This is a genomic window from Saccharibacillus endophyticus, assembly GCF_013185185.1.
GTDB lineage: Bacteria > Bacillota > Bacilli > Paenibacillales > Paenibacillaceae > Saccharibacillus > Saccharibacillus endophyticus.
Genome location: NZ_JAAZWE010000004.1, coordinates 453,246 through 568,588 on the forward strand (window position 1 = coordinate 453,246; position 115,343 = coordinate 568,588).

General features: G+C 56.3%; 95 protein-coding genes and 1 pseudogene (1 of these 96 only partly in view). 43 read left to right on the plus strand and 53 right to left on the minus strand.

Going from position 1 to position 115,343, the window contains the following annotated elements:
- The first annotated feature begins 298 nt into the window (after positions 1-298).
- Positions 299-676 carry a hypothetical protein gene (locus HRQ63_RS16615; protein WP_172245770.1) on the plus strand — a complete coding sequence of 126 codons (378 nt, stop codon included), beginning with the start codon at positions 299-301 and terminating at the stop codon, positions 674-676.
- Between the two features lie 51 nt (positions 677-727).
- Here HRQ63_RS16615 and HRQ63_RS16620 read toward each other — a convergent pair whose 3' ends face one another.
- Both HRQ63_RS16620 and HRQ63_RS16625 read right to left on the minus strand, forming a co-directional pair.
- Positions 728-2,416 carry a glycoside hydrolase family 13 protein gene (locus HRQ63_RS16620; protein WP_172245772.1) on the minus strand — a complete coding sequence of 563 codons (1,689 nt, stop codon included), beginning with the start codon at positions 2,414-2,416 and terminating at the stop codon, positions 728-730.
- Positions 2,417-2,527: 111 nt separating this feature from the next.
- Positions 2,528-3,313, minus strand: a complete 786-nt coding sequence (locus HRQ63_RS16625) for a glucose-1-dehydrogenase (protein ID WP_172245774.1) — start codon at positions 3,311-3,313, stop codon at positions 2,528-2,530.
- A gap of 226 nt (positions 3,314-3,539) precedes the next feature.
- Here HRQ63_RS16625 and HRQ63_RS16630 point away from each other — a divergent pair, with 226 nt between their 5' ends.
- Positions 3,540-4,031 carry a hypothetical protein gene (locus HRQ63_RS16630; RefSeq protein ID WP_172245776.1) on the plus strand — a complete coding sequence of 164 codons (492 nt, stop codon included), beginning with the start codon at positions 3,540-3,542 and terminating at the stop codon, positions 4,029-4,031.
- 96 nt (positions 4,032-4,127) lie between these two features.
- Here HRQ63_RS16630 and HRQ63_RS26290 read toward each other — a convergent pair whose 3' ends face one another.
- On the minus strand, positions 4,128-4,691 hold the full coding sequence (locus HRQ63_RS26290) for a TetR/AcrR family transcriptional regulator (protein ID WP_172245778.1): 564 nt from the start codon (positions 4,689-4,691) through the stop codon (positions 4,128-4,130).
- Positions 4,692-4,841: 150 nt separating this feature from the next.
- On the opposite strand from HRQ63_RS26290, the gene HRQ63_RS16640 reads away from it, so the two are divergent.
- A complete protein-coding gene (locus tag HRQ63_RS16640; RefSeq protein WP_172245780.1) occupies positions 4,842-5,468 on the plus strand; it encodes a GNAT family N-acetyltransferase in 627 nt (208 codons plus the stop codon).
- A 403-nt stretch (positions 5,469-5,871) separates the two neighbouring features.
- Here HRQ63_RS16640 and HRQ63_RS16645 read toward each other — a convergent pair whose 3' ends face one another.
- A complete protein-coding gene (locus HRQ63_RS16645; RefSeq protein WP_172245782.1) occupies positions 5,872-6,354 on the minus strand; it encodes an SRPBCC family protein in 483 nt (160 codons plus the stop codon).
- Positions 6,355-6,851: 497 nt separating this feature from the next.
- Positions 6,852-8,075, minus strand: coding sequence for a GTP-binding protein (locus HRQ63_RS16650; protein WP_172245784.1), 1,224 nt, complete (start codon positions 8,073-8,075; stop codon positions 6,852-6,854).
- A 178-nt stretch (positions 8,076-8,253) separates the two neighbouring features.
- Between HRQ63_RS16650 and HRQ63_RS16655 the strand changes: the two genes are divergently transcribed.
- On the plus strand, positions 8,254-8,775 hold the full coding sequence (locus HRQ63_RS16655) for a ClbS/DfsB family four-helix bundle protein (RefSeq protein WP_172245786.1): 522 nt from the start codon (positions 8,254-8,256) through the stop codon (positions 8,773-8,775).
- A 65-nt stretch (positions 8,776-8,840) separates the two neighbouring features.
- Here the strand turns inward: HRQ63_RS16655 and HRQ63_RS16660 are convergent, their stop codons facing one another.
- Both HRQ63_RS16660 and HRQ63_RS16665 read right to left on the minus strand, forming a co-directional pair.
- Positions 8,841-9,263 (minus strand): hypothetical protein, encoded by a 423-nt coding sequence (locus HRQ63_RS16660; protein ID WP_172245788.1) that lies wholly within the window; start codon positions 9,261-9,263, stop codon positions 8,841-8,843.
- Positions 9,264-9,389: 126 nt separating this feature from the next.
- Entirely contained in the window at positions 9,390-10,574 is a 1,185-nt protein-coding gene (locus HRQ63_RS16665) for an MFS transporter (RefSeq protein WP_172245790.1), read from the minus strand.
- 322 nt (positions 10,575-10,896) lie between these two features.
- Between HRQ63_RS16665 and HRQ63_RS16670 the strand changes: the two genes are divergently transcribed.
- Positions 10,897-11,799: a LysR family transcriptional regulator gene (locus HRQ63_RS16670; protein WP_172245792.1), complete on the plus strand. Its 903-nt coding sequence runs from the start codon at positions 10,897-10,899 to the stop codon at positions 11,797-11,799.
- 301 nt (positions 11,800-12,100) lie between these two features.
- Here HRQ63_RS16670 and HRQ63_RS16675 read toward each other — a convergent pair whose 3' ends face one another.
- The 3 genes from HRQ63_RS16675 to HRQ63_RS16685 form a co-directional block, all read right to left on the minus strand.
- Complete coding sequence (locus tag HRQ63_RS16675; RefSeq protein ID WP_172245794.1) at positions 12,101-13,441, minus strand: ABC transporter substrate-binding protein; 1,341 nt, start codon at positions 13,439-13,441, stop codon at positions 12,101-12,103.
- Positions 13,442-13,641: 200 nt separating this feature from the next.
- Positions 13,642-14,481: a carbohydrate ABC transporter permease gene (locus HRQ63_RS16680; protein WP_172245796.1), complete on the minus strand. Its 840-nt coding sequence runs from the start codon at positions 14,479-14,481 to the stop codon at positions 13,642-13,644.
- Positions 14,482-15,342, minus strand: a complete 861-nt coding sequence (locus HRQ63_RS16685; protein ID WP_037292465.1) for a carbohydrate ABC transporter permease — start codon at positions 15,340-15,342, stop codon at positions 14,482-14,484. It abuts the gene before it with no gap.
- A gap of 234 nt (positions 15,343-15,576) precedes the next feature.
- Here HRQ63_RS16685 and HRQ63_RS16690 point away from each other — a divergent pair, with 234 nt between their 5' ends.
- On the plus strand, positions 15,577-17,511 hold the full coding sequence (locus HRQ63_RS16690; RefSeq protein WP_172245798.1) for a cache domain-containing sensor histidine kinase: 1,935 nt from the start codon (positions 15,577-15,579) through the stop codon (positions 17,509-17,511).
- Positions 17,512-17,553: 42 nt separating this feature from the next.
- Entirely contained in the window at positions 17,554-18,897 is a 1,344-nt protein-coding gene (locus tag HRQ63_RS16695; RefSeq protein WP_172245800.1) for a response regulator transcription factor, read from the plus strand.
- 390 nt (positions 18,898-19,287) lie between these two features.
- Here the strand turns inward: HRQ63_RS16695 and HRQ63_RS16700 are convergent, their stop codons facing one another.
- Positions 19,288-20,979 (minus strand): methyl-accepting chemotaxis protein, encoded by a 1,692-nt coding sequence (locus HRQ63_RS16700; RefSeq protein ID WP_172245802.1) that lies wholly within the window; start codon positions 20,977-20,979, stop codon positions 19,288-19,290.
- A gap of 368 nt (positions 20,980-21,347) precedes the next feature.
- Here HRQ63_RS16700 and HRQ63_RS16705 point away from each other — a divergent pair, with 368 nt between their 5' ends.
- Complete coding sequence (locus HRQ63_RS16705) at positions 21,348-21,866, plus strand: antibiotic biosynthesis monooxygenase family protein (RefSeq protein WP_172245804.1); 519 nt, start codon at positions 21,348-21,350, stop codon at positions 21,864-21,866.
- Between the two features lie 137 nt (positions 21,867-22,003).
- Here HRQ63_RS16705 and HRQ63_RS16710 read toward each other — a convergent pair whose 3' ends face one another.
- The gene (locus HRQ63_RS16710; RefSeq protein ID WP_172245806.1) at positions 22,004-23,254 is read right to left on the minus strand and encodes a DUF2207 domain-containing protein; all 1,251 of its coding nucleotides are present in this window, start codon (positions 23,252-23,254) and stop codon (positions 22,004-22,006) included.
- Positions 23,255-23,522: 268 nt separating this feature from the next.
- Here HRQ63_RS16710 and HRQ63_RS16715 point away from each other — a divergent pair, with 268 nt between their 5' ends.
- The gene (locus HRQ63_RS16715) at positions 23,523-25,919 is read left to right on the plus strand and encodes a UvrD-helicase domain-containing protein (protein WP_229714235.1); all 2,397 of its coding nucleotides are present in this window, start codon (positions 23,523-23,525) and stop codon (positions 25,917-25,919) included.
- 148 nt (positions 25,920-26,067) lie between these two features.
- On the opposite strand, the gene bshB2 is transcribed toward HRQ63_RS16715, so the two are convergent.
- From bshB2 to HRQ63_RS16740, 5 genes are all read right to left on the minus strand, one after another.
- Positions 26,068-26,739 (minus strand): bacillithiol biosynthesis deacetylase BshB2, encoded by a 672-nt coding sequence (gene bshB2 / locus HRQ63_RS16720; protein WP_172245808.1) that lies wholly within the window; start codon positions 26,737-26,739, stop codon positions 26,068-26,070.
- A gap of 67 nt (positions 26,740-26,806) precedes the next feature.
- Complete coding sequence (locus HRQ63_RS16725; RefSeq protein WP_037285407.1) at positions 26,807-27,151, minus strand: YojF family protein; 345 nt, start codon at positions 27,149-27,151, stop codon at positions 26,807-26,809.
- A 427-nt stretch (positions 27,152-27,578) separates the two neighbouring features.
- The gene (locus HRQ63_RS16730) at positions 27,579-29,489 is read right to left on the minus strand and encodes a methyl-accepting chemotaxis protein (protein ID WP_172245810.1); all 1,911 of its coding nucleotides are present in this window, start codon (positions 29,487-29,489) and stop codon (positions 27,579-27,581) included.
- Between the two features lie 288 nt (positions 29,490-29,777).
- On the minus strand, positions 29,778-32,468 hold the full coding sequence (locus HRQ63_RS16735; protein WP_172245812.1) for a copper amine oxidase N-terminal domain-containing protein: 2,691 nt from the start codon (positions 32,466-32,468) through the stop codon (positions 29,778-29,780).
- 286 nt (positions 32,469-32,754) lie between these two features.
- The gene (locus HRQ63_RS16740; protein ID WP_172245814.1) at positions 32,755-33,996 is read right to left on the minus strand and encodes a DUF445 domain-containing protein; all 1,242 of its coding nucleotides are present in this window, start codon (positions 33,994-33,996) and stop codon (positions 32,755-32,757) included.
- A 156-nt stretch (positions 33,997-34,152) separates the two neighbouring features.
- On the opposite strand from HRQ63_RS16740, the gene HRQ63_RS16745 reads away from it, so the two are divergent.
- The 4 genes from HRQ63_RS16745 (at position 34,153) to HRQ63_RS16760 (ending at position 38,289) form a co-directional block, all read left to right on the plus strand.
- Positions 34,153-34,863 (plus strand): hypothetical protein, encoded by a 711-nt coding sequence (locus HRQ63_RS16745; protein ID WP_172245816.1) that lies wholly within the window; start codon positions 34,153-34,155, stop codon positions 34,861-34,863.
- A gap of 180 nt (positions 34,864-35,043) precedes the next feature.
- Positions 35,044-35,589: a hypothetical protein gene (locus HRQ63_RS16750; protein ID WP_172245818.1), complete on the plus strand. Its 546-nt coding sequence runs from the start codon at positions 35,044-35,046 to the stop codon at positions 35,587-35,589.
- A 502-nt stretch (positions 35,590-36,091) separates the two neighbouring features.
- Entirely contained in the window at positions 36,092-36,529 is a 438-nt protein-coding gene (locus HRQ63_RS16755) for a MarR family winged helix-turn-helix transcriptional regulator (RefSeq protein WP_172245820.1), read from the plus strand.
- Between the two features lie 227 nt (positions 36,530-36,756).
- Positions 36,757-38,289, plus strand: a complete 1,533-nt coding sequence (locus tag HRQ63_RS16760) for an HD domain-containing phosphohydrolase (RefSeq protein WP_172245822.1) — start codon at positions 36,757-36,759, stop codon at positions 38,287-38,289.
- Positions 38,290-38,366: 77 nt separating this feature from the next.
- Here the strand turns inward: HRQ63_RS16760 and HRQ63_RS16765 are convergent, their stop codons facing one another.
- Entirely contained in the window at positions 38,367-38,921 is a 555-nt protein-coding gene (locus tag HRQ63_RS16765) for a TetR/AcrR family transcriptional regulator (protein ID WP_172245824.1), read from the minus strand.
- A 143-nt stretch (positions 38,922-39,064) separates the two neighbouring features.
- A complete protein-coding gene (locus HRQ63_RS16770; RefSeq protein ID WP_172245826.1) occupies positions 39,065-41,719 on the minus strand; it encodes a YhgE/Pip domain-containing protein in 2,655 nt (884 codons plus the stop codon).
- A 512-nt stretch (positions 41,720-42,231) separates the two neighbouring features.
- On the opposite strand from HRQ63_RS16770, the gene HRQ63_RS16775 reads away from it, so the two are divergent.
- Positions 42,232-43,824, plus strand: a complete 1,593-nt coding sequence (locus tag HRQ63_RS16775; RefSeq protein WP_172245828.1) for an ATP-binding protein — start codon at positions 42,232-42,234, stop codon at positions 43,822-43,824.
- A gap of 313 nt (positions 43,825-44,137) precedes the next feature.
- Here HRQ63_RS16775 and HRQ63_RS16780 read toward each other — a convergent pair whose 3' ends face one another.
- From HRQ63_RS16780 to HRQ63_RS16795, 4 genes are all read right to left on the minus strand, one after another.
- The gene (locus HRQ63_RS16780) at positions 44,138-44,530 is read right to left on the minus strand and encodes an SRPBCC family protein (RefSeq protein WP_172245830.1); all 393 of its coding nucleotides are present in this window, start codon (positions 44,528-44,530) and stop codon (positions 44,138-44,140) included.
- Positions 44,527-44,856, minus strand: coding sequence for an ArsR/SmtB family transcription factor (locus HRQ63_RS16785; RefSeq protein ID WP_172245832.1), 330 nt, complete (start codon positions 44,854-44,856; stop codon positions 44,527-44,529). The genes HRQ63_RS16780 and HRQ63_RS16785 overlap by 4 nt, the downstream gene beginning before the upstream one ends.
- A 60-nt stretch (positions 44,857-44,916) precedes the next feature.
- A complete protein-coding gene (locus HRQ63_RS16790; RefSeq protein ID WP_172245834.1) occupies positions 44,917-45,624 on the minus strand; it encodes an FAD-dependent oxidoreductase in 708 nt (235 codons plus the stop codon).
- A 170-nt stretch (positions 45,625-45,794) separates the two neighbouring features.
- A complete protein-coding gene (locus tag HRQ63_RS16795) occupies positions 45,795-46,124 on the minus strand; it encodes a winged helix-turn-helix transcriptional regulator (protein ID WP_172245836.1) in 330 nt (109 codons plus the stop codon).
- A gap of 189 nt (positions 46,125-46,313) precedes the next feature.
- Here HRQ63_RS16795 and HRQ63_RS16800 point away from each other — a divergent pair, with 189 nt between their 5' ends.
- Both HRQ63_RS16800 and HRQ63_RS16805 read left to right on the plus strand, forming a co-directional pair.
- Complete coding sequence (locus HRQ63_RS16800; RefSeq protein WP_172245838.1) at positions 46,314-47,219, plus strand: DsbA family oxidoreductase; 906 nt, start codon at positions 46,314-46,316, stop codon at positions 47,217-47,219.
- Between the two features lie 428 nt (positions 47,220-47,647).
- Complete coding sequence (locus tag HRQ63_RS16805) at positions 47,648-49,009, plus strand: glucoamylase family protein (RefSeq protein ID WP_172245840.1); 1,362 nt, start codon at positions 47,648-47,650, stop codon at positions 49,007-49,009.
- A 419-nt stretch (positions 49,010-49,428) separates the two neighbouring features.
- On the opposite strand, the gene HRQ63_RS16810 is transcribed toward HRQ63_RS16805, so the two are convergent.
- On the minus strand, positions 49,429-49,686 hold the full coding sequence (locus HRQ63_RS16810; RefSeq protein WP_172245842.1) for a DUF6953 family protein: 258 nt from the start codon (positions 49,684-49,686) through the stop codon (positions 49,429-49,431).
- Positions 49,687-49,770: 84 nt separating this feature from the next.
- Positions 49,771-50,118, minus strand: coding sequence for a DUF4870 domain-containing protein (locus HRQ63_RS16815; RefSeq protein WP_172245844.1), 348 nt, complete (start codon positions 50,116-50,118; stop codon positions 49,771-49,773).
- A gap of 275 nt (positions 50,119-50,393) precedes the next feature.
- Here HRQ63_RS16815 and HRQ63_RS16820 point away from each other — a divergent pair, with 275 nt between their 5' ends.
- From HRQ63_RS16820 to HRQ63_RS16830, 3 genes are all read left to right on the plus strand, one after another.
- Positions 50,394-50,819, plus strand: coding sequence for a MarR family winged helix-turn-helix transcriptional regulator (locus HRQ63_RS16820; protein WP_172245846.1), 426 nt, complete (start codon positions 50,394-50,396; stop codon positions 50,817-50,819).
- Between the two features lie 125 nt (positions 50,820-50,944).
- Positions 50,945-51,583 (plus strand): nitroreductase family protein, encoded by a 639-nt coding sequence (locus tag HRQ63_RS16825; RefSeq protein WP_172245848.1) that lies wholly within the window; start codon positions 50,945-50,947, stop codon positions 51,581-51,583.
- A 79-nt stretch (positions 51,584-51,662) separates the two neighbouring features.
- Positions 51,663-51,959, plus strand: coding sequence for a putative quinol monooxygenase (locus HRQ63_RS16830; protein ID WP_172245850.1), 297 nt, complete (start codon positions 51,663-51,665; stop codon positions 51,957-51,959).
- A 105-nt stretch (positions 51,960-52,064) separates the two neighbouring features.
- Here HRQ63_RS16830 and HRQ63_RS16835 read toward each other — a convergent pair whose 3' ends face one another.
- From HRQ63_RS16835 to melA, 3 genes are all read right to left on the minus strand, one after another.
- Entirely contained in the window at positions 52,065-52,391 is a 327-nt protein-coding gene (locus HRQ63_RS16835; protein WP_172245852.1) for a hypothetical protein, read from the minus strand.
- Between the two features lie 179 nt (positions 52,392-52,570).
- Entirely contained in the window at positions 52,571-53,608 is a 1,038-nt protein-coding gene (locus HRQ63_RS16840) for a C40 family peptidase (RefSeq protein ID WP_229714236.1), read from the minus strand.
- A gap of 436 nt (positions 53,609-54,044) precedes the next feature.
- Positions 54,045-55,373: an alpha-glucosidase/alpha-galactosidase gene (melA, locus tag HRQ63_RS16845; RefSeq protein WP_172245854.1), complete on the minus strand. Its 1,329-nt coding sequence runs from the start codon at positions 55,371-55,373 to the stop codon at positions 54,045-54,047.
- A 289-nt stretch (positions 55,374-55,662) separates the two neighbouring features.
- Here melA and HRQ63_RS16850 point away from each other — a divergent pair, with 289 nt between their 5' ends.
- Complete coding sequence (locus HRQ63_RS16850) at positions 55,663-56,502, plus strand: AraC family transcriptional regulator (protein ID WP_172245856.1); 840 nt, start codon at positions 55,663-55,665, stop codon at positions 56,500-56,502.
- Between the two features lie 393 nt (positions 56,503-56,895).
- On the opposite strand, the gene HRQ63_RS16855 is transcribed toward HRQ63_RS16850, so the two are convergent.
- A complete protein-coding gene (locus tag HRQ63_RS16855; protein WP_172245858.1) occupies positions 56,896-57,675 on the minus strand; it encodes a helix-turn-helix domain-containing protein in 780 nt (259 codons plus the stop codon).
- A gap of 449 nt (positions 57,676-58,124) precedes the next feature.
- On the opposite strand from HRQ63_RS16855, the gene pyk reads away from it, so the two are divergent.
- Positions 58,125-59,543 (plus strand): pyruvate kinase, encoded by a 1,419-nt coding sequence (gene pyk / locus HRQ63_RS16860; protein ID WP_172246149.1) that lies wholly within the window; start codon positions 58,125-58,127, stop codon positions 59,541-59,543.
- Between the two features lie 299 nt (positions 59,544-59,842).
- Positions 59,843-61,141: an N-acetylmuramoyl-L-alanine amidase family protein gene (locus HRQ63_RS16865; RefSeq protein ID WP_172245860.1), complete on the plus strand. Its 1,299-nt coding sequence runs from the start codon at positions 59,843-59,845 to the stop codon at positions 61,139-61,141.
- Between the two features lie 277 nt (positions 61,142-61,418).
- Here the strand turns inward: HRQ63_RS16865 and HRQ63_RS16870 are convergent, their stop codons facing one another.
- The 3 genes and pseudogenes from HRQ63_RS16870 to HRQ63_RS26425 all read right to left on the minus strand — a co-directional run.
- Entirely contained in the window at positions 61,419-63,089 is a 1,671-nt protein-coding gene (locus HRQ63_RS16870) for an ATP-binding response regulator (RefSeq protein WP_172245862.1), read from the minus strand.
- A gap of 223 nt (positions 63,090-63,312) precedes the next feature.
- The gene (locus HRQ63_RS26420) at positions 63,313-63,762 is read right to left on the minus strand and encodes a methyl-accepting chemotaxis protein (RefSeq protein WP_268239484.1); all 450 of its coding nucleotides are present in this window, start codon (positions 63,760-63,762) and stop codon (positions 63,313-63,315) included.
- A 69-nt stretch (positions 63,763-63,831) separates the two neighbouring features.
- A pseudogene (locus tag HRQ63_RS26425) lies at positions 63,832-64,866 on the minus strand (PAS domain-containing protein); the annotation flags it as partial.
- Between the two features lie 277 nt (positions 64,867-65,143).
- Here HRQ63_RS26425 and HRQ63_RS16880 point away from each other — a divergent pair.
- Complete coding sequence (locus tag HRQ63_RS16880) at positions 65,144-66,874, plus strand: DEAD/DEAH box helicase (protein WP_172245866.1); 1,731 nt, start codon at positions 65,144-65,146, stop codon at positions 66,872-66,874.
- Between the two features lie 186 nt (positions 66,875-67,060).
- Here the strand turns inward: HRQ63_RS16880 and HRQ63_RS16885 are convergent, their stop codons facing one another.
- The 5 genes from HRQ63_RS16885 to nirB all read right to left on the minus strand — a co-directional run bounded on the left by HRQ63_RS16885 (position 67,061) and on the right by nirB (position 72,515).
- Positions 67,061-67,549, minus strand: a complete 489-nt coding sequence (locus tag HRQ63_RS16885) for a DinB family protein (RefSeq protein ID WP_172245868.1) — start codon at positions 67,547-67,549, stop codon at positions 67,061-67,063.
- 155 nt (positions 67,550-67,704) lie between these two features.
- Positions 67,705-68,469, minus strand: coding sequence for a uroporphyrinogen-III C-methyltransferase (gene cobA / locus HRQ63_RS16890; RefSeq protein WP_172245870.1), 765 nt, complete (start codon positions 68,467-68,469; stop codon positions 67,705-67,707).
- Positions 68,466-69,329, minus strand: coding sequence for a formate/nitrite transporter family protein (locus HRQ63_RS16895; protein WP_172245872.1), 864 nt, complete (start codon positions 69,327-69,329; stop codon positions 68,466-68,468). The genes cobA and HRQ63_RS16895 overlap by 4 nt, the downstream gene beginning before the upstream one ends.
- 343 nt (positions 69,330-69,672) lie before the next feature.
- Positions 69,673-70,029, minus strand: coding sequence for a nitrite reductase small subunit NirD (gene nirD, locus HRQ63_RS16900; RefSeq protein WP_172245874.1), 357 nt, complete (start codon positions 70,027-70,029; stop codon positions 69,673-69,675).
- Complete coding sequence (nirB, locus tag HRQ63_RS16905) at positions 70,026-72,515, minus strand: nitrite reductase large subunit NirB (protein WP_172245876.1); 2,490 nt, start codon at positions 72,513-72,515, stop codon at positions 70,026-70,028. Before nirB ends, nirD begins: the two co-directional genes overlap by 4 nt.
- Positions 72,516-72,915: 400 nt before the next feature.
- On the opposite strand from nirB, the gene HRQ63_RS16910 reads away from it, so the two are divergent.
- The 5 genes from HRQ63_RS16910 to HRQ63_RS16930 all read left to right on the plus strand — a co-directional run bounded on the left by HRQ63_RS16910 (position 72,916) and on the right by HRQ63_RS16930 (position 76,291).
- Entirely contained in the window at positions 72,916-73,512 is a 597-nt protein-coding gene (locus tag HRQ63_RS16910) for an ANTAR domain-containing response regulator (RefSeq protein WP_037285488.1), read from the plus strand.
- A gap of 12 nt (positions 73,513-73,524) precedes the next feature.
- Positions 73,525-74,628 carry an anthranilate phosphoribosyltransferase gene (locus HRQ63_RS16915; protein ID WP_172245878.1) on the plus strand — a complete coding sequence of 368 codons (1,104 nt, stop codon included), beginning with the start codon at positions 73,525-73,527 and terminating at the stop codon, positions 74,626-74,628.
- A 124-nt stretch (positions 74,629-74,752) separates the two neighbouring features.
- On the plus strand, positions 74,753-75,067 hold the full coding sequence (locus tag HRQ63_RS16920; RefSeq protein WP_037292483.1) for an ArsR/SmtB family transcription factor: 315 nt from the start codon (positions 74,753-74,755) through the stop codon (positions 75,065-75,067).
- A gap of 133 nt (positions 75,068-75,200) precedes the next feature.
- Complete coding sequence (locus HRQ63_RS16925) at positions 75,201-75,629, plus strand: DMT family transporter (RefSeq protein ID WP_172245880.1); 429 nt, start codon at positions 75,201-75,203, stop codon at positions 75,627-75,629.
- 191 nt (positions 75,630-75,820) lie between these two features.
- A complete protein-coding gene (locus HRQ63_RS16930) occupies positions 75,821-76,291 on the plus strand; it encodes a DMT family transporter (protein ID WP_037285497.1) in 471 nt (156 codons plus the stop codon).
- Positions 76,292-76,372: 81 nt separating this feature from the next.
- On the opposite strand, the gene HRQ63_RS16935 is transcribed toward HRQ63_RS16930, so the two are convergent.
- On the minus strand, positions 76,373-77,065 hold the full coding sequence (locus HRQ63_RS16935) for an SMI1/KNR4 family protein (RefSeq protein WP_172245882.1): 693 nt from the start codon (positions 77,063-77,065) through the stop codon (positions 76,373-76,375).
- A 358-nt stretch (positions 77,066-77,423) separates the two neighbouring features.
- Between HRQ63_RS16935 and HRQ63_RS16940 the strand changes: the two genes are divergently transcribed.
- The 4 genes from HRQ63_RS16940 to HRQ63_RS16955 are packed head-to-tail and all read left to right on the plus strand — an operon-like array spanning position 77,424 to position 81,574.
- On the plus strand, positions 77,424-78,494 hold the full coding sequence (locus HRQ63_RS16940) for a D-alanine--D-alanine ligase family protein (RefSeq protein WP_172245884.1): 1,071 nt from the start codon (positions 77,424-77,426) through the stop codon (positions 78,492-78,494).
- Positions 78,491-79,753: an alanine racemase gene (gene alr / locus HRQ63_RS16945; RefSeq protein WP_172245886.1), complete on the plus strand. Its 1,263-nt coding sequence runs from the start codon at positions 78,491-78,493 to the stop codon at positions 79,751-79,753. Before HRQ63_RS16940 ends, alr begins: the two co-directional genes overlap by 4 nt.
- On the plus strand, positions 79,720-80,463 hold the full coding sequence (locus HRQ63_RS16950) for a D-alanyl-D-alanine carboxypeptidase family protein (RefSeq protein ID WP_172245888.1): 744 nt from the start codon (positions 79,720-79,722) through the stop codon (positions 80,461-80,463). The genes alr and HRQ63_RS16950 overlap by 34 nt, the downstream gene beginning before the upstream one ends.
- Complete coding sequence (locus HRQ63_RS16955; RefSeq protein WP_172245890.1) at positions 80,453-81,574, plus strand: acyltransferase family protein; 1,122 nt, start codon at positions 80,453-80,455, stop codon at positions 81,572-81,574. The genes HRQ63_RS16950 and HRQ63_RS16955 overlap by 11 nt, the downstream gene beginning before the upstream one ends.
- A 24-nt stretch (positions 81,575-81,598) precedes the next feature.
- Here the strand turns inward: HRQ63_RS16955 and HRQ63_RS16960 are convergent, their stop codons facing one another.
- The 3 genes from HRQ63_RS16960 to HRQ63_RS16970 all read right to left on the minus strand — a co-directional run bounded on the left by HRQ63_RS16960 (position 81,599) and on the right by HRQ63_RS16970 (position 84,223).
- Positions 81,599-82,777, minus strand: a complete 1,179-nt coding sequence (locus HRQ63_RS16960) for an AbrB family transcriptional regulator (protein WP_172245892.1) — start codon at positions 82,775-82,777, stop codon at positions 81,599-81,601.
- 187 nt (positions 82,778-82,964) lie between these two features.
- Complete coding sequence (locus HRQ63_RS16965; protein ID WP_172245894.1) at positions 82,965-83,687, minus strand: SDR family oxidoreductase; 723 nt, start codon at positions 83,685-83,687, stop codon at positions 82,965-82,967.
- Positions 83,688-83,773: 86 nt separating this feature from the next.
- Positions 83,774-84,223, minus strand: coding sequence for an SRPBCC family protein (locus HRQ63_RS16970; protein ID WP_172245896.1), 450 nt, complete (start codon positions 84,221-84,223; stop codon positions 83,774-83,776).
- 155 nt (positions 84,224-84,378) lie between these two features.
- Between HRQ63_RS16970 and HRQ63_RS16975 the strand changes: the two genes are divergently transcribed.
- Positions 84,379-85,263: an AraC family transcriptional regulator gene (locus HRQ63_RS16975; RefSeq protein ID WP_172245898.1), complete on the plus strand. Its 885-nt coding sequence runs from the start codon at positions 84,379-84,381 to the stop codon at positions 85,261-85,263.
- Positions 85,264-85,361: 98 nt separating this feature from the next.
- Here the strand turns inward: HRQ63_RS16975 and HRQ63_RS16980 are convergent, their stop codons facing one another.
- Positions 85,362-86,798, minus strand: a complete 1,437-nt coding sequence (locus HRQ63_RS16980) for a Gfo/Idh/MocA family oxidoreductase (RefSeq protein WP_172245900.1) — start codon at positions 86,796-86,798, stop codon at positions 85,362-85,364.
- Positions 86,795-87,733, minus strand: coding sequence for a LysR family transcriptional regulator (locus tag HRQ63_RS16985; protein ID WP_172245902.1), 939 nt, complete (start codon positions 87,731-87,733; stop codon positions 86,795-86,797). Before HRQ63_RS16985 ends, HRQ63_RS16980 begins: the two co-directional genes overlap by 4 nt.
- Positions 87,734-87,906: 173 nt before the next feature.
- Between HRQ63_RS16985 and HRQ63_RS16990 the strand changes: the two genes are divergently transcribed.
- Positions 87,907-88,914 (plus strand): alpha/beta fold hydrolase, encoded by a 1,008-nt coding sequence (locus tag HRQ63_RS16990; protein ID WP_037285505.1) that lies wholly within the window; start codon positions 87,907-87,909, stop codon positions 88,912-88,914.
- 116 nt (positions 88,915-89,030) lie between these two features.
- Here HRQ63_RS16990 and HRQ63_RS16995 read toward each other — a convergent pair whose 3' ends face one another.
- Together HRQ63_RS16995 and HRQ63_RS17000 are read right to left on the minus strand one after the other, a co-directional pair.
- The gene (locus HRQ63_RS16995) at positions 89,031-89,573 is read right to left on the minus strand and encodes a GNAT family N-acetyltransferase (RefSeq protein ID WP_172245904.1); all 543 of its coding nucleotides are present in this window, start codon (positions 89,571-89,573) and stop codon (positions 89,031-89,033) included.
- A gap of 155 nt (positions 89,574-89,728) precedes the next feature.
- Positions 89,729-90,094 carry a cupin domain-containing protein gene (locus HRQ63_RS17000; RefSeq protein WP_172245906.1) on the minus strand — a complete coding sequence of 122 codons (366 nt, stop codon included), beginning with the start codon at positions 90,092-90,094 and terminating at the stop codon, positions 89,729-89,731.
- A gap of 129 nt (positions 90,095-90,223) precedes the next feature.
- On the opposite strand from HRQ63_RS17000, the gene HRQ63_RS17005 reads away from it, so the two are divergent.
- Entirely contained in the window at positions 90,224-91,087 is an 864-nt protein-coding gene (locus HRQ63_RS17005) for a LysR family transcriptional regulator (RefSeq protein WP_172245908.1), read from the plus strand.
- 109 nt (positions 91,088-91,196) lie between these two features.
- Here the strand turns inward: HRQ63_RS17005 and HRQ63_RS17010 are convergent, their stop codons facing one another.
- The 4 genes from HRQ63_RS17010 to HRQ63_RS17025 form a co-directional block, all read right to left on the minus strand.
- Complete coding sequence (locus HRQ63_RS17010; RefSeq protein ID WP_172245910.1) at positions 91,197-93,704, minus strand: MMPL family transporter; 2,508 nt, start codon at positions 93,702-93,704, stop codon at positions 91,197-91,199.
- 13 nt (positions 93,705-93,717) lie between these two features.
- Positions 93,718-94,350, minus strand: a complete 633-nt coding sequence (locus HRQ63_RS17015) for a TetR/AcrR family transcriptional regulator (protein ID WP_172245912.1) — start codon at positions 94,348-94,350, stop codon at positions 93,718-93,720.
- A 203-nt stretch (positions 94,351-94,553) separates the two neighbouring features.
- A complete protein-coding gene (gene brnQ / locus HRQ63_RS17020) occupies positions 94,554-95,966 on the minus strand; it encodes a branched-chain amino acid transport system II carrier protein (RefSeq protein ID WP_172245914.1) in 1,413 nt (470 codons plus the stop codon).
- Positions 95,967-96,115: 149 nt separating this feature from the next.
- Complete coding sequence (locus HRQ63_RS17025; RefSeq protein ID WP_172245916.1) at positions 96,116-96,784, minus strand: GntR family transcriptional regulator; 669 nt, start codon at positions 96,782-96,784, stop codon at positions 96,116-96,118.
- Between the two features lie 331 nt (positions 96,785-97,115).
- On the opposite strand from HRQ63_RS17025, the gene HRQ63_RS17030 reads away from it, so the two are divergent.
- From HRQ63_RS17030 to HRQ63_RS17040, 3 genes are all read left to right on the plus strand, one after another.
- The gene (locus HRQ63_RS17030) at positions 97,116-98,843 is read left to right on the plus strand and encodes a hypothetical protein (protein ID WP_172245918.1); all 1,728 of its coding nucleotides are present in this window, start codon (positions 97,116-97,118) and stop codon (positions 98,841-98,843) included.
- Positions 98,840-102,040 (plus strand): DEAD/DEAH box helicase, encoded by a 3,201-nt coding sequence (locus HRQ63_RS17035; RefSeq protein WP_172245920.1) that lies wholly within the window; start codon positions 98,840-98,842, stop codon positions 102,038-102,040. Before HRQ63_RS17030 ends, HRQ63_RS17035 begins: the two co-directional genes overlap by 4 nt.
- A gap of 377 nt (positions 102,041-102,417) precedes the next feature.
- Positions 102,418-102,858: a GNAT family N-acetyltransferase gene (locus HRQ63_RS17040; RefSeq protein WP_172245922.1), complete on the plus strand. Its 441-nt coding sequence runs from the start codon at positions 102,418-102,420 to the stop codon at positions 102,856-102,858.
- A gap of 137 nt (positions 102,859-102,995) precedes the next feature.
- Here HRQ63_RS17040 and HRQ63_RS17045 read toward each other — a convergent pair whose 3' ends face one another.
- The 4 genes from HRQ63_RS17045 to HRQ63_RS17060 all read right to left on the minus strand — a co-directional run bounded on the left by HRQ63_RS17045 (position 102,996) and on the right by HRQ63_RS17060 (position 108,028).
- Positions 102,996-103,832 (minus strand): endonuclease/exonuclease/phosphatase family protein, encoded by an 837-nt coding sequence (locus HRQ63_RS17045; RefSeq protein ID WP_172245924.1) that lies wholly within the window; start codon positions 103,830-103,832, stop codon positions 102,996-102,998.
- 267 nt (positions 103,833-104,099) lie between these two features.
- Entirely contained in the window at positions 104,100-104,549 is a 450-nt protein-coding gene (locus HRQ63_RS17050; protein ID WP_172245926.1) for an Lrp/AsnC family transcriptional regulator, read from the minus strand.
- Positions 104,550-104,607: 58 nt separating this feature from the next.
- Positions 104,608-105,312 (minus strand): response regulator, encoded by a 705-nt coding sequence (locus HRQ63_RS17055; RefSeq protein ID WP_172245928.1) that lies wholly within the window; start codon positions 105,310-105,312, stop codon positions 104,608-104,610.
- Complete coding sequence (locus tag HRQ63_RS17060) at positions 105,302-108,028, minus strand: DUF4118 domain-containing protein (RefSeq protein WP_172245930.1); 2,727 nt, start codon at positions 108,026-108,028, stop codon at positions 105,302-105,304. Before HRQ63_RS17060 ends, HRQ63_RS17055 begins: the two co-directional genes overlap by 11 nt.
- A gap of 464 nt (positions 108,029-108,492) precedes the next feature.
- On the opposite strand from HRQ63_RS17060, the gene kdpF reads away from it, so the two are divergent.
- From kdpF to HRQ63_RS17090, 5 genes are all read left to right on the plus strand, one after another.
- Positions 108,493-108,573 carry a K(+)-transporting ATPase subunit F gene (gene kdpF / locus HRQ63_RS26375; RefSeq protein WP_172246151.1) on the plus strand — a complete coding sequence of 27 codons (81 nt, stop codon included), beginning with the start codon at positions 108,493-108,495 and terminating at the stop codon, positions 108,571-108,573.
- 28 nt (positions 108,574-108,601) lie between these two features.
- Positions 108,602-110,263, plus strand: coding sequence for a potassium-transporting ATPase subunit KdpA (kdpA, locus tag HRQ63_RS17075; protein WP_172246153.1), 1,662 nt, complete (start codon positions 108,602-108,604; stop codon positions 110,261-110,263).
- Between the two features lie 46 nt (positions 110,264-110,309).
- The gene (gene kdpB / locus HRQ63_RS17080; protein WP_172245934.1) at positions 110,310-112,340 is read left to right on the plus strand and encodes a potassium-transporting ATPase subunit KdpB; all 2,031 of its coding nucleotides are present in this window, start codon (positions 110,310-110,312) and stop codon (positions 112,338-112,340) included.
- Between the two features lie 63 nt (positions 112,341-112,403).
- Positions 112,404-112,970, plus strand: a complete 567-nt coding sequence (gene kdpC / locus HRQ63_RS17085) for a potassium-transporting ATPase subunit KdpC (protein ID WP_172245936.1) — start codon at positions 112,404-112,406, stop codon at positions 112,968-112,970.
- 340 nt (positions 112,971-113,310) lie between these two features.
- Positions 113,311-115,343 carry the 5' portion of a universal stress protein gene (locus HRQ63_RS17090; RefSeq protein ID WP_172245938.1) on the plus strand. The gene runs 313 nt beyond the window's last position, so only the first 2,033 of its 2,346 coding nucleotides appear in the window; it begins with the start codon at positions 113,311-113,313; its stop codon lies off the right edge, out of view.

Genomic DNA, 115,343 nt, shown 5'->3' on the forward strand with positions numbered 1-115,343 from the left:
AACCGTAAATCCGGGCGATCGATTGTCAGCTCGGGTATCGGTTGTACGGACGGAAGAACCTTTACGCACCCACTTTATCACGCATGTCCGTACAAGTCAATTCTTATATGAATTATTAATATTTATGTTAACGACATTAGATCTATTATTCGTTTTTTTATTAAAAACCTAACTTCATCCGACTTGCGTGCGTCTTGTCAATAACCGATCTTGAATAAGGTTGACGCAAAGCGACGATCCGACAACGGGCGGGAGTACGCAGCGGATACTTGACTAAAAGAAGGAGGAGAAAATTCCTTTGAGCACCAGATCGCAAAGCCTTTATTTCGGCAGCATCGTCTGGACATACCCGGTCCTGGCCTTTTTCATTCTGAGCGGCGCTCCCTTTTTTCGAACATGGACGATCCCTTTAATCTTCGCTTTGTCCTTCTGTTTATTATGGAAAAACGCGAAGCATTGCGCTTATTCCAATCTGTTGTTGTGGGTCCTGACCGCGCCGGCCTGGTGGCTCTACGAACATATCCATGCTCCGCCGTCGGCTGTTCATTTATTGGCTTCATGGCCTTTTATCGCGTTGATGCACGTGTTTCTCGTATTCGTTCCGCAGTTGTTGATCGTACGGGTCCGAAATTATGCGCATGGCGCTTGGTCGGGTCGGCGAACGTTCAAATCCTGAACAACGCAAAAAGCCGGATCGCTTTGACGCCGCGATCCGGCCTTTTCAATTTTACCCCAACCGATAAATCGCCGCCTCGTAAGGCCGCAGTTCGAAGTCGCTTCCCTGCGTCACGCCCGGTTCGTAGTTGCCGAACAGGAACTCGCGCGGACGCTCGCACAGCCGGTCCGGGCACTTGAACGTCGGCGTCTCCGCGAAGAAGTTCAGCACGATCAATAGCGTCTCGTCTTCGAATGTGCGCGTATAGGCGAAAATATGCGGGTCCAGCGGAAGCAGCAGGCGATACTCGCCGTACAGCAGCGTCTGGCTCACTTTGCGCAGCTCGATCAGCTTTTTATAGTAATGAAAAATCGAATCCGGGTCGGCGACCGCCGCTTCGGCGTTGATCTCTTCATATCCCGGCGCCAGCTTGATCCACGGATGACCGGTCGTGAAGCCCGCATGGGACGAAGCATCCCATTGCATCGGCGTACGGCCCGCGTCGCGGGTATTGCGCTTTGCCAGGCGGAGCGCTTCTGCCTCGTCGATGCCGTTCTCGCTCGCATGGTCGAGGAAATTCAGCGTTTCCTCGTCGCGGAAATCGTCCGCCGTCTCGAAGCCGCCGCCGATCATGCCCAGTTCCTCGCCTTGGTAGATGGCCGGCGTGCCTTCGAGCGTCATCAGCAGCGTTGCCAGCATTTTGGCCGACAGTTCGCGGTATTCGCCCGTATGGCCGAACCGGGCAACGGAACGCGGTTGGTCATGGTCGGCTAAATTGTTGGCGTTCCAGCCGTGGCCGTGCAGCACCGTCTGCCAATGGCTGATCGACTGCTTCACGTCGAGCAGCGTCCATGTTTTGTCCGTCCAACGACCGATGCCTTGCGAAGAGTGCGACAGCAGCATATGGTCGGAGTTCAGCACCATGTTCGCTTTGCCCGGCTCGTCGCTGATCGAATCGAGCGTCTGCGACGGATCGAGCCCGGCCGCTTCGCCGATCGCCACGATATCGTACTCTTCGCCGATCTCTTCATATAAACGTTTGACGATGCCGTTCACCTTGTCCAAACTGGAAAACATCTGATACGCACGTTCGACCGGCATATGCTGCGCGTTGCCCGTATCCTCGTCGTCGTGCCCTTCCGTTTTCACGATATGGGCGATGGAGTTGAAATGGAACCCGTCGACCCCTTTGTCCGCCCAAAACTTGACGATCTGATACGCTTCCTCGCGCACCTTCTCGTTGTCCCAATTGAGGTTCGGTTGGCGATGGCTGTACAGATGCATATAATATTCTTCCGTATCGGCATCGAATTCCCAGACGGAACCGCCGAAATAAGAGCCCCAATTGTTCGGGAAACCGGAGCCTCGCCCTTCGCGCCAGATATAATAGTTTCGTTTGTCGTTTTTCTTGGATGAGCGCGATTCCTGAAACCACGGATGTTCGTTGGAGGTATGGTTGAACGGCATCTCCAGCATGATCTTCATGCTCCGGCTATGCGCTTCCTCCAGTAGACGGTCGAAGTCTTCCATCTTGCCGAACTTGTCCATGATCTTCCGGTAGTCGCGAATGTCGTAACCGCCTTCATGATCGGGCGAATCGTAGACGGGCGTCAGCCACAGCACGTCCACGCCAAGATCCTGCAAATAGTCCAACTTGGAAACAATCCCTGCCAAATCCCCGACACCGTCGCCGTTTGCATCCATGAAGCTTTTCGGATAGATCTCATAAACGACGCTTTCTTTCCACCATTTCGGATTCATGAGTCTTCCTCCTTCCGATTCGCGAACCAAAAGAAGCGGAAAGGTCTCCCCTCTAACGAGACAACTTTCCGCTTCCCCTCATTTACGTCGAATACATCAAGCGACCGACCGTTACCCTTTTCCGCCTTGGAAAGAAGGATATTTGGTCATGCCTCCGTCGGCAAACAGCGTGATACCCGTCACGTAGCTGGATTCCGACGACGCGAGCCAGGCGGCCACCGCGGCGATCTCCTCGGGCTCTCCCACGTAACCCATCGGGATCATGCTTTCCACCTGTTTTTTCTGCTCGGGATCTTCGAATTTCTCTTTGTTGATCGGCGTGTTAATGGCACCGGGCCCGATCGAATTCACCCGAATGCCGTGCGGCGCGTACTCCAGCGCAAGCGTCTCGGTCATCATCTTGACCCCGCCCTTGCTCGCCGCGTAGTGCACGAAGTGAGGCCATGGAATGATCTCGTGGACGCTGGACATGTTGATGACCGTGCCCTTGACGCCGTGTTCGAGCATGTAGGCGATCGCCTCGCGGCTGCCCAGGAAATACCCCGTCAAATTCAGTTCGATGACCTTGTTCCAGTCGTCGAGCGACAGCTTGTGCGATTCGACTTCGTTTTCCTTGCCGGCATTATTGATCATGATATCGAGGCTGCCGAACTTGTCGTGCGCGGCTTGGATCAGCGCCTTCACGCCGTCCTCTTCCGAGGTGCTGGCCTGAACGGTAATGGCTTGTCCGCCCGCCTGTTCGATTTCCTTCACCATGTCTTCGATGCCTTCGCTGTTGCTATGGTAGTTGATCACGACATTGGCTTTTTCGCGGCCGAGCCGCAGAGCGATCGATTTGCCGAGGCCCGATGCGGCACCGGTCACGATCACCGTCTTTCCTTCCAGATCCGGATACATAACCATCCCTCCTTCTTCTTATTTGTACACGTTTGGGCTGTCGCAGAAACTCTATTTTTGCTATCGCTTTTTTTTAAAAAATCCCCCGAAGTTAAGCTTGGGTTAAGATTCGAGGGTTATAGTACAGATAGAAAGAGGCAACAAACCACCAAACGCGCAAACAGAAGGCCGACCTCCATATAGCAAAAAACGACAGGTATCCAAAATAAGAAAGCGAGGAATTTATATGAAAGCCATGAGAAAAAACAGTACGAAAAGCACGCAGCCCCGAACCTTGAGCGCGGCGTCCGAACTTCCGGCGAGAAAAAGCATCAATCTGAAACGGATCTGGATCATCGGTACGCTTGCGCTCGGCATCACTTTGGGAAGCGGATTGGCCGGAGGAAAGGTCGAAGCCGAAGCGGTCTACCGCGAGACGCCTCCTGCGTCCAGCGACGACGCAGCGAACAAACCGAACGCCTTCCTGTATGCCCTCGGCGCGCAAAACGAGCAAGCGGTTTACGACCTGATGTACGAAGGTCTGTCGCTGCGCGAAATCGCTGTTCTCGGCGGAGGCAGCGAAGACGAACTGGCCGCCCTGCAAGTCCGCGAGCTGGAACAACAGTTGGAGCAACGGCTGGCCGACGGCCAAATCACCAAGGAAGCTTACATAGCGTACAAGGCCGAACTGCCCGAGATCATCTCGGCGAGCCTGTCGTCGAGTATGAAAAGCTTGTAATCCTGACGTATACGCCAACCACATAGACCGCTTCAAACGCGCGACGAAGACTCCTTTTTCTTTTTGGAAAAGGGAGTCTTTTTATAATCCTCTTCTTTATTCTTCCTCCAACTTGAGCAGCAGCTGTTCGATCCGCAGGGACATCCCCGTCGGCTCCTCCTCCATTCCGCGCTCGATCCAATCCTGTATCACGCCGAACACGCCTGACACGATAAACAAGCTTTCCGTCTCTTCGAATACGGTCGGCGGATGGCTCAAGGCCCTTTCGGTCAATATTTCTTGCAGCACTTTGGTTTTGAAAAAGTCTTTGAAGGTATTCGGCGTGAGCAGCGTGTTTTGGGGATCGGCCAGCATGCGGAACAACGTTCGGTTTTCGTAGACGTAGTCGGTGAGCTTTCGGATAAAATGAACGACGCCTCGGCGATCTTGAATCGGAAACGACTCGTCGTACAACTGATCCATTCGTTCGAACATCTCTTTCTCGATTTCTTCGTACAACGCGTAAATATCCTGGTAATGCAAATAAAACGTCCCTCTGCCGATATTCGCAAGCTCCGTGATTTCGAGAATCGTGATTTTGGAGATGGTTTTGGTATCCAGCAGGGTTAAAAAGGCTTGTTTGATCGCTGCCCGGGTTCGGACGGCGCGACGATCTCCCACGACGGTTCCCCCTCATTTTATGTACAATCCGGACAACCTTGTTCATTAATGGACAAAGTCGGCGAATCCGCTATATTTTATTTCGTTTCCGCTTCCTACAATAAAGAAAACGCACAGACAAAGAAAATCTGCACACCAAAGGAGAAAACCATGCAAACTTACCGTTTGGCCGAAAAACGCGAAATGCGCGAGGTCGCCACGTTGTTTACGGAGTCTTTTATGGATTATCCGATGTTCAAGCTCATTTTGAGCAAAGGCGAAGCGTACCGAGACGAGTTGTTCAAGCTCAATTATATCAATACGAAGTCGTATGTTCAGCAGGACTCCTGCTTTGTCGGGATATTGGACGGGAAGATCGTATCGGCGGTACTGCTGAAAAAAAGCGGAGATCCGGGGCCGGGATTCATGCAGTATCTGCTTAACGGCGGATTGGCGCTGGCGGCGCGGGTAGGCGTCAAACGGATCGCGCGTATTTTGAGCACGTTGGAGAAGATGAAAGAGGCCTGCAGCCGGTACGGAAAAGAAACATGGTACGTGGATTCGTTTGCGGTGGCGAAAGGATATCAAGGGAAAAGCTTGGGGAGCGCGCTGTTCCATTCGTTCATTTTCCCGCATGTTCGCAAGCAAGGAGGCGGAATGGTCACTCTGGTGACGCATACGGAGTTGAATAAGAAGTTTTATTGCAAAAACGGGTTTGAGGTGTTTAGCGAATTCGGGATCGGGCCGGAGGGCGGGCGGATTCCGAACTATAGTTTTCGGCAGGAGATTGGAGGATGATGGGGGGAAGCTTGGGCGCTGCGGGGGAAATTCGTTCAAGGCGCTGTCTCACCCGGAAAATTTGATTAAAGTTTTAAGTGGAATTTTCCGGGTTCAAAGGCGTCTTTCACTGAATTCCCCCCTTCGCTATAGCTTCTTAAAAGGGTAGGGCAGGGAGAAAAACAATTATTAAAGTCATGATTTTGAGGATAAGTGCAAATATACAGTTATTTTCTTCGAATTTCACTTTTTTAGAGGAATAGATGCGAATATCCATTTAATTTCTCGGTCTTAGGCTCTTTCAAGCATTTTTGCTTCAAATAACTGTAGATTTGCATGTATTCAAAGATTGCAGAGCGAATCGTTCGAAACAAGTGTATGTAAGCACTTATTTCAAAAGGTTCGCCGCTGTATCGAGTGCCGATCACGCCTCGGCAGGCTCAGGGGAGATCAGACGGATACCTAAGCGGGTGGTCAGTCCATCGATGCAGTCGGCCATGACGCGGTTATGGTTCCAGACGAAAGCCGGGCGGAAGAACGGGGCCCAAAGGTTCATCCAGCGTTTTTTCGTTCGTACCTCCCAAGTGTAGCGGACGCGGGTGCAGGCACCGATCTGTTCGAACTCCAAACGTCCGCTGCCTTCGAGATGGCCGTCGGCGCGAAGTTCGATCAAGCAGGGCTTGCGCTTTTCGACGATTTTCGCGGTAAAAGACAGCTTGTACAGCATGCGGGTACGGATAACAGTCCGGTATTCGTCTCCGATGCCGTCGCCGCTGCTTCCCGCTTTCACTTTGCAGATCGAACAGCCGCGCCACCAATCGGCACGCTCGGGTTCTTCGATCAGTTTCCACAATTCTTCCGCGCTCGTCTCCAGCATCCAGTCGCTGACGAATCGGTATCCGTTCATAAGGCTTCGCTCCCTTGCCGATTGATCTTCTTCCTTTCATTAACACCGGGCAAGGAAATTGAACAGCGGGTCAGTAGAAAAACGAGGAATGTCTTTTGGCGAAAATTGATTTCGTCTATGGACATTGCATACGAAGGTTTTTTCGCATACCTACATCCATGATCGATCCGAAACTTGCTTCCCGAACGCCGGGATTCCTGAGCGGTTCGAAGATCGTGTTCCGGAGGCATGGATTTTCTGTCCGCGACTTTTAACGGATCGTGGCGACGCTTAGCGGTTGATATCGGCCTCTCGAGAAATGTAACGGATCGAGCGGACGCTTAGCTATCAAAAACCGGATTTTCGAAGCTGAAAACAGCTCTTTTTCCGGCTAAGCGTCATCTGGTTCCGTTAAAATAAACAACCGCCTAAAAAGACATCGCTAACGGACATACGATCCGTTACGATCCTTTTTAAGCGGTTGTCAAAAAATCAGCGGCCACCTCTATCTGCTGTAATTACGCCGTCACCGGCTTGAACGGATTCGGCAGCTTGCTCCAATCCTGCTTCATCTCCTCGGCGGTCAACAGCGTTGCATCCAGCGACCGCTCGATCTCTTCGCGATCCATGCCGATCCCGATGAACACCAACTTCGTCACGCGGTCGCCCCATTTGTCGTCCCAGTCCGGCGAGTTTTCCAGCGATTCGCCTTCGCCGAAGTAGAACGCGCGCTCCTCCGGCGTCAGCGCCGACACCCAAAGTCCCGCGCTGGTGAATTCTTTCGAGCTGCCCGCTTGGCTGAACGAATACGCTTTGCGGTTGTCGAACGCCATCCAGACGATGCCTTTGGAACGCACGACGGCTTCCGGCCAGCGTCCCATCCAGCGGCCGAAGCGTTCGGGATGGAACGGAATCTTTCTTTTATACACGAATGAATTGATCCCGTATTCTTCCGTCTCGGGCGTATGTTCCTCTTTCGACAGCTCCAGAATCCACCCCGCCGAAGCGCTGGCCTGATCGAAATCAAAGCGGCCCGTGTTCAGGATCTCTTTCGGATCGATCTTCCCTTTTACCGAACGAATAAACTTCGCCGTCGGCTGAAGGCTGCGCAGCACCTCTTCCAGACGGTCCAGCTCTTCCGGCTCCACCAGATCGCATTTGTTCAAGATCAGCACGTCGCAGAATTCCACCTGTTCGACCAACAAATCGACAATGCTGCGTTCGTCTTCGTCGGCGACTTCCTGTCCGCGATCCCGCAGCTTTTCCCGCGACTGATAATCTTTCCAGAATTCCGCCGCGTTCACTACCGTCACCATCGTATCGAGCTTGGTCAGCTGCGTCAGGTCGATGCCGTTTTCTTCATCCACGTAGCTGAAGGTCTGGGCTACCGGAACCGGCTCGCCGATCCCTGTCGATTCGATCAGAATATAGTCGTAACGTCCGTCCTGCGCCAGACGCTCCACTTCCACCAGCAAATCTTCGCGCAGCGTGCAGCAGATGCAGCCGTTGGACATCTCCACCAGCTTCTCGTCAATCCGCGACAGTCCGCCGCCTTCCTGTACCAGATCCACGTCGATGTTCACTTCGCTCATATCGTTCACGATCACGGCCACCCGCAGCCCTTCCCGGTTGTTGAGCACATGATTGAGCAGCGTCGTTTTGCCCGATCCCAGGTAACCGCTCAGAACGGTAACCGGAATTCGGCGATCGCTCCCTGTTTGCTTGGTATCAAAAAGACTCATAAGACTTCTCGCTTCCTTTCGGAATGGATTTAATCGTAATTATTACGATTTAACTCGTTGTATCTTAATCCTTTTCGATAGGTATTGTCAACGCGTGCCGATTTTCGTTCGCGAAACGGACACCATGCTGTCTGAGTTGCCGGACTATAATGGAGGTTGAGGAAAAAGGAGGGATTTCATGCCAAGTTACGATTACGCATCCAAACACGAGTTGAAAGCCGCGATTCACGCCGCTTACCTCAAGCTGGATGCCGAGTATGAAGGTGTCAGCGACGCGGATCGGGATGTACGTTTTCCCGATGTCGATCGGACGCCTGCGGAAATTTTAGCGTATCAACTGGGTTGGCTGGCGTTGGTGCGGGGTTGGGATCAGGAAGAATTGGCCGGCGGCACACCGCAAATGCCCGCTCCGGGCTACAAATGGAACCAACTCGGCGGAATGTACGCGGACTTTTACCGGCAGCATAAAGGCTACTCGCTGACCGAGCTTCGAGCGATGTTCGCCCAAGCGGAATCGGAATGGCTGGAGTGGATCGAGAATTTGAGCGAAGACGAACTGTTCGTTCAAGGACAGCGCCGCTGGACCGGGGACAAACCGAACTGGCCGATGGCGCGTTGGATACATATCAATTCGGCTGCGCCGTTCGGGACTTTTCGAGCGAAAATACGGAAGTGGAAAAGGGCGAAGGCGGGAGATTGAGGGATGAGGGGAAGAGAGTTGGATGTTGCATTTTTTACGGGAAGTTGGAGAGAATAGCAGGAGCTTCACATCCTCCAACCATACCCGATCCACGCACGCGTATTCGGATTAAAATACAGACTTTTGTTCTCGTTGCCGAACCGCGGATTCAAATCCGGGTAGGTTACGCGCACCGCATACCCGCCGTTCGTCCAGCACAACCAGCGGTGAAAAGTCTGCCAACCTCCAATAGAAGCGACGCTGTTTGGTCCAACCCTCTCCACCTGAACCTCAAGCAGCCCCGGATACCCGTCCAGTGCTTTACGCTCTTCGACTTCCATATGCCGATAAGACGCCTGGATAAAAGCATCTTCCGCAATAAACATCGTGCTCCATATCCAATAGCCGATCACCAAAATCACTATGGACAAAGCCGTCACAAGGCGCGCTTTTCCCCGTCCTCGGTTCTGTTTGGTTTCGCTCGCTTCTTTTCTCGCGGTCAACTTCATACTCTTTTCCTCCTGGTCGGTGCTTGAGCAATTGAGATCACTCCTACACCCGATTCGCCAAGAAAAAGGAAAATCCTGCTATTCATCAACATATCGATGAATAGCAGGATTTTCGAAAAACGCAGCTTAAGCTTTTTCAACTCCGGTCCGGCTGCTCGGTTTCTCTGCGTTAGACCGGCCTTGCGTCATCTTCCATTGCAACGCAATCATCGCGACAATCGCGGTTAACATCACAGTCAGCGCCCCGTTGAAATGACCTGACGCATCGTGCAAAGCACCGATCGTCAGCGGCCCCATGGCCCCGAGCATATAACCGCCGCCCTGAGTCATTGCCGACCAGCCGCTGGCTTCTTCCGGCGTATTCGCTTCCGCGATCGGCAGCATCAACGCCAACGGGAACAATCCGCCGGCTCCAATGCCGAGCGCGATAACCGCCGCAAGCATGGGAAGCCCAAGCAGCAGCATGCCGATCCCCGTAAGCTTGAACAGCGCGCACCCCACCAACACCGCTCTAGGATTCCCTAATTTCGCGACCAGGCTTGGCGCGGTCAGCGATACCGGAATCTGAATCAATGTAAACAGCGTCAGAAACGTCGCCGCTTGATCCGAAGTATACCCGAAGTCGACCGCCATCGGCGCGATCCAGGCCGTGATCGAGTAGAACATGCCGGACATCAGGCCGAAGAATAACGTCAGTTGAATCGCTTTGCGGTTGCGGATCGGCAGCACGGAACGCGCACGAAGACCCGATGTGGAAGTACCTCCGCGCCGGGCGAAGCCTGCCCAGAATACAGCTGCGACTACACCAAGAACCGCCCAACTCGCTAACGCAACGTTCAAATGCTCTCCGCTCTGCTCGTACACCGGAACCGACAGCGAAGAAGCCAGCGCCGCCCCCACCGTCATCGAAGCGGAATAGATACTAATTACAGCAGGCCGATGCGGAAACATCTTTTTAATAAACGCCGACAACAGCGGCCCCGCCAGACTGATCCCGATCCCGCCGACAATCGCCGTCAGAATCAACAACCACACCGAACTACCTAATCCCCGAAGCCCGGTCATCGCGGCGATCAACAACAACGAAGCCCAGATCGTCCGCTCCATTCCGAGCCGATCCCCAATCTTCGCCGCCAACGGCGCAAACAACCCCATGCACAACACCGGAATCGTCGTCAACAAACTCGCCGTCGCCCCGCTCATCCCAAGCTCCTCCTGAATGGTCCCCAGTAAAGGCGCAACCGAAGTCATAAGCGGTCTAAGATTCAACGCCGCGATCCCGATCGCCAGCAGCGCATAAATGTTTTTCATCTTCACAAGCCCACCTCCATCACAATTACAGATGGATCTTAGTATAGGCAAGCTTCATTCATTGATCAATTCTATAATCTTTATTATTATAATAGGATAAAACTATGATTGAGCATGCAGAAAATCTTTCGCTTGGTCGAAGCGAATAGCGGAGGGAGAAATTCAGGTCACAACGCCTTTGAACTCGGAAAAATTCCACTAAAATTCTAATCAGTTTTTCCGAGTGAGACAGCGTTTTGAGCGAATTTCTCCCGCAGTCCCCCCCCGCTTCCCCAACGAACAGGATTTTCCCCACATCGAAATCATAAAGGTGGCGACGATTATGGACACCCGCAATATCCTATATTTCATGGCCGTCTACGAACATCTTCACTTCACCCGCGCCGCCGAAGAGCTAGGAATCTCCCAACCGACCCTCAGCCAACAAATCCGCGCGCTCGAAAATGAACTCGGCATCCCCCTGTTCGACCGGATCGGCAAAAAAGTGATCGTAACCGAAGCCGGAAAAATGTTCAAGCACTACGGCACGAAGATGCTTCAAGCCGAAATGGACATCAAAACCGCGGCGACCGAACTCAAATCGGGCAGCCAAGGTGAAATCCGCTTGGCCGCCCTGCCTTCCGACCTTGATTTTCGCTTGGTCCCGCTGTTCGTTCGCTTCAAGACCAAATATCCCGATACCCGGCTTCAGGTGATCTCGACGATTTTCGCGCATGAGGAAGTGTTAAGTCATAAGGTCGACTTAGGGATCGGACTTCAAGGCTCAGCGGACGATCGGCTTACACGCATCCCGCTCGGCTCCGAGCCGTACCATCTGTTCGTGCACGCCGACAGCAAGCTGGCCCGCAGAAAGCGAATCACGCTGGAGGATCTTAAGGACCACCCGTTGGTCATGTATCCGAAAGGCTACGTCGGCCGCGATCTGGTGGATGCCACATGCCGAAAGCTGGGTTTCGAGCTGTCCACGGCGATGGAGACGGCGTCGGCCGCTTCGCTGCTTCAGCTCGTTTCCGCCGGAATCGGCGCCACGATCCAACCCGCGGGATTGACCCGGCAAAACGGCAAAGACTACCCCGACATCGTCGCGATTCCTTTGTCCGGCGTAGAGCCGGTTCGGCATCTGGAGCTGACTTACTACGCGGACCGCTTTTTGACGGGCGCGCAGAGGGAATTGATTCGATGGCTGACGGACTTCTTTTCGGAGATGAAGACAGACGGCTCTTAAGATTCAGCATTATTCTTGCCTATCAGCAACAATTCAACCTGCAATTAGCTGAAACGGTCGTCATTCCTGCGAAAAAGCAACAATAAATGCGGGCAAACGGCTTTTTCGGCATTTTCTCAGCAAATTCTTGCCCATAAGGAATGACATCCGAACCCCAGCAAATCTCGCTAAATTGTTTCCTTTTTGAAAAAACGAGAAGTCTAGGCATCGGATACAAAAAAAGCGACCCCATCGCCATTGATCGGCTTTTGAGGTCGCTGTTTTCTTTTCGCTTGGCGCTATACTCCGTTTACCGCAGCACTTACTTCGCCGCTAACTTCAGCACCGTCTCATCCATTTGTTTGAACAGCTCTTCCTTCGTGATCTTCTTCGCCACGTAAGCTTGCATCAAAGCGCCGAATTCTTGGGAAGTGCCGTCCGGCAGCTTAGGCCACTGCCAGCCGAGCGTTTTGTCGGCTTGCACGTATTCCTGGATGCTGGCCGCGATCGTGCCGAGCTGTTCCGGTTCGTACGTGATCGTTTTGAGCGCCGGGATGAATTTGAATTCTTCGACCGTGTAGCGTTTGCCGGTTTCGGAAGTAACCATCCACTCCAGGAACTTTTTCGCTTCCTCTTTGTTGGCCGAGTTTTTGTTCACGACCCAGTTGTTCGGCACGCCGACGAAGATGTTGTCGTTCAGCGCTTCGTCGTCGTTGATCGGCATCGGCAGAACGCCGACTTGCAGCTCGGGATCGATGCCGTCGATTTGGACCTGCGTCCAGTTGCCCTGCTGCGTCATCGCCGCCATGCCGGAAGCGAATTCGGTCATTTGCGTGTTGTAGTCGGTCGTCAGAGGACGGTCGTTGCTGAATTCCATCGTCAGGTCGACCAGGTCGATCCATTGGTTGAAGATCTCGTTATCCACGACCGAAGTTTTGCCTTCTCTCCAGTCCGCGATGAATTTGTCGGGATCGTCTTGTTTCGCGTAAGCGCCGTTGACCAAATGCTGCCCGATAACCCACCATTCCTGGTAGCCGTTTTCGAACGGTACGATGCCTGCGTCCTGCAGCTTTTGAGCGGCAGCGCGCAGTTCGGTCAGCGTCGTCGGAATTTCGGTGATGCCGGCCTGCTCGAACAGCGCTTTGTTGTAAAGGAAGCCGTAACCTTCGATGTTCATCGGCAGGCCGTACAGCTTGCCGTCCATCGTCATCGGGTCTTTCACGTTGTCGCTGAGGTCCGCGACCCACGGTTGATCGGACAGATCTTCCATGCGGTCTTTCCACAGCTGCGCTTCGTTATAGCCGCCGTTATTGAAAATGTCCGGCTCGTCGCCCGAAGCGAATTTCGCTTTCAGCGCCGCGCCGTAGTCCGCGCCGCCGCCGACCGTTTCGATCGTGATGTTGACGCCGGTTTCTTTTTTATACTCCGCCAACAGTTTCTCCATCGCGTCCGCGATTTCGACTTTGAACTGGAACATCTTGAGCGTGACGTCCGAGGTCGGCGTATCGGTGCCTGTCGCCGGTTCCGTCGTATCCGTACCCGTCTCGGTCGTGCCGGTTCCCGTCGTTCCCGTTTCCGGATTCGGCATGCCGCCCCCGCCGCAAGCGGCAAGCAGCGAAATCATGAGCAGTAACGCCAGGGTGAGAAAGCTTGTTTTTTTCATGCGTGTAGCCTCCCTTGTGTGTGGTAAAACGGTGCTCCCCTCGATCTTTCGAAACTGTCGTGCGCCGACGCGTTTTCGAACGCCGCCGACGGACTCGTCCTGACCTCTTTCCAATCGTTTGGCAAGCGTTTACAATAAGAGTGCTTTACGTCCCTTATCTCGCTTTTATGTGGTCGTTCCGCTTACCCGTAGTCGGTCAATCAGCCTTTCACGGCTCCGGCCGCGATACCCGCGATGATATGTTTTTGCAGCGCCAGGAAGAAGACGATGATCGGCGCGATGCCCATCAGCAGTCCCGCCAGCGCCAAGTCCCATTGCTTCGTGTATTGGGAGAAGAACGCGTTGGTGGCGAGCGGAATGGTTCGCAAATCCGCGTTGCCCCCGACGATCAGGAGAGGCAGCAGGAAGTCGTTCCAGATCCACAGCGTGTTCAGAATGAACACGGTCACGATCATCGGCTTGAGCAGCGGCACGACGATTTTGAAAAAGACGCCGAACGGCGTGCAGCCGTCTACGATTCCCGCTTCTTCGACCTCGATCGGAACCGACTTCACGAAGCCGTGGAACAGGAAGATCGTCAGCGATGCGCCGAAGCCCAAGTAACAGATAATGAGTCCCGGCAGGTTGTTCGTCAAGCCCAGGTTGGCCGCGACGCGGACCAGCGGGATCATGATCGACTGGAACGGGATGACCATCGCCGCGATGAACGCCATGAACACGATATTGTTGAAACGACTCGGGAAGCGCACCAGACGGTAGGCCGCCATGGAACAGAACAGCGCCAGCAGGACGTTCGCCAATACCGTGATCACGAGCGAGTTGGTGAACGCTTTCGGAAATTCGAGAATCTCCCAGGCCCGCGTGAAGTTGTCGAAGGTGACGGCTTTCGGCAGCGCGGCAGAATCCTTCAGGATATCGGCGAACTTCTTGAGCGAGTTCACGACCACGAAGTAGAAGGGTACGAGGAACAGCAGCGCGAGCAGAACGGCGATAAGTTCGAGCGTCAGCGTTCGCCACGAATATTTGCGATCCGTTTCCATTTAGGACTGTACCTCCCTTCTCTTCGTGAACCAGACTTGCAGCGACGAGACGAGCGCCACGATCACGAAGAACAGCAGCGCTTTGGCCGTGCCGAGTCCGTAGTTGCTGTTGGTGAACGCCTCGGTGTAAATGTTGAGCGCCAGCGATTCGGTCGAACCGAACGGTCCGCCCCGCGTCAGCGACAAATTGAGGTCGAACATTTTGAACGCGTTGGACATCGACAGGAACAAGCAGACCGTGATCGAAGGCATGACCAGCGGGAAAGTGATAAAGCGCAATTTTTGCAAATAACCCGCTCCGTCGATATCGGCAGCTTCGATCAGCGAACGGTCGACGTTCATCAGGCCCGCGATATAGATGATCATCATGTAGCCGGCAGCCTGCCAGACGAACACGATCACGATGCCCCAGAAGCCGGTCGCTTCCGTGCCGAGCCATTCGAGATTGAAAAATCCGATTCCGGTCGCTTTGCCTACGGCCGCGAAGCCGCGGATGAAGATGAACTGCCAGATAAAGCCGAGCAGCAGTCCGCCGATGACGTTGGGGATGAAGAACAGCGTCCGCAGCAGATTGCGCATCTTCAGCGGCTGCACCAGAAGCAGGGCCAGCAAGAACGCGATCACGTTCGTAAGAATGACCACCGCCAGCGTGAACCGGATCGTGAACCAGAAGGAGACCCAGAATTTCGTGTCCGCGAACATGGCGGCGAAGTTGCGCGTGCCGACCCAATTGACGGTCACCGCGACGCCGTTCCAGTCCGTGAAGGAATAATACATGCCCAGGAAAAACGGGATGACGACGATAACGATAAAAAAGAGCAGCGACGGACCCAGGAATACGCTCTGCATCAGTACATTCATCCAGCGCTTGCGTCCAGCCAAGTTGGTGCACCTCCCGTTTCGGTCTTTTTTTCGGGTACGCACTTATTATAGAATCAAAAAGAAAGCGCTAACATAGAAGCAAATGACGAATTCGGTGGACTATATTGACCTACTGCCCGATCTCCGTCGACAATAAGGTCAACATGCGGGATAAGATAAACTGCTGCCCCGCCGACAGCACTATCGTCCGTACCTTCGGAAAAGGAGAGCGCCATGTTCAGACATTCGATCCGCAGCAAGTTGATTGTATTCCTTGTATTCGCTACGGCTTTGCCCATTCTGCTCTCCGCCCTGATCGCCTACAACCTGACCAAGGAGAACGTCAAACGCAGCGCCGTCGAAGACAACGCCAGCCTGCTTTATCAAGGACAGATCAATATCGTCAACTATCTCGACACGGTCAATAAGCTTTCCCTGCAAATTTACGACGAATCGGTCTACGGCGATACGGTGATCGATATTATCCTCGCAGGCTCCGACGAACTGGATTCCGGTCTCGACCGAAACGACGTCATGGGCGCGCTGCGACGATCGTATTATTCGCTGGACGGCATTTACCAAGTCTTTTTGCATATCGACAAAAGCAGCAACTCCTATCTCTACTTCGCGGGCAAACCGTACGGGCCGATGCGGCAGGAGCAGCTTCCGGAATACCGCCGCTGGAACGTGCAGGCGTTCGCGGGCTTGACCCACCGGGCCGGCACCTACAGGCTGCGTCCGGAAAACGAGGAGCGGACGACGGACGTATTCACGTTCAACCGCATCGTCTACGATATTCCCCGCAACGAAAAAGCCGGCCTGCTCGCGATCGACGTGCGCATCGATTTTCTTCGCTCGCTGACGCAGCGCCTGGCCGCCGAAGGCGAGCAGGTGTACATCGTGGACGGCGAAGGAAGGCTGATCGTCGGCCCTCCCGACCGCCTCGGCGAGAAGCCGGACCTGAACGGGCTGGACGAAGTGTTGGCGGCGCGCGGCGAATCCGGCTACACGGTGCAAAAAGACGGCAGCGACTCCTTCCTTTTTTACGAAAAGGTACGCAGCCCGCTCGCCGATTGGACGTTGATCAAAAGCGTCGACACCGACACGCTGTACCGGCGCGAGCGGCAGATCCTGCTGCTCAATGCCGCCGTGGGCGCGCTGTCGCTGATCGTTGTGGTCGTGGCGACGGCGTTCATCTCGCTCAAATTCACCCAGCCGATCCGCAAGCTGATCCGCGGCATGCAGCAGGTCGAATCCGGCGGGCTTCCGCTTGAGCTGGAGACGAACCGGACCGATGAATTCGGCGTGCTGTCCCGGCGGTTCGAGGGTATGGTGCGCAGGTTGAACGACTCTATTTTGAAGCAGTACCGGTTGGAGATCATGAACAAGACCAATCAATTGCGGGCACTGGAAGCGCAGGTCAACCCTCATTTTCTGAATAACGCGCTGCAATCCATCGCGACGCAGGCGCTCCGAAAAGGCGATAAAGAAGTCTACGGCCTCATCACCTCGCTCGGGCGCATGATGCACTATAATATGCACGTCGGCGACGCCTTCGTCCCGCTAAGCCGAGAGCTGGAATACGTGCAGGATTATCTGGGCTTGCAAAAACACCGCTTCCAGGGCAATTTCCGCTTCTCCTTGGAGATCGAGCCGGAAGCGAAGAGCGTGCAGGTGCCGCGAATGATTCTTCAGCCGCTCGCGGAAAATTATTTCAAACACGCGGACGAAGCGCCGGAAAAAGAAGGCGTGCTGCGCATTCGGGCTTTTGTACGTTGTAAGGGGGGAGAGGCTTCGGATCGGAAAGACGACGTTCAGGCGGCAGGCAGCACGGGTTTCGGAGAGAATCGTTTCGAAGATCCTGCTCTCGTTGACGAAACCAATCCGCGATCGAATCCTGCTCTTCGCCGCGAACTGATCGTGATCGTCGCCGACAACGGCCCCGGCATCGAGCAGGGCAAACGGCAGGAATTGCAGGATATGCTCGATCGCCCGCTCGTGTTCGGTCAAAATACGGAATCGCCGCAGATCGGACTGCGCAGCGTCGGCGATCGGCTTCGGCTCTATTTCGGCGAATCCGCTGCGGTTTTCCTAAGTCAGGCGCTGGAAGGCGGACTTCAGGTTACGCTTCGGATCCCGTTGTTTGGGGACGAGGATTTTCGGACATAAATAGAGGAAGAGATCGATTTTCCAAAAAAAGGAGCATCCGCCATGAAAGTACTTATCGTAGACGATGAAGCCCATGTACGCGAAGCGATTCGACTCCTGATCGATTGGGAGCGCTACGAGACCGCCGAGATTCTGGAAGCCGCGAACGGCCGCGAAGCCGTCGCCATGATCGAACGGCATGCCCCGCACATCGTGCTGACGGATATGATCATGCCGGCCGGAGGCGGAATCGACTTGCTGGAGTGGATCAGTCTTCAAGCGCCGGATACCAAAACGCTGGTCATCAGCGGGCACGGAGACTTCGATTTCGCCCGTCAGACCTTGCGCTACGGCGGCATGGATTATCTATTGAAGCCTATCGATGCGGATCAGCTCAACGACTCCTTTTCGCGTGCCGTGCAGAGCTGGCAAACGAGCGAAGCCAATCGCAGGCAGCTGCTTGCCCAAGCGATGGAGGTCAACCGCTTCAAGCCTGTTTACCGGGACAAACTATGCTCCGATCTGCTCGGTGCTCCGGCTGCGCGCGAGACGGCGGAGCGGGAACTGGCAGGCGAGTTCGGGTTGAACGAACCCGCAGGCACCGTGCGAAGCGCCGTTGTAAGGTTAAGCGAAACTTCTCCGCTGTGGCACAAATACGCCGGGCGCACCGAACTGCTCTTTTTCACGCTGGCGAACGTCGCCAACGAAATGCTCGGACGCGGCGCGGACGGCTATGCTTTCCGCAATCTGGGACGCGAACGAGAGATCGCCGTTTTCTTCTGGAACGGCGCGGCGCATGCCACGGAAAAGCTCAATCGGATCAATGCGGGTCTGGCCGCCGTACTCGGCGAGCCCCTGCATTTCGGCATCGGCGGATGCGCGGACGGCTTGGGCGACGGGTTGCGCGCTTCGTATCTGCAGGCAGAGGAAGCTTTAAAACAATATTCCGTACAGCCTGCCCCTATGGCGGCCGCACATGCCGGAGCCGTACCGGGCAGCAAAGACGCTCGAAACGCCCTCGCCGCTCCGGCGCTCGACCACGACGAGAACAACACTTATATCCATGCCTTCGAATCCGGTTCCGCCGGAGGCGCAGGCGTGATGGAAGAGATCGCCGCCTATATCCGCGAGCATTACCGCGAAGAACTGACGCTCCAAGACCTGGCAGACCGCTTCTTCCTGAGCCGCGAGTACATCTCGAGACGCTTCAAACGCGAACTCGGCGAAAATGTCTTCGACTACCTCGCCAACATCCGCCTCGAACGCGCCAAACGCCTCCTCCTCGACTCCGACATGACCGTAGTCCGCATCGCCGAACTGGTCGGCTACCAAGACGAAAAATACTTCAGCCGCGTATTCAAAAAAACGACAGGCCATACGCCGAACGAATTCCGGCGCGCTTTTTGAATCTTTTTCACCTAAATCAGATCATGCCGCATAAAAAAAGAGCTGCCCCCAAGCCGCAACCGCGACTCCGAGACAGCCCTTCTTTTCCTTTGCCTTATGTTCTCTTATGTTCTCTTATATTTTTTTTATCTATTATCTTATGCTTTCTTCTCTTCCCTACCTTCTCCACCAGGAGAGGCTGCTTCATCATCCGCAAAGCCCTATCGGAGAGGAAGCGCAGCAGCGGAGGGAGAAATTCAGTGAAAGACGCCTTTGAACTCGGAGAAATTCCACTAAAATTCCAATCGACTTTTCCGAGTGAGACAGCGTCTTGAACGAATTTTTCCCGCAGCGCCTCCAAGCTCCCTCCCGAACAGGACTTCCCGAGGCTGCCCCAAGCCTCTCCTCCCCTCACACTCTAAATTGCCCGACTTCCCCCTGCAGCTCGCTCGACAACCGGCTCAATACCTCCGCCGACGCCGACACTTCCTGCATCGAAGCCAGCTGCTGCTCCGAAGCCGCGGCCACGCTCTGCGAACGGGCCGAAATATCGCGCGACAGCTCGTTCATGTCCCGCTCCGAGCTGAGCGTCTGCTGCATCCCCGCCGAGATTTGCTCGACGGCCGCGGCGGCTTCCTGCATCCGGCCCGTGATCTGCTCCAAAGAACCGTAAATGCGGTAGAAGGATTCTCCCGCGCGATTCGCCGTTTGCGCTCCGCTTTCCACTTCGCGCGACCCGATCTCCATCGCTTCGACCGCTCCGTGCAGCCGGTTCACGATGCTGCCCAAAATGGATTCCACCTCGGATGCCGCCGTTTTCGACTGCTCCGCCAGCTTTTTCACTTCTTGCGCCACGACGCCGAAGCCTTTGCCCTGCTCGCCTGCACGCGCAGCTTCGATCGAAGCGTTCAGCGCCAGCAGATTCGTCTGCCCCGCGATGCCGGCGATCGTTTGCACGATTTCGGCGATACGTTTCGATTCCCGTTCCAATTCATGCACGGCTTCGGACGAACGCCCTACCGTCTCCTGCGCCAAGCGCATGCGTTCCATCGTTTCGCCGATCAGCTTCGTGCCCTCCTGCGCGCCTTCGAGCGCTCCCAGAGAAGCTTGCGACACATCGGAAGTCGTGTCCGCCACGCGGCGAAGATTTTCGCCTCCGTCTTCGAGAGCCAGCTTGTTCTCGTCCATGCCCGCCATCTGACGCTCGGCGCCGCTGGCTACGCTTAGAATGGCCGACGTCACGTGATCCGCAGCTTCGGTCGCCTGCCCCGAGCTTTTGAGAAGCAAATTCGAAGCGCCGGATACCTGCTCCGAACTGCTGCCGATTTTGACGATCAGGTTCCGCAAGTTGTTTTTCATCATATTGAACGCTTCCGCCATCTCGCCGATCTCGTCTTTGTTGGTTATCCGCAGGTCGGCTCCGCGCAGATCGCCTTCCGATATCCTTTTCGCTTCCGCTGCGATCATCGACACCGGACGCGCGATTTTGCGGCCGATCAGGAAAGCGATCAACGTTCCCAACAAAAGTCCGGCCGCGACGACCGCGATGATGATGATTTCGATGTTCCGTACGTCCGACGCGGTATCCGCGACCGAAGCGTCGAGCATCGAGCGTTGGATATTTTCGAGCTGCTGCGAACGGTCGGCCAGCGCGTCGGCCAACGGCACGCATTCTTCTTCCACGACGCGCGTGTAACCTTCAATATCGCCCGCTTGCTTAAGCGCGACCAGACGCTGTCCGACTTCGCCGTAGCTGCGTTCCAGTTCCGCGATTTCGCTCAGCAGCGCCTGCGATTGCGAATCGGTCAACAAGGTGTTCAACTGCTCCATTTTTGCCGCCATATCGGCTTTATTTTGTTCGAAAGAGTCCGCATGCTCCGGGTTGCCCGTAATCAGATAACCGCGTAAATTTTTCGCCTGCGCGGTCGCTTCGTATTTCATGTCCGCGATCGCCTGGATTTCGGCCACGTGCCGATCGATCAGGCTTGCGTAGTTCCGATGAACCTGTTCGACCTCGTAGAAGCTGAACGAAGCCAATACCAGCATAATCACAAGCACCCCTGCAAAACCCGCATGAAGCCTTCTTCCGATCGTCATTTTCATTGTTGTTCATCCCGTCCTGTCTCTGAAGTATGTATAAAACGCTCCCATTGACAGGCGGAAAGGAGGAATCCTCATAACCTGAACACGGGTCTTTCGGTGACTGTCCGCCTTGTTACTTCTAGTTATTTAGACTCATATTTTAAAAGTGAAACAATCTTCGGCAAAATTCGATTGTTTACATTCTTTTTACGATCCGTATCGTACTACCGGCCTATGCGCGCTGCGCTTCGATTGCTTCCGACTCCCTGCTCAAGGGTATAATGAAGGTATAGAGGAAAAGGCAGACGCGGATCGGGCAGACCGTTTTTCCCACGGCGCCCGTATTCGAGCCTTATCCCCCACTCTGACGCAAAGGCAGGTTGATCGTTATGTTCCTTTATTTATTCCATGGCACGCTACCGGAAGACCCGCAGCTCGACAACGTATACACGCTGAAAGACGACAAAGAGACGCTCTACCTGTTCGAAGCGGCTCACCCGCCGGATACCTCGATCGATTCCAGATCCGCTTACCAGGCGATCGACAGCGCCGGTTCGTTGGCGGGCGGATTCGCGGTCCTGAACAATATTCCGGTCAGCGAAGACGGTCGCGCCGCTTTCGAAGAACGGTTCCTCGGACGGGCCCGCCGCGTCGAAGACATGCCCGGCTTTTCGGGCATCCGCGTTCTGCGTCCTCTCCAAGGCGACACTTACGTGATCCTGACCGTCTGGAAAGACGAAGAAAGCTTCAAAGGCTGGCAGGAATCGGAAGCTTACAATCATGCCCATCAAAAACGCGATACCGCGCAGGGCATCACGCAGCAGCGGCCGGAGATTTTCGCCCGCCCTTCCTTCGTGACCACTTACCGCGTGACCTCTCCCGAATCCGGCCGCGGCGGTTCGTGTTAATCCGCGAACGCCGAGCGACCATGCCGTTACCAAAAAAGCTGCCCCGAAGCCGGATCGCGGCATCGGGGCAGCTTTTTCATGCGGTTTGTACATAAGAAAGCAATCTTCGACCGAGCACTTTCAAGAAGCGGGACGGCCTACGAATTTTTCCGCGCCGACTTTCGGCGCAGAAGACGGTCTTTGCGTTTGTTTTGCGGAACGATAAGTACCCAATCGGACCATTGATAAGGATGCGTCAGCTCGCCGAAGTCGTTCGCTCCGCCGGCTTGCTCCAACATCAGCGCCAACAGCGGGTACTGCCGATCGTCCGGCGCTCCGTAACGGTCGCTTCCGCGCAGCGGATAAGCGAATCCTTGCAGCACGTCAAGCGCGATCGCCGTTTGCAAAGCCCGTTCCGTCCTTGCCGCGTCGTCTTTGCCGGAATCCGCCGTCCGTGCGGACCAGGAACGGCTTGTTCGGCGCCAACGGCGAACCGACAGCCACAGATCCCGGGCCGCGGGCCGGACGGCGAACGCCGGCAGCAGCAGTCTTACGGGAACGGCGTACAAGAAGGCTATTCCCAACGCCGCCATCCCTTCCGGATCCGGATAGAATACGACGCTGACGGCAGCCGAAGCAAACAACGCCGCTAGCGCGAACAGCGTTCGGGAGCGCACGCGCACGCAGGCAGCCGCAGCGAAAACGACGGTCAGCACGATCCAAACCAAAGCGTCGGAGTTTGTTTCTCCGGCGGCCGCATAAAGGCCGATCGCGCTTCCCGCAAAGCAGAGCGCGAATCCCCATACGAACAACCGCAGCGGGATCGACCGCCGAACCGTTTGTTCGATGCCGTCCCTTTTTGCGACTTCCGCGGACCAAGCCCTAAACTCCCGGTTCAACCTCCGCTTTTTCTTCCGGTACAGCTCCCGCTCCGCAAGCCCGTCCTGAGGGCCTGCCGGTCCGGCGATCGCGTCCAACCGAAATTTCCTGCCGCTGCCGTAATCGTCAAAAAGCCGGTCTTTCAGCAGTCTTTCGTCTTCGGTCAACCAGGCATGCGGATCTTCGAACCGGAACTCGAATGTCAAGTTCGGAGCGTCTTCCGCCTGAATGTAACGAGGCTTGGCCGGTACTCTCCGCATCGAGAGCACGCCGCGGCGCACCAGCGACAGCAGTCCGACGGTGGTATGCCGGCGCTTCAGGCGGCTTTTGCGATAGACGTAGGCCAGCAGCAGCGGATCCAGCGCCTCCACTTCCTCGTCGGACAAACTTCCTTTTTTCGATACAGAAACCGCAAAAGCGGCGATGCGCAGCACGGCAACGACGAGCAGCAGCCCCAACAGCCCCGCGCCGAGCGCAGGTGCCCAGTGACCTTGAGCCAAGGTCGTCTGCGATATGCCCAAAAGCTTCATTTCGATCACTCCTATCTGGTACAGAGTACTAGCTTTTTTATACGCCGAAAAGTCCAAGTCGTCTCATTCGCATAAAAATGCCGGGAAAACAACCGATTCCTTTGACGCTTCCGAAGCGAACATGATACATTTATAAAATCGGAATTTTGACGGAAGCGGATGCCGCAGCGAGGAAAAAAACGCTGCGGGCAAGAGTATTTTTAGCCGCCAAGCGAAGCGATTCGCAAACGCAGGCGCTGGCGAGCGTACAGATTGAGGGGATCGAGCAGTGGAAAAATCGACATCGGGATTCGAAAACAAGCCGTTCGGCGCATCCTCGGCTCGGGTGCCCAGAGCGGAAATCGCAAAAGCCCATGCTGAGCGGGGACATTCGACTAAAGGAGTCGGCGGACAACAAGGAGAACTGGACGCCGCTTATTTTCATCGACTGGAGCAATCCGGCATCCGTCTGAACGCCGCACAGATAGCTGCGGTGCGCTGCACCGAAGGCCCGCTGCTCACTTTGGCCGGGGCAGGCTCGGGCAAAACGAGCACGCTCGTCTGCCGAACCGGCTATCTGCTGGATGTTCGCGGAGTAGAGCCGTCCGGCATTCTGCTGTTGACCTTTTCCAGCAAGGCCGCGGCCGAGATGCGCGAGCGGATCGCCGGACTGCCGGGAATCAGCGAATATGATGCCGGACGCATCCAAGCACGTACTTTCCACTCCTTCTGCCTCTGGCTCCTGTTCAGTCAGGGCATGCAAAAGGAGATTTTCGGCGATACGCGCAGGCAGCATATTCAGCTTCAACAAATTATGCGCGAACTGAGCCTTCAGGATGCTTACCCGCCCGAGAATCTGCTCGCCCTGCTTTCCTCCTACAAAGTCAATCTGATGAAAGCCGAGCAGCTTCCGGAAAGCAGCGAAGCCGACCGCCAGATGAAACGGATCCTGCTTCGTTACGAGTCTTGGAAACAAGAACATGACCGGATCGACTTCGACGACGTCCTGACGAACGCGCATGCTTTGCTGAAGGAACGTCCCGATCTGCTGGAGCGGCTGCGCCGCCGTTTCTCGCATCTGATGATCGACGAATTCCAAGATACGAACCTGCTGCAATATGAAGTCGTGAAAATGATCGCCGCGCCGCGCAACAATCTGATGGTCGTCGGCGATGACGATCAGACGATCTATTCGTTCAACGGCGCGCGCAGCGAATTCATTCTCGAATTCGAAAAGCTGTATCCGAAAGCCCGCGTGATCACGCTCGACATCAATTACCGCTCCGTGCCGTCCATTGTCGGACTGGGCAACGAAGTCATTCGGCACAATAAAATGCGGCGCGACAAAACGCTGCGGGCCGCCCATAACGGAGCCGTGCTGCCTGCTTATATGCGGCCCGATTCGGCCGACGACGAGGCAGGCCAAGTCATCGCCTTCATCCAACGCGAAGTGAACGCCGGGCGCCGCGAATACGGCGATTTCGCGATTCTTTACCGCTCGTCCAGCACCAACCGCGCCGTGCTGGAACAGCTTGTCATGAAAGACATTCCGCATATCGACTACGGCGACGGACGCCTGCTGTACGAGCATTGGCTGGTCAAGCCCGTATTGGACCATATGCGTTTGTCCATCAACCGCCGCGATTTCGACGCCATGGCCAGCGTGCTGCCGACCTTATATATCGCAAGGGATAAAGGTCTGACCCATATCCAGACCACGGACGCGGCACGCCCCAAAAAAGGACCGCTCGTCCATCTGCTGACGCTGCCCGGCTTGAAGGACTTCCAACTCGAAAAGATCCGTCAGCGCCTGGAAATGATCCGCTCGCTCAAAGGCCTTGTCCCTGCCGCCGCGATCACCCAGATCCGCAAAAGCTTCTATGACGCCTATATTCAAGCCGGCGAGCATAGCGAGCAGACCTCGCACCGCGAAATGCTCAAGGAAATGCTCGACGAACTGGAAACGTCCGCGGGACGCTTTGATTCCATCGTCTCCTTCCTGGCTTTCGTCGACGATATGCTGCTGCGCAACCAACAGACCGCCGCCGCGAAGTCGCAAGCCCAGGGCAACCGCGTGGCCCTGATGACCATTCACAAGTCCAAAGGCCTGGAGTTCCCGGCCGTCTTCCTGATCGGCGCCTCCGAAGGCACGCTGCCGCATTCCTCGGCGCTCGGAGCCGATTCGCTGCGCGATACCCGCGTCGGCTTGGAAGGCGAAGCCAGCTATACCGAAGCGCTCGAAGAAGAGCGCAGGCTCGCCTACGTCGCCGTCACCCGCGCCAAAGAGCAGCTATTCGTCAGCTCCCCGGCTTTGCAGCGCGGCAAAAAAGCCGCCGTCTCGCGCTTCCTGCTGTCCGCGTTCGGCCAGGACACCACGGCTTCGGACGCCGCGGCGCGCGCCGAACACGGCAACCGCCGAAGCGGCCCGGACCCGACCCGCTTCGGCAAAGTCCGCACCGGACGTTACGGCAGTTCGAACGCTTCTTCGAACGCGGGAAGCTCGCCGTCCGGCGGCTCGGCAGCGGCCGCCGGACGCACGCAAAGCGTCCCCGTCTGGATGTGCACCGCCGGCTCCTGCGTCGCTTGGACCCGCATCATGCACAGCAAAGACATGGCCGCCGCGCATAAACCTTGTCCGTTATGCGGCTCGGCTATGAAAAAAGGCCGCAAAGACGTCCCGGTTTGATAGTAATCCTTAATCCGACACCGCAGCGAATACGGAGCTTGCATGCCGCGCATGCGCCAACCAAGCAACGGCATGCCTTTGCACGCCTCATCGATTCGCGACAAAAAAAGGAGATCCAAGCCGCATCACGGCCCGGATCTCCTTTTTGTTATTTTTTCGGATGCGTATCGAACTTGTACGTCCAGAACTTCTCGCTGGCAAAACGTTCCCGGATCGTCGGATGGTGCGCAGGCAGGCCTTCGAATACGGGATCGGTATGAAACTGGGATTTATGCGCCTTGATCGATCCGATCTTTTGTTCCAGGAACAAAGTGATGTCGACATGAACATCGGCCGGACCGAGTGCGCGCTCGTGGCCTTTGGCAAAAGCGACCACATGCACTTTCGGGCGATCCTTGGGCTTCATCGCTTCGACGACGCGCACCACGGCGGCGCCGCAGGCGTCATGATCGGGATGCACGCTGTACTCCGGATGGAAGGTGAGGATCAGCGACGGATTCAGTTCCTCGATCAACTCGCGCAGCTTGCCGTCGAGCAGTTCGCGATCTTCGAATTCGATCATTTTGTCGTGAAAGCCCAATGCGCGGACATCCGTGATGCCGATCGCCGCGCACGAAGCTTCAAGCTCGCCGCGGCGCACGGTCGGCAGGGTCACGCGGTTCGCGAACGGCGGATTGCCGAGGTTGCGGCCGAGCTGGCCCATGGTCAAGCAAGCATAAGTTACCGGCGTGCCGTTATGCAAGTGGTAAGCGGCTGTACCGGATACGGTATAAGATTCGTCGTCGGGGTGGGGAAAAACAATCAAAACATGGCGTTCCACGGGTATACCCGCTCCTTTCCTGATGCGGTGCAAGCCGCCTTGTTGGAAATCAATGATACGTAACGACTTAAAAAGGCTCGGGGCTCAGCATCAGGCTGACGACCAGTTTGCCGTCATTATCGTTACCGGCAAGAATGGCTCTTTCCGGCTCGGTTTCTTCATAATGCGTCAGCCCTTCGGCATAGATCCAGCCTTCGGGCATTTTCAGGCCGACCCGGTACGGGCCGACACCGGAGATCGAACCATTCGAGTAACTGACTTTGACGTTGCGGATCAGGTTCGAAGCAACGAGCTTCGACCGATCTTTCTCGAATGTATAGGCGCCGTTGGTCAGCTCAAGATGCAGATAAAGCTCTTGGTTTTTCAGCTTGTCGAGCAGCTCTTGAACGGCTTGCGGTTGAATCGGCAGCATCGGAGTCTTCCCTTCGGTTTAAGATTTACTAAAAGTAACTTTAATTATAGTACAGGATGTCGATCGGGACAATGAAGAGGAAGTTTTGAGCAGACGAAAAAGAAGGAATGGCTTCTTGGGCGACGCAGTTTGTCGCGGGAAAGCCCTGTTCGGCAGGGCAACGCAGGGCTGCGGGGAAAATTCCAGCATATGCTTCCGAAGTGCATTTCTTCGAAATGCTTCACAAGACGCTGTCTCACTCGGAAAATGGATTGAATTAAATAAGGAATTTTCCGAGTTCAAAGGCGTGTTTCACTGAATTTCCCCCTCCGCGTTTCGTTGCAACCGAAATCAGGACCCTCTCGACAAGCTGGCTCTATCTCGAAGATTTTCCTTCTTGAACGCGTTGTTCGGCGGGTGGAAGGGATCAGGTGAAGATCAGGTTTAATTATGAGGCTGCGGATCTATGTTTGGCGGATTCTTTGTCGCTCGAATTTGGATCGGTAGAGTTCGTATTGCCTCCGGCGGCGGAGGTCGTGGCGTCGATGACGAAGTCCTGAGCGGCATCGGTAGACGACGGCGTCGGAAGTTCAGCAGCGACGGGCGCCAAGCTTGCGGGTATGGAAGCAGACGCTTCGTCGACTTTGAAGCGGCCGATCATATGCTCCAGATCGGCCGACATGCGCTCCAGCTCTGCGGCCGAGCTTTTCATGCGATCGATCGCCGCCAGTTGGCCGTCGGCGGATTGCTCGATTCCGACAAAATGCTCGGAGGCGATGCGGGATGCTTTTTCCATCGACTCGGCAGAGGCTGTCGCCTGCTGCGCGCCCGCCGCAGTCTGTTCGGAAACGGCCGAGATTTCCCGCAGCTGCTCGGCGATCCGTTGGACGGAAGCCAGGATACCGCTGAAAGAATCGCCGGTGCGTTTGACCACGCCTGCCGCTTCGTCGATCTTGCCTGCTTGAACACGCACGCCTTCGACGGCTTCGTGCGTTTCGCCGATAATTCCGGTAACGATTACGGCTACGTCCGAAGCGGACTTGGCGGTCTGTTCGGCCAGCTTGCGAACTTCGTCCGCCACGACGGCGAAGCCGCGTCCGTGTTCGCCGGCTCTTGCCGCTTCGATCGAAGCATTGAGCGCAAGCAGATTCGTTTGCGACGAAATCGCCTGAATCTCGCCCACGATCTCGCCGATTCGGCTGGAGTGCTGACTCAAGCGTTCTACGCGCGATCTGGTTTCGTCCGAGGAAGCCTGTACCGCTTCCATCTGATCCAACGCGCCGACGACGAACTCTCCGCCGTTTTTCGCGGTCTCCGAAGCTTCCCGGGCCGCGCCTGCCACGACATTAAGCGCATCGGCAATATGCTGGATGCCTCCGCTGACTTCGCCCAAAGCCCGGGAGTTTTCTTCGCTAAGGCGAGCCTGCTCCCTCATGCGTTTGCCGGCTTCCCCGAGATGGGAAGCCATCTGTTCGCTGGCTGCCGCCCATTCTTCAGCACTGCCCGACAAAGCTTCGGCCGAGCGACGGGTATCCCGCGTTCCCGAGCGAACGCCGACAATCATGCCGCTCATCGTTTCCAGCATGGAACGGAACGCCTTCGACAAGCGGCCGATCTCGTCTTTGCGCGTATCGGTAATCTCCAGCGTCAAGTCGCCTGCTTCCACGCCGCGCATTTCGCCGGTCAGCTTACGCAGAGGCGCGACGATCATGCGCGAAACAAGATAGAGAACAAGCAAAGAGAAAGCCAGGACGACCCCGCCGATCAACAGCGCCTGATTACGGTTATGATCCATTTGCGCCTGAATGGACGTCGCGTCGAAGTCGGCGCCCAATACTCCAACAATTTTCCCTTCCGCGTCTTTAATCGGCACGTAGGAAGTCAGTGTCGTTCCGTAATCGTCATCCGTCGTCAAGCTGCCGATTTGCGCTTCTCCGGTCGAGAAGGCGGCTTCGAGCTCCGTATTGGTCTCTTCTTCCACCGCGCCGAGCGCGGACATTTCTTCCGCGGCGGCATTCGCCGGTGCGCCGTCAACCACGTAAAAATACTGCGGCGTACCGTTGTTGTCGCGCATATTCATCGTGTACAAATACTTGAGCCGATTGGCTTCCCGAAGTTCATTAAATGTTTTGCGCAGTTGAAAATAGTACGCGGTGACGCCGCTTTCCGGCGTGATCTTGATATAGGTATTCGTATCGATTTCTCCGGCGGCATAGTTCGCGATGCTCTCCGCCTGTTTGCCTACCGACTCGACGAGGAGCAGGGATGAAGACCTGTACATGCTGTAACCCAATACGACTTCCGATGCAATGATCAAAACGGAAAAAATCAACATAATTTTCAACTGCAAGCTTTTCAAATCGTTTCGCCTCACAATCCTGAACTTAAACTCCGAAGAGGGATGCACCTCTTTCTGTCGTGATAAGTTTAGGCGATCGGCTTATGCGTTTCAATCAATTTTTTGGATAAAAAGCTTGCATTTCGCATATTTTTTTGTTTTTTTCTTTAAAATAAAGTCAGCTTTATCGACATCTTCTAAGTACTTAGACCTAAAGATCTACTCAAAAAAAGACACGCTCTTTTAAAGAGCGTGTCTTTTGATTCTCTTTGAAAAACAGTAAACGGGATCTCTCCCGCCCGACAAGGATTAGTTGTTGAGCGTAAAGTCGTTGGAAGCCGGAGACAGCGCATTGGCCGTCGCTTGTTGGCCGTTCGAGAGCGACAGCACGTATGCCCGGTATTGCGTATTGGCTTGCAAAGCGTTGCCGTAAATATCCGTGTCCCCGCTGTTGAGGCTGAACGAAGTGGAACCGTTCGAAGACTTGGAGTAAGCCTCAGAAGCATTGTTCGCGACAGAAGCCGTAAAGTTCGGAACGTCGGAAGTGCGTACCAGCAGAACGCGGTAGCCCGAGATGCCGGAAGCATTGGCCGGCGGCGCGAAGTTAACCGTGACGGTCGGGCCGTTAGCGGTTACGCCTACCGAAGCCACGGGTTGAACCGCCGCTTCGCTGAGCGAAATTTCGGCCGAACCGTTCGACAGCGAATTGCTTCCGCTGCCCGATACGGTCAAGACGTAGATGCGGTATTTGCCGCCCGTCGTGATTGCGTTGCCGAAGACGTCACGGCTGTTGGCATCAAACGACTGACGAATTTGACCCGTTCCCGCTTTCGAGACCGTTACGTAGTTCGAAGTCGCGTTGGCGTCGGCCAGCGAGTAAGAGCCGGAACGGTCCGAAGGCACGGCCAGCAGGCGGTACTCGGAAACGTTCTCTTCGTTCGAAGAACGCGTGAACGTCGCTTCGATATCGCTCGCGTTGCCTCTTGCGCCGCTTACCGTAGCCGCTACGTTGCTGGCGCCGGATACGCCCGAGTTGCTCGACAGCGACACGGCGTTCGATACGCCCGACAGCGCGTAGTTCGAGTTATTGTTGGAAGAACTCGTCGAGCCTACCGACAGCACGAACACGCGGTAGCTGACGCCGCTGCGGATCGGCTCGCCGTTCACGTCGCGCGTCGAAGCGCTCAGGAACTGGCTTTGATTCGCTCCGGTTTTCGATACGGCCGTATAATTGGCGAACGGCACATTGATTGCCGAAGACAGGTTGAAGCTTCCCGCGCTGCCCGATTTCACGACCAGGATGCGGTACTGCGACAAACTGCTCTCGTCCGCGGCGCGACCGAACGTGACGAGCAGGTCGCGTCCGTCCCCGTTATCTCCGGCGTCGCTAAGCGACGGCGTGGATGCCGCGCCCACGCTGTAGTTGCCCGACAGCGTGATCGCTTGCGAAGCGTTCGACAGCACGTTCGTGCTCGAAGACGTGCCGGAACCGATGGTCAATACGTACACGCGGTAAGGAACGCCGTTGCGGATCGCGTCGCCGTCCGTATCTCGTGCTCCGTTTGTCAGCGATTGCGCGATGTTCGAACCGGTTTTGTTGATCGTCGTATAGTTCGCGCTGGATACGCCGTTCGCCGTATTCACGTTGAACGAAGACGATTTGGAATCTTTGACGACCATGACCCGGTACTGGCTGACCAGTGATTCGTTCGTAGCCCGGTTGAAGTTGACGCGAAGGTCGCGTCCGTCTCCATAGTCGCTTACGTCGCTCGCCGATACGGCAGTGGCCGATACGTCGGATCCGGCCGTCGCCAACGTCACCGAAGACGAAGGAGCCGACAGCGTGTTGTTCGACGCTACGTTGCTCGTGCTGGTCGCAAGAACGAATACGGTATAAGGAACGCCGTTTTGGATCAGATCGCCCGCGGTATCGCGAGACTGCGCGTTCAGCGTCACGCTAGGCGCGGCGGAACCTTTGGCGACCGTCGTCGAATTTTGCGCGTTTACTCCGTTAGCCGCATTCAGGTTGAACGAAGCCGCGTCTCTCGTTTTCACGACGAAGACTTTGTAACCCGACACGCGGGATTCGTCTTGAGCTTTCGCGAACGATACCGTGAGGTCGCGTCCGTCTCCGTAATCCGCCGTATCGGTCGCTTTGACCGCCGTCGCGGTAACGGATCCGGCCGAAGTGCCGCTCAACGTTACGGCCGCCGAAGGAGAAGACAGGACCGTTTCGCCCGTCGCATAGCGGTTGCCTACCGCAAGCACGAAGATTTGGTACGATTGGCCGGAAACCAAAGCTTGACCGTCCGAATCTTTTGCCTGAGCGCCGAGCGAGATCGATTGGTTCGATCCGGTCGGAAGCGCGGTCGTGTAGCTCGAATTCCATGCTTTGGAAGCATTGAACGCGGAAGCGCTGCCCGACTTGACGGCGTATACGCGGTAATGGTCCACGTAGGATTCATCCGCCGATTTGGCGAAGTTTACTTGAATGTCGCGGCCGTCTCCGTACTGCCCCAAGCTGCGAGCCGTTACGGAAGAAGGCGCTTGAAGATCTTTGGTCGTGGTGATCTGAACGCTTTTGCTCGCCGCGTTCCATCGCACGTCTTGTCCGAGCGACTCGCCGATGAATCTGAGCGGCACGACCGTGTTGCCTTTGATCGCGCGGGCCGGCACGTCGAGCGTCACCGATTGGCCGTTGACCGTCGCCGCTTTGGAACCGATCTTCAACATCACGGTGTTGCTGCCTTTGTATGCCGTGATCGTTTGGGTCTTTTGATTCCATACGACTCTGGCGTTAAGTTCCTCGAAAATGCCGCGCAGCGGTACCAACGTGGTGTTGCTCTGAATGACCGGGGCTTGGCGGGTCACCAATTCCACCCCGTCGACGTAAATTTTAATATTCGTTGCCGCGTCTGCCGAATAAGGAAGGGCCGCAGGCATAAGAAGCGCTCCGGCAAGCAAAGCCGCACTGATTTTTTTCATGTTCTTCTTTTTCATGATCGTAAATTCTCCTTTCCGAAACCTTCGGTTGGATTTTGAAATATTTTGAAGTTCATTGGAAAACCTATTTTCTCTATACTCCTAATATTTGACGCATGAAACATGAAAAAGGTTGCTTTCGTCTCCGAATTTTTCCCAAAGTAATTGGTAAAGAGGCGTCTCAACACGCGTCGTTCCAGGGGTTATGCCAAAAAAACAATTATAAAAAAGCTTGACGACACGCCGGATTTCGCGTTCGAAAAGCTTTTTTGAAATCTTTTTTCGATTAAAAATTCTTTCTTTTTTAGATCAGTTGTATCAGCGACAATACGATACCGACCAGGAATCCGCAGACCGCCCCGTTGACGCGAATCCATTGCAAATCCTGTCCGATTTTTTCCTCCAACAATTCCACGAGCTGCTTGTCGTCCATCCGATCCACATTGTCCCGAACCAATTGGCCGATCCGATAGTGGTTCTGCTCGGCGATCTGCACGATGGCGCCTCGCGTCTTGTCTTCCCACAGTTGGATACGCTCCGGCTCCGACGCCATATTCCGCATCACGGCAGCATACAAGCGGAATACGATCCGGCCGCCTTTGGCACGCTCTTCGGCTGTCTTTGCGAGCGCAAATTCCCGCAGTTTCTCCAGGTTGTTCAGAATGAATGCCTCCGTCGCCTGCTCATGCAGGACCTCAAGCACCTGACCGCGTAAATACTCCAACTTCTCTTCGTCTCCGGCGGCTTCGAACAGCTTCACGCGTACCTCGCGCAAAATCGCCAGCCGCTGTTCGCCGTAAGGGTCCAGCAAAGAATCCACGCCCGCCACCAGCATGGTCTGAATCATCGAACCGAGCTTGTCCTCGTTGACCATCCCCGCGAACGCCTGAAAAGCAAATCCGGTGAACCCGCCGACCTTGGCATTCGAGAGCTGATCCATCGCCAACGCGCCCATCGTATCTTTCGTTTCCGGCCGCTGCGCCCAGGCTTTGGCTTCGTTCAGCGCGTAATCGAACAACTTGATCTCGTAACCGTCGTTCAGCACCTTGGTCAGCGCACGATCCGCCAAGCCTGCCGCGTCGACGCCGCGAATATAATTCGCCGCGGCGTCGCGTACCGGCTCCACTGCCTTTTCAAGCGGAAGCTTCGCAATCGTTTCCGCCGCAAAGTCCAGCACCTGTTGACGCGTACGCTTGCGCGCAACCACTCGGGTCAGCATTTGCGCAGCCGCTTGAATCAGGTTCAGCTTGCGCAGCTGCTCCGTGATACTTTCTTTGTTGAGCAGCTGCGTTTCCATGGCAGAAACCAACGAGTCCACGATCCGCCCTTTATTTTTCAGCAACAAGGACGTGTGCGGAATTCGAAGCCCGAGCGGATGCCGGAACAACGCGGTTACCGCGAACCAGTCCGCCAATCCGCCGACCAAGCCGGCTTCGAAGCCTCCGATCAACAGGAAGGTCCAATTATTCTCGGGTAAAAACAGGCATCCCACAAACCCCGCAGCCATCACTATAAGTGAGATTCCGGCCAAATTTCTTGATCCCACGTTCATCTCCCCTTGCTTCAATGTAAAAAAACGTCACACTTTCTTCTTCATTTTAGTACAGCATCTGATTGAAACGCAAAAAACAGCTGTAAATCAGTAGTAGAAAAGTCCGGCGTCCCGATGCAGCGGGTCACGGCGAAAGGATGGTAGAACCTAATGGACAATATCGTATTTATCACTTTCAAGCAGGAGAAGCCGCTTATGGACGTTCTGGATCGGTTCAAAGAAAACCCGATAACCGATGAATACTCCGTTATGCAGGCTGCCGTATTGCGCAAGATGTCGGGCAAAATCGTACGCGAACGGAGCTTCGACTTCGGCGAAGATGAGGCGGGAACCCGACATTTGACGAATGATCTGATCGACTCGATCGTCTCGGTCATGTCCGGTCCGATCGGCAGCCTGATCGGCGGCTATACCGGACCGCTGTTGGATGCAGAACTTAACGCCAGACAGATCGTGGAAGATTCCGGCATGCTCGAAGCTATCGCCGCCAAGCTCAACGAAAATGAATGGGCGCTGCTTGCTCTGGTCCGCGAACACAACGAAATCAGCCTCAGCAGCCGACTCAACACGCTCGGTGCCAGCGCCGCCGTACGTAAAGATGCTGCCCTAGTCGCTTACGAGGTGATGAACGCGCGCGCGATTCGCAGCGAATGGGAGGAACGTAACGGAGCTTTCGATATTGAAGCGGCAGACGACGCCTTGAAAGAGAGCATTCGAGCCGAACTGCGCGAGCGTGCCAAGCGCAATTCTTTCGAGCAGGAACAATCTATTCGCGATCTCTTGAACGGCGACTTTGATTACTTGCAAAATAAAAGCGTCACGCGCGAAGCGCAGAGCAGCACTCACTCCGTCGACGGCTAACGGCAAACTGCCGCACCCCTACCGGTCCTTTAGGCGCAATTCGCTGCATCGTCCCCCTGTCCAACGTTTCAAATCAAGCCCTTTTTCACGAATTCGTGGAAGCTTGGTTTATAATAGGCAACAAGCGGCGAGGGTTAAAAAATCCGGCCCTTGCACATACATAGAGGAGGTTGTTTGAAAATGAAAAAATGGTGGTCCTTATCTTTATCCCTTGCGCTGATCGGTTCCGCGGTCCTTCCGGTTTCCGCCTTTGCCGCAGAAACGGCACCTGCCCAGCAGCAGGCTGCCGAAACAGCTCCCGCCGCGACGGAAGAGCTGACCCCGGCCATGATTGCGGCGCTTGATTATGCCGACGCCCTTGAAAATATCATTCAATACGAAGACAAAGCCGCGGACGCCTTCAACTCGGTCGGCATGGTCTCCGCTTCCAACCGCAAAGCCGTCTATTCCAAATTGAACAATATCATCGTACCCAACTACAGCAAATTTTATTACCATCTGAAACAAATCAAACCGTCCGGCAAAGAAGTAACCAAGCTGCATAACTATTATTTGCAAGGCGCCGCACTTCAACTTGAAGGCATGCAGCTGATCAAAAAGTCGCTCTACGGCGCCAAAATCAACTGGACGACCTACAATCAAGGCCAAACCAAACTAAAATCCGGCAAAGCCAAAATCGACCTGTTCATTAACGGCTTCGAAAAGTATATGGACAAACTCCAATAATGAAATGATCCATAATCTTATGCCCAATGAGTCTATCTCTCTTTTTACCCTATACCTCACAAAAACGGCAGCCGCCATTGCGGCCTGCCGTTTTTGTCGAGCAACCTCAACGTAGCCGGAAGCGAGAAGACGGAGAGAAAAATTCAGTTCAAAACGCCTTTGAACTCGGAAAACTCCTTACTCAAATCCAATCCATTTTCCGAGTGAAACAGCGGATTGTGAAGCATTTCGAAGAAATGCACTTCGGAAGCGTATGCTGGCAATTTTTCTCGCAGTCTTCTCGCTTCCCGCGCCCCCGTAGACTTTCTCGACGTTCCAGGCAGGCCGCAATCGCCTGCTTTTTCCTCATCTCCCTCTTCAATTCTTGTCGAACTTTACCGAAATATAGCGATATACGGTTTTTTATCATTATTCCTGCGTATAATTTATTGCAATTATGTTGTTCCAAATATAAAATGCTAGGAGAATATGATTTTTTATTGAAGAAAGGATCGGTACTGCGATGGATCAACAACGCTTTACGCTTGATTCCCACCTCTGCTTTTCGCTTTACGCTTGCTCGCGGGCCATTTTCCGAATGTATCGGCCTTTGCTTGACGAGTTGAATTTAACGTATCCCCAATATCTGGTCCTTCTTGTCCTTTGGGACCGGCAGGAGAGCAGCATCAAGGAACTGAGTCAAGTGCTCAGTCTCGATTCCGGTACGCTGACGCCTATGCTGAAGCGGATGGAGTCCTCCGGCTTGCTCGAACGCAGCCGCTCGCTGGAAGACGAACGCATCGTAACGGTACGCATCACCGAAAAAGGCTTGGAGCTTCAAGATCGCGCCAGCTGCATTCCTACCTCCCTGGTTGAATCCAGCGGTCTCGATATCAGTCAGATCGATATGTTGAACGAAACGATTCGAACACTGATGTCCAGCGTTGAAAGCTACCGCTAGCACCCTGACAGTTTGAACTTCGTGCGCGGCATGCTATTCGAAGTCGCCCTTTGCAGCCGGTCGTTCCCATGAACGATCGGCTTTTACTTTCCGGCCTTCCGCGTGCACGGAAATCCATTTCATGTAATCGCAGCGGCAATTCTATCCGATAACAAGAATGAACCATGTTTCCGCCTTGGGGTTGATCGCGGCCCGAAGCCAAGTTTTCCAAGAAATGAGGAATCTCAATGACCGAATACCGGCGCTTCTTACGCCGGCTCGTGCGCAATTATATCATCGGGTCGGTACTGGCCGTTCTCTGCCTGGGAGGAGCCGTCATGTCGTCGGCGCTCAAGCTGCCGATCGGCGGATTCAGTTCTCTCTTCGTCGTGCTGTTCATCTCCTTCCTTTCCATGATGTCCATGGAACTGTTAACGTTCGCGAGACAGGTACGACCGATCCGAGGGCTGTTTTTGAAGGAGAAGCCCACGATCGACGATATTCGGAATGCCTATGTACAAATTCACCGGCTCCCGTCTTTGTCGGTACTCCGCATCATGGGTCCGCATTTGTTAGGGTTGTCCGTTCCCGCGATTCTGCTGACGCTGCTGTTCATGCATATCGGTTGGGTCGACCTGCCGGTCTATTACATCGGGATCGCCGCTTCGGGCGCTGTTCTGGTGGCAGGCATGCACGCCCTGATCGAATACTTTTTGACGGACCAAGCGATTCGCCCCCTGCTCAAATACGTCAGCGAAACGGGCGAACGCGAATACGGGATCAGCGTCTCGCTGGACGGCCGGGTGATCGTCTCGACGCAGCGCAAGTTCCAGCTCAGCGCGTTTTCGATCGGCACCTTTCCGCTGTTCTTTTTCGTCCTGGCTACTCAAATTCGCCTGAGCGTGACCGGTTCTCCCTTGATCGAAGATTATTGGCAGTGGGCTTCGCTCATCCTGGTATTCGGCATCTTGTTCTCGTCGCTCGGCGCATGGCTGCTCAGCCGCAGCGTCCGTCAGCCGATCGGCAATTTGGAAAAAGCGCTGCGCGCCGTGCAGACCGGAGATCTTGAAGTACGCGCCTCCGACCTGTACTCCGACGAATTTTCCAGGCTGGTCGCCGGCTTCAACCACATGGTGCAGGGATTATCCCAACGTCAACGCGTCAACGAGCAGCTGCTGCAAAGCTATTTCTCGACGTTGGCCGCCGCGCTCGATGCCCGCGATACGTATACCGCGGGTCACTCGCAGCGAGTCGCCGAATATTCGCTCCTGATCGGCCGCGGCGCCGGACTCGGACGCGAAGAGCTGGACCTGTTGAACAAAAGCGCGCTGCTGCACGATATCGGCAAAATCGGCGTCCGCGACAGCGTGCTGCTCAAAGACGGACGGCTGACCGACGAAGAGTTCGAGCAGATCAAGAAGCATCCGGCGCTCGGCGAGGAAATCCTGAAGCAGATCGAGCCTGTCGAAATGATGGCTCCCCTGCTGCCCGGCGTACGTTCGCACCACGAGCGCTACGACGGCCGAGGCTATCCCGACGGGCTTGCCGGAACCGACATTCCGAAGCTGGGCCGCATCATCGCCGTGGCCGACGCCTTCGACGCCATGACATCGGATCGCCCTTACCGCAGCGGCATGCCGCTTGAAAAGGCGATCTCGATCATTTCCGAAGGCAAAGGCACGCAGTGGGACCCTTATTACGCGCAGATCTTCGTCGATGCCTTTTATCAGGAAAAAGAAAAACCGCAGGCGAATACCGAACAGTTCCGCGCCGAAGCTTGAACGGACCGCTGCCTGATCGTATTCAACAGGCATGATCTTCTTGAATCGGTACAAAAAAACCGCGCCGGACGCCGCCCTCACAGGGCAAAAGCGTTCAGCGCGGTTTTGATTTGCTGCGGCGGCAGCGGCTCGTACAGATCGTCCCAGTCGTAAATCATCTGCAAGTACGAACGGTAAACGAGAAAAGCGATCACTTTCGGCTCAAGCCGGAACGTCTCGCCGGATTCGATATGCCGCTTCACCAAAGCCTCGATATGAAAAACGATTCCTTCTTCCAGCGCTTTGCGCATCTCCAACACGCCGTGCGCGCCCGATTGCCGGGCTTCCCTGTAAATCCCGACCAGCAAACGGTGGCGGGACCGCAGCGCGATCATCGCGTCGAAGGTCCGGTCGATGTCTTCGCCGAGCCGTTGTCCCGGCAAGCAGACGCGGTCCGATTCGGCCAACAGCTCCCGCAATACATCCTCCACGATCGCCCGAAGCAGCGCTTCTTTATTTTCAAAACACTCATAGATCGAGCTTTTGCTCACATGCGCGGCTTTGGCTATGCTCTCGATCGTCGTTCCCCGAAAGCCGAAGCGCTCGAAGCAGAGCATCGCGCCTTCGAGAATGCGACGTCTTTTCTTTTCCATCCCGGCCCCTCCTCTTTCTTTCTCCCTCGCTTCTATCGTAATCCGTTTTCATGCAAAAAAGCTTCCCGGCAAAGCGATGTTCTCGCTCGCGGGAAGCTTTGTTCAACATATTGTCATATGCGCCGCGGCCGCCCGCGACGGCTTTACGCCTTGGCAGGCGCCTGATTCGGCACCATGCCTTCTTGCTCTTCTTCGATGCCCGTTTTGATCTTTTTGCTGCTGAACAAGAATACCGCCAGCGCGAGCAGGATGAACACGACGCCGAAGATCGCGACATGTCCGAGCTGCGCCCAGAAGTAACCCCAATCGTTGCCCAGCGATACCGCTTCGCGCAGCGCGCGAATGCCGTAGGTCGCAGGCAGGAACGGATTGATCGCCTGGAAGAAGTCCGGCGTCAATACTTTCGGGAACGTGCCCGCGCTGCCGCCGATCTGCATCAACAGAATCAGGAAGGCGATAAACTGGCCGACCTTGCCGAGCGCCGCGAACAGGAAGAACAGCAGCGACAGGAACGTCAGGCTGAGCGTGAACGTGATGGCGTAGAAGTGCCACAGGCTCTGCACCTGAAGTCCGACGAAGCCGATCAGCACCGCGTCCAGGATCGCCGATTGCAGAATCGCCATGAACAAGATGATGCTGAACTTGCTCCAGAACCACGCCCAGCCGGAACGAGGCCGGATCTGAGGCGTTTTGAGCGGGTAGACCGACGAGAACATGAGCGCGCCCGCGAACAGGGCGATCGACATCATGTAAGGCGCCAGGCCTTCGCCGTATTCCGTCACGTCATGTACGTCGGAATGCCGAAGCTCCGTCGGCTGCGCGAACATATCGTACGTTTTGTCGTCCGAGCTGACGTCGCCGGCTTTTTCCACGCCGTCGGTCAGGGAGGTGTACAGTTCGTTCGTGCCGTCTTTCAGATCGCCGACGCCGTTGTTCAACGTAACCGATCCGTCCGCCAATTGATCGGCTCCGTCTCTCAGCTCGCCTGTCGCGCTGCCGAGTTTGCCGATGCCGGTAACCAGTTGGCTGCCGCCGTCTTTCAATTGGCCGAGTCCGCTCACCAGGCTGCTCGAACCGGTTTGCAGTTTGTCCGCTCCGGAAACGAGGCTTTGCGAGCCGTCTTGCAGTTGACCTGCGCCGCTCACCAAACTGGAGGAACCGTCCTTCAATTGGTCGGCTCCGCTTACCAGGCTGGACGATCCGGCCTTCAATTGATCGGCTCCGCTTACCAGACTGCCTGCGCCGTCAGCCAACTTTTTCGAACCGGCTTCGGCTTCGCCGATCTTGGTCGCCAACGTGCCGAGGCCGTCCGTCACTTGTTTTTGTCCGTCGACCAGGCTGGATGAACCTTGCAGCAGTTGATCTTGGCCCGCAGCCAGTTGACCGACCGCCGATTGAATCCGCTGCGCGCCTTCGTTCAACTGCGCCACGCTCGAAGTCAATTGATCCAATTGGCCGAGCGATTGCTGCAATTGGGAGGAATCGCCGCTTGCGGACGAATCGTTGCCGGAAGCCGAAGCTCCCGCAGCCATCATCGCCAGCAGCTTTTGCTTATCCGCATCCGGAATGGTGGAACTGCCTTGAATATACGCGGCCATCGCTTCCTGCTGCTCTTTGATCGAAGCCGCTTTTTGCTGAAGCTGCTGCTGCGCCGCTCCCAGACCGTCTACCGCCGCCGAAGCCTGCGTGCCCAGTCCTTGAACCGCTTCGTTGAGCTGCGCCATGCCAGCCGCGAACGGAGTAAGCTGTTCTTGCAGTTGGTTAAGACCGGCGCTGGATTGACCCAAGCCTTGATTCAGCTGCTCGGCTCCGCTTTGAAGCTTCCGCGAACCGTCGGTCAAGGTTGTTGCGCCGTCTTTTAACTGCGTCAGGCCTTGATCGAGCTGCGCAGCTCCGGTTTGCAAGCTGCCTGCTCCGGTTTGAAGCGTACCCAGACCGTCATCGAGCTTTTGCGCTCCTGTCGACAAGGTGCCGAGACCGTTATCCAGCTTCTGCGCTCCGGTAGACAATGTGCCTAATCCGTCATTCAATTGGGCAGCACCGCCGGACAGCGTGCCCAGACCGTTATTCAACTGCACGGCGCCTGTCGTCGCACTGGCGATCCCGGTGCTGAGCGTGCCCGCGCCCATTTTCAGATCGCTGACGCCTTCTTGGAAGGTGACGCTGTTCGCGGCCAACTTTTTGAGGTTATCGGCCAGCTTCTGCGAACCGTCCGCCAGATCGGCAGCGCCGTCGTCGAGCTTTTTGGCTCCGTCGTCCGCATCCTTCAATCCGTCCACCAATTCGGTCAGGCTTTTGAATACGGTTGTCGCGTACTCCTTCGTCACCTGCTCCGCGATCTCCTGATTGACTTCCTTGATCGCCGACTTGGCGATTTGCGCGGAAGAATAACCCATGCCGGAGTTGGTGTAATACTGAATATTCATCTTTTTGGGATCGTTGTTCAGCAAGGTCGAAGCATTTTCCGAAAAATTCTCCGGCAGCTCGATAACCATGATGTACTTCTCGTCATTCAGCCCGGCGAGAGCTTCCTGCTTGCCGGTCGTGACCCACTGGAACGAGTCGTTATCCTTCAGCCCTTCGACGAAATCTTTGCCGACGTCGAGCCGCTTGCCTTCATATTGCGTGCCTGCGTCTTCGTTCACGACAGCCACGGACAACCGGTCGGTATGACCGTAGGGATTCCAATACGCCGAAAGGAAGAACAGACCGTACAGACCCGGCACCAATAGCATGGCGATCACGGTCAACATGGTCATCCGATGCTTCAAAATACTTTTCCACTCTGATTTAAACATTTTCGACGTTAGGCTCCTTTCTTTAAACTGACCAGAAAAACATTTCGGTCATTCGGTACTGATGAGAAGTATATCACATTCGACATATAATTCAACATCTTTTTCATGCTTTTTCAAAAACTTTTCATTAAGGCGAAAAGGTCCCGTTCGTTATAGAAGCTAGGGGCTGCGGGAGAAATTCGTTTCGGTCGCGTGTTGACTTCGGGAAGCACGATTAGAATTTTATGAGGAGGCTTCCCGAAGTCAAAGGCGAACGCTAGCGCTCCTTCACTGAATTTCTCCCTTCGCCTCATGCTTCGATTACGAGCAAAACCTTTTCGAAAGATGAACGTTTTCTCTTTCTTTTATCGCGGAAAAGCAAAGCATAATGTAGAATCGCTTTTACATTAATAAGTTATTTTTCATTTTTTTGAACATTTTTTATTAACGTTGCTTATTCATCTCTACTTTTCCTTCTGAACGGGTGCTATAATTGCCATATGTGGAAAGTCTGATAAACGAGGTGAGTTCCGTTGAACACGGAGACCGATCTGGAGCTAAAATATAAAGTGCTGACCGAACTGCTGCCGGGAATACTATCCAGCGAGACGCCTTCGCAGCTTCTTACGCATGTTTTCGGTTGTGTAAGCAAGTATTTTAGCCTGGATCTTTTGTTGAATTATTGGGTGGAGGAGCGGTTTCCGTATCGGCTTCAATTGATCCATCATCGCGGCGTGACCGCGGAGGAAGCCGAGGCGCTGCTTTCTCTCGATCAAGGACAGACGATTTGCGGGGCCGCGATCAAGTCGATGCAGCCGTATATCTGCGAGCGTTTGCAGGAGACGAATGATTTCCATGGGCGCATTTTGCGACAAATGGGATTGCGGCGTTATGTATGCTTCCCGATTGTCGTGGTGGATGAAACGCGTCCGTTCGCGATCGGGTTCGGTTCGCGCACGGGCGACGCTTTCGACCCGACGGAGCTTGAAGTGCTGCATCTGATGGCTTCGCATCTGGTACGGGCGTTTGAACGAATCGGCCGATTCGAAGAGTTGGAACGGCAGAACGCGGCTTTGGCGGAAACGAATCGCTTCCTGTCTTCTTCGGAAAACCGGTTTGCCGCCATCTTCGCTGCCAGCCCGCATCCGATGCTGATTACGACGCTTGAGGACCGTGAGATCATAGAAGCAAACGATGCTTTTCTGCTGCTGCTCGGCATTACGCGTCTTCAGATGGACACGCAGTACGGCGAGTTGATTCGCGGCAACGAACTGATGCTTCAGATTCCCGAGCCGGACGAACACTCGACGGTTCCCGAGGGGATCAGCCGCGAGGTGACGTTTACCAACCATGCCGGGGATGAGAGGGTCTGCATTTTGCGCACCGTACGACTCGACTTTAACGGCGAATTGCTGCTGCTCACGATGATTAGCGACCTGACGGAGCATAAGCAGTACGAGCACGAGCTGCAGCGCCTGTCCCAGCTGCATCTGGTCGGCGAAGTCGCGGCGGGCATCGGGCACGAGGTTCGCAATCCGATGACGACGGTGCGCGGTTTCCTTCAACTCATGCTCATGCAAGGCAAAAACACGCTCGAACCGGCCTATCTTCAAGTCATGATCGAGGAGCTGGACCGGGCCAATCAGATTATCACGGAATTCCTGTCGCTGGCCAAAGACCATATGGTGCAGCTCAAGCGCGAGAATCTGAACGATCTGATCCGCAAAATCCTGCCGCTGATCGAAGCCGATGCTTCCGTAACGGGCAAGATCATCACGACGCATCTGACCGATGTCGAGTCGATCGAGATGGATAACAAGCAAATTACGCAGCTGATCCTCAATTTCATCCGCAACGCGCTCGAAGCCACCGGGGAAAACGGATGGATTCAGCTCAAGACGTATATGCAGGACGGACGCGCGGTGCTGGTCATCGAGGACAACGGTCCCGGCATCCCTGCCGACGTCGTCGAACAGATCTGGAAGCCTTTCTATACCACGAAGGAAAACGGCTCCGGCCTCGGCCTTGCCGTCTGCTTCAGCATCGCGAACAAACACGGCGCTTCGATCGACTTGTCGACAGGCAAGGAAGGTACGGCGTTTTATGTGAGATTTCGGACAAGTTGATTATTCTTTAGCCTACGAAGCTTCCGCCAGAACGCAAAAAAGCGTTCAAACGGAAGCTTTTTCCGTTCAAACGCTCAATGTTCCGAGAAAATCCAACGTAACTAGAAGCCAGGGGGCGGAAAGAAAAATTCAGTTCCATTCGCCTTTGAACTCGGAAAACCTCCCTGCAAAATTTCATTCCAGTTTTCTAAATGAGACAGCGAATTGTAAAGCATTTCGAAGAAATGCACTTCGGAAGCTTATGCTGGGAATTTTTCTCGGAGCCTTCTGGCTTCCGCCGCCGAAACAACTTCCTCGACAGCTTTAGCGAGCCTTACAACACCTGCTCAAACTTCTCGAACCAGCCGCTCCAGCCGTATCTTGCCCCTTCCAGACCATGTACGTTCGTAAATCCAGTCTGATCGAGATGCAGGTTCACGGTGCCGTTGCCTTGGTCCGTCAGTGTCCAAGTCACCGTATGCCGCTCATCCCCGGTCGCCCAGGAGTACGATAAACGGTTCGGCGATTCCACGATCAGTACTTCGCCGTCAACCACGCCGTCCCAATACTCCGAAGGCTGGTGGCGAAATTGAAAACGATGCCCTACTACAGGCTTAAAGTCGTTTTCGGCAATCCATTCGGACAATTTGTTGGAATCGGTTAATGCCGACCAGGCCTTTTCCAACGTCGTTTTATACTGAAAATCCATCTCCAACGCCAAGCTCATTCGTCTTCCTCCTCCAGTAGTCGGCCCAAACGCGCCATATTGTCGTTCCAGTAACTCCGGTAAAAGCCTACCCAATCCTCTACTTGTTTCAACGGAGCCGCGTTCAATCGGAACCGCGTCTCTCTGCCGACTTTTCGATCCGCGACCAGCCCGGCTTCTTTTAAAATGGTCAAATGTTTGGACACGGCGGTGCGTCCCATCTCAAACTGTGCCGTTAACTCATGCAGCGGCAATTCCGAAGACTCGGCCAATAAGCGAATCAACCTGCGTCTGGTCGGATCGGCTATCGCATCAAATACATCTCGCAAGCGGTTATTTTCATCCACGGTACTCTCTCCAATATTCGTGTCTTGGATCGCCGTTTCGAAAATTAGACCCAACGGCGATCAGTACCCGAAAAAGGCATCTTTTACGATATTCCGTTTCGGTATCTTCTTATTTTGCAGATAAACGGTCACGGCGTCCACCATCGACTTCGGACCGGCCACAAAATATCGTCCGTCCGCATGCAGCGTCGCGTACCGATCCAGTTCCGCGTGCAGCTCGTCTCGCAAGTTCAGATACTGGACGTCAACCGCGGAATCGGCCGCATACCCGTCCAACTCGCTTCGATAGATATGCGATTGCGCGCCGTCCAAATACAACAGCTTCACGGGACGCTCGCTCTGGGACTCCGTCAATTGCAGCTGTTGAAGCATGGAGCGAAACGGCGTAATCCCGATCCCGCCTGCCACGAAGAGAACAGGACCCTGTTCTTTCAGGTAAAAGGGGCCGAGCGGACCGCTCATGCTGACTTTCATCCCCGTCTTCAGTTCCGACAGCGCCCGTTTGAAATCGCTTGGACGCTCTGGGATTCGGGTTGTGATGCGTACGACATTCTCTGCCGGAGCCGACGATAAACTGAACGGCTTCGTCCCTTTTTTCATCTTTTTATGCGTAATCGTGAATAAGCCGTACTGCCCGGCCTTCCAACTCAGATCGTTTTCTTTTTCAAAAACAAAGGTGCGTACATCTTCCGCTTCCCGATAACTTTCCTTGAACAGCAACTCTCGTTTTTTGAATATTGGGATCAGATTATCGGCGAGAAAACTCATCTTCCATCTCCCTTCGTCATTGTTGAATACTTTAAGACACCATTTGGTGTCATTTTTATTATAAGACACCAAATGGTGTCCGGTAAAGATAAAATAAGTTCATATTTACGAGTATGCAAAAAGCCGAAACGCTGCAATTAAGCTGCTTTTCGGCTTTTCATTTTGAACAATCAGGATTCCGGCATATGCTTTCCGCCCCAGCTCACGATCGCTTCGATCAAAGGAACCAGCTCCTTGCCCGACTCCGTCAACGAATATTCGACCCGAAGCGGCGTCTCCATATAAGCTTCGCGGTGGACGATGCCGTAGGCGATCAATTCTTTGAGCGCATTGGTCAGCGTAGTCGCCGTGATGCCGCCCAGCTGCCTTTTCAACTCGTTGTACCGAATCGAATCCTGTTCCGATAACACGGCCAACAAAGGCAAATTCCATTTCCCGCCCACGACTTGAAAAGAAAACGTGGCCGGACAAAGTTTATTGATATCGAATTCGTATTTCATCGGGACCTCCTGTTCGCGGCGTACCGGTATCTTTTTGAATACCTGGTACGAAAAAAGACAGTAATTGAACTCTATATTCCAAGTCTTATAATTGTACTACGTAAGGTAAATAAAGTTGATATATTTTACACTCCAAATAAAAAATACTGATATACGCGGATGCCAGCCATCACGGGAGGAGTTTTGACAATGAGCAACAATATGTTTTGCGACTTGAACACGGGGGTCTGCGGACCTGCAAACGAAGAAGAGAACACGGGGCTGATCGACTTCACGCCGCAAACTCCGAAAATGACTCTGTATTACGTGACCGATCCGATCTGCTCGCATTGCTGGGCTTTAGAGCCCGTGCTAAATCGCTTTGTTCATCAATATGGTCAGCATTTCAACTTCAATGTCGTGATGGGCGGATTGCTGCCAAGCTGGCACGGATTCGGAGATAGCGCCAACGGTATTCAAAAACCTTCCGATGTCGCCGGACACTGGAGAGAAGTCGGCGAGCATTCCAGAATGCCGATCGACGGAAGCGTTTGGTTGGATAACCCGCTTCAATCGTCCTTCCCTCCGTCGCGCGTGTTCAAAGTCATCCAAAGCCGGCACCCGGGCAAAGAACAAGGGTTCCTACGCAAAGCCCGGGAACACTTATTTGCCTTTAACGAAAACATTGCCGAAGATAGCGCCATGATCCGTATTGTTGACGAGATCGGCCTGGACGGCAATGCCATTGTTGAAGAAGCCTCTAGCGAATCCGCTCAAGACCTGTTGGAAGAAGACTTTGCCCTCGCGTCCCGTCTTGGCGTGCGCGGCTTCCCGACGATCATCATCATGAACGAAGAGAACCGGGGCGTGAAGATTGTAGGCGCGCAACCACTCGATACTTACGTTAAAGGGTTGGAATCCGTACTCAAGGAAAAGCCAGTTTCGGCCCCGGTGCCTGCGCTTACTGAATGGTTCTCCGGCAAGGAGCACTTATTCGCCAAAGAAATCGAAGTGATGTACGATCTACAACCGGATCATACTGAAGCTTTTATCGCCGAACAGTTGAGCAACAAACCGTATCATGTTCAACATGTACTGGGCGAACTGTATATCTGAAAATCATTCGACGTAAAATGAACGAAGCACTGTCCGCGATCAACCATTGGGGGAGCGGCTGCGGGAGAAATTGCCAGCATATGCTTCCGAAGTGAAATGCTTTACAAGACGCTGCCTCACTCGGCAAGTAGCCGGATGCAGGACTCAAGGCAGACACTTTCCGAGTTCAAAGGCGTCTTGATCTGAATTTTTCCCTCCGCCTGGGCGCTTCTGGCCCGGAACAGAATTCCCGAGGAGTTTTAACCGCCTTTTGGCGGTTTTTTTGTTGGCGACTTAAAGCCTTTCGAAAAGACATTCCGGAAACATAAGCTAACGAACTCGTCCCCGTCTCAAATCTATGAAAAACGTTTAATTTCCAAATGGGAGGCTTTTTATGGTATGATCGTCTACGAAACGTTTCGATTTCCAATTTGGAAAGGAGAAAAGTGATGAAAAAAGTGAAGATGTTCAGCTTTGTTCTAGCTTTCTGCCTGCTCGCCCATTTGTCGCTGGCGCCTGCCGCTTCCGCTCAGACGTCAAACAAACCTGCCGGTTTCACTTCTGAATTGAAAGCGCTCTCTAAGAAAACGTACAAGTATTTTAAAGATTTCACCGACGAAAAGACCGGGTTAACGTCCGACGAAGTCCGAATGAAAGGCAAAAACGACAAAGACGCAGAGGAAGCCAAGCGCACCTCGCCGACCAATATCGCCATGTACATGATGAGCACCGTTTCCGCGGAGGAGATGAAGCTTATCACGAAAAAAGAAGCCGTCTCCCGCCTGCAAACGACGCTCGGCACGCTGGAAAAGATGGATAAATGGAACGGCCTGTTCTACAACTGGTACAACACGGAAGACGCCACGGTCAAAAAAGACTGGGGACAGTTCATTTCCCAAGTCGACAACGGATGGATGTCCGCCGGTCTGATCGTGGTCGGCCAAGCTTATCCGGAATTGAACGCGCAGACAAGCAAACTCGTGGACGACATGAACTATACGACGCTGTACGATCCCGAAGTCGGCCAATTCCGCGGCGGTTACGACGCAGCCAAAGGCGAGCTGACCGAACATCATTACGGAACGTTCTATACCGAACCGCGCGTCGCCAGCTATATCGCGATCGGCAAAGGCGACGTTCCGCAGGATCATTGGTGGAAAATGTACCGAACGATGCCGCAGGAATGGGATTGGCAATCTCAAATCCCCGAAGGCAAAATCGTCAATTATGACGGCGTGGACGTGTTCGAAGGCAGCTACAGCTATCAAGGTCAGAAATTCGTTCCAAGCTGGGGCGGCAGCATGTTCGAAGGCCTGATGCCCGGCATCGTGATCAAGGAACAGGATCTGGGCACGCAAGCCTTGGGCTTGAACAACCAACGCCACGTCGACCTGCAAATCGCGTTCGCCAAAGAAAAAGGCTATCCGGCCTGGGGCTTCTCGCCTTCCGCGACCGTTGACGGATACAGCGAGTTCGCCGCGACGCCGCTCGGCATCTCGGGCTACGAAAACAGCTCGACCGTAACCGCGCACGCCAGCTTCCTGGCTTTGGATTACGCGCCGAAAGAAGTCCGCGAAAATATCAAAGCGCTGAAAAAGCTGAACATGTCCGGCAAATACGGCCTGTACGATTCCGTCAATCTGGAAACCAAGGAAGTCGCCAAAGCTTACCTGGCCCTGGACCAAGGCATGATCATGGTCTCCATCGCCAACTACGTCAAAGACGGCGTTATTCGCGATTATTTCCACAGCGACCCGATCGCGCAAAAGCCGGAAGAGTTGCTGAAAAAAGAAGTGTTCTCGATCCAATAATGCCGAACCGAAAAAAGGATTTTCGAGCCATCGAAAATCCTTTTTTTCTGTTACCTATGATCTTAATCTCTTAAAATTGGAAAGTACAAACTCCAAAAATCAAAAGTCACTACGATCCATTAAGCACCAAGAAGACTGCCCTAAGCCAATTTATCCTTATCCCTTATTCCCTCCCCTCCTGCCTCCCAACGAAGAATCAGCCTTTTCCCGCCGACTTTTCACTTTGTCTTGGAAAACGTCCCGCCCCGCTAAACGTGCCGATGGGCAGAGGGGGAGTTCGCGGAGAGAGCCTTTGCAACACGCGAACGCAGCGAACTCCCCCGACGCCCGCTCCTCCCAAGTAACCCTCACCGCAGTTCAGACGTTTTCCGAGACAAAACAAAAAGCCGCCGGGAATCCCCAGCGGCTTTCTTCGTGTCTCACCCGATCCACGCCCACATAAACCCGTCCCGATCCCAGGCGATCTGCCCGCGATGCAGCTTGCGGAATTCCTTTTTCACTTCTTTCTCCAACGAAGCATTCTTGTTCTCGTTGACGAAAATGAATGCTTCCCCGAAGTGTTCGCGAACGTGGGCGATCGCTTCTTCCTGCCTCAGGATGCCGCGGAAACGAATTTCCCCGACCATCCATTCGGCTACCTGCTTGGCGGTCGTTTCCGCCTGTTGATTGTCGCTCATGAAGATCCTCCTGAATCCGTCCGCCGCGTTATCGCTTCATGCGCCGCGGACGCCTTTTCCCTTTACTATACCAGCTATTCGGGATTACTTCAGGATATCGACTTTAGGCATGAACGGCAGAGGTTGAACTTTGCCGTTTACCGCGTTCATGATCCCGATAACGAGGTAGACGATAACCGCGATGTTGAAGAACGGCATGACGATCCAACCGATGAACGGAATCAGGCTAAGCACGATGTTGCCCGCGATAATCGCCAGCAGCAGCAAAAGTCCCTGATTCGCATGATACATCGCAAAGCGCGAATTGCGGGCAGCCAGCAAAGGCAGGAAGAACAGGATATAAGCTAATGCCGCGATCGTCTTGTTCTCCTGAACGTCTTGCGAATGGGGATCGCCTTGCGGGTGGTACGGGTTTTGATTTTGGTTTTGCATGATTTGAACTCCTCTCGATTTTGAACTGCTTGATCTGCGGAAGGCCTGGACGCTTTGTACGTTGTATCGTTCAAGCGTGGTTATGTAGAAACAACGTGATGTTATGATCGTCGCCTGTTGTCTAAGCGGATATACGCCCAAATAATGGCATGGTTTCATTTGCTTCGCAAGATTTTTTAATTAGGTACTTGCTTTTCTTCAGCAGACCCGTTATATTGATTGACAGATCAATGTTTGACCCATCAATCATTTTATCAAGAAAGGGGAGGCTGCGAATGTGTCCGGTCACGCCTGAAGCGTCCATCGTAGAGAGACTTCAATTATTAAATAATCGAATCGGCACGGCTTTTTCCGGCTGTGCGGGGATTAGCGCGACTCGCTTCCGGCTGCTGCAAGAGCTGTTTGCCGCCGAAGAAGTCGGTCAAACCGCTCTTCAAAAGTCGCTCGGGATCGACGGTGCCGCCGTTACTCGCCACCTGAAGCAGCTCGAAGCCAAAGATTTCGTCAGTCGGCGCAATTGTCCTGACGATAACCGCGTGACTTTAGTCCATCTTACCGAACGCGGACGCGAGCATATCGACGAATTCGTGCAGGAAAAGTCGCGTTTGATCGAAAATCTGTTCGACGGCTTCGATGCCGAGGAACGCAAAGCGCTGGCGAATATGCTGGAACGCATGCATCGCAACGCCGAGACCCTTTAATTCATTGCGCGGATCGATAAATTCGTCGCAATTATGACATGTGCGCGAGCAGCGAATAACTTGCGCACATGCCCGGTTCGCTCGAAAAGCCCCATATAATCCATTTGAAAAGGAGCTGCCAACCCATGAGCAGTGTACAAAAAACCCAAGATTTCCTGGAAGTTCTGAAAAGCCGCCGTTCCGTTCGTTACTATGATCCTACCGTCAAAATCAGCCGCGAAGAAATGACGCAAATGCTGGAAGAAGCTACTCTGGCTCCTTCTTCCGTGAACATGCAGCCTTGGCGTTTTGCCGTCATCGAAAGCCCGGAAGCCAAAGCCAAACTTCTTCCGCTCGCTAAGTTCAACGGCAACCAAGTCGAGACGTCTTCCGCTGTACTGGCCGTATTCGGCGACCTGAACTTCGTCGAATTCGCGGACGAAATCTTCAGCAAAGGCGTAGAGCTCGGCTATATGCCTCAAGAAGTCAAAGATCAACAAATGGCAGCTTACATTCCGCTGCTCAGCGGCATGCCGACCGAAATGAAACGCGATTCCGTCCTGATCGACGCAGGCCTGGTTTCGATGCAATTCATGCTGGTCGCTCGCGCGCACGGTTATGACACGAACCCGATCGGCGGCTACGACAAAGAAAAAGTAACCGAAGCTTTCGGCTTCGATCCGGCCCGTCACGTTCCGGTTATGCTGATCTCGATCGGCAAAGCCGCTAAAGAAGGTCACTCTTCCTCGCGTCTGGACGTCGCTCGTACGACAGAGTGGCACTAAGATTATCGCAAACCGGGACGCGTCCCGACTTTAATTGATGCAGTCTGCATTGATGAAATTCGACAAGGAGGATTACGACATGATTATTATCCACGCAACTTTCCACGTGAATCCGGCCAAAGAAGCCGAATTCGTAAACGAACTGGCTCCGCTGGTGAGCGCATCTCAAGCCGAGGAAGGCAATATCGCTTACGACCTGCACAAATCGGTAGCCAAAGAAAACGTCTATACGATGGTTGAAGTATGGCGCGATCAAGAAGCGGTCGGCCTGCATAACAGCAGCGAGCATTTTCAAGCATTCGTGGCAAAAGCCAAAGACTACCTGACGGCTCCGCTCGATGTTCAAGCGTTCGAAGGACAACCGCTTAACGCGTAAGCCGGGATGCGGAAAAACTTTTTAACGCAATGAAACGAACTCCAAAAAAGCCCCCGTCGGCCGTTAATCGGCTGACGGGGGCTTTTCGGCCTACTCGATCCATTCTTAATAGAAACGACGCTGCTCGTTGCCGCGAGTTTCACGCTGCTGTCCGCTCAAAGCGTTGATCACCAACACGATACCGCTCACCAAGTGCATGACCCAACCCAAGATCGGAATCCATGCCAACGCCGAAGTCACCATACCCAAGATCGGGCCGTAAAAAGGGACGCGTTCGCGGGCCGCGAACACCAACGTAACCAGATGGAACAAGAACATGAATCCGAGCGCCGTATATCCCGTTCCCAATACGAACGCTCCGCCCAAGACCGGAATCGCGAGCAGCAGCTCGAACACGGCTCCGACAAGCAGCAGAATCCTTGACAATTTCATGTGCATTCTCTCCTATCGATATAAAATAGAGTCGTGCGCGGGCGTCGAGTCGACCGACGGTTCCGCGCGCTTCCCAAATGAATGATCGCGACTTTTCATGCTTTCTACTACGAGGCACCGGGAGAAGAGTTTCTTTTTTTTTCAAATTTTATCTTTTGCCGAACCAAGCCGTACAGCGACTACTCGTTCAGATAACGTCTGGCTCCTGCGAACTCATTGGCATATCCGGCTGCGGAAATCGGAATGATCTCCACCGTTTTGCCCGCCTTCGGCGAATGCATCATCTTCCCGTCCCCGATATACATCGCGACATGATGCACTTTGCCTTTCCCGTTGTTATGCGCGAAAAACATCAAGTCGCCCGGCTGCAAATCAGCCTTTGTTACGGCTTTACCCGCTAATGCTTGCTCCGAAGCGTCGCGCGGCAGCAAAATGCCGTAATACGCGTAAATTGCTCCCGTAAAGCCGGAGCAGTCAAATCCGTAAGCCGACGTTCCCGCCCACAGATAAGGAAGTCCGAGGAACATTTTGCCCGTCTCGACCAGCTGAGCTCCGGTCGGCTGCGTTTCCGCTTTGCCGACAACGGCGATCTTCGCGTCTTCGGCGCGCAGACGCGCAATGCCGTGCTGCGGCGTGCGTACCTCAATCCACTGGCCTTTCTCGGACGTTACAGGAAGACGCGTACCGAAACTCAGGTCCAGCAGTTTACTTTTCCCGTCCGCCTTGTACAAGGTTGAAGTTTTTTCGCTCACGACCGCTTCCTTGCCGGAAGTACGCGACCACTCGGAGGCCGGCACGGATTTCAATTGCACGGTCGGCAGCCAGCCCGGATAGCCGTAACGGCTTTTGGACGTGGATTGATCGGTCACGACGACCTGCGACCAGCTTCCTTTGGTTTGTACGATTTTGACTTCGCGCCCGTACAACGCTTGCGTCTCGGTCTTGCCCGTTAACCATCTGCGCTTTTCGGTCGTGTTCATCGCGGCGGTCCAGGCGACCATATCGACAGGCGCCGTCAAAGAAGGAGCATCCAGCTTGCGCGTGATTCCCGGCGTTTTCCAGAGTGTCGCTACCGAGACGCCGATGACCGTTTTGGTTTTGGATGAAGAGCTTGCGGATGCCGCTGCCTCGGCAGTTCCGGTGCCTGGAGCGGATAAGATCGGTAACAGCAGCAGGATCGCCAGCAGGGCCAGGGACATTTTTTTTACGATGTTCATGAAGTTGAAGTCCTCGTTTCCGGATTGATTTTGAAAAAGCCTACTTTAGATTTGACCCCAGTTTACCAAAAGCGTTGCGGAAAAGCAGTCAAAAACGGCAAAAAAGCCTGCGCTTAGGCAGGTTTTCAGGCTGTACTCGAAAGTTACTTCGGCGGGGGAAGCGAGACGACTGCGAGAGAAATTCGTTCAATTCGCTGTCTCACTCGGAAAAATGGAATGAAATTTGAATGGAAGTTTTCCGAGTTCAAAGGCGTCTTTCACTGAATTTCTCTCTCCGTCTTCTCGCTTCCAGCTGCGTCGGACTTTCTCGACATGTTGAAAACCTAGCCGTGGCAGGCTTTTTGCTTTTTGGCGAAAGCTATAAACATATAAAGAGATAAAGAGATGGCTTAACGTGCTCGGCTAACAAGATTAGCAGTTAGGGGAATACTGTCTTTTATCGAATCGCGGATGCCGTTTCGCGGCGGGCGTCGAATTGCGGCAGCCAGTCGCCGTGGGCTTCGATCAGGTCGTCGCAGAGCGATACGATATCGTCGATCGACAGCTCGGCGGCCGTATGCGGGTCGAGCAGCGCGGCGTGGTAGACATGCTCTCTTTTCCCCGTCAAAGCCGCTTCGATCGTCAGGCGCTGCGTGTTGATGTTGGTCTGGTTAAGCGCCGCAAGCTGCGGAGGCAGGGCGCCCACATAGGTCGGATTCACGCCGGAAGCGTCGACCAGGCAAGGCACTTCGACGCACGCGTCCTGCGGCAGGTTCGTGATCAGGCCGTTGTTCATGACGTTGCCCGCGATCTTGAACGGTTTGTCCGTCTCCATCGCTTCCAGAATATGCGAAGCGTATTCGAGACTGCGCGTATGCGTCAACGATTCGCTTTCCATCAAGCCGTCGCGCACCTCGCCCCATTCGCGGATCTGGTTGATGCAGCGGCGCGGATACTCGTCGAGCGGAATATTGAAGCGTTCGATCAGCTCGGGATAATTCTTTTTGATGAAATACGGATGGTATTCGGCGTTATGCTCGGACGACTCCGTGACATAGTAACCGAACCGGTTCATCAGCTCGTAGCGCACCATGTCGTGATGTTTTTCCTTCTGCTTTTCGGCCGCGCGGCGTTTGATCTCGGGATAGAGATCTTCCCCGTCGCGAGTCACTTCGAGCAGCCAGGCCATATGGTTGATGCCCGCGATTTTCGCCCGCACGTTCGTCGTATCCATATCCAGATTCTCGAACAAGCCCGGAATGCAGTGCTGAACGCTGTGGCACAATCCGACGGTTTTGATGCCGCCCGCCGTGTTCATGACAGTCGTCAGCACAGCCATAGGATTCGTATAGTTCAGGAACCAGGCGTCCGGACACACTTCGCGCATATCGGCGGCGATGTCCAGCATGACCGGGATTGTGCGAAGATTACGGAAAATGCCCCCGATGCCGAGCGTGTCCGCAATCGTTTGCCGGAGTCCGTATTTTTTCGGCACTTCGAAGTCGGTAATCGTACAAGGATCGTAGCCGCCGACTTGGATCGCGTTAATGACGTATTTCGCGTCTTGAAGCGCCTGCTTGCGATCTGTGTAGGATTTGATTTCGCATTGGCTGTTCGCTGTGTTTTTCATGGCACGAAGCAAGGTCTCGGATTCTTGCAGGCGCTGCGGATTAATGTCGTAAAGCGCCAATTCGAAATTTTGAAGCGCCGGCGTCAGCATGATATCCCCCAATACATTACGCACAAAAACCGTGCTTCCTGCGCCGATAAACGTGATTTTGTTCATTTTCTTCCGCCTCCTTATTGGTGGTTCGTCGATGTCTTCACTATAACGGTAACGCTTACAAGAAGACATGGAGTAATGGAAGGTTTCTTTGTTATAATGTAAGAATAAAGATCGTCACCTCAATTAGCGACTTCAAATAACGAGGATCGAAAGCCGGACGGTCCAACCGGCTTTCAATCCTTTCCCGGGAGCGGCTTCAATCGAACGATGTTTGTTCCCAAGTATACGCTTCGTCAAGCTCCCGGGAACGATTCTAATCGAATTTGGTAAATGAAAGGAGCCCTATGCCATGCCTGCCGAACAATTCACCCACACTTCCGAGGAAACCCGCATGCAGAGCGAGCTTTCCCTGCTCTTCTACGGTCGCGAGGAATGCGCCCCTGCCCACTCTTGGGGCCCCGCGCTGCGCGATGCTTTCATTCTTCATTATATCTACAGCGGCAAAGGCATCTTTCGCTCCGAAGGACGCGAATATCCGCTTTCGGCCGGGCAAGGTTTCCTGATCGTGCCCGATACGCTCGTTCACTACGAGGCGGACGCCGACGATCCGTGGGTATACGCCTGGGTGGGACTGCGCGGACTGCATGTCCGCGCGCTATTGGAGCGGGCCGGGCTGACGGCCGGTTCACCGGCATACGCGGCGGCGGACGTGTCGCCGTTCGAGCGCTTTTACGCCGGGCTGCTCGAGGCACGCGAGCAGCCCGGCGGCGACCTGCTGGTGCAGGCGGAGGTCTACCGCCTGCTGGCTGCGCTGGTCGCCGGCGCGCCGAAGCAATCGGCGCGCGCCAATACGCCTCCCCCGGCGAGGGAGGCGCATTTGTCCAAGGCGGCCGCCGTGATCGAGAACGGCTACAGCCGCAAGCTCGGCGCTGAAGATATCGCCAGCGCCGTAGGGCTCGACCGGACTTACCTGTCGAGCCTGTTCAAGAACGCCTACGGCGTTCCGCTTCAGACCTTCCTGCTGCAATACCGCATGCGCCGCGCGCGGGAGCTGCTGCGCAATCCGTCGCTTTCCGTCAGCGACGTCGCAAGATCCGTCGGCTATCCCGATCCGTTCCTCTTTTCCAAGATGTTCAAACGCGTCTGCGGCGTATCGCCGACTGCTTACCGCGAGCAGCCGGAGCCGTAACCCCTCGTACCGAAGGCAGATGAATGCCTGCAAATCTCCATTTATTTTCGTCTTTTCTGTTCATTCGGAAAAAATAAAAGCATATATCCATTTAAATCAGGCTGTTTACGCTTGATTGCGATGTATCGCTCTAAATAACTGGACATATGCAGGTATTTGTTTTTCTCATTCTTATATTTTCGGATTAACTGGACTTTCGTATTTATTTCAATGTTATATGGCGCAGATGCGCAGATGTCCGGCAAATGACTCGCACGCTGATCGTATTTCGATATGAGGTTTACTTTCGGATATAGTCTTTCGGCTTTCAAAAAGGCCAACGGCTTCAGGTCGCGGCAATGACAACCCACCTGCCCAGCTCGAACAGACACGCTATTCCTCGATCTATACCGATTAATCCCGCCGATCCTTCAACAGCGCCGAAGGCGAATCGCCCGTGATCTTTTTGAACATCCGGTAAAAATACGAGACGTCTTTATAACCCAGAAACTCCGCGATCTCCGCCGCGTTCAGCCTGGACTCTTCCAGCATGTAGACGGCGCGCTTCATCCGCTGCCGATGCACGCATTCGCTGATCGTGCGCCCGGTCACTTCCTTGAACAGCGAAGCGGCATAGTTCGGCGTTCGGTCGATGACCTCGCCGAGCACTTCTTTGGTGATCTTTTCCCGGTAATGCCGCTCCACATGCCGCTTCATATGTTCGACGTGCCGCTGCTTCTCGCTTTGGATCAAGCCGCGGTCGAATTCCCGGCTGATATCGATCAGCAGCTCCGTCAAGATCGACTGCGCCATTAGCTCATAGTACGACGGCCGATCATTCCATTGTTCACGCAAAATACGAATTCGTTCGTGAACCGACTCGTAGCGCCCCAGCCGCCTTTTATAAGGCCGATCATGTCGAAGCAAGGGTAGCGCTCCTGCATCCTCCGCCGATACGCTGAATCCGACGACCGTTTTCGTATGCGTCAGCGTCGGCACGCTTTTCCCGTAGTAGGGAGTATGCGCCGGAATCAGCAGGACGTCGCCCCGTTCCATAATATTTCGTTCTCCGTCCACCCAGTAGATGCATTTTCCGTATGTCGCCAGTGTAAGCAAATAACAATCTTTTCCCGTCTCGGCTTGTTCGTACCATTCCGCCCCGTTGTCCTGATGCACGTCTTCCACTTTCGGCATAAGCGTTTTCCTCTCATCGTACTTTTGATTACTTTGACCACGCTCATCAAGTAAATTCATGCTCGAATCGAAGCCTTCACGCTTTAGGAAGGCTTCGCCGCGTTGATCCGCAGATTCGAGATGGTCATCGTACTATGTTTCCTACATTGTACTATATGTCATTTCATCCTGCCTGCCCCGGCGGTACAATAACGTTAAAAGGTTGTTGTAAGCGCCAATCAATCCGTGAATAACGGGTATACAATAAAAGAGCGAATCCGGTGCGCATTCTTGCTCGGCTGCTGCGTTTGCGTCGAATCCTTTTCTCCTTTCGGGAAAAAATCGACTCTGCGTTTCGTCCGCAGAAGAAAAGCGCCCCGATCTTCCCGACGCCGAGCACGTGATGATCTTCAAGCTTCGGGAGGAACAACAACCCCCAAGCTCAAGAAAACCCGAGGAGGCTTTTACCGATTATGAAAACCAAGATTGTATGTACCATGGGACCTGCTTGCGATACTGTCGAAATGCTGAAGGAAATGATTACGTCCGGCATGACCGTTGCCCGTCTGAACATGGCGCACGGCGAACCGGCCGACCATAGCGAACGTATTCGCAAAGTCCGTCAAGCCGCAGCCGAGCTGAACACCTTCGTACCGATCATGATGGACATCAAAGGACCGGAAGTGCGCATCGGCAAACTGCAAGACGAATTCGTTCAATTGGACGCAGGCAGCCAACTGATCCTCACGACCGAACCGGACGTTCTCGGCACGGCAGATCGCATCGGGGTTAACTATCCGAAGCTGAACGAAGACGTAAAAGTCGGAGACCGCATCCTGATCGACGACGGCCTGATCGCGCTGGACGTACTGAAAATCGAAGGCGGCGAAATCTACTGCACGATCTTGAACGGCGGACGCCTGAAACCTCGCAAGGGCGTGAACCTGCCGGGCGTTAAAACAAGCCTGCCGGGCGTAACCGAGCGCGACGTGATGCATATCAACTACGGCCTGAGCGAAAACGTTGAAATTATCGCGGCTTCCTTCGTGCGTAAAGGCGAAGACATTCGCGAGATCCGCCGCATCCTTGCCGAAAAAGGCGCCGAGCACGTTCAGATCATCTCCAAGATCGAAAACCAAGAAGGCATGGATAACTTGGACGATATTATCGAAGCATCCGACGGCATCATGGTGGCCCGCGGCGACCTGGGCGTCGAAGTGCCGGTACAAGACGTTCCTGCCGCGCAAAAGCTCATGATCGACAAATGCAACCTGGCAGGCAAGCCGGTTATCGTGGCGACGCACATGCTGGAATCGATGCAAGTGAACCCGCGCCCGACGCGTTCCGAAGTCAGCGACGTGGCGAATGCGGTTCTGCAAGGCGCCGACTGCGTCATGTTGTCCGGCGAATCCGCCGCGGGTAAATACCCGCTGGAATCGGTTCGCACGATGGCGGCTGTTGCAGCCAAAGCCGAAACGATGATCGACTATGACGTACAATTCAACAGCAAACGCGCTCTGCACCTGAACGACATTACCGAAGTGGTCAGCCAAAGCTCCGTTAACGCTTCGCTCGTTCTCGACGCGGCAGCCCTGATCATTTCGACGGAGTCCGGCTTCACGGCGCGCATGATCTCCAAGTACCGCCCGAAAGCTCCGATCATCGCGGTGTCCCAACATGAAAAAACGCTGCCGAAAATGAGCCTGTTGTACGGCGTTCTTCCCGTCAAAGGCGAAGCCGTAACCAGCACCGACGAAATGTTCGAAGCGGCTACGAAAAACGCGCTTGAAGCGGGCTACATCAAATCCGGCGATACCGTGGTTCTGTCCGCAGGTATTCCGATCGGGCAAACCGGCAACACGAACGTCATGAAAGTTCAACAAGTCTAAGCCTGCAAATACCGATTTCATTCAAAGTCCTGTCGGCGCCTATGCCGGCAGGGCTTTTTTTCGCTGGTTACATCCAAAAAATGAGTGACTCCTATGATGATTCCAATTTCGTCTAATCATTCAGACTTTTTCTGTTCTTTTTTTGAGCATATCGAACCATTTTTGCTGAAAAGCGCATCTTTTCTCGTCAAAACGGGTACTATGAAATGAAACTATGTGCATCGACGATACCGACTTTTAAATTTATTTATTTTTGCGATCGTTCCTTTATGAAAATGAACAATGCGGAGGTACATAATATGAATTCAATCAAACGTTCGGTGAGCGTAAGGCGAGATATTCAGGCGAAGGCGAGAAAAGTCGGCGAGCCGATTCCCGCTTTTCGACATAAAGGCCTGGCCTCGCTGACGCTGGCAGCCGGTATCGGTGCGGCCGTCTTGGCAGTTGCGCCAGGCGAAGCCCACGCAGACAATACCTATACCGCCAAAGTCTATACGGACTCATTGAACGTGCGCAGCACGGCAGGACCGGACACGCCAGTCGTCGGCTCGCTGCGCAGCGGCGATGTCGTAACGGTCACCGACGAAAACCTGGGCTGGCTTAAAGTTGAAAATGCTTCGACATCGGGCTGGGTAGCCGGTTACTATTTGAAACGCGAAAACGGCTCTTCAGCTTCGGCGACCGTAAATACCGCTTCTACGGCTTCTCGTTCTGCCGTTACAGGCTCGATCGCCGCTTCCAGCAGCGTCTCGACCGGCGCAAAAGCGCTGGTGACCGCCAATTCCGTCATTATTCGCAGCGGACCCGGCAAAAGCCACGACCTGCTCGGCTCCGCGAACCGCAATGATGCCGTAACCGTTTTGGATCAGCAAAGCGGCTGGTCGCGAATTCAGACTTCCTACGGCGCTTACGGCTGGATCTCCACGAAGTACCTCCAAGGCGGAGGCAGCGCCACCGTCAAAGCAGCGGTACAAACGCAAAAAGCGGTCAACGTCAGCACGGCGGCCGCTCAAAGCCCGAAAGCGAGCACGTCGGATATTCAATCGGGCAGCCTGCAAGGCAAACTGATCGTGCTCGATCCCGGACACGGCGGCAACGATCCGGGCACGATCGGCACGACGTACGGATTGGTCGAACAGGAATTAAACCTGCAAACGGCGATGTACGTACGCGACTATCTCGTTTCGCGCGGCGCCCGCGTCGAAATGACCCGGACCGAAAGCGGACAACGCCCTTCGCTGGCTTCCCGAGCGCAGCTCGCTCCTTCGCTGGGAGCGGACGCGTTCGTCAGCATCCACTACAATTCGGCATTGAGCGCTTCGTCCAACGGAACGCTGGTCTGCTTCTATTCCGAATCCAAAGACTTGGGACTGGCCCGCGCCATGGAAGCCCCGCTCAAAGGCGGCACCGGCATCCGCAGCAACGGACTGGCTTTCGGCAACTTCAAAGTCATCCGCGAAAACAGCGTCCCGGCCGTCCTGCTCGAAATGGGCTTCTTGTCCAACGCTTCCGACGAAGCCACCATCTCCAGCTCCGACTACCAAAAAAACGCCGCCAAAGCCATCGCCGACGGCCTCCAACTCTATTTTTCAAACTAAATAAAACTCCCAAGCACATTCTCTGCAAGTCAAAAAGCCCGACTCCAAGGAGTCGGGCTTTTTGCGTGTCCCGAAAGCCAAACGTAGCTGGAAGCCAGAAGACGGAGAGAGAAATTCAGTGAAGGAGCGATAGCGTTCGCCTTTGAAATAGGGAAAATACAAATAAAATTTCAATCCTTTTTCCCGATTTCAACACGCGACCGGAACGAATTTCTCTCGCAGTCTTCTCGCTTCCCCGCCCACGTAACTTTCAAGACAAGCCGAAAGCCCGACTCCTTCAAGGAGCCGGGCTTTGTTTGATTGCCGACAATGCGCTGTACAACTGGAATCGGCGCAGCGGCTTGAACACCGTAAAACGCACGTTGTCCAAGTCTTGCAAATCGGGCACCGTTCCGAGCGGAGCCAACAGGGCGACCGGCGGCGCTTCGGGGAGCGCGGCGATTCGGCGGGCCAGATCGAAAAAGTGCACGTCGAGCAGCACCAGATCGAAGCTGCCCCGCCCCAACCGTTCCAGAGCTGCTTCCGCCGTGCGCACGCCTACGGAAAAAGCGCCCCACTCGGACAATAATCGCTCAAGCACGGACAATGCCGAAGCGTTATCGTCGACACTGAGCACGCGCAGCCCGTCCAACCGAAGAGGCGCGGCCGCTCCCATATCGAATTCCGCATACGGAGCAAAAGGCAGCGCGACAAGGAACTCCGTTCCCAGCCCCGGTTCGCTGCTCACCGTAATTCGTCCGCCCATCAGTTCGATCAGGTTGCGCGTGATGACGAGACCGAGACCGGTTCCGCCGTAAATCACCTTGCTGTCGCTTTCGTGTACCTGATGGTAAGTCTGGAACAAGCCGTCCAGCTTGTCCGCCGCAATGCCGATTCCCGTATCGCGTACCGTGATCTCGAAGCGGACCTCGCCGTCCGCGCTTCGCCCGCTTTGACGGACCGCGACGAGAATCTGACCCTCGTGCGTGAATTTCACGGCGTTGCCGAGCAGGTTCAGCAAAATTTGCCGCAGCTTGCCGGCATCTCCCTGAACGAACATTGGCAGTCCGTCTTCCACGTCCAAAATCAGTTCAACCTTTTTTTCGATCGCGCGCGGAGCCATCAGCGAAGCCACATCCTCGATGGTGGAAACGGGATCGAACAAAGACACGTCGATGCTTTGCTTGCCGGCTTCGAGCTTGCTGAAATCCAAAATATTGTTCGCCAGCGTCAACAGGAACTCGTTGCTGGAACGAACCATATCGAGATACTGCTTCTGCTCTTGCGTCAGCTGCGTCGTCGCCAAAAGCTCCGACATCGCAATGCTTCCGTTGAGCGAATTGCGGATCTCGTGCGTCATGAAAGCCAAAAAATCGGCTTTCTGCTGCGTCGACTGTTTGGCGGCCTGAGCTTCTCCGCGATAAGCTTCCGCTATCTCTTCGACGTGACGCTTGTCTTCGACCAGCCGACCCAGATGCCGCAGGTCCGATTCGTTACGGCGCTCCAGCTCCGCGATGTAAGACAGGAACAACGCCATTGACGTTACCAACTCCAGATCCGCATCGGAAAAAGCGCCTTCGGCGCCCAAAGCGGCCAATCCGCCGAACTTTTGCCCGTTGGAGTACGAGATCGGGAAGCCGATCAAACCGTATTCGCCGGCGGCGTCCGTTCCGGTTCGCGTCCGGGATTGATCTTGGGTCAGCGGATGCTGGGACGTTTGCGGAATGACTACCGGCGTGTCCCAATGCGCTCCCGTCCAGTCAGTGAAATAAGCCGGATCAAAACGAATTTCCTGTCCTTCGACGACAATGATTTTATCGCGGTTGAATGCTTTGATGACCGTGCTGACCGAACCTTCGCTGGATACGACCATCACGGAAGCCGCGTTGAGACGATTGCTGAGCAGATCCACGACATGTCCGGCCGCTTCAGCGAAATTCCTGAAAAAATTCCGATTGCCGCCCGCCATTTTGGCACCTCCCGCTGGCCGGAGTAAGTAGCTGTATGCCTTCACTATAACTGAAAAACCAGACAAAAAAAACGCCCGAAGGCGTTATGAAATAATTATTTTCCTCCACTATCTATAAGGATGTTTTTTTTCGACTCTTCAGTTGTCATATTTCCTTACAACTGTTCAAAATCGCGGGATTTCCGCTCATTCGAACATTTTTGCGGTATCCGCTCCTAGCGGACTATCGCAGCGTTTCGGTGAACTGGACCAAGTCGTTCGCTTGGGCGCGCACTTCGACGATCGAAGCATTGACCTGCTGCGTCATCGCCGCTTGCGCACCGGTCAGCTCGGCCATCGCGCCGATATTGTTCAAGATACGGTCGATCTGCTCTTTCATCTCGTTCAAGCTGCTTCCGATGTTGCCGGTCGCTTCCGCGCTGTTCACGGCAAGCTTGCGCACTTCGTCGGCCACGACCGAAAAGCCCCGGCCGGACTCGCCCGCGCGCGCCGCCTCGATCGCCGCGTTCAGTCCGAGCAAATTGGTCTGTTCCGCCACTTCCTTGATAAAACTGGAGATATTCTGCGTTTCGTCGGCGCTCGTTTTGGCGCGATTGGCCGCTTTCGTCGATTTGTTTTGCATGTTCACCAGAGCCTGCGCGCCTTCGGCGATGGAGTCGATGCCGGTCACCATGTCTTCGATCGCCCGCGACAGCAGCGCGATTCGTTCGCCGACCCGATCGACCAACGCTTCCTTGTTTTTCTCCAGCGTAATTTCGCGCAGCGTTCCCGCCAAGCGCAGCGGCACGCCGTTCGCGTCGCGAACCGTCGCTCCGCTCGCCTTGTACCACAGATATCGTCCGTCCTTGTGGCGAAGACGGTATTCCTGATCCAGATCCGCGCGGCCGCTATAATCGTTCAAATAATCGGCCAAACCCTGCTGCGCCGCTTCCGCGTCCTCCGGATGCAGCTTCGAAGCCCAGCTGTCGAGACGGTTCGGAAGTTCTTCGACGCCGTTGTAACCGAGCATGCGCCGGAATTGGTCCGAGAACCAGATCTCGTTGCGCGGATTCACGGGATCGCCCGCAATGACCGTCATGTCCCACGGCGATTCCGTCAACGCCTGATTGATCAGATCGTAACGCGTCACCAGCCCGTCGAGCTCGTTTTCGCGCAGTTTCTTTTCGTGGATATCGAACAATGCGCCGACCACGCGAAGCGGAACGCCGCTCTCGTCGCGCGTGGTCGTGCCCGTCGCGCGGAACCAGCGATATTCGCCGTTTTTGAGCATCAGCCGATACTGAACGTCGTAAGGCGTGCGGCCCGAATGATCGTTCAAATGCGCCGCCAAGATGCCGACCACGCGTTCTTGCTCCTCGGGATGCAGACGCGAGGCCCAGCTGTCCAGAATATTGGGGAAATCGCGTTCGCCCGAGAAGCCGAGCATGCGCCGGAATTCGTCGCTCCACGTAAAGGCGTTGTTCGGATTGACCGGGTCGCCCGCGATAACGGTCATATCCCACAGTCCGACTTCGATCGCTTTCGAAACCAGGTTCAAACGAAGCTCGGCATCCGCCGTTTGCAGAGCGGACAGCCTGAGCGCCGCATTCAAATTTTCGGCGATTTCGCGCGCTTCTTCCGAAGCATGCACCGATTCCAACCGACCGACCGCCAAGCCTTGTTCGGCCCGTTTTCTGAGTTCCCGGCTTGCTTCGAGCAGCGAGGTAACGGGATTGATTCCGGCAGTTTTAAACAACATTGCGAGTTCCTCCTTGGATGTTCCGGCAGCACGGTGCATAACCCGCAGTTTTCCGGTCGATATTCGGCAGTTGCCGTTAAGCAAGCCAATAAGCTCTACTATAAACCATGATACCGGTCAAACCTAAAATCTTTCTGGCATATCGAAAAAGACGCCTGCATCCGGAGCGATTTAATCGAAAGGGCTCTATTTAAATTTTCGATTCTATGTTAAAGTTGTAAGTTGCATCACTCTGTCATTTTTCAATAAAAATTTCCCGCATCTACACAAACGACGCGGAATCCCATAGATTTTTTTCATATAAAAAGGAGCCATCATGACATTTAACGATTTGAACCTGATCCCTTCGATCCTCAAAGCCCTGCAAAAAGAAAACTATGCATCGCCGACGCCGATTCAACAGCAAGCCATTCCCGTTGCCCTCGAAGGTCGCGACGTGCTCGGCTGTGCCCAGACCGGAACCGGCAAAACGGCTGCATTCTCGCTTCCGATCATTCAACGCCTGTCGGCCGGCGCTACTCCGACGACTGCCGGAAAACGTCCGATTCGCTCGCTGATCCTGACTCCGACGCGCGAACTGGCGATTCAAATCTACGACAATATCCGGGCGTACAGCCGTTATACCGATCTGCGCAGCCAAGTGATCGTGGGCGGCGTCTCGCAAACTCCGCAAGAACGCGAACTGAAGCGCGGTACGGATATCTTGATCGCGACGCCGGGCCGTTTGCTCGATCTGATGAACCAAAAGCACGTCAATCTCGACTACATCGAGATCCTGGTGCTCGACGAAGCCGACCGCATGCTCGATATGGGCTTTATTCGCGATGTGCAAAAAATCATCGCCAAAGTTCCGGCCAAAAAACAAACGCTGTTCTTCTCGGCAACGATGCCGCAAGAAATCGCCGACCTGGTCGATTCGCTGCTGGTGAACCCGGCTAAAGTCGAAATCACGCCCGTTTCGTCGACGGTTGACCGTATTCGCCAAGCCGTTTATCTCGTCGATAAGCCGAATAAGCAGAAGCTGCTGAACGATATTTTGAAAGACGCTTCGATCGAATCGGCGCTCGTGTTCACGCGGACCAAGCACGGCGCGAACCGCGTGGCGCGCCTGCTCGACCGTGCCGGCATCTCGGCGCTGGCGATTCACGGCGACAAGTCGCAAAACGCTCGCCAAACGGCGCTGAACAATTTCAAAAACGGTACGACGCGCGTTCTCGTCGCGACCGATATCGCCGCGCGCGGCATCGATATCGACGAGCTGTCGCATGTGATCAACTTCAATCTGCCGAACATTCCGGAGACGTATGTCCACCGCATCGGCCGTACGGGCCGCGCCGGACGCGACGGCATCTCGATCTCGTTCTGCGAAACGGAAGAACTGCCTTACCTGAAAGACATTCAGAAGCTGATCGGCAAAACGATCCCTGAAGTCACTGACCACGCTTATCCGATGACCGGCGAGACGCCTGCCGCTCCGCAGCCTGCGCAAAAAGGCCAGCAGCAAGGACGCGGACGCCGCGGAGAATCACAGTCCGCACAAGGCCAATCTCAGGGGCAATCCCGGCAAAATGCCGTAAAACCTGCGCCAAAGGCCAAAGCTCCGCAAAACGAAAACAGAGCTGCAGCAAAGTCTCCGGCAGTCAAAAACGAGGGGCGTCCGAACGCGCCGAAGAAAACGACGGCGAAGCCTAATGCTCCGCAAACGGCGGGCCAAGCTCAAGCCGCTGACAAAGCTCCTGTAACAGCAGGTACCAAGCCGCAGCAGGCTCCGAAAAATCGTCCGGCAGGCCAACCTGCACGCGCGAACGGCAGCAAGCCTGCCAATGCTCAAGCAGGCGGCGAAGCCAATCGCAACCGCGCGCCGAAAAAGCCGCAAAACGGACCGCGTGCCGCAGCCGACGGCAAACGGCCGCGCACGGGCGGACGTCCGCAGCCGGGAACGGCAGCTTCGGCACGCGCCAGCGCCAACAAAAAGTGGACCGACGGCCAATGGGCCGCCGACACCCTGTACCGCGCCAGCTACGGCCTTTCGGGCGACAAGGCTTAACCAGCTTCGCTGGTTAAGCTCTTTGCGGCGGTTCGGCAGAAAAGGCTTTGATCTTTTTCGTACTGCTTTTTACTCCTTTAATGAACATTCAAAAAGCGCGACATTTTGCCGCGCTTTTTGTGCTGTCCGAAAGTTTTCATATGTTGTTCGTCTTCGGCCCGCAACCTGATCCCGGTATTCGGCCTGTTACATGTACAACATCGAAAAATGAAGCTCGTGTCCCAATTGCTTGAGATAGTTGTATAACTGGGAACGGTGGTGGAACAGGTGGGTCAATGTCTCGATCTGCCATTGAATCTGGGTATGTCCGGACTCGGCGTAGAACGCTTTGGTGGAACGGGTCATCAGATCTTCAGGGCTCAGCGAAGTGATGTAAGCTTTATACGGCTCGAAGCTTTCGCGCAGGGCGGCAGCCAAAAGTTCGGGATCGGTTTCGTTGTCCAGGCTGCTCTCGATCGCACCGACTTCTTCCGCATTGCCTTCTTGCATGATCTTCAAGTCGCTCCGCGGCACCAAGGCCAAATGACGAACCAATTCAGGCAGCGAGCGCATATTGTCCTGCGGGCGGTAGCTCCAGTCTTCCGGACGGATGAGACGGATCAACGCTTCTCCGGTACGCACGCCCGTTTCGAGTTCAGTCAGCAGGTGATCACGGATTTGCAAAGCTTCAGTCATCTTCTTTTCTCCTCTTTTTGGGGAATGGACGTCGTCTTCAGTATAAAGGGATTTTTCGTTGCGAACAAGTGTTTGTTTTTGGGGTTGTAAAAAAGCCCGGCTTTATGCACGCCGGGCTTTCAAGGCCATGAAGAGGACGACTTCTTCGTACCGGTTCACACGATATGCCGATTCTCCCATTCCGACGGCCGCAGCATCTCTCGCACGCCGACGGTATCGCCGATTAGCAGCATGGCCGGATTGCCTACATTCATGGCAACAGCCAGTCGTGCGATGCCGCCCAATGTTCCGGTGATCACGCGTTCGGCTTCCGTCGTCGCGTTTTCGATCAAGGCGGCGGGCGTACTCGCATCGCGCCCGTGACGGATCAGCTCGCCGCTGATTTCTTCCAGACGCGAAACGCCCATATAGACGGCCAAGGTATCCGCGCCTTGCGCCAGCAGATCCCAGCGCACCGGAGCATCGGCTTCGCCGCAGCGGCTTCCGGTGACGACGGCGAACGAAGCGGCCGTACCCCGGTGGGTGAGCGGAATGCCTGACGATGCGGATGCGCCGGAAGCCGACGTCACGCCGGGTACGATCTCGAACTCGATGCCCGCTTTGGATGCGGCTAAAGCTTCTTCCCCGCCGCGCCCGAACACGAACGGATCGCCGCCTTTCAGCCGTACCACATGATGCCCCGCTTTCGCGTAATCGACGATCAGGCGGTCAATCTCGCTTTGCGTGAGCGCGTGACGCCCGGGAGCCTTGCCGCAGTAGATTTTGAGCGTTCCCGGCGGGCAATGCTCCAGCAGTTTGTCGCTCACGAGCCGGTCGTACATCACGACGTCGGCTTGTTCCAGACGGCGCAGCGCTTTGACCGTAATCAGTTCCGGATCTCCCGGTCCCGCGCCGACGATTGAAATTTTTCCACGGCTCATACGCTTTTCCTCCAAACAGGCAGATTTAAAGGCTTTTGTTCGGCTTCGACGGATGACGCAGGAACCGCTTCGCCTCGTCCTTGCTTCAATCCCCAATACAACAGCAGCCCCGTAAACAAAGCGCCGCCCGCGAAGTTGCCGAGCAATACCGGAATACCGCTCCAGACCAACCAATCCATGCCGCTGACGTTCGCGCCGAGCAGCATGCCTGCCGGGACGACGAACATGTTGACGACCGTATGCTCGAATCCTTGTCCGAAAAAGATCAGGATCGGCAGCCACATCGCGAATATTTTGCCGCTGGTCGATCTGGACGTCATCGCCATGACCGCGCCGAGCGTGACCATCCAGTTGCACAAGATTGCCTTGACGAATACGAGCAGCATGCCGGACGAGCCGAGCGCCTGATAAGCGAGCGTTTTCGCTTCGGCCGTGCCGACGAGGGTCGCGATTAACGGATTGGATAGATCCGTTCCGGCTTTGGTCGCGACGAACGCGTAGGCGAGAGCATACAGACCGCAACCGAGCAGATGACCGACGATGACCCAGAAATAGTTTTTGAGCATCGCGGAGACGGTCGTCTTTTTCTCCAGAACGGCCAGCGGAATCAGGGCGAAGCTGCCCGTGACCAATTCGAGGCCGAGCAGTACGATGATGACGAAACCGACGGGAAACAGGATCGCGCCTACCATCGGGATACCGGTTTGACCGGACGCGGTCATCGCGAGAGTAGTGGCGCAAGCGAGGATCGCGCCTGCCAGGCCGCTGCGGATCAACAATTGCGCGGCGGACAGTTCTGCTTTGGTCTTGCCTGCGTCGATCATGGTTTGCAGCACTTCGGCTGGTTTGACGTAGTCCATGAGGCATCGGCTCGTTTCCTGTGAATTTGGGAGGCAGGGGGTGGCGGGTAGGGATAGATGAAATACCAGCCCCCGAAGCTCAAAGATTGGGTTTGAGTTGTTTTGCAACTTGCCTCAGCTTCATTGACGAAAAGGCAGCGTAGCCTTACGCATTTGCTTCTTGCGGCACGCTTCGTTGACTATTCAGCAGCGTGGGGATCTTAATCAAGCAAAATCAAGGTCTCAGACGCTTCTACATTGCTTTTTAGGACATGCAAGACAAAGATTAGTCTCAAATAGGAGTCTACGTTGTCAAACAAGCAATGGATCAGCGTACCCGATCTAATATCCGGAACGGCTCAGGTCAGGCGATATGCGTATCGGTGCCGGAGGCGCCGAGCAGGGAAGCAGGCACAGTCAGGTAGATGGTGCCGTCGGCTTGGACTTCGGTCGGGAAAGTCTCGATGCAGCCTTTATCGGGGTCGAGGGCTTCGCCGCTGCGGAGGTCGATGCGCCAGTCGTGCAGCGGGCAGTGGACGACCGGGCCGCAGACCATGCCTTCGGACAGCACGCCGCCTTTGTGGGGGCAGCGGTTTTCGACGGCCAGGATCTCGCCGTCGGACAGACGGAACAAGGCGATTTCGAGACCGTTGACGTTGAGGCGGCGCGAGCCTAAAGGGTCGATATCGGTCAGTTTGCCTGCTTTTACTTGTTGGCTCATGCGGATTCCTCCTCTTTGCGGTCGTTACGGTCAGCTGCGGATACGGATACCGCTTCGGCGGCCGGGAGGCGTTCGAAGTTTTTGCGCAGTTCCGGTTCGTTGACGATTTGTTTCCACGGATCGACGGTGCGGTCCAGGGTGTCGCGCAGCCTCATATGCAGCGCTTTGCGTTCGGCTTCGTCGCTGAGCACTTGTTTGACATGATCGAGACCGACGCGTTCCACCCAAGGGGCGGTACGCTCGTTCCAGGTTGCATTTTCGCGATAATATTGCAGGAACGCGCTCGCCCATTCTTCCACTTCGTCGTCCGTTTTGACGAAGCCCAGCAGGTCGGTCGCCCGAACATGGATGCCCGCGTTGCCGCCGACATGCAGTTCCCAACCGCCGTCGACCGCGACGACGCCGAAGTCTTTGACGGTCGCTTCCGCGCAGTTGCGCGGACAGCCGGAGACGGCCAGTTTCACTTTGGCGGGCGCGTTCATGCGCTCGAACGCTTTTTCCAAACGCACGCCCATGCCCATCGCGTCCTGGGTGCCGAAGCGGCAGAAGGTGGAGCCGACGCACGTTTTGACGGTGCGGAGCGCTTTGCCGTAGCCGTGGCCGGAAGGCATGTCGAGCGCTTCCCAGACGCCGGGCAGGTCTTCTTTTTTCACGCCGAGCAGGTCGAGACGCTGTCCGCCGGTGAACTTGACCAACGGAACGTCGAATTTCTCCGCGACTTCGGCAATGCGCTTCAGTTCGGTCGGGGACGTGACGCCGCCGTAAATGCGAGGGATGACCGAATAGGTGCCGTCTTTTTGAATATTGGCATGGTAGCGTTCATTGGCGAAACGGGATTCTTTCTCGTCTTTGTATTCCGCCGGGAACAGCATGCCCAGATAGTAGTTCAGCGAAGGACGGCATTTGGAGCAGCCTTCGTCGTTGTTCCATTCCAGCACGTTCATGACTTCTTTGACCGTTTTGAGGCCCATGCGCTTGATGTCGGCCACGATCTCGTCGCGGCTCAAGGAGGTGCATCCGCAGATGCCTTCTTTGACCGTCACGACGTCGTCGCCCGCATGGATTTGCAGCAATCCTTCGACCAGAGGCTTGCAGCCGCCGCAGGAAGCCGAGGCTTTGGTGCAGCCTTTGATTTGGCCGAGACTGGTGCAGCCGCCTTCGATCGCGGAGACGATGTCGCCTTTGGAGACGCCGTTGCAGCCGCAGACGATCTCGTCGACCGGCATGGCTTCGAGCCGCGCCGTGCCGCTTCCGCCCCCGCCGCCGGATGCAAGAGCGTCGGCCGGCAGGCCGAGCAGCAGCTCTTTTTCGCGGCCGGCAATGTTCTCCCCGCTTTTGATCAGGGAAAACAACGAAGCGCCTTCCCCCGTCTCGCCGAACAGCACCGCTCCGATCAGCTTGTTTTCCATAATGACGAGCTTCTTATATACGCCTTCGATCTCGTCCTGATACCGAAGCGCCCGAGCGCCTTCCGGTTCGACGAAAATGCCGCCCGAGAACACGTCGACGCCGGATACTTTGAGCTTGGTCGACGTGACCGAGCCCGCATAGCCGTCGACCGGAACGCCGGCGAGGCTTTTCGCCAGCACGGCGCCCTGCTCGTACAGCGGCGCGACCAATCCGTAGGCGATGCCCCGATGCTGCGCGCATTCGCCGACCGAGTAGATGCCCGGCACGTTGGTCCGCATGTAATCGTCCACGACGATCCCGCGCTCTACGGCAAGTCCGCTGCGCTGCGCCAAAGCCACGTTCGGACGGATGCCGACGGCCATGACGACGAGGTCCGCTTCGAGCATGCTGCCGTCTTTGAACAGCAATCCTTTGGCGCGCTGCTTGCCGAGAACGGCTTCCGTTTGCTTTTTGAGCAGGAACTTCATGCCTTGGGCTTCCAGCTCTTTTTGCAGCATTAAGGAAGCGGGACGGTCGAGCTGGCGCTCCATCAGGTACTCGTTGATATGAATGACGGTAACGTCCATGCCCAAGTTCAGCAGGCCGCGCGCCGCTTCGAGTCCGAGCAATCCGCCGCCGATGACCGCCGCTTTTTTGTGCTTTCGGGACGCTTCCTGCATGGCGACGCAGTCTTTGATATCGCGGAAGCCGATAACGCCTTCTTTGTCCGCGCCGGGAATCGGCAGGATGAACGCGTCGGAGCCCGTGGCGACGATCAGCTCGTCATAGTCCGCTTCGATGCCGCCTTCGGCGTAGACCCGGCGATTGTCGCTGTCGATCTTCGATACGGCCTGGCCGAGATGCAGCGTGATCCCGTTTTCCCGGTACCAGTCCAGATCATTGATCACGATCTCTTCCATGCTTGCTCCGCCGGCCAACACGGACGACAACATGATGCGGTTATAGTTCGGATGCGGCTCTGCGCCGAATATCGTAATATCGTACAGGTCGGGCGCCAATTTGAGCAGATGTTCGATCGTGCGGACGCCTGCCATGCCGTTGCCGACGAGCACCAATTTTTTGCGTTTGTTTGCCATACGGAATCGCTCCTTTTCTGGTCAGAGGGAGTATCGGAAAACACAAACAGCCCGCATCACCCGCTTCGGAAATCTTGCTTGTTCCGTTGCTGTTTAAGGTGAGCAGGCGCCATTGCCGCTTCAGTCGGACACATCTTTGTATCCGCGTCGTTTCTTGAGACCGACTATACCGGAATATCATTTATGTGTCAACAATTTTGACATTTAATTTTTGATAATTTAAAATAATCGACAAATCAACCTTATTCATGTTATATAAATTAACACAAATAATAGCGACAGGAGTTGTCGGCTGATTTTGGTTTGGCCTGTACGCTATCCGGAGTCGAGCGAGCGTTATCGGCGGTCGGCTCGTCCAACGCAATCAACGAACGGATTCTGAATATAAGGAGCGTCGTTCATGCACAGCTTACTGATCGTGCACCACTCTTCCGATCCGCCGACCGGCGCAGCGAAAACCGAAAGCGATCCTGCCCGGTTGCTCGGCGAATGCGGCTATATCATCGAATCGGCACATACCCGCGAAGAAGCATTCGAGCGCGTAGGCGAAACCGATGCCGCCGTGCTGGCCCTTCCCATTACCGAAATGAACGACTGGGCGGGCGTGCTCATGTCGCGCAAAAACGTCCCTGTCCTCTGGTGGTGTACGGCAGAGACCGCTACGCTGTCCGTGTCCGCATGCGAAGACGACGTGCGGATCGACGGCGTTCTTTCCCCTCATATGAAGCCGTCCGAAATCCATTGGATTTTGCACTTCAGCTCCAGGCGATGCTACGAGCGGGTTCAGTGGGCCAAAGAACGGGAAAAGCTGCTCGCCCGGCTCGAAGAACGCAAATGGATCGATATGGCGAAAGGCATTTTGTCCAAAACGAAAAACATTTCCGAGTCCGAAGCTTACGATCTGCTGCGCAAGCAGGCCATGAACGAACGCAAGCGCATGGTCGACGTCGCTACATCCATCGTGAAAGTCTATCAGTTGCTGCATGAACCATCCTGAGGAGGCCCAGCCATGATCGATCTGTTAAAAGAAGTCGCCCGCGGCAAACGCGGCGCGCGGGACTTGAACTACGGGGAATCGTTGGAGGCCGCGGAAGCGATTCTCGGCGGACGCTCCACTCCGGCCCAGACCGGCGCTTTTCTGATCGCGCAGCGGCTGAAACTGGAGAGCGCCGAGGAGTTGGAGGCGTTCGTGTCCGTAGCGAGGAGACAAGCTTACCGGGAATGCCGCAAGCCGGGCATCGATTTCGCGGGACCGTACGACGGCCGGCAAAAAACGTTCTGGGCTTCGCTGCCGACAGCCTTCGTCGTGGCGGCAGCCGGAGTTCCGGTTACGCTGCACGGTTCCGCGCCGCTGCCGCCGAAATACGGCGTCGTGCTGCATGATATCCTGCGCGCGGCCGGTATCGATCCGCTCATGCTGAGCCGCGCGTCGGCGATCGCGGCAGCGGACACGAACGCATCGGCAGGAGCGGACGGACAAGGCGGCGTCCTGTTCGCCGACTCCGCCAAATGGTGCCCGCCGCTCGGGGAATTGCACGGCATCCGCGAAGAACTGGGCATGCGCACGCTGCTGAACACGGCGGAAAAGCTGATCGATTATTCCTGCTCGCCGTACCTCGTGCTGAGCGTCTTCCACAATACGGTGATCGATCGGCTGGCGCGGCTGGTCACGCGGCTCGGTTATCGGAAAACGTTGATCGTGCAGGGCGTCGAAGGTTCGGAGGACGTGTTTATCCATCGGCCGACGCGTATCCATACGGTCGAAGACGGACACTGCGAATTGGATCTGCTCGATCCCGAAATGTACGGTCTGGACACGGAACTTCCCGACGATGAGCCCGTATGGACCGCGCGCAAGCAACTCGATATGCTTGAAGCGGTTCTGCAAGGCGGCGGACATATGGCGTATTATAATCAGACGCTGCTGAACGCGGCGGTCCGCCTGCACTTGACGGGAGCGGTCGGTTCGGTGGAGGAAGGGATCTACACGGCCAAGCCCCTCTTGGATAACGGAGCCGCATGGAAGGTTTACCTGACATGGAAAAAGGCGCTTCAGGAAGCCGCTCCGATCGGCGAACCGGCGGAACGCAAGGCCGCGGTCCGAAAAGCTTGAAGCGTCAAACACTGTCGATCCGGCACGGCTTGCGCAAAGTTCCGAACGGCTTCTATGCGAATCAGCCCAAGCCGCGATGCGTTCTCGGTTGACGTATCGGGAAATCTCGATATACAATATCGGTATGAAAACTATCGATATATTCAAAGCCTTATCCAACGAAACGCGGTTGAACATGCTGCTTTGGCTCAGAGAACCGGAAAAGCATTTTCCTGCGCAGGGCGCGCATATTCCGAAAGGCGTGAATTTCGCGGGCGGCGTATGCGTCGGCGATATTCAGGAGAAAGCCGGCTTGTCGCAATCCACGGTGTCCAGCTACCTGAACATGATGCAAAAAGCAGGATTGCTGGAGTCTTTCCGCCATGGACAATGGACGTATTACCGCCGAAACGAAGCTTCGATTCAAGCCTTGGCCGAAGAAATCCGCACGAGTCTGTAAATCGCCGTCCGCGATAGTTGTCCGGACGGCCGACTTTTGCGCGCGCACTTGCGCAAATTAGCGAAATCCGCATTTCTCAGGCTAATATATCGTTTTTTCTAGATATTTAATTATTGGAAAAAGGAGAAATTATATGCGCCCCCTTTACTATCTGCTGGCTCTTCTAGCCGGCGCCGCCCTCAGCTTCGAAGGGGCGATTTACGCCGAACTCGGCAAATCGATCGGCCAAGTCGAGACGAGCTTTTACAATTTTGCGGCGGGCACCATCATCGTCGGCCTATTGTGGCTGTTTTTCGGAAAAGGAGAAATATCGCAGATCAAGCGCGCGCCCAAATGGTCGCTGCTCGGCGGTCTGCTCGGCGTCGTCTATCTGACTTCGATCGTGATCAGCGTGCCTTTCGTCGGCGTAGGCGTCACGATGGTGGCGGTCATCATCGGCCAGATGGTCATGAGCATGGTCATCGAACATTACGGCTGGCTCGGCAGCGAACCGACGCCGGTCAACAAAGAAAAAATACTCGCGGTGGTCTCCATGACCGCCGCGCTGCTGCTTATCAACTAGGGCGTGTACGCAAACTTCGAAGGCAGCAGATTTGGCTGAATTTTCGATCTATGCAAGGAACGATTTCGAAGGCGTGCCGGGGCACGTCTTCGAAATCGTGACGCGGCAGAGGACGAAAAGACAGGCAAAGATGCACTTCAGTAAGTTTGCGTACACGACCTAAAACCTTATCAACATTAAAGGAGGCCTTTATGGGATCATTCATGATTTTGTTCACCCTGCTCGGCGGCATTACGCTCAGCGCGCAGTCTTCCATCAACGGAACATTGGGCCGAAAAGCCGGTTCGCTCGAAACGACGCTGCTTACATTCGTAACCGGCACGCTGTTTTTGGCGCTTTATCTCCTGTTTTTCGGAAACGGAAATCTCGGCGCTTTGTTCGACGCGCCGAAGTGGCAGCTCAGCGCGGCTTTTCTGGGCACGGTCTATCTGCTGTTGACCGTGATCGCCGTGCCGAAAATCGGCGTGATCGCGGCCAATATCGCCGGAATCGCGGGGCAGCTCGTCGCCGGCATGCTGATCGACCACTTCGGTTGGTTCAACAGCCTGGAAATTCATCTCGATGGCAAACGGATACTTGCGCTCGGATTCATGGCGCTGGCGCTTTATTTGATTTATAGAGGGAACAAACGCTCCGCGGCGCAAGCCGAAGCGGCGGCGTAACGCGAAGCAACCTCAAACCGCATAAAAAAGGACTGTCCCGCTGCCGAATTACGGCTTGCGGACAGTCCTTTTTGCTTTGTTTCAAACAACCGGAACCTCTTCCCCGCCCAATAAAATCGCCTTCATATCCTCGAACGAATCGGCGATTTGCCTGACGTGCGGCTTTACGTTCTCCCGCATCGATACGCCGTCCTCGCCGAGATTGAACAGATCGTCATGCAGCATCCAGATCACCGGGCAGTCTCCGTCTTCGCCTTTTTGCTTCAAATCGAAGCATATCGGCCCTTGGCCGTCTTCGCCGATCGCGAACGGCAGATAACCTGCCGCGATAAGCGGGCCCCAATCTTCCGCGGCGTTGCGCTCCAGCTCCGCAAGCCCGGTTTCCGTATCGAGCGCCGGAAGCGTGAACGACATGCACCCGCCGACATACCCTCCCCGGCCGTCGCTCATCCCCGCGGACGTCCAGCTTACCAGATGGTACGCTTGCAGCAGCGCGCGGAAGCCCGGCGGAAAAACCGCGCGCAGCCTCGTTTCCAGCGCGTCGATCGCTTCGCCGGAGATCGTCGACGGAACCGGCTTCCAGAACTTCCACTCGCCGTCATCTTCATCTTGAAGCTCTTCCGGAACCTCGCGCCCCGTATCCAGCATGTCTGCCGGGATATTGTCGCCCAAGTCGTAAAACAGCATTCGGAACCGTGCATTCGTATGACGCGCGTCGATTCTTCGACGGATGTCCTCGATCTCCGCGACAAATTTCTTTTCCCGTTCGTCCATTTTTGCTTTTCCCCTTTCCTGTCCAAGCTCCGGCTGCGAAAAGCTCGATGGCAGGGCTTTTCGCTCCCTTTTCCAACTTTACCAGACGGACGGCTGGCGGAAAAGACCGACGGCGAAGACGCCCGCCACAAGCCGCCGAAGCCGTTTTTCGCCGGAAAAGAAAAATTTCTTTCCCCACATTTTTTTGCCACCCTTCGGTCTTCGGCTACATCTAAACAACAGATCGGAATTTTCGAGTTTCCGCAGCTGCCCGCGTACGAAATTTCGGAAAGGCGATATAAATTTCAGCCATGCCCCGTCTTTTCGTGTACCCGGGGCAAGAATCGAACATCCAGAATAACCGAAGGAGCTGAACCCCATGATCGTTTACGTTCTGTACGGAGGCCAATCGCCCGAGCATGAAGTGTCGCTGAAAACGGCGGCCACGGTGCTGAAGGCGCTGAATACGCAAAAGCACGAGGTTTATCCGATTTACATTTCGCGCGAAGGTCTATGGACCGGACTGGGCCGGATGCCGGAAGACGGATTGAACGCGGAAAACCTGATGCCCGTGTCCCGACATGCCGACGCGGCTTCTTCGCTCGGCGAAGTCCTGAAGGCCGAATTTTCTCTTCCCGGCGAAAAAGTCGCCCTGCCGCTGCTGCACGGAGCTAACGGCGAAGACGGCACGGTGCAGGGACTGCTGGAACTGCTCGGCATTCCTTACGTCGGCAACGGCGTCCTGTCCGCGGCCATGACGCTGGACAAAGACGTGACCCACCGGCTCGCCGGACTCGCCGGCATCCGGCAAACGGCATACGAGATCGTCACGCGCCGCGAATGGGAAGAAGATCAAGCGGGCGTGCTGAGCCGCCTGAAGAAGCGCGGCCTGCTGCCGGGCTACGTCAAGCCGGCGACGCTCGGCTCCTCGATCGGCATCAGCCGCTGCGAAGACGAGGCCGCGCTGGAAGCCGGCATCGAAGAGGCGCTGCGCCACGACGTCAAGCTCGTGATCGAGCGGGAAGTTCCCGGCCGCGAGATCCAGGTCGCGGTCATGGGCAACGACCGCCCGCAAGCTTCGCTGCCGGGCGAATTCCTGCACGGCGTGAAGTTTTTCGACTTCCGCGCCAAATATGCCGATCCGACGCTTCGCATGTCGATTCCGGCCGAAATCCCGCCCGCGGCCGCCGAAGAGATCCGCGAATCGGCGATCCGCGCTTATGAAGCGCTCTGCTGCTCGGGACTGGCGCGGGTGGACTTTTTCCTCGGTGAAGACGGACGGGTCTACCTGAACGAGATCAACGCGCTGCCGGGCTTTACCGGCACCAGCATGTATCCCGTCATGTGGGAGCGGACGGACGGCACGACCTACGCGGCCCTGATCGAAAAGCTGATGGACTACGCGCTGGAGCGCGGCCGTACGCGGGCGTCCGTCGGCGGCGCGCGATGAGCGCCGTGTACCGCGATACCCGGGCGGACGTCGATACGGCGGCGATTCGGCGCAATCTGTCGAAGATCCGCCGCCGCTTCCCCGCTTCGGTCCGGCTGATGGCGGTCGTCAAAGCGAACGGCTACGGGCACGGCGCGATCGAGAGCGCGGAAGCGGCCCTCGCGGCCGGCGCCGACATGCTCGGCGTCGCGCTGCTCGAAGAAGCCGTCGAGCTGCGCGAGCGCGGCATCCGGCTGCCCATCCTGGTATTGGCGCCGGTTCCGCCGCGTTACGCGGAACTCGCGGCCGCGCTGGATATCCGGCTGACCGTCACGGAAGCCGATTGGTTCCGACAGCGCGAAGAGCTTCGGCGGAGCCTCGGCGGACCGGGCGGCGACGGAACGCGCAAAAGCGATCCGAACGCAGCCTTCCCGCAAGGCATCGGAACCGAACCGCCGAACGGCCCTCCGCTGCGCGTGCACGTCAAGCTCGATACCGGCCTGGGCCGGATCGGGCTGAGAAGCCTCGAAGAATGGGAGCGGATCGTTCCCTGGTTGAAAAGGGAAGACGTCGTTACGGAAGGATTGTTCACCCATTTCGCGACGGCGGGCTGGGCGGACGCGTCATTCGTGAAGCTGCAATACCAACGCTTCCTGTCCATGACGGAATGGGCGCGTTCGTCCGGGATTCACCCTGCCCTTTTACATTGCTGCGGGAGCGCGTCGGCGCTGCGCTTTCCGGAAATGGCGCTCGACATGATACGGATCGGCGCGGCCGCTTACGGCTTCTACCCTTCCGCGCTCGCTCCACAGTGGGAGCTGGAGCCGGCGATGACGCTGCGCAGCGCGTTGATTCAGGCCAAGCGGGTATCCGCCGGAGACACGATCGGCTACGACCGTGCCTATACGGCGCGGGGCGAGGAATGGATCGGTACCGTCCCGATCGGCTACGCCGACGGATGGTCGCAGATCATGCAGGGCGGCGAAGTGCTCGTCGGCGGCAGACGCGCCGAGATCGTCGGCCGGATCGGCATGGACCAACTGACCGTCCGGCTGCCGGCCCCTTGCCGGGCCGGCGACCCGGTCGTCCTGATCGGCAGCCAGGGCGGCGAAAAAATCTCCTGCGCGGAAGCCGCGTCTCGCGCCGGCATCGTCCCGCAGGAAATCACCGCTTCCTTGACCGGAAGAGTGCCGAGAAATTACGAACCGGAATTCGGCAGCGAAGCTTTGACGAAGGAGGAATACGCATGGAAACCGAAACAAGACGTCTTGCGAAGATAAACGGGTATAGCAACGAAATGAAGGAGCAGCCGAATCCGGTGCATCAACCGAAAACCGAAATGAGAGCACGCACGAATAAGGCGCCACAACCGGACTCGGTGCCGGTCCTGGTCAACCGGCACCATCCTTGGACCGAAAGCGCCGAGGATACGGACAGCCGGCTTGCTCCGGTAAGCGCCTTCCCGGACATTCGGGCGCTGGACTCGAATATCCGGCTGGATCGAACCTGCCTGCAACGGCTGGACGCGCTGCTGGACGCCGTCAGCGGCAAAAACGGCATCGTCGTCGTCAGCGGTTACCGCGACCTGGCCGAACAGACGGAGATTTATTACTCTTCGCTGCGGGAAAACGGCGCGCCATACACCGCCAAATTCGTGGCGCTGCCGGGATGCAGCGAGCATCATACCGGATTGGCCGTGGACGTCGGCTCGGCGGCGGGCGGATTGGACTTTATCGCGCCGGAATTTCCGGACGACGGCGTCTGCGGCGCGTTCAAAGCGAGAGCGGCCGAATTCGGCTTCGTCCAGCGCTACAAAGCGCACAAAGAGCATTTGACCGGCATTTCTTGCGAGCCTTGGCATTTTCGTTACGTCGGCGCGCCGCATGCCGCGATCATGGAAGAACGCGACTTGTGCCTCGAGGAATATGTCGAGATTCTGCGGCAGGAGCGCGCGAAAGCCGGACACGGCGAGGCTTCCCATGGGAACTGATCGGCCCGCGGCACGATCTTCCCGGAATATCGGCGGCACGGATTGGCTGAAATTCATGGCCGCGCTGCTCGTGATCGCCAACCACACGTCTCCGCTGGCGAGCGTCAGCCCGCAGGCCGACTTTTGGGTCGCCGGGCTGATCTCGAGGGTAGCCGTGCCGATCTTTTTTATCGGGTCCGGATTTTTCCTGTTCCGAAAATTCGCGGACGACGCTTCCGCGAACCGCTCCGCCGTCCTCCGCTACACGAACAAGATCGCGCTGCTGTACGGCTTGTCGATTCTGATCTATCTGCCGCTCAACGTCTACAAAGGCGATTTCGCGCAGGGCTTCGACGTCGGCTCGGTTCTGCGGGATATCGTGCTGGACGGCACCTTTTATCATCTGTGGTTTTTCCCGGCGCTTTGGATCGGCATCTGGTTGATTTATTTCCTGAGCCGCTTGCCTTCGATGGCTTGGGCCTGGACGGCCGCGATCGCTTTGTACGCGTTCGGTCTGCTGGGCGACGGCTATTACGGCTTCGCCGCGAATGCCCTGCATCTGAAACCGGCTTATGATGCGCTTTACGCCTGGATGGATTATACGCGCAACGGCCTGTTTTTCGCGCCTCTGCCTATTCTGGCAGGCGCGGCGCTGGCCCGGCGGGGCCTGCCGAAGTCCGCGCCTTCGCGCTTCGCCGGCATCCGGCTCGGCGCGGCGGCGATCGTCGCCCTGCTTCTGCTGATCGCCGAAGGCGAATGGCTTCGCGGCCTCGACCTGCCCCGGCACGGCAGCCTGTATCTGCTGTCGATTCCGGCCGCATTCCTGCTGTTCCTTTGGTCGACGACCTGGAACGTTCGCGGCTCCAGACCTCTTCGCGCTTGGAGAACGTGGATCTACATTTTGCATCCTTGGGCGATCGTCCTGGTTCGCGGCGGCGCCGAAGCCGTAAACGGCGAACGGCTGCTGATCGCGAACAGCCCCGTGCATTACGTTGCCGTGTGCCTGGTGTCGATCGCGCTGTCCGCGCTCGCGGCTGCCGCGATGGACAAAGCGGGAAAGATTCGCCTATTCGCGCATAACAAAAAGCGCGGAGAAGATTCTTCCTCCGCGCCTTCGCGACGAATTTTCTGAATGTTCGCGCCTAGCCCGCGCTTCTTATCGCCGACCTGCGTTTCCGTCGGCTTCGCTTGCCCGCATCTTTCCTTCTCCCGATTCGGGAGAAGTTTTCGTTTTCGCTTCGGATCTGCGATCCGTATACCGGAACAACACTCGCAGCAGCGGAGGAATCGCGAAGAAAATGAAGAACGTCCGAAACAACTGATACCCCGATACGATCGACAGATCCGCACCGATCGAGTGGGCGATGACGCCCATCTGATCCATCCCGCCCGGCGCGAGACTCAGCAATGCCGTCGGTGCCGTCACGGGCTGCAAACGCGTCAGCAGCACCGTCAAGCCGAAAGCGCCGACGATCAACAGTACCCCGCTGAGCAGGGACAGCGATAACGTGCGGACTTTATTTTGAATCCGGGCAGGCTTGAGCAGCGTTCCGACGTAAGTTCCGAGTGCCAGCTGTGCCGCGGCGGTCAGTGCGTGAGGCAGTTCCGGCGCATGGAAACCCGTTGCCTGAAGCAGCGCGGTGCCGAATGCCGGACAGAGGAGGAACGCCGTCGGAAATCGTACTTTTTTCCCCAGCAAAGCCAGTCCTGCGCATAACGGCCCGTATACGAAAATATTCGGAAACAAGCCGCTCCATGGAATGCTTTCCGCCGCTGCGACCGCTGTCGCTTCTCCTGCCTGACCCGCAAAAAGAGGACTGTAGATCATCAGCGGGATACCGACGATAATCAGCAGCAGCCGCATCACCTGATTGACCGTCACCAGCGTCAGATCGACGCCTTTGGTCTCTTCGGCCAGCACGACCATCTGCGATAATCCGCCGGGAACGCTGCCGAGCAGCGACGTTTTGAAATCCGTGCCGGACAACTTGCCGATCACGAACGAAAGACCCGCGCATAATAACAGAAGCAAAAAAGTCATCAGGATCATATACGGCACCTGCGTGCCCATGCGCCGCAAAGCTTCGCCCGTCAGCGCCAGGCCGATCGTATAGCCGATCAGGATCAGCGCTCCGTTGCGCAGCGGCGACGGCCAGGCGTAAAGCTTCTTTTTCAGTACGTTGGAACCGATCAGAGACGCGAGCATCGGTCCTCCGAGCAGCCAAGGCACCGGAAGGTTCAAAGCCTGAAAAAGCAGCGCTCCCGCAAGCGAGATCAAGGCCGCGGTCCCGATTCGCGGCCACGGGCTTCCCGCTTCGGATAATCGATCGCTCATTGCTTATTCCTTCTTTCTTCGAACCTTTGTATTCGCCGAAAAACATATTTCTTTATTATACGCTTTCCTTTCCTCCGGCGCCAAACGGACAAAAAAGCGAAAGCGCCGCTTTATCGGCGCTTTCGCTTGATTTTGCTTTCTTGAGTCCCCCCGGACTTCGCCCGGTCATGCGGGGATCGCGTGCTTGTTACCAGGGAATCTCGCCGTTTTCGTCAAAAAATTTGCCGGACGGTCCGTCCTCGCCGATCACGGCCAATCCCGCTACCGTGCCGGCGGAATGCTCGACGCTTCGCGGACCGCTGTTGTTGTTCATGTCCGTGGCGGTATAACCCGGATCGACCGCATTGATCTTGATCGGCGTTCCGGCGAATTCTTTGGCGAACATGACCGTCACGGCGTTAAGCGCCGTTTTGGAACTGTTGTAATCCAGCGGATTGACGCCGTAATGCTCATGCGACGGATCGCTGTGGAAGGTCAGGGAACCGAGACCGCTCGAGACGTTGACGATTCGGCCGCTCGGCGCTTTTTTCAACAAAGGAAGCATCGCTTGAATGGCCTGGATCGGTCCGAACACGTTGACTTCGTACACCTTGCGGATGTCTTCCATGCTTTGTTCGCTCGGCACGTTGCCGCCGGCCCCGATGCCCGCGTTGTTGATCAGCACGTCCAGGGAAGGCGTCAGGCCCGCGATCGTTTCGGCCGCCTCCGAGATCGCGGACGGATCCGCCATATCGATCCGGACGTATTCGGCTTCGATGCCTTCATCCCGCAGCTTGCGAACCGCTTCCCGGCCGTTTTCTTCGCTTCGCGCTCCCACAAAGACGAAGTATCCCCGTTTGCCCAGCTGCCTGGCCGTTTCGTACCCGATTCCTTTGTTGGCTCCCGTAATGAAAACCGTCTGCTTGCGCATCCTCGTTCATCTCCCGTTTATCGTATTCGGCGGCCGCTCGTAGGCAGACTGCTACCTGGTATATACCCCAAACCGCGCCGAACTTCTTACCAACCGAAATCCAGCGTCCCGCCCGTCTCGCACCAAGTCTTGATCGAACTGATCACCATCGGCCAAGCTCCTTTCGCGTTATCTGCGGCAGGATGGTTCTCGCTCCACTCGTCGTTGACCAGCGTCAGCTTAGTCGTCGTACCCGCCTCTTCCAACTCGAACGTCACCACACTCGTAAGCTCGGCATGCCGCTCGCGGTAAGACGGGCCCGGATGTTCGAGATAGGCCAACTTTTTCCCGGGCTCATAAGCTTGAATATTTCCGTACACGTGCACCGTCGCATCGCCCTCGCTGCCCGGACCGACATACTCGAACGGAGCGCCGACTTCAAACGAAGACTTCAATTGCGATCCGAAAAAGGCAGCCTTCGTCCCTTCCGGCGACACCAGCGCTTCCCAGACTTTCTCCGGCTTGGCATCGATATAAATCACGTATTCCAGCTTCATGATTGAACCTCCCTGTAATGGATTCGAATACCGCTTTTCTTGGATGACGCTCTCGCGTTGCCGCGGCTTCCGTGTTACAATCAGCTTAACTTAAGGAACGTATATTCGCATTGTAAAAACGCGACAGCCACTTGAATAAAAAACGGGAGGACGGCATGGATCACTTTCCTGAAAATGAACGGGCAAAAGATTGTGCGGCGACGCGAACCCACGCTCCGCGCTCCCCTTTTTTCGATTCGTCCGAACCCCGCCTCGGCGTGCTCAATCCCGAGATCGGCAAAGATCATTTTCGCCTGCTTCGTTACGATCCCGCGCCGGAGCTTGCGAACTTCGTCCGCCATTATTGGACCGTCGAGTGGGATCTGAGCGGGGCGAAGCCGTATCAGCAAGAAGTCGTGCCGAATCCTTGCGTCAATCTCGTCATCGAGCCGGGACGTACCGCTGGTTATATGCCGTCGACCTCGCGCTTTGCCTATCTGCTTCAAGGAAAAGGCAAAGTGTTCGGCGTCAAGTTCCGGCCCGGCGGCTTTTATCCTTTTTACCGCGAATCGCTGTCGGAATTGGAGGGACGTCCGCTTCCGGTCGATCGCTTCCTGAACACGACGGCCGAATCGCTGGAACAAGCGCTGCATACGAAGGATAACGCCGCATTATGCGAACTTCTCGACCGGCTGCTGCTTGATTCTTGTCCGGAAAAGGATGCGGAGACGCAGCTGCTGCATCAGATCACCGCTGCCATTGCCGACGAGCGGGAACTGACGAAGGTCGACGCGTTATGCGAATCGATCGATATGGAAAAGCGTACGCTTCAGCGGCTGTTCAGCCGACGCATCGGCCTCAGTCCCAAATGGGTCATTCGACTGCATCGTCTGCAAGAAGCCGCCGAAGCACTGGATCGCGGCGGCGGGCAAGGCACGGTTCCCAAGCTGCTGCATCTGTCGCACGACCTGGGCTACCACGATCAGGCCCATTTCATCAAAGATTTCAAAGCCGTGATCGGCGTAACGCCGGAAGCTTATGCGTCCGGGGCAAGAGGATAACGGCCGCGTCTGTCCGAATCGCGTAAAAGACCCGGCTCGTCGCCATTGCGCGAGCCGGGTCTTTTTTTGAGAATTGACGCTTATCTGTCATTCGACGATCAGATCGTCGCGCACGGAAACGCGGGAACCTGTCGGTTCAGTACTTTGCTCAACGCGCGAATCACCAGCTCATGATCCCGTCCTTCGCGCAACCCGCTTAAGGAAAGCGTCGCCGCCCATTCTCCGTTCGCGCGAATCGGGAAAGCGCCGCCTGACGGAACGAAGTGCGGCATATTCGCCATCTCCTCGCTCCATTTTCCGTTCAGCTCGTGATCGACGTGCATCCAGACGCTGGAATGTCCCGTCGACAGGGCCGCCCTGCGTTTCCCTTCCATGTAACCGATATTGCGCGCGGCTTTGCTGTCCATGACGTATTGGAAAATGACCAGCCCGTCGCTCTCCCGGAAGATCGAAACGGCAATCTCGCGGTCATATTCCTTCGCCAATTCCACGATCGTATTTCCCAACTCCAAGGCTTCCTTCGATCCGAACGCCTCATATTGCAGAAGCTCCTCCTGCTCGGCCAATACCTCCAGACACTCCGGCGTATAGGTCAGTCCTGCGCGAACCGCATCGAGAATCTCGGCGCAGCGCAAGGACGCGGATAACGGCATAATATCGCTCTCGGTACGTCCCTGCTGCAAACATTCCGCAAAATGATGCACTTCGCTGTAAAAATCATCGATCTCGTACGGAACATTCACCTGCTCGGGCTCTTGTCCGTCCCGGTAAACGGTCATGCTCACCGGACGATGGAGATCCTGAACGACGATTCGCCCGTTCTCGCCCTGCAGCACGGCAACGCGTTCTTTTTGACGATCGAATGCGCATTCCAATCCGGCCTTTACGTCGCCGGCATGCAGCTTGGCATCGATGTAGTAATCGACGAAATCCTGCTGATTGGCGGCGACCGTTTCCAATGTAAGGCTGCCGGCGGAAAAATCTTCGATCCAGCTTGCGCAGTATGTACCGACATCCAGCAGCGAACCGCCGTGGCCGGGCTGCACATGATAGGTGTTCAATCCTTGCGGCATTTCGTTGCACAGGCTGGCATAGATCGAAGTGATTTTGCCGATCTCGCCCGCATCCACTCTGCGCCGGAGTTCGCGGTAAAGCGGCACGAAGCGCTGCTTCATCGCTTCCATAAACAGCACGCTGCGGCTCCGGGCCGCGTCGGCGATATCCTGCATCTCTCGGAGATTGAGCGATGCCGGTTTTTCGCACAGAACGGCTTTGCCCGCATGGATGGCTTTAATCGCCCATTCATGATGAAGTTGGTGCGGCAGCGCCAGATAGATCGCATCAATGTCGGGATCAGCCAATAGCTCGTCGTGCGACAGATAAAGCTTGTCGGCCGGATGCTTGTCGGTAAACGTCTTCAGCTTGTTCTCGTCGCGCCCGCTAATTGCGTGCAGCGTACTATTCGGCTCATGCCCTACGGCAGCGGCAAAGCGATGAGCAATATTGCCCGCGCCGAGAATTCCCCATTTGATCATGAAATCCACTCCTTCGCGATGGTTGTCGTCTTGATTGTATCATCTCCGCGCTCCCTCAGCATTTCTCTGGACGCTTCCATGAACGAGGCAATAACGGGCGAAAGCCATTTGTCTTTATGCCATAACATCTGCGTGCGGACGCGAAGATGAGAGGTGTCCAAAGGCAGAGTCACGAGCTCTCCGCGCAGCAGTTCGGCCTGCACGACGATCTCCGGCAAAAAAGCGATCCCGATCCCCGAAACGGCGCACTGTTTGATCGCTTCGGCGCTTTGAAACTCCAAATACGTGATATCGTCGACGCCTTCTTTTTCGAAAGAACGGTCGAACAGCGTCCGGTACGGGCAGCCTTTTTCGTTCGTCAGGAATACTTCGCCGCGAAAATCGTGCGGAGACAGCGACGTGCTTGCGGCCAGCGGATGATCGGGAGCGGCAAACAAGCGGAAATGCTCGTCGATCAGCGGCTCTACCGCCAATCCGTTCGAGCGTACTTCTTCGTCCAACACGTACACCAGATCCGCCGTTCCTTCGAACAGCGCCTGCTTCAGTTCCCCGTTCGGCACGGAACGGAAGATCAGGCGCACGCCGGAATGCAGCGAACGGAATTTGCGAAAAACGGCCGGAAGCCGATACGCGCAGATGACTTCGTTGGCGCTGACCGTCAGCGTACCGTTCAACCCTGCGCCGCCCTGCAAGTCGCCGCGCGCTTCGTCCAGCTTTTCGAACACGTCCCGGACATGGTTCAAAAAGCGCCTGCCCGCTTCGGTCAGCACCAACTGCTTGCCCAAACGGTCGAACAACGGGACGCCGAGTTCTTCTTCCAGCGCTTTGATCTGCATCGTGACGTTGGACGGCACATAGTTCAGCGCTTCGGCGGCACGCGTGAAATTCAAAGTGTAAGCGACCGTGCGAAACGTGTTCAATTGCCGGAGTTCCATATCGTTCCGTCTCCTTTTATCTTCATTTTATTTGAGTATAGCGTTCAATTACGTTCACTTTTATTGAACATTCAACGGCTCTATACTAACACGGGAAGACGCGACGGGCCTACTCGCGGAGATCATGCCGTCCACATGCCCGACCGTTTTATCATGAAAGGAGCGATACCTAAATGGACTACGAGATTTTCAATCTGGGCGACGCGAAGCTGCAATCGGGAACGACGCTGCCGGGCGCTTTTCTCGCTTATAAGACTTACGGACGTTTGAACGAGGAAAAAGATAACGTCATTGTGTATCCGACCGCTTTCGGCGATACGCATGCGCAGAACGAATGGCTGATCGGCAGCGGGAAGGCGCTTGATCCGGACAAGTATTTCATCATCGTGCCGAATTTGTTGGGAAACGGGCTGTCTTCTTCGCCGAGCAATATGCCCGCGCCGTACGACCGGTCCCGTTTTCCTCGGGTCAGCGTCTACGACAACGTGGCTTTTCAATACCGGCTGATCCGCGAAAAATTCGGCATCGACCGGATCGCGCTCGTCGTCGGCTGGTCGCTGGGCGGCATTCAAGCGTTCCAATGGGGAGCCAGCTATCCGGAAACGGTACAGCGAATCGCGCCGTTTGCCGGAATCGCAAAGCCGTGGCCGCATACGTTCGTGGTGCTGGACAGCTTGAAAGCCGCGCTGCTCGCCTCCGTCGGCTTCGATCCCGGCAGAACGGACGACTTGACCTCCTCGGATATGCGCGCCGTCGGCAAGGTGTACGCGGGGTGGGGACTGTCGCATGCTTTTTACCGGGAAAAGATGTACGGGCAGATGGGCTTTGACTCGTTGGAATCTTTCGTGAGCGGCGTGTGGGAAAACAGCTTTATGAACATGGACCCGCATAACGTGCTGGCGATGCTGGCGACGGGGCAAAGCGCGGATATCAGCGATAACGGGATGTACGGAGGAGACTTCGACCTTGCGCTGCGGAGCATCACGGCCCGCGCCTGCCTCATGCCGGGAAGCACGGATTTGTTTTGCCGGGCGGAAGACAATGAATATGAAGTTGCGCGAATGCCGAATGCCGTTTGCAGCCCGATTGTATCGGATTGGGGGCATTTCGCGGGGCGGGGAATCAATCAGGAGGATAATGCGTTTATCGACGGGCAGTTGAAGTCTTTATTGGAGTCTTAAGCAGAAAGATGCGCGGCAGATTAAACGCGCATCGGCTAAACATCCATGCAAAAACCGCCGTTGAAGGCTTTGGGCCCGCGGCGGTTTTTCGTGTGCGGTTCGCCGGCCGATTCTTCTCAAGACTCTCGGCGGCTCGACCATTCTTTTTTCAGCAGCGCGTACAGGAACGTATTCTCGTATTTCGGCGTCCCGTCTTCGTTTGTCGTGAACGAAACGAATTCCTTCATGCAACCTTCTTGGCGCATGCCGAGCTTCTCGCACAGCTTTTGGGATCTGAAATTGTTATCCTCGACGTAGGCGTACAATCTTCTCGCTTCTTTTTCCTCGAACAAATGATGCAGCAGCGCTTCCGCGCTTTCTCTCGCCAGCCCTTTGCCTTCGTAAGCCGCGTTGAAATTCCAGCCGATGCTGAACGTATCCGGTTCTTCTTTCATGCAGAACAGTTCGCCGATCAGCATATTGTCTTCTTTGAGCGCGACCGCAATCTGGGAGTCGTCTTCGCTTCGCTTGCGGACTTCCGTCAAAGCTTCTTCCGGCGTATTGATCCGGCCGTCCAAAAAGCAGTTTACTCGGTGAGCAGACATGTAGGCGAGCAGTCCGGGAGCGTCCGACTCGGAGAAATTGCGCAGGATCAAGCGATTCGTTTCGATATTTTTCATGGGCTCGTTCACTTCCTTCTATTAAAAATAATAAGCATGGGTTCAAAAACTGCGGTTTTCGCTTCCCGAAGACTCGGCTTCGTTTAGCGACGTTCGGGCTTTCTGCTTCAAGTGTAACGGAAGGTTGTGTTTTCGGTATGTTTTTTATCGGGATGTCAGATCCAAATATCGTTGGCCGCGGTGCGGTCCGATTCCGTATCGCCGGTATTTAATACCCCTTTCGGCTCCACCAGCATAACTTGGCACTCGCGCTCGGCAAACGGTTTGTGCTCGACGCCTTTCGGCACGACGAACATCTCGCCTTGGGGCAGCTTGACCTGCCCGTCGCGGAAATCGATGACCATCTCCCCTTGAATCACGACAAATACTTCGTCCGTATCCCGATGAACGTGCCAGGCGAAATGTCCTTCGATCTTGACGATCTTGAATTGGTAGTCGTTCATCTCGCCGATCACTCTCGGAGACCAGTGTTCGTGCAGCAAAGAAAACTTTTCGCTCAGGTTAATCGCTCGGTAATCCATGTTATCCCGCCTTTTGATGATATTCGATTGCTTGGTTCCCCCAAGTTCACACGTCCTTTTGCATCGCGTAAAATCATAAAAATATAGATTTATCATCACTTTTCGAGATGCAAGGAGGTTCGCATAGGCTTGGACATCAAATCGTTGGAGATCTTCAAAGCGGTCGCGATCGAGCAAAACATCACCAAAGCGGCGGAAAAACTGAACTACGTGCAGTCCAACGTGACGGCGCGCATTCAACGTCTGGAAAAAGAATTGGGCGTCGCGCTGCTGTACCGTTCCCATAAAAAAGTATCGTTGACGCCTGCCGGACGCGAATTTTTGCCTCATGCCAACAAGCTGCTGAACGATTTCGAAGCAGCTTTCGAAGCGATGAACCCCTCTTCGGCGCCGAGCGGACCGCTGCGGATCGGCGCGATGGAATCAACGGCCTCCACGCACTTGCCGCTTATTTTCGCGCGCTATCATGAACGGTTTCCGCAGGTGGAATTGAGCATGACGATAGCGCCTACCGTGGATCAGATCGAGGATATCCTCACATACAAAGCGGACGGCGCGTTCGTGGACGGACCTGTTTTGCATCCCGAAATCGTCGAATACCCGGTGCTGGAAGAATCGCTTGCGTTGATTACGGCTTACTCGACGGACCCTTTCGTTTTGACGTCGATTTTGGAAAAACTGCTGCTTTCTTCGTTCGAACACTGCATTTATTTGGGACGCTGGCAGCACTGGTTGAAAGACAACGGGCATCAGCCGATGAAGGTGATGGAATACGGCACGTTGGAAGGCGTTCTGAAATGCGTGGAATACGGACTGGGCGTGACGGTTCTTCCGATGTCCATGATTGAATCGAGGATGCAAGGCCGATTGAACGCTTACCCGCTGGAAGACTCTTACCGGATCGTGCCCACGGTGTTTATCCGGCGCCGGGACACGTACAGGACGGCCGCGCTTTCGAAGTTTATGGAAGAAGCGGGCATCGTCGTTCCTTGATCGGTTTAGTCGGCAGCTTTCGCTTGTGCCGCTTTTGCATGAAAAAAGAACCCGGCGCTTTCGGCCGGGTTCTTTTCGGGTATCGGTATTTGTTGCTTTTATAAACGGATTAACGCCCTTTCGCAGCCTCGGCCGCTTCCTGCGCCTTCAGCTCTTCGATCAGCTTATCACCTTCGACGTCAAGGTTCGGCAGAATCTTGTCCAGCCATTTCGGCAGTGCCCAGGCTTTGTCGCCGAACAGCGACATGACCGCCGGAACGAGCGTCATGCGGATCACGAACGCGTCGATCAGGATGCCGATCGCCAGCGCGAAGCCGATCTGCTTGATCATGATGTCGTGCGTGAAGATAAAGCCTGCGAACACGGCAACCATGATGACCGCCGCCGCCAATACGACGCGGCTGGCTTGGCCGTACCCATGGATCACGCTGTCGTTGCCGCGGTGTCCGTGCACGTAGGATTCGCGCATGGACGAGACGAGGAACACTTGATAATCCATCGCCAGGCCGTACAAGATGCCCGTAACCATGATCGGCATGAAGCTCAGGATCGGACCCGCCGTATCGAACGCGAACAGGTCATGCAGCCAGCCCCATTGGAACACGGCCGTCGTCAGGCCGAACGTGGCCAGGATACTGAGCAGGAAGCCGACCGTCGCCTTGATCGGCACGACGATCGAGCGGAACACGAGCAGCAGGATGATCAGCGACAGCACCACGATGATGCCGACGTAGATCGGGAATACTTCCGCCAGCTTCGCCGACATGTCGATATTGACCGCCGTCACGCCGGTAACGCCCAACTTGATGCCGTTATCGGCGGACAATGCGGCATTTTCGTCGCGCAGCGTCGTGACCAGATCCTTGGTCGCTTCGTCGTTCGGTCCGGTTTTCGGAATGACGCTGAACAGCGCCAGCTTGCCGTTCTCGCTGATGCCCAAAGGCGATACGACAGACACGTTATCCACCTGCTGGATGCCTTGGGTGAGCGCGCCCAGCGTTTGCGGCGTCACGTCTTCGCCGTTTGCCGATTCGGCCACGATCAGCAGCGTGCCGTTGAAACCTTCGCCGAAGCTTTTCGAGATCGCGTCGTAACTTTGGCGCTTGGCGGTATCCAGATCGGCCGAAGCGGCCGACGGGATCGCCAGATCCATTTTCAAAGCCGGAATGGCCGCGACGCCGAGCACGACGACGATCAGCAGGATCACCGGCCAACGGAATTTGATCACGCCGTGAATCCAGCGTGCTTTGGACTGTTTTTGCGCGCGGGAAGCTTGGTTTGCCGCTTCTTTGTCGCGCGCTTTGCGGGAGCAGATGCGCTCGCCGATCAGGCCGAGCAGCGCCGGCAGCAGCGTGAGCGCGATCAGCACGTTGAGCAGTACCGTCACCGAAGCGACCAGCGCCATTGTGCTGAGGAACGTGATGCCGATGACGAGCAGACCGCATAACGCGATGATAACGGTCAGGCCCGCGAAGAACACGGCGCTGCCCGCGGTGCCGATCGAACGGCTGGCCGCTTCTTTGGCACTCAGTCCTTGATCGAAGATCAGGCGGCGCTGGCGGTTGATAATGAACAGCGCATAGTCGATGCCGACCGCAAGGCCGACCATCAACGCCAGTACCGGCGTGATCGAACTCATGCTCAGGTACGTCGAGAGCGCGTACGCGCCGCCGACCCCGATGCCGACGCCGAACAGCGCGACGACCAGCGGCAGCCCTGCGCTGACCACGGAGCCGAGCGTCATGATCAGAACGATCACGGCGACGACCAGACCGTACACTTCGTTCGTGCCGATCGGGATATCGAGGGGCAGCAGCGATTCGCTCGGCAGGGCTTTGAGGCCCGTTTCGTCCGCTACGCCTTCGACGGTGTTGATTACCGATTCTTTGACTTCGTCGGAGATCGCGGACTGCTGGACGGTGAATTGGAACTGGAACAGCGCCGCGCTGCCGTCGTTCGCGACGGTCACGCCGATGACCGGCATGCCGTCGACGACGAGCTGCGTGTACGGCGGCAGTTCGGCGGAACCCGCCGCTGCGCCCTGCTGCGCGCCTGCGGCCGGATCGGTTGCGGCTGCGCCTTGCTGGGCATCGGCATCGGTTCCGGCCGCGCCCGGCTGCGCCATCTCGGCGCCCTGCTGGGCGTCCGCGTCATTGCCGGCCGCGCCTTCCGCTCCCTGCTGCGCGGCGGCATCGGCTCCTTGAGCCGCTCCGGCGGACGTATCGCCCATGCCTGCCGCTCCTTGAGCGGCCTGCGCTTGTGCTTGAGCCATCGCCTGCGCGGCCAATTCAGGCGCATTCAGCACCTGGTCGAGGCCATACACTTCATTAACAGCTTCCTGAATTGCCGCGAGACGTTCAGGCGTATTCAGGCTTTCGCCCTCGGGAGCGACGAATACGACGCTGCCTTGTCCGCCGGACGCTTCCGGCTGCACTTCGGCCAACTGGTCGAGCACTTTTTGCGACTCCGTGCCTTCCAGCTTCATTTCCGAGCTGACGCTGACTCCGTTGATGCCCAGCAGCGAAATGACGAGCGCCAGAACGACGACCCATCCTCCGATGAACAACCAAGGCTTGCTGTAAGCCGACTTGCCTAATCTGTACAGAAATTTGGACACTTGTTTTCGCTCCTCAAAATCCGTTTTTCAAATAGCCGAACGTCATCTTCAAAAACTCGTCAAACGTCATTGCATCAGGTTCTTCCCGAGGTTCTTCACCCGGAAGCTGAACCTGAACTTCTCCTTCGAGCACCGACAAGACGGCTCCGAATACAGCTCCTACCAAAAGATGCGGATAGCCCTGAACATAACGATCGCCGCAAACCCGCTGCAACTCGATCTGAGCCGCCGCTTGAAGACGATGCAGGACATTCAACACGTACGGTTCCAAAGTCGGGTACGACTTGGAAAGCACCACAAGCTCGCGCAGCTTCCGCAGCAGGTTAGCCGTGAAGTTCATGCGTAACCACTGTTCGAGCGCTTCGAGCGGTGACCCTTCCGCCGGAAGCGAATCCACTTCCCGCAGAACCTCTTCGCGCTGCTGATCGCCTTCTGCGCTGCTTAAAGAAACGACTGCCATCGCGACCGCTTCTTCTTTGCATGAAAAATGATTGGCAAACGTTCGCCGCGAATAATGCGCACGCTGCACCACATCCTCGATCGTAAAGCCGTCCAATCCCTTTTCCAACGCCAGCTCAAAAGAAGTTCGCGCCAGTACATGCCAGGTTTCTTCCTTTTTCAGATCACGTAGGCTTTGCTTGGCCATGTTTGCCCTCCTTTCCGCGCTGAATTCTTTCAGTCATTTGCTGAAACATCTGAAAATGACTATATCATTTCATTACCCAATGTGCAATGTTTCCCATTGGGAACTTATAAAATTTGAACATTCATGGCTCGACAGTACAAAAAAACCGGAACTCCGACAGAAGTCGGTTCCGGTTTCGATCCTTTTCGCAATCAACTGCCGATTCAATCTCCGGCGGTCGATCCTTTATCCGAGTTGACTCTCGCCGCCGCTTTGGCAGACGGTTCCGACGAAGTTCCGCGCGCGGTCAACCCTTCCGGCTTGCCGGTGAACTTCGCGACGATCGCGCCGCCGATGCCTCCGACCACGGCCGGAAGCAGCCAACCCAGTCCGACGCCGTACAACGGAAGGATCTCGGCAAACAGACGTTCAACCGCCGTCAGTTCGATTCCCGCCGCTTTGATCCCGTCGAACAGGCTAACCAGGAAGGTCAGCAGCATCGCGCCCTGGTACACTTCTTTTCTGCCTTTGAACAGCGGGTGCAGGAACGTGAGGATCACCAACGCGATGACCAGCGGATAAAGCATCATCAAGACGGGTACGGATACTTTGATCAGCCCGTTCAGGCCGATATTGGCAACGAGCGCGCTGAACGCCGCCAGCGTTACCGCGATCTTTTTATAAGACAGCTTCGGAAACAGTCCGTGGAAGAACGTCGAACAGGATGTGATCAGTCCGACGCAGGTCGTCATGCAGGCTACCGTAATCATCAAGCCGAGCAAAACGGAGCCGTAAGCGCCGAAGTAATGCGACGAGACTGCGGCCAGCACGTCGGCGCCGTTGCCGAGCACGCCGAGTTTGCCGACGCTCGATGCGCCCATATAGGCCAGCGACGTATAGATGAAGGCAAGCAGCACGGCCGCGATCAGGATCGCTTTGGCGCAGGCGCTCATCAGCGCTCCGCGCCCTTGCACGCCCCGGTCCTTCAAAGCGCCGACGATGATGATCCCGAAGATGACGGCAGCGAGCGCGTCCAGCGTCAGATAACCTTCCTGGAATCCTTTGAAAAAGGCGTTCGCCGCATAGCTCGCATCCGGCGCTTCGAATTTCGCGATCGGATACATCAGCGCGGCAGCGACCAGCACGCCGATAAAGGTCAGCTTAAGCGGCGTCAGCACCCGGCCCACGACGTCGATGATCCGCGTCGGATTCAGCGACAGCAGGCATGCGAGGCCGAAGAAGACGGTCGTGAAGATCGCCAGCGCCAGATGGTGCGAATCGGCGGCAGGCAGCAGCGGCTTCACGCCGATCTCGAACGAGACGCTGCCCGTTCTCGGCATGGCGAAGAACGGACCGATCGCCAGGTACAGCACGACGGTAAAAACAAGTCCGAACGTCGGATTGACGCGATCGGACATCCCCCGCAGATCGCGTTCGCCCGAGAACACGAACGAAGCGACGGCGATCAGCGGCAGACCGACTCCGGTTACGAGGAAGCCCGCATTGGCGGACCAGACGTTCGATCCGGCCATCTGGCCGAGCATCGGCGGAAAGATCAGATTGCCCGCTCCGAAGAACAAGGCGAACAGCATGGCACCGAGTATGATCACGAACGATAAAGGCGCTTTTTTCGACATAATGATAAATCCTCCAGTTGTAAAACCTGATGCGTAGGCTGAGCAGCTTGTCCAAGCCGAGAGTGCAGTCGACATACCAGGGAATCTAAGTGTGGCGGGCGACGCCTTCGCGTACACGCCCTAATGCGATAAAGTAAAATGGTAACTGCTTAAACGGTCGGCTCATTCTTGGCATGGTAAATATCGACCGCGCGCAGCCAATTTCGACGGGAAATCAATCTTGCTTTCTCGCCGTCCCCCCGTTCAAAAGCCTGAAGCAGCAATTCATGATCTTCGATCGAATCCTGCGTCAGAATGATCGAGTTATGGAAAAACAAACGGCGAACATGCGCCTGGAACATGGAGATCGTGTTGGAAATGTACGAATTCTCCGTCAGCTCGACGATCGCGCCGTGGAATTCTTCGTCAAGCTTCAACGCGTAGGCGGTATCGCCTTTGCCCAGCGCTTCGCCGAACTCCGCATTGAGCCGGCGCAGCTCTTCGATCTGCTCGGGTACGATCGTCGTAGCCACAAGCTCGGAAGCCAGCGATTGCAAAGCGGCGAGCGGCGGCAAAATCTTCGTGATGTCTTCGCCGTCCACTTCGGTTACCTGCGTGGATACGCCCGGATTCATCTCGACGAAGCCTTCCGCGTTCAAAAGCTGAAGCGCTTCGCGGACAGGAGTGCGGCTTACGCCGAGCGCGCCCGCAAGCTCCGCGTCGTTCAATTTCTCCCCCGGCCGCAGCGTTCCGTCGATGATCCATTCCTGCAATTGCTGGAAGGCGCGCTGTTTCGCCGACAGTCGGTTGGGTGTGGAAAATCCTGCTGGAATCGGCATAACGCCCTCCTTCAAATCTAACATTGTCATGACAAGATTCGTTCATTATAGACCTTCAAAAACCTTCATGCAATATATTGCATACGTTTTTCAAAAAAATTTATATCCGCGCCAGGCGTACATGATGTTCGGAATCGTTTTCGAAAACCTTGCCGCTGCGTCCTCCGCTTGCAGAAGCGTCCGCAGTACAGCGCTTATATTCCGGGGTATACTTTTCGACGGCAAAAAATCGCGTGCGCCGACCGGGTACAGACGTTCGCTTATGCGTGTTATAATAGGCGGACATTGCAATCACTGCCCTTGCGGGAGAAGAACGGGAGACGATAACGGCATGGACGGAAATATAGCATTCACCGACGAACAATGGAATACGCTCGTGCAGGGAGTCGCGGAAGCTTATGACGACCTGACGTTGAAAAAAGGCTTTATGCTTGAACGCATCGGGAGCATTCAGCAGTTGTCCCTGACCGAAGAGCGGCGGCTCGAAGCCGAGGTCAAAGATAACGACGGCATCCGCCGTGTCGAGCTGGCGTTGGACTTTCCCGCCGGAGGCAGCTGCGACTGCACGGACCGGAAGCCCTGCCGCCACCAGGCCGCCGCCCTGATGAAGCTGGCCCGGCTGCACGGGCGCCCGGTCTCCGCGCTGGCCAATGCGAGCGCCGCGGCCGCCGCTTCCGCCAAAACGGCGCAAGCCCCGGAAGACGGCTCGGCGGCATCGGGCAAAGGAACACACGGTCAGACCGATTCAGCGATGCAGCCAAGTTCGATAACCGGTTCCGCGTCCGTTCCCCGCGCAGAACATCGGGGCACCCGCGCGGCAGCCGCCTCCGAGGAAGAACAAGCCAGGGAGGCCAGCATCGAGCAAGCCTCCGTGCTCGCGGCCTCCGGCATTTCGGCTTGGCATCGCCGCTTCGAACAAACCGCTGCCGCGTTGGCGGGAAGAACCCGCAATCCCAAGTTCGCGGAGCTGACGCTGGCCGGGATTTTCGAAGACATGCCCCCTTTTCGCCCGGGCATCGAACAGCTGTATCGCCTGAACGCGCATCTGTTCGTTTTAAAAACCATGATTTCTTCTTCGAGCGGGTATTATGCGCATCTGGCCGTATCCGACACGGCCGCCGCCATGCAGCAATGCCTGGATACGCCTTTGGCCGACCGCCAGGATACCCAAGTGACGGAACGCTTGCACGAGACGATCGGGCTGACGCGGCGGCAAATGCTGACCGAAGACCGCGAACAAAGCGCTTTTTCTCAGGCCTATTATTCGCTGCTTCGTCATTGGGCTGCTCCTCTATCCGAAACAAGCCCGACAGAACGCGACGACGTCTACGAGTCCGAGTTTCAATATCTGATGGACGAAGAGCGCGAACTCGGACGTTCGTTGAATCGGCAGGCCTGGCTCGGAGCCAACGCCTGGAGCCGATTCTGCCTGAAGCAGGACGAGAAAGCCGAAACCCTGCTGAACGAAGCGGCGGACAAACCTTATTTCTCGCTCAAAAAACTGCCCGACTTTCTGTCTCCGCTCGAAGAAAACGAAGAATGGGATCGGCTGCTCGGCTGGTTGGAGACGTTCGGCCCTTTATTGGAACGCGCGCGTGCCGGCCTGGCAGACTACGGCCGACTGTGGGACGGGATGCTGGCGCATCGGCCCGAGGCCGAAGAGATCATGTGGAAAACGCTCGGCGGCATGCTGCCGTACGCGTCGGACTTTTACGAAGCCAAGCTGCTGGAACGCGAACGCTGGGAAGACTGGATGGATTTTCAATTGGCGACGGGCGCGGAGCCTTCCAATTTCAAAGTGACCGACCTCGCGCCTATCGAAAAAAACGCGCCCGAGCAGCTGCTGCCTTTTTACCATCAGGCGGTCGAGCGGTTCGTGGAGCAGCGCAACCGCGACGGCTACAAACGGGCGGCGAAGCTGCTCAAACGATTGGAGAAATTATATAAAAAAACGAAGCGCGAGGAACGGTGGGACGTCTTTATGGCCGGCTTTAACGCCCGGTACGGACGGCTTCGCGCGCTTCAGGAAGAATTGAAGAAAGGAAAGCTGATGTTATGAACGCAGTGATGGAGACCGTTACGGTACATGCCGTGCTCAGCGAGTACGGCGACGCCCTGATTTACGGAACGAAGCCGACGTACGGCGCGGTGCCGGGATTGTATTTCAAGCAGTTGTTGTTCGCTCGGCACGAAGAATCTTTTTACGGCACGGATCTTGAGATTCAAAGCAGCGGCGACATGGAGCTTGTGCTGCTGCCCGCGGAAATGGTGCTGTCGTTTTTCGCGGACCGGCCATTATTGAAGTCCGTTAACTGGAGCTTCGACGGAGACGCCGAGCTGTTGGCGCGCCACGCTCCGGCACTCGCGGCAAGCATCGCCAAGCGGGCGTTCAAGCCGGACTTCGGCGCTTACCGCTCGGGCAAGCTGCAATGGAAATGGGATCGGCACGCGCTGAAGGAACGTCAGCACGCTTCGGTGCTGGCGGCGCTGGATCGCGGCAAGCTTCAGGCGGCGAACGCCGAAGCCGAAGCGCAGGATGCGCGTAAAAAGCAAAGCAACGAAGAAGCGTACGAGGAAGCGATGTTCGGCGGGCGGGACGAAGACGAAGTGTCTGCGGAAGAAACGTTTCTGACCGGGCTGCGCGCGGCGTATTCGGCAGCCGTGTTCCAACGCCGTTACGGCACGGAACATGCGGCGCTCGACCTGCGGCGCGAGCATCCGCGCTTGTTCGATCGCGGCGCGTCGGCGGCCGGGCTGGACGAGGACGCGTGGCTGGTCGCGGTCGGCTGGCGCGAAGATTCCATGCCGTTCCGTCCGGTCGTTCGCTTCCTGGAACCGGACGAAGACAGCTCCGATTGGCGGTTGGAACTGGCTTTGCAGGATAAAAAGGACGAGACTTCGCTGTCTCCCATCACGCTCTCGGATACGGGAATCGCTGCGGGAAAATGGCCTTCGGCTTGGGAAAAGCATGTGCGCGAGCGCAGCGCCGAATGGCTGAAAAGCCTGCGCACCGGGCTGCCGACTTCGCGCGTGGCGGCGGGGACGGATATTTTGGGGCGCGGCATGAGCGGTCCGGCGGCCTGGCAGTTCCTGACGAAAGACAGCCCGAGGCTGTTGGATAACGGTTGGCGCGTGCTGCTGCCGGCTTGGTGGCAGGCCGCGAGCAAAAAGAAACCCAAGCTCAAAGCGCGGGTCAACGAAGAAGAAGGCGACGGCAAAAAAGGCGGCAAGTCCGTGTTCGGCCTCGATTCCGTGCTCAACTTCGACTGGCGCATCGCGATCGGCGACGCCGAGTTCAGCGAAGAAGAATATATGGAACTTGCGGCGCGCAACGAACGTCTGGTGCAGTTCCGCGGCGAATGGGTCGCGCTAGATCCGGCGCTGCTGACGCAGATCAGCCGGGCGATGAACGGACTGGACAAGCGCAGCGGCTTGTCGTTCCAAGATATTATTCAGCTTCAATTGCTGAAAAAAGAAGAGCAGGAAGGCGAAGACGAAGATCACGCCAAAGCCGAACTTCAGGCGCGGCTGGAGATCGAAGTCCAGCTCAGCGGCCACCTCTCCGCGCTGATCGACCAGCTCGGCCAAAAAGAAGCCTGGCCGGAGATCGAGATCCCGCGCGGGCTTCGCGCCGAGCTGCGCAATTACCAGCGCGAAGGCTTCGGCTGGCTGGCGTTCCTGCGCCGCCTGGGGCTGGGCGCCTGCCTGGCCGACGATATGGGCCTCGGCAAAACCGTGCAGCTGATCTCGTATCTGCTGCACGTCAAAGAAAGCCGCGCCGAAGCGTTCGCGGCCGGACAGCCGCTGCGCGGCGGCGATCCCGACCGCTATGCTTCCGGCGGCGACGGCTCGGCAAGCAGTGCCGCGCCGAACGGCTCGACTGCCGCTTCCGCATGGCTGCCCAAGGACGACGGCATCATCCGTCCCGGTTCCTATCCGCTGGAAGCTTCTCTGATCATCTGCCCGACGTCCCTGCTCGGCAACTGGCAGAAGGAAATCGCGCGCTTCGCGCCCGACCTCCGCGTCATGCTGCACTACGGCGGCAACCGGCGAACGGGCGAAGCGTTCGCCGCCGCGGCCTCGGACGCCGACGTCGTGCTGACGTCCTACGCCACGTCGGCGCTCGACCAAGACCTGCTGCGCGGCTTCGACTGGCTGACCATCTGCCTCGACGAAGCCCAAACGATCAAAAACGCGCAGACCAAGCAGTCCACCGCGATCCGCAGTTTCAAAGCGCTGCACAAGATCGCGCTGACCGGCACGCCGATCGAAAACCGCTTGGCCGAGCTGTGGTCGATCTACGACTTCATGGTGCCGGGCTACCTCGGCGGGCCGAAGTCGTTCCAAGAACGCTTCGCCAACCCGATCGAAAAAGAACAGAGCGAAGACAAGATCGTCGAGCTGCAAAAACTCGTCAAACCGTTCATGCTGCGGCGCAAAAAGAAAGACCCGAACATCCAGCTCGACCTGCCGGAAAAAAACGAGATGAAGACGTACATCCATCTCACGCCGGAACAAAGCGTGCTGTACGAGCAGGTCGTCAAGCAGCTGCTCAAAGAAATGCCGCAGCTTGAAGGCATGAAGCGCAAAGGCGCGATCTTGTCGGCGCTGACGCAGCTCAAGCGGCTGTGCGACCATCCGGCGCTGACCGCCGGCGCCGACGGCGCGGCCGACCTGGACGAAGCGCCGGATCTCGACACGCTGATCGAACAGTCGGCCAAGCTGTCGCGGCTCGTCGCGATGGTCAAAGAGCTGCGCGCTGAAGGCGAGCGCTGCCTGATCTTCACCCAGTACATCGGCATGGGCGAAATGATGCAGCGCGTGCTGAGCGAAGAGCTGGGCGAAAACGTGCTGTACCTCAACGGCAGCACGCCGCGAACGGTGCGCGAGCGCATGATCGAGCAGTTCCAGGAAAAAGAGCAGCCGGCCGGCGAGACGACCGCCGTGTTTATCCTGTCGCTCAAAGCGGGCGGCGTCGGCCTGAACTTGACCGCGGCCAACCACGTTTTCCACGTGGACCGCTGGTGGAATCCGGCCGTCGAAAATCAGGCGACCGACCGGGCGTACCGGATGGGCCAGACCAAAGACGTCCAGGTGCATAAATTCATCTCGATCGGTACGCTGGAAGAACGGATCGACGATATGCTGGAAAGCAAACAGCAGCTCAGCGACAGCGTCATCGCGGGCTCGGAAGGCTGGATCACCGAGCTGTCGGACAGCGCGCTGCGCGATTTGTTCACGCTGCGGAAGGGCTGACCGGAGCATGACGCACGCGCGGAACCAAGCGCGGCAGCGACCTTTTCGACAACATCGGAGTCCACTCCCGTCGCTGTCCGTCGCTGTCCGTCGCTGTCCGTCGCTGTCCGTCGCTGTCTGTCGCTGTCTGTCGCTGTCTGTCGCTGTCGCAAATGTTGACGTTTTGATCCTATTTTTGCTATAAAAAGGACTGTTCGAGTCGAATGCGTGCATGATGTCAGCAATTTTTCAAAACCGGAAAAATCGCGCTAAAATGCGCGCATTACGTCAACATGTTCTGTGCCATAAGTCCGTAACGCAAATCGCTTTGCAATCGACTATGCCGCTCCGCACCTGCTTTTTACAAAAATATTACCGGACATGCAAAGGAGACCCACATGAACGATCACGCACAACGCTCCGAACCGATTCTTGCCCATGAAATCCCGCAGCCGGAGGAGTATATCGAACTGCGCGTCGCGGCAGGCATGAGCCCGCGCACGCTCGAAGCCGCGCAAAACGGCCTGCCGAACTCGCTGTTTTGCGTGACGCTGCGCGAAGAAGGCCGCCTCGTCGGCATGGGACGCGTGCTCGGAGACGGAGGCTGCGCTTATCTGATTTCCGATATCGTCGTCCATCCTTCGATGCATCGGCGCGGTCTCGGCAAGCGAATCATGACCGAGATCGAAACGTATCTGGACGCCAACGTCCCTCCCCGCTCGTTCGTCAGCCTGATCGCCGATACGCCGGCCGACGCGCTGTACCGGCACTTCGGCTTTATCGACACGGCTCCGGCTTCGATCGGCATGTACCGTCCGAGCGCGCCGCGCCAGTCCTGAGCCTTTTTCGAAATCGGCCTGCAAAAAGCAATGCGCGCTTGAAGGTCAACGTTCGCCCGACGGCGAAAAGACCTCGTTTTCCGCTCTCACGCGGATTTCGGGGTCTTTTCGGTAGTCGCATTTTGTTTTCCTTGCCGCTATACTTCCGCCGCGACGCCGAAATGATCGGATACGACCGGGCCGTTTTTACCGTCCAATACGACCTCCGACTTCTTCGCCGCGATCGGGCTGCCGGACAGAATATAGTCGATCCGCAGCGGCTGCTTGTTGTCTTCCCAGCCGCCGATGGCTTTCAGCACGGTCGAACCTTCGTCTTTTTCGTCAGCAGCCGTATGCAAATCGCACCAACCGTGCTGCATGACATAATCGTAGCCTTCGCCGCGAATCTGTGCCACATTGTTCAGGTCGCCCAGCAGGAACAATTTTTCGCCCGCATCGCGCAGAGGCTTAAGCAGGGCTTCCGCCCGGTCCCACTGCGGACGGAACGGCTCTTCCTCGTCATGCCACCAGCCGCAGTGCGCGCTGAACAACCAGATCGGCTCCGTATCCGGTCCGCCGAGGGTCGTCTTCACCCCGAGCAAACGTCGCGTCTTGTAGTTCAGGTAGTCGCGAAGACCCGAGACATAACCGTATAAGCTGTCCGTAATCGGCTCGCGCGTAAGCACGGCTACCCCTTCGTCGTAACGGCCGCGGTAAGCGCCGTGCGTCGGCAGCCAGGTCCAATAATAAGGCGTTTCCAATCGTTCGAGCAGAAGCAGCGCGTAATTATCGGCACGAATGACGACGCCCGGCTCTGCCTCCGCATACTGCGTCAAACGTTCCGCTCCCGCCGCTTCGGCTGTCGCCGACTGATTCACTTCCTGCAGCGCGATGCCGTCGAAGCCTCTTTCGTTAATGAAGTCCGCCAATTGCGCGATCTTCTTCTCCTGCTCTTCTTCATGCCAAGCATGCGTGTTCAGCGTCAGCAATTTCATGATGATCACCCGTATCCTCGAATTTCCGCTTTTCGTACATTTAGTGGTGCAAGGTACCCGCGAATAGATAGCTTCAGTGTAACATACCTCCAAAAAACGACGCATGAAAGCAGGCAAAAGAAAAGCCGAAACCGGCTCTTCCGAGCCGAGCTTCGACTTCCCTTTTCTTATGCTTCACTTGAAACAGCCAAGCGACACAGCAAGCATAATTCCGATTGCTTCGTATCAGCCGATCGCCGCTGTTCTCCCGCAGATCGGGACGGTCGTTCAATTCGCCGCTTCTTCCGGCGGCAAAATCGGCCGATTCGCCACGGGCGAAGCCAGCACGACGGACGTTTGCACATTGCCGAAATCCATCAGGCGGTCGACCAGCTCACGCAGTCCCGGGGTTCCCGCAACGGTGGCCTGGAGAAAATGACTCGCCGTTCCCGTCACGCGATGACATTCGACGATATCGGATTCCCCCTGTGCCCATTCTTCGAACTGCTTCGGCGTGACCCGAAGGTCCGAAACCTGGATGACGAGCCGGGTATCGCGCCCGACCGCCTGCGGAGAGACGCGGGCCGTATAGCCCTCGATCACTCCCCGTTCTTCGAGCCGATGAAGCCGTTCCGCCACGCTGGGACGGCTGAGCGCCAATTCCTGCGACAGCGAAGTGACGTTCATGCGGGCATTTTGTTGCAGCAAACTGAGAATCTTTACATCCAAAGCGTCCAAATCCCCATCACCCTATTCCGCTTTGCCATATTAAACGTTGAAACGTTTCTTCATTATATCATTCCTGGATAAGGAAGCGGTATCCGACTCCAGGTTCGGTTACGATCAGGCGCGGCTGGGAAGGATCTTCCTCCAGCTTTTTGCGCAAATGACCGATATAGATCCGCAGATAATGGCTGTCCCCTTCGTCATGCTGGTTGCCCCATACCTGCCGAAGCAGCTGGCGCTGGGTCACGACTTTACCCGCGTTGGACGCCAAAGCCTTAAGCAGATCGTACTCCGTGGGCGTCAGCTTGACCCGTTCCCCGCCGGATTCGACGATGCGCTGCGCCAGATCAATCGTCAGCGTTCCGCTGCGAATGACCGGTTCTTCCGCCGATTTGGCCGTATGACGCAGAGCAACTCGAATCCGGGCCACCAGTTCGCCCATGCCGAACGGCTTGGTTACGTAATCGTCCGCTCCCGCGTCCAGAGCGGCAATCTTGTCTTCTTCCCGGTCTTTCGCCGTGAGCACAATGACGGGTACGCCCGACCAATCCCGGATGCGTCCCAATACTTCCATGCCCGTCAGGTCCGGCAGACCCAGATCCAGCACGATCAGATCGGGATGCGTCATTGAAGCTTGCAGCACGCCTTCTTGTCCCGTTTCCGCTTCATGCACCGCATAACCGTGCGCGGCAAGCGTGACTTTCAACAGCTTGCGAATTTGCGGTTCGTCGTCCACGACCAAAATTCGCGCTCCGGCCGTCGTTTCATTCGCCATCTGCTTTCCCCTTTTCCTCGTAGGCTTCTGCCGTACTTTGCGATTGCCCGCCCGCGCCGGATACCGACGGTTCGGCCAGGGGCAACGAGATTAGGACGATCGTCCCATTTTTCCCGTCCGTTCTGGAAGCGGCCGATATCCCTCCGCCGTGCAGGTCCATGATGCCTTTGCAAATCGCCAGACCCAATCCCGTACCGGATACGTGCCGGGTCGAATCGGAGCGGTAAAACTTTTCAAACACGCGCTGTTCTTCGCCTGCCGGCAGCCCGGGTCCTTCGTCCGAAACGCTCAACACCAACCGACGGCCGTTTGTTCGTGCTTTGATGCCGATCTCGCTGCCGTCCGGGCCGTATTTGATCGCATTGCCCAGCACGTTGCCCAATACCTGCTCCAGCAGCACTTCGTCCCCGCGCACCATCGGCAGATCGTCGGGCAGGTCCACGGTCAGCTTGCGGCGACCGCGAATATCCCGGATCTGCGCCAACGACACGCCGATCAGATCCTGAATATCGCACCATTCCCGCCGCAGCCGAAGCATCCCGCTCTCTAATCGCACCATGCCGAGCAGATTCTGCACGAGGCGGCTCATGCGCATGGCCCCGCTGCGAATCGTCTCGAGCAGCTCCATGCGGTCCTGCTTCGAAAAAAGCTCGTCGTTCTCGATCAATCCCGTGGCCGAGCCGATCACCGCGGCCAGCGGCGTGCGCAGCTCGTGCGACACCGAATCGAGAATCGCCGACCGCAGCCGTTCCGATTCGGCGGTCAAATGCGCCAACTTGGCTTCTTCGGCCAGCTTGAACCTCGCGATGGCCGCGGCGGCGAGACCGCACAGCGCCGCCAGCAGACGCTGCTGCTCGTCGGTCAGCGCTTTTTTGGATGCATGATTTTCTCCTTGAGGCAAACGAACGACCAGTACCCCGTAGGTCCGCTCCTCCGTTCGGAGCGGCAGATAACGCCCCGGCAGCTCGCGAAGCGTACGCGAGCCCTGCCCGGCTTCTTCGCCTTCTTCATACACCATGCGCACGACGACCTCTTCTTCGCGCGCGCGTTCGCCGCCGTCGATCGCTTCCGCCGAAGACGCGTGCACGCGGCGGAGCGCACCCGATTCGTCCGGCAAATAGACGGCCGTCTCCGCGCCGATCGTTTGCGACAGCTGTTTGGTCACGCCGTCCAGCAGCGAAGACACGTCCGAGACGGCGCCGATCTGCTGGCTGAACGCGTACAGCGAGGCCGTATGGGCTTCGCGCTGACGCGCCTGCGCGGCCTGACGCTTGAGACGTTCGGCCAAACTTGCGGTCAGGCCCGCCACCGACAGATAGACGCCGAACGAAATCAGATAACGCAGATCCGAGACCGTGAAGCTCAGCTGCGGCGCGACGAAGAAGAAATCCAGCGCCAACACCCCGATTCCCGCCGCGAAAAGAGCCGGCCGAAGTCCGCCGTATACGGCGCTGAGCAGCATGGGGAACAAGTAGATCAACGCGATATTCACGATCTCCAGTTGTTCCGAATATTTTCCCATTACAAGCGTCAAAACGGCTGTCAGCAGCGTGATGAGCGCATAAACGGACCAACGCGGCAGCACTCCCGACTGCGGCCTGATGCCCGGATCCCGACTTCGGGCTTTTCGATCCTCTACCCGATCCCCCGCATGGCCGGCGCCGGGAACGATCCGTATATGAACGTTCCGGCTTGCCCGAACCAATCTCGCGGCCAGCGTGGAACCCCAGCGCAGACCAAAACGCGGACGAATGCTTTCTCCGACCAGCAGCTGCTTGACATGATGCTCCTCCGCGAAGCGCAATAGTTCGCCCGCCACGTCCCGCCCTTCGATCGCGAAGACCTGCGCGCCCAGCTTTTCTGCCAGCCGCAAATTCCGTTCAGGCTCTCCCTGTCGCTTGACTCCGTTTCCCGCAGCGCCTTCCGGTAGGCGCACATAAACCGCATACCAGCCTGTTTTGAGCGCTGCCGCCGTCCGTCTTCCGACCCGAAGCAGTTCTTCCGTCGAAGGAGCCGGACCGATCGCGACCATGACTTTTTCCGCGACCGGCCAAGGACCCGAGACGCCTCCTCCGGCCGCGCGCCGACCGTGCAAATAATCGTCGAGCCGGCTGTCCGTACGCTCGGCGGCGAATCGGAACAGCATTTCGCGCATCGCGGACAACGCGCCCGCTTCCGACGGATTTCGGCCGCTGCGGCGGATCATTTCCTCCGGCGGGGCATCCGCGATGCGCAGCGTATCGGCTTGTTCGACGAACGCGTCGGGAACCGTCTCCGTCAGCGTTTGTCCGAGAATCCGGTTTGCCAGTGCGTTGAGGCTCTCGACATGGCCCACATTCAACGCCGCGTAGACGTCGATGCCGTTCAGCAGCAGCGCTTCGACATCCATATACCGTTTGCTGCGCATTGTTCGCGGCGTATTGCGGGCTTCCAACCGATCCACGACCACAAGTCCGGGCTTCATCTCCACCAATTGTTCGACATCCAGCTCGCCGCCGCGCTCCGGCGCGCTCGGCAAGCCCGAATCCTTCAATAGCGCCAGCGTGTCGGGATAACGGGTTTCCGCGCCGGATACCGCGCAGCGAACCTGCGTCCCTGCCGCCGCCTCGCGAATCGCGGCGCGGAGCATGGCCTGAGTCTTGCCCGCGCCGGGCGCGGCTCCCATGAACAAAGTCAATTTGCCTTTACGCAATACGTTTTTCTCCAAGTCGCTCACTTCCGTTCTCCTGCCCGGCCGACGGCCCTCATTTCCCTCTATGATCCCAGTATAAGTCACCATGCGCGGCAATAGCCAAGTTCAAGCCTCGAAACGGCATAAAAAAGGTATAAAGATCTGCTGCAAAGGCGTAAAAATAGCGTAAAAATCAATAATATCGAGAGTAAACGAGCGTATACGGCACGAAACGGGACCATATATAAGTTCAAGATTCAAAAATGATCAAAGAAGAATAAAAACCATCTTTTTTCGCTTTTATCACGTTTTACACCTTGCCGCCGCGGGACTAAGATACGTCACATGAATCGCGAAGCTTCGACATGCCGCGATATCCTATCTCAAAGTCAAAGGAAGGTTAACATGACCGATATGTTGATGCTTGGCCTGCTTGCATTGATGACGCTGGCGGTGCTGGGGCTGTCGCTCTGGTCCGGCAAGGTCGTCTCGGAAGGAAGTGACGATCGATGATCGCAGCGCTCGCGGGCGTCGTCGCCTTATTGTTTTTGTATCTGTGCTATGCCCTGATCAACCCGGAAAAGTTCTAGTACAAATGGAGGGAATTTCGTGACCACAATCAGTATCCTCGCAATAGTCGTCACCCTGCTGATCGTCGTGCTTCTGGCGAAGCCGGTCGGCCTGTATCTGGCGGCGGCGTTCGATTACGCGCCGAACCGGCTGAACCGGATTTACGGCCCGGTCGAGCGGATCATCTACAAAATCAGCGGCATCCGCGAAGAAAACCAAAGCTGGAAAATGTACGCGGCGTCGCTGATCGGAAGCAATGCCGTCATGATCTTTATCGTGTATCTGGTGCTCCGTTTTCAAGGCATGCTGCCGCTCAATCCGGCGGGGATCGCCAACATGGAGCCGTCGTTCGCTTTCAATACCGCGATCAGTTTCATGACCAATACCGACCTTCAGCATTACAGCGGCGAAAGCGGCGTCTCGTATCTGTCGCAGGCCAGCGTCTTGGTGTTCGCGATGTTCGTGTCGCCCGCGACCGGTCTTGCGCTCGTCATGGCGTTTATTCGCGGCCTGACGGGGAAGGCGGCGGGCAACTTTTTCGTCGACCTGATCCGCGGCCTGACACGCGTGCTGCTGCCGGTTGCGTTCGTTTCGGCGCTGCTGTTCGTGTTCATGGGCGTGCCGCAGACGTTCGAGCCCGCCGCGACGGCGACCACGCTCGAAGGCGCGCAGCAGACCATCGCACGCGGACCGATCGCGTCGTTCCTCGCCATCAAAGAAGTCGGCAATAACGGCGGCGGCTTCCTCGGCGTCAACTCGGCGCATCCGTTCGAGAACCCGAGCGGCTTGAGCAATCTGCTGCAAATCCTGCTGATGATGCTGGTCACGTCGGCGCTGCCTTTCGCTTACGGGAAAATGGCCGGTTCGATCAAGCAGGGACGCGTGCTGTTCGCGTCCATGCTGATGATGCTGATCATTATGACGACCGTCTCGCTCACGGCGGAAAGCGCGGGCAACCCGGCGCTGAACAATCTCGGCATCCAGCATGAGCAGGGTTCGATGGAAGGCAAGGAAGTCCGCTTCGGCGAAGCGCAGTCGGCCTTCTACTCCGTCATCACCACGGCTGCCGAGACCGGCGCGGTCAACACGATGCATGACACGCTGACGCCGATCGGCGGACTGGTTCCGCTCGCGAACATGATGCTCAATACCGTGTTCGGCGGCATGGGCGTCGGCTTCGTTAACGTACTGATGTACGCGATCATCGCCGTGTTCTTGTCGGGCCTGATGGTCGGACGCACGCCGGAATTCCTCGGGCGCAAGATCGAAGGCAAAGAAATGAAGCTGATCGCCGTCACGCTTCTTGTCCAGCCGTTCCTGATCCTCGTGCCGACCGCGATCGCGCTGGCGACGAATCCGGAAACGATCTCCAATCCCGGTTTCCACGGCCTAACGCAGGCACTCTACGAATTCACGTCCGCTGCCGCCAACAACGGCTCCGGGTTCGAAGGATTGGGCGACGCGACGACGTTCTGGAACGTCTCGACCGGGATCGTCATGTTCCTCGGCCGATACATTTCGATGGTGACGCTGCTTGCCGTGGCCGGTTCGCTCGCCGCCAAAAAGCCGATCCCGGAATCGTCCGGCACGTTCCGTACCGATACGGCGATGTTCGGCGCGGTATTCGTCGGCGTCGTGCTGATCGTCGGCGCGCTGACCTTCTTCCCGGCACTGGTGCTGGGCCCGCTCGCGGAACAATTGACGTTATAACCCGGATCATTCATACACCTCACACAACGAATGGAGACGCTGATTTATGGATAAGAAAAAGACCATGCTGAGCGGCGAGATCGCAAGCGCCGCTTTGCGGGAGTCGTTCGTGAAGCTCGACCCTCGCATCATGATGCGCAATCCGGTCATGTTCGTCGTCGAGATCGGTTTTCTGGTCACGCTGCTGCTGTGCTTCGTGCCGGACGCGTTCGGCGGCACCGTGCCGCGTTGGTTCAATATCGTCACGACGGTGATCTTGCTGCTCACGCTGCTGTTCGCCAACTTCGCCGAAGCGCTGGCGGAAGGACGCGGCAAAGCGCAGGCCGATTCGCTCAAAAAAACCAAGCAGGATATCAGCGCCAACAAAGTATCGAGCAGCGGCGCGGTCAAAGTCGTGCCGGCTTCCGAGCTTCGCAAAGGCGACTTCGTGGTCGTGGAAAGCGGCGAGCTGATCCCAGGCGACGGCGAAGTGGTCGAAGGACTCGCTTCCGTCGACGAATCGGCGATCACGGGCGAATCCGCTCCGGTCATCAAAGAAGCCGGCGGCGACTTCAGCTCCGTCACCGGCGGCACGAAGGTCGTCAGCGACAAAATCAAGGTGCGCATTTCCGCCGATCCCGGCGAATCGTTCCTGGACCGCATGATCTCGCTCGTCGAAGGCGCGAAGCGCCAAAAAACGCCGAACGAAATCGCGCTCAATACCGTGCTGGTCAGCCTGACCCTCATTTTCCTGATCGTCGTCGTCACGCTGCCGTTCCTGTCGGACTTCCTCGGCATTCAAATGGAGATTCCGATCTTGATCGCCCTGCTCGTCTGCCTGATTCCGACCACCATCGGCGGCCTGCTGTCCGCGATCGGCATCGCGGGCATGGACCGGGTCACGCAGTTCAACGTGCTGGCCATGTCCGGCAAAGCCGTCGAAGCGTCGGGCGATATCAATACGATCATTCTCGACAAAACGGGCACGATCACGTTCGGCAACCGGATGGCGAGCGAATTTCTTCCGGTCAAAAGCATCCGCGAAGAAGAAACAGCGTATTGGGCGGCGATCAGCTCGCTCAAAGACGAGACACCGGAAGGACGCTCCGTGCTGGAATTGATGAAAAAGAACGGTTTCCCTTACGACGAGAAGCTGGGCGAAGGCGGCGAATTCATCGAATTCCGGGCCGAGACCCGCATGAGCGGCATCGACCTGCCGGACGGCCGGCAAGTGCGCAAAGGCGCGGTCGATTCCGTCAAACAGTGGGTTCGTTCGCAGGGCGGCTCGATTCCGGCCGATCTCGACGAAGGCAGCAGCGCGATCGCCACGGCGGGCGGCACGCCGCTCGCCGTGGCGGTAGACAACCGGATCTACGGCCTGATTCATCTCAAAGACACCGTGAAGCCCGGCATGCGCGAACGGTTCGAACAGATGCGGCGCATGGGCATCAAGACCATCATGTGTACCGGCGACAATCCGCTGACGGCGGCGACCATTGCCAGAGAGGCAGGCGTGGACGACTTTATCGCCGAAAGCAAACCGGAAGACAAGATCGCCGTCATCCGCCGCGAGCAGGCCGAAGGCAAGCTCGTCGCCATGACCGGCGACGGCACGAACGACGCGCCCGCGCTGGCGCAGGCCGATGTCGGCATCGCCATGAACAGCGGCACGGTCGCCGCCAAAGAAGCGGCCAACATGGTCGATCTGGACTCCGACCCGTCGAAGATCATCGAAGTGGTCGCGATCGGCAAGCAATTGCTCATGACGCGGGGCGCGCTGACCACGTTCAGCATCGCCAACGACGTCGCCAAATACTTCGCGATCATTCCCGCCATGTTCATGGTCGCGATTCCACAAATGCAGACGCTGAACATCATGCGGCTCGATTCGCCGCTGTCGGCAATCCTGTCCGCCTTGATCTTCAACGCGATCATCATCCCGCTGCTGATTCCGCTCGCGATGAAAGGCGTCGCCTACAAACCGATGAGCACCAGCCGCCTGCTGGGCAAAAACCTGCTGATTTACGGTTTCGGCGGCCTGGTCGCTCCGTTTATCGGCATCAAGCTGATCGACCTTGCGGTGCAGGTGTTCATCTGACGCGCCGATCGGCGCGCCAGGCTCTTTTACCATTCGTCTTTTATAAAATGGAGGAACTTACTTATGCGAATCGTATGGATGACGCTGCGCACGACTTTTTCCGTAGCCATCGTCTGCTGTATTATCTACAATATCGCCGTTTGGGCCGTCGCTCAGGCCGCCGCGCCGGACAAAGCGAACGGCAGCCTGATCGAAAACGCCGAAGGCCAGGTGGTCGGCTCCTCGCTGATCGGCCAAAGCTTCACCGATCCCGGTTATTTCCACGGCCGCGTATCGAGCATCGATTACGACGCGAACGGTTCCGGCACGCCCAACTATGCTCCGTCCAATCCCGAGCTGCTGACCCGCGCCGAACAGTCGATTGCCGATTGGAAGTCGCAAAATCCGGAAGTTCCGGTCTCGGAGCTGCCGATCGACTTGATCACCAACTCCGGCTCCGGCCTCGATCCGCATATCAGCCCGGCTTCCGCCGAAGCGCAGGTTCCGCGCGTGAGCGGCGCAACGGGAATCGCGGCGGACAAGCTGAAGCAGCTGATCGCGGAACACACGCAAGGACGCTCGCTCGGCTTGTTCGGCGAACCGGCGGTCAACGTGCTGGAACTGAATTTGGCGGTACAGGCGGCTCGATGAGGTCTGGTGATTAGCGTGGAGAGCGAGACGACGTTTCTTTATTCAAATCGATCGCTGCCGCTTCTAACGGAACGAGACGACGCTTAGAGGCCGTATTCGGCCATTCGGAATTTTTAACGGATCGAGGTGACGCTTAAACGATAAAACAGCGCGTTTCCGCCTCTTTTCTCCTACTTTTTCGCAGCTAAGCGCTTGTACGATCCGTTAAAATTCCAAGACCCAACGAATTGAGCTTCTGACGGATATGCGATCCTTTAGAGCTCATGCCGCGGCGGTTTCGCTGTTTCCCGGCGTACCCCGGCATGCCGCCCGTCCGCTTCCCACGAAAGGAAGAAAGACCATGCCCGACTTCAAACGCAAATCGCCGGAAGAAATCCTGCAATCGATCCAAGCGCTGTACACCGGACGGCTCAAGATCATCATCGGAGCCATCTCCGGTTCCGGCAAAACGTACCATATGCTGCGCGACGGCCAGACGCTGCAAAGCCAAGGCGTCGACGTCGTGATCTGCGCCGTGTCGACCATGCAGCGCCCGGAAACGATGGAGCAGCTGCAAGGGTTGGAACGCATCCCGAGCATCCATTGGAAGCACGCCGACGGCAGCGAACGCAAAGACCTCGACGTCGACGCGATCGTCTCGCGCAATCCGGAGGTGCTGCTGACCGACGGGCTGGCCCATCGCAACCGTCCCGGCGCGCCGAACGCGACAAGATTGGACGATATCCGCTTTTTGCTGGAAAAAGGCATCAGCGTGATCGCTACCGTTAACGTGTACGAGCTGCAAGGCGTGACGGAAATGGCGCGCAAGCTGATCGGGATCGAGGTAAAAGAAACCGTTCCCGCCGACACGCTGGAGCTGGCGGACGAGGTGCGGCTGATCGACGTCACGCCCGAAGCGCTGCTCGCGCGGATCGAAGACGGTTTGCTTAAAAACATGCCGGACAAAAATTTGTTCAGCCGCGGCAATATCGGCGTGCTGCGCGAGCTGACGCTGCGGCTGGTTGCCGAAGGCGTCAACGGCACGCTGCTCAAATACCGGGACGAGCAGGGTTACGTGGGCGCTTCGGGCACGGCCGAGCATATTCTCGTCTCCGCGCAGTACCATTGGAACGGCTCGATCCATATCCGGCGCGGCCAGCAGATCGCGCAGCGGCTCGGCGGCGAATTGTCGGTCGTCACGTTCGTCAATCCGGGCGAAAAGCTCGGACCGGAGCGCGAAGAATTCCGGCGCTCGATCCGCAAGCTGTGCGAAAAGATCGGCGCGACGCTGCACGAGATCCATATCCGTTCCAGACGCGACATTCCGCCTACGCTTACGCGACTGGCGCTGGAGCAGAACGTGTCGCGGATCGTGATCGGGCATTCGAACCAGACGCGGTCGCAGGAGTTTTTCAAAGGCTCGATCGTGGCGGAAATGGTCAAATGCATGCGCAACGTGGACATGTTCGTCGTCGCGGACCGCACGTCGGGCGGCGGCGAACGCATCCTGCCGACCAAGCGCAAAGAACCGCTGCAGGACCCGGCGGGACCGTATCGCCGCCTGAGCCAAGAACAGGCGGGACGCAAGATCGAAGAGATCAAACGCGGGCGTTTCAAAGTGTATATCGGAGCCGCTCCCGGCGTCGGCAAAACGTACACGATGCTGCGGGAAGGCAATATTTTGCGCAAAAAGAAGATCGACGTCGTCATTGGATTGCTGGAAACGCACGGCCGCCAAGAAACGCAGGATCAGGTGAGCGAGCTGGAACTGGTGCCGCGCGCGATCGTGCCGTACAAAGGCGCGCAGCTTCAGGAAATGGACGCCGACGCCATCATCGCCCGAGATCCCGAGGTGGTGCTGGTCGACGAGCTGGCGCATACCAACGTGCCGGGCAGCGTCAACAAAAAGCGTTACGAAGACGTCATTCGCCTGCTGAACGCGGGCATCTCCGTCATCTCCACGCTCAACGTGCAACATTTGGAAAGCCTTAACGATAACGTGGAGCAGTTGACGGGCGTGCGCGTGCGGGAAACGGTGCCGGATTCGCTGCTCAGTCTCGCCGACGAGGTCGAACTGATCGACGTCACGCCGAAAGCTTTGCAGGAACGGATGCGGGCCGGACGGATTTACGCGCGGGAAAAAGTGGATCAGGCGCTCGGCAACTTTTTCAAAACGGGCAACCTGATCGCGCTGCGGGAACTTGCGCTGCGCGAGATCGCGGACGACGTGGACGAGCGATTGGAATCGTGGGAGCGGAAAACGTCGCTGCGCGGGCCGTGGCGGCGCGAAGAAGTGATCTTCGTCGCGGTGACGCTGAGCGACAACGCCGAGCGGCTGATCCGGCGCGGCTTCCGGATCGCTTACCGGCTCAAAGCGCCGTGGCACGTCTGCTA

Bases quoted from the DNA above. Each gene is read 5' to 3' on its own strand.
- HRQ63_RS16620 (WP_172245772.1), bottom strand. From the start codon at position 2,416: ATGAATCCGAAATGGTGGAAAGAAAGCGTCGTTTATGAGATCTATCCG.
- HRQ63_RS16625 (WP_172245774.1), bottom strand. From the start codon at position 3,313: ATGTATCCGGATCTGGAAGGAAAGACGGTGATCGTGACCGGTGCCGCA.
- HRQ63_RS16630 (WP_172245776.1), top strand. From the start codon at position 3,540: ATGAAAGCCATGAGAAAAAACAGTACGAAAAGCACGCAGCCCCGAACC.
- HRQ63_RS16640 (WP_172245780.1), top strand. From the start codon at position 4,842: ATGCAAACTTACCGTTTGGCCGAAAAACGCGAAATGCGCGAGGTCGCC.
- HRQ63_RS16645 (WP_172245782.1), bottom strand. From the start codon at position 6,354: ATGAACGGATACCGATTCGTCAGCGACTGGATGCTGGAGACGAGCGCG.
- HRQ63_RS16650 (WP_172245784.1), bottom strand. From the start codon at position 8,075: ATGAGTCTTTTTGATACCAAGCAAACAGGGAGCGATCGCCGAATTCCG.
- HRQ63_RS16655 (WP_172245786.1), top strand. From the start codon at position 8,254: ATGCCAAGTTACGATTACGCATCCAAACACGAGTTGAAAGCCGCGATT.
- HRQ63_RS16660 (WP_172245788.1), bottom strand. From the start codon at position 9,263: ATGAAGTTGACCGCGAGAAAAGAAGCGAGCGAAACCAAACAGAACCGA.
- HRQ63_RS16665 (WP_172245790.1), bottom strand. From the start codon at position 10,574: ATGAAAAACATTTATGCGCTGCTGGCGATCGGGATCGCGGCGTTGAAT.
- HRQ63_RS16670 (WP_172245792.1), top strand. From the start codon at position 10,897: ATGGACACCCGCAATATCCTATATTTCATGGCCGTCTACGAACATCTT.
- HRQ63_RS16675 (WP_172245794.1), bottom strand. From the start codon at position 13,441: ATGAAAAAAACAAGCTTTCTCACCCTGGCGTTACTGCTCATGATTTCG.
- HRQ63_RS16680 (WP_172245796.1), bottom strand. From the start codon at position 14,481: ATGGAAACGGATCGCAAATATTCGTGGCGAACGCTGACGCTCGAACTT.
- HRQ63_RS16685 (WP_037292465.1), bottom strand. From the start codon at position 15,342: ATGAATGTACTGATGCAGAGCGTATTCCTGGGTCCGTCGCTGCTCTTT.
- HRQ63_RS16690 (WP_172245798.1), top strand. From the start codon at position 15,577: ATGTTCAGACATTCGATCCGCAGCAAGTTGATTGTATTCCTTGTATTC.
- HRQ63_RS16695 (WP_172245800.1), top strand. From the start codon at position 17,554: ATGAAAGTACTTATCGTAGACGATGAAGCCCATGTACGCGAAGCGATT.
- HRQ63_RS16700 (WP_172245802.1), bottom strand. From the start codon at position 20,979: ATGAAAATGACGATCGGAAGAAGGCTTCATGCGGGTTTTGCAGGGGTG.
- HRQ63_RS16705 (WP_172245804.1), top strand. From the start codon at position 21,348: ATGTTCCTTTATTTATTCCATGGCACGCTACCGGAAGACCCGCAGCTC.
- HRQ63_RS16710 (WP_172245806.1), bottom strand. From the start codon at position 23,254: ATGAAGCTTTTGGGCATATCGCAGACGACCTTGGCTCAAGGTCACTGG.
- HRQ63_RS16725 (WP_037285407.1), bottom strand. From the start codon at position 27,151: ATGCTGCCGATTCAACCGCAAGCCGTTCAAGAGCTGCTCGACAAGCTG.
- HRQ63_RS16735 (WP_172245812.1), bottom strand. From the start codon at position 32,468: ATGAAAAAGAAGAACATGAAAAAAATCAGTGCGGCTTTGCTTGCCGGA.
- HRQ63_RS16745 (WP_172245816.1), top strand. From the start codon at position 34,153: ATGGACAATATCGTATTTATCACTTTCAAGCAGGAGAAGCCGCTTATG.
- HRQ63_RS16750 (WP_172245818.1), top strand. From the start codon at position 35,044: ATGAAAAAATGGTGGTCCTTATCTTTATCCCTTGCGCTGATCGGTTCC.
- HRQ63_RS16755 (WP_172245820.1), top strand. From the start codon at position 36,092: ATGGATCAACAACGCTTTACGCTTGATTCCCACCTCTGCTTTTCGCTT.
- HRQ63_RS16760 (WP_172245822.1), top strand. From the start codon at position 36,757: ATGACCGAATACCGGCGCTTCTTACGCCGGCTCGTGCGCAATTATATC.
- HRQ63_RS16765 (WP_172245824.1), bottom strand. From the start codon at position 38,921: ATGGAAAAGAAAAGACGTCGCATTCTCGAAGGCGCGATGCTCTGCTTC.
- HRQ63_RS16770 (WP_172245826.1), bottom strand. From the start codon at position 41,719: ATGTTTAAATCAGAGTGGAAAAGTATTTTGAAGCATCGGATGACCATG.
- HRQ63_RS16780 (WP_172245830.1), bottom strand. From the start codon at position 44,530: ATGAGCTTGGCGTTGGAGATGGATTTTCAGTATAAAACGACGTTGGAA.
- HRQ63_RS16790 (WP_172245834.1), bottom strand. From the start codon at position 45,624: ATGAGTTTTCTCGCCGATAATCTGATCCCAATATTCAAAAAACGAGAG.
- HRQ63_RS16795 (WP_172245836.1), bottom strand. From the start codon at position 46,124: ATGAAATACGAATTCGATATCAATAAACTTTGTCCGGCCACGTTTTCT.
- HRQ63_RS16800 (WP_172245838.1), top strand. From the start codon at position 46,314: ATGAGCAACAATATGTTTTGCGACTTGAACACGGGGGTCTGCGGACCT.
- HRQ63_RS16805 (WP_172245840.1), top strand. From the start codon at position 47,648: ATGAAAAAAGTGAAGATGTTCAGCTTTGTTCTAGCTTTCTGCCTGCTC.
- HRQ63_RS16810 (WP_172245842.1), bottom strand. From the start codon at position 49,686: ATGAGCGACAATCAACAGGCGGAAACGACCGCCAAGCAGGTAGCCGAA.
- HRQ63_RS16815 (WP_172245844.1), bottom strand. From the start codon at position 50,118: ATGCAAAACCAAAATCAAAACCCGTACCACCCGCAAGGCGATCCCCAT.
- HRQ63_RS16820 (WP_172245846.1), top strand. From the start codon at position 50,394: ATGTGTCCGGTCACGCCTGAAGCGTCCATCGTAGAGAGACTTCAATTA.
- HRQ63_RS16825 (WP_172245848.1), top strand. From the start codon at position 50,945: ATGAGCAGTGTACAAAAAACCCAAGATTTCCTGGAAGTTCTGAAAAGC.
- HRQ63_RS16830 (WP_172245850.1), top strand. From the start codon at position 51,663: ATGATTATTATCCACGCAACTTTCCACGTGAATCCGGCCAAAGAAGCC.
- HRQ63_RS16835 (WP_172245852.1), bottom strand. From the start codon at position 52,391: ATGAAATTGTCAAGGATTCTGCTGCTTGTCGGAGCCGTGTTCGAGCTG.
- HRQ63_RS16840 (WP_229714236.1), bottom strand. From the start codon at position 53,608: ATGAACATCGTAAAAAAAATGTCCCTGGCCCTGCTGGCGATCCTGCTG.
- melA (WP_172245854.1), bottom strand. From the start codon at position 55,373: ATGAACAAAATCACGTTTATCGGCGCAGGAAGCACGGTTTTTGTGCGT.
- HRQ63_RS16850 (WP_172245856.1), top strand. From the start codon at position 55,663: ATGCCTGCCGAACAATTCACCCACACTTCCGAGGAAACCCGCATGCAG.
- HRQ63_RS16855 (WP_172245858.1), bottom strand. From the start codon at position 57,675: ATGCCGAAAGTGGAAGACGTGCATCAGGACAACGGGGCGGAATGGTAC.
- HRQ63_RS16865 (WP_172245860.1), top strand. From the start codon at position 59,843: ATGAATTCAATCAAACGTTCGGTGAGCGTAAGGCGAGATATTCAGGCG.
- HRQ63_RS16870 (WP_172245862.1), bottom strand. From the start codon at position 63,089: ATGGCGGGCGGCAATCGGAATTTTTTCAGGAATTTCGCTGAAGCGGCC.
- HRQ63_RS26420 (WP_268239484.1), bottom strand. From the start codon at position 63,762: ATGGTGACCGGCATCGACTCCATCGCCGAAGGCGCGCAGGCTCTGGTG.
- HRQ63_RS16880 (WP_172245866.1), top strand. From the start codon at position 65,144: ATGACATTTAACGATTTGAACCTGATCCCTTCGATCCTCAAAGCCCTG.
- HRQ63_RS16885 (WP_172245868.1), bottom strand. From the start codon at position 67,549: ATGACTGAAGCTTTGCAAATCCGTGATCACCTGCTGACTGAACTCGAA.
- cobA (WP_172245870.1), bottom strand. From the start codon at position 68,469: ATGAGCCGTGGAAAAATTTCAATCGTCGGCGCGGGACCGGGAGATCCG.
- HRQ63_RS16895 (WP_172245872.1), bottom strand. From the start codon at position 69,329: ATGGACTACGTCAAACCAGCCGAAGTGCTGCAAACCATGATCGACGCA.
- nirD (WP_172245874.1), bottom strand. From the start codon at position 70,029: ATGAGCCAACAAGTAAAAGCAGGCAAACTGACCGATATCGACCCTTTA.
- nirB (WP_172245876.1), bottom strand. From the start codon at position 72,515: ATGGCAAACAAACGCAAAAAATTGGTGCTCGTCGGCAACGGCATGGCA.
- HRQ63_RS16910 (WP_037285488.1), top strand. From the start codon at position 72,916: ATGCACAGCTTACTGATCGTGCACCACTCTTCCGATCCGCCGACCGGC.
- HRQ63_RS16915 (WP_172245878.1), top strand. From the start codon at position 73,525: ATGATCGATCTGTTAAAAGAAGTCGCCCGCGGCAAACGCGGCGCGCGG.
- HRQ63_RS16920 (WP_037292483.1), top strand. From the start codon at position 74,753: ATGAAAACTATCGATATATTCAAAGCCTTATCCAACGAAACGCGGTTG.
- HRQ63_RS16925 (WP_172245880.1), top strand. From the start codon at position 75,201: ATGCGCCCCCTTTACTATCTGCTGGCTCTTCTAGCCGGCGCCGCCCTC.
- HRQ63_RS16930 (WP_037285497.1), top strand. From the start codon at position 75,821: ATGGGATCATTCATGATTTTGTTCACCCTGCTCGGCGGCATTACGCTC.
- HRQ63_RS16935 (WP_172245882.1), bottom strand. From the start codon at position 77,065: ATGGACGAACGGGAAAAGAAATTTGTCGCGGAGATCGAGGACATCCGT.
- HRQ63_RS16940 (WP_172245884.1), top strand. From the start codon at position 77,424: ATGATCGTTTACGTTCTGTACGGAGGCCAATCGCCCGAGCATGAAGTG.
- alr (WP_172245886.1), top strand. From the start codon at position 78,491: ATGAGCGCCGTGTACCGCGATACCCGGGCGGACGTCGATACGGCGGCG.
- HRQ63_RS16950 (WP_172245888.1), top strand. From the start codon at position 79,720: ATGGAAACCGAAACAAGACGTCTTGCGAAGATAAACGGGTATAGCAAC.
- HRQ63_RS16955 (WP_172245890.1), top strand. From the start codon at position 80,453: ATGGGAACTGATCGGCCCGCGGCACGATCTTCCCGGAATATCGGCGGC.
- HRQ63_RS16960 (WP_172245892.1), bottom strand. From the start codon at position 82,777: ATGAGCGATCGATTATCCGAAGCGGGAAGCCCGTGGCCGCGAATCGGG.
- HRQ63_RS16965 (WP_172245894.1), bottom strand. From the start codon at position 83,687: ATGCGCAAGCAGACGGTTTTCATTACGGGAGCCAACAAAGGAATCGGG.
- HRQ63_RS16970 (WP_172245896.1), bottom strand. From the start codon at position 84,223: ATGAAGCTGGAATACGTGATTTATATCGATGCCAAGCCGGAGAAAGTC.
- HRQ63_RS16975 (WP_172245898.1), top strand. From the start codon at position 84,379: ATGGATCACTTTCCTGAAAATGAACGGGCAAAAGATTGTGCGGCGACG.
- HRQ63_RS16980 (WP_172245900.1), bottom strand. From the start codon at position 86,798: ATGATCAAATGGGGAATTCTCGGCGCGGGCAATATTGCTCATCGCTTT.
- HRQ63_RS16985 (WP_172245902.1), bottom strand. From the start codon at position 87,733: ATGGAACTCCGGCAATTGAACACGTTTCGCACGGTCGCTTACACTTTG.
- HRQ63_RS16990 (WP_037285505.1), top strand. From the start codon at position 87,907: ATGGACTACGAGATTTTCAATCTGGGCGACGCGAAGCTGCAATCGGGA.
- HRQ63_RS16995 (WP_172245904.1), bottom strand. From the start codon at position 89,573: ATGAAAAATATCGAAACGAATCGCTTGATCCTGCGCAATTTCTCCGAG.
- HRQ63_RS17000 (WP_172245906.1), bottom strand. From the start codon at position 90,094: ATGGATTACCGAGCGATTAACCTGAGCGAAAAGTTTTCTTTGCTGCAC.
- HRQ63_RS17015 (WP_172245912.1), bottom strand. From the start codon at position 94,350: ATGGCCAAGCAAAGCCTACGTGATCTGAAAAAGGAAGAAACCTGGCAT.
- brnQ (WP_172245914.1), bottom strand. From the start codon at position 95,966: ATGTCGAAAAAAGCGCCTTTATCGTTCGTGATCATACTCGGTGCCATG.
- HRQ63_RS17025 (WP_172245916.1), bottom strand. From the start codon at position 96,784: ATGCCGATTCCAGCAGGATTTTCCACACCCAACCGACTGTCGGCGAAA.
- HRQ63_RS17030 (WP_172245918.1), top strand. From the start codon at position 97,116: ATGGACGGAAATATAGCATTCACCGACGAACAATGGAATACGCTCGTG.
- HRQ63_RS17035 (WP_172245920.1), top strand. From the start codon at position 98,840: ATGAACGCAGTGATGGAGACCGTTACGGTACATGCCGTGCTCAGCGAG.
- HRQ63_RS17040 (WP_172245922.1), top strand. From the start codon at position 102,418: ATGAACGATCACGCACAACGCTCCGAACCGATTCTTGCCCATGAAATC.
- HRQ63_RS17045 (WP_172245924.1), bottom strand. From the start codon at position 103,832: ATGAAATTGCTGACGCTGAACACGCATGCTTGGCATGAAGAAGAGCAG.
- HRQ63_RS17055 (WP_172245928.1), bottom strand. From the start codon at position 105,312: ATGGCGAATGAAACGACGGCCGGAGCGCGAATTTTGGTCGTGGACGAC.
- kdpF (WP_172246151.1), top strand. From the start codon at position 108,493: ATGATCGCAGCGCTCGCGGGCGTCGTCGCCTTATTGTTTTTGTATCTG.
- kdpB (WP_172245934.1), top strand. From the start codon at position 110,310: ATGGATAAGAAAAAGACCATGCTGAGCGGCGAGATCGCAAGCGCCGCT.
- kdpC (WP_172245936.1), top strand. From the start codon at position 112,404: ATGCGAATCGTATGGATGACGCTGCGCACGACTTTTTCCGTAGCCATC.